The organism is Micromonospora craterilacus, from assembly GCF_003236315.1.
Taxonomy (GTDB): domain Bacteria; phylum Actinomycetota; class Actinomycetes; order Mycobacteriales; family Micromonosporaceae; genus Micromonospora; species Micromonospora craterilacus.
Genome location: NZ_POTY01000002.1, coordinates 1 through 104,951, shown reverse-complemented (window position 1 = coordinate 104,951; position 104,951 = coordinate 1). Strand labels below are relative to the sequence as shown.

Sequence of the window (104,951 nt, the reverse complement as noted above, 5' to 3'; positions counted from 1 at the left end):
GCCCACCACGCCGCCGCCGACCACCCCGCCGCCCGGCTCGACGTCCTGCCGGGTGCAGTACGCGGCCGACTCGTGGAACAACGGACTGGTCGCCACCATCACCGTCACCAACACCGGTGCGAGCCCGGTCAACGGCTGGACGGTGCAGTGGACCTGGCCCGGCAGCCAGCAGGTCACCAGCGCCTGGAACGCCACGGTGAGTCAGAGCGGTAACCAGGTGACCGCGCGCAACGTCGCCTGGAACGCCACGATCCCGGCCAACCAGAGCGTCAGCTTCGGCCTACAGGCCACCCACAACGGCACCAACACACCACCCAACCGGTTCACCCTCAACGGAGCAGCCTGCGGCTGACCCGGTCGTCCTCCGTGGTGCCCCGGTCGTGCCGGCCGGGGCACCACTCATGCCGCAGCCGCTCAGGGTTCCGGATCCGCGACCGGCGCCAGCGTGATCGGCACGCCGGTCAGCCGCTCGCTCTCCGCCCAGAGCCGCCGCGCCACGGCGGCGTCCTCGGCCCGCTTGGTCCTGGTGGCGGGGACCGGCGGGCCGGCGTACTCGAAGCGGTGTGCCGGCCCCCAGTAGCTGCCGCCCTCGGCGTCGGGGTCGGTGGCCGCGCGCAGGGTCGGCAACGCCCCGTCGTGCACCTTCATCGCGAAGAACCGGCCGACGGCGTTGACCAGGCCGTCGCTGTCGCGTCCCTGGCCGGTGTAGGTCCAGCCGGGGTGCGCGGCGGTGGCCCGGACCGGCGAACCGGCCCCGGTCAGGCGGCGATGCAGCTCCAGGGTGAACAGCAGGTTGGCGAGCTTGCTCTGCGAGTACGCGACGAATCGCTGGTAGCGACGCCGCTGCCAGTTCAGGTCGTCGAAGTCGATCCGCCCGGTGCGGTGGGCGTTGCTGGCGACGCTGACGATCCGCGCCGCCGGGGTGGCCAGCAGCACCGGCAGCAGGTGGCCGGTGAGGGCGAAGTGGCCGAGGTGGTTCGTACCGAACTGGAGCTCGAAGCCCTGCCAGGTGCGTCGCAGCGGGGGGTACAACACACCGGCGTTGTTGATCAGCAGGTCGAGCCGGTCGTGATCGGCCCGGTAAGCGGCGGCGAACGCGGCCACCGAGTCGAGATCGGCGAGGTCGAGCAGGGCGCAGGTCACCTCGCCCGCCGGGACCTCCGCGCGGAGCCGGCCGACCGCGGCCGCACCCTTGGCGCTGTCCCGGCAGGCGAGCACGACCCGCGCCCCCTTGCCCGCGAGCATCCGGGCGGTCTCGAAGCCGATCCCGGTGTTGGCCCCGGTGACGATCGCGGTACGCCCACGCTGATCGGGGATGTCGTCGTACGTCCAGCGCATGATGTCCGTTTCCCCCCACCCATCCGGCAAGCGTGACAAGGTTGACGTGGTTCGATCACCCCGTCAAGCACGGCTCGGGGAGGACGGTCACCGGGGTGGACCACTGTGGAGGCGGCTTACCGTCTCGGCGACGCAGACCGGCTTGCCGCCCGCGTCGCTGTCCACGGTCACCGTGGTGACCACCTGTGCTCCGCTCTCGATCCGGCTCACCTCGCCGATGGTGGCCACGGCCCGCACCGCGCTGCCGACGCGTACCGGTGCGGGGAAGCGGACCCGGTTGAGGCCGTAGTTGACGCCCATCCGCACTCCGTCGACCCGGTACAGCCGGCCGACCAACGCGGGCAGCAGCGACAGCGTCAGGTAGCCGTGGGCGATGGTGCCGCCGTACGGCCCGGCCGCCGCCCGCGCCGGGTCGACGTGTATCCACTGGTGGTCGTCGGTGGCGTCGGCGAACAGGTCGACCCGGCGCTGGTCGACCGGATACCACGGACCCGGGCCGACGGTCTCGCCGATCGCGGCGGCCAGGTCGTCGATGCCGGCGAAGATCCTCATGCCAGGTGCCCGCCGAGTTTCGTGTAGCCGCGCAGCAGGTCGCGGGCGATGATCAGCCGCTGCATCTCGTCGGTGCCCTCGAAGATCCGGTAGAGGCGCACCTGCCGGTACCAGCGTTCGATCGGCAGTTCGCGGGTGTAGCCCATGCCGCCGTGGATCTGGAGCACCCGGTCCACCACCCGGTTGACCATGCCGGCACCGTAGAGCTTGGCCATCGAGGAGGCGTGCCGCGGGTCGAGGCCCTGGTCGACCGTCCAGGCGGCGCGCAGGATGAGCCAGCGGGCGGCCTCCATCTCGGTCTCCGAGTCGGCGATCATCCACTGGATCGCCTGGTTGGTGCCGATCTTCGCGCCGAACGTCTCCCGGGTGTTGGCCTGCTCGATCGCCATCCGCAGGGCCCGCTCGGCGATGCCGACGGCGTGCGAGGGGATGGTGTAGCGCCCCTTGCCGATCCATTCCATGCCGAGGGTGAAGCCCTGACCGACCTCGCCGAGGATGTTGCGGTGCGGCACCCGTACGTCGTCGAAGATCAGCGACGCCGGGCCGCCCTCGCCCATCGTGGGGATGAACTCGGAGCGCCAGCCCATCGCCCGGTCCACCAGGAACGCGGTGGCTCCGCCCTGGCGGGCGCCCCGTTCGGGGTCGGTGACCGCGATGACGATGGCGAAGTCGGCGTCGTTGCCGCCGGTGATGAAGGTCTTCTCGCCGTTGAGGATCCAGTCGTCGCCGTCGCGGCGGGCGCTGAGCCTGATGTTGGCGGCGTCCGACCCGGCGCCCGGCTCGGTGATGGCGAAGCACGAGGACCTCTCGCCCTCGATGGTGGGCAGCAGGAACTCCCGCTTCTGCTCCTCGGTGGCGTGGAAGAGGATGTTGTCGGCCTCGCCGCCGAAGCGGAACGGCACGTACGACCGGCCGATCTCCGTCCAGATCAGCGACTGGACCACGGCGGGCAGGTCCATGCCGCCGTACTCCTGCGGGGTGGCCAGCCCCCAGAAGCCGAACTTGCGCGCCTTGAGCTGCAACTCCCGCAGCTCGGAGCGTTCCAGGCCGGGCTGGTGCGCCCGTTCCCGGCGCAGCAGCTCCTGCTCCAGCGGCATGACCTCCTTGGCGATGAAGTCGCGGGCCGTGTCGCGGATGGCGCGTTCCTCGTCGGACAGTCCGAAGTCCATGTGTTCACCGGCTCCTCTCCGCGGACGCGCCTGCTCAGCGCGCGCCGCCGTTGACGTACAGGGTCTGGCCGCTGACGTACGACGCGTCGTCGCTGGCCAGAAAGGCGATCACCGAGGCGATCTCGGCGGGCTGTGCGACCCGGCGCAGCGGGGTGTGCTCAGCGACCAGCCGCTGGTGTTCCTCGGCGGTGGAGCCGACCCGCTCGGCGGTGGCGGCGGTCATCGCGGTGGCCACGTAGCCGGGGGCGACGGCGTTGACGGTGACGCCGAACGGGCCCAGTTCGATCGCCAGGGTGGCGGTGAGGCCCTGTACGCCGGCCTTGGCCGCAGCGTAGTTGACCTGGCCCCGGTTGCCGAGCGCGGAACGGCTGCTGAGGTTGACGATCCGGCCGTAGCGGGCCGCGACCATGTGCTGCTGGGCCACCTGGCAGCAGAGGAACATGCTGGTCAGGTTGGTGGTCAGCACCGCCTCCCACGCCGGCAGCGGCATCTTGAACAGCAGGTCGTCGCGGGTGATGCCGGCGTTGTTGACCAGCACGTGCCACCCGCCGAGGGTCTGCGTGACCCGCTCCCCCATCGCCGTGACGGCCTCGGCGTCGGTGACGTCGCAGCCGATCCCGACGGCCCGGCCGCCGGCGGCCACGATCTCGTCGGCGACGGCCTGGCTGCGGCCGGCATCGAGGTCGACCACGGCGACGGCGGCGCCCTCGGCGGCGAGCCGGTGGGCGGTGGCGGCACCGATGCCCTGCGCCGCGCCGGTGACGACGGCGACCCGGTCGACGAATCTGGTCACGTTGTCTCCCTGGGAGTTCAGAAGGCGTTGACGCCGGTGAGCGCCCGCCCGATGAGTAGTTGCTGGATCTGGCTGGTGCCCTCGTAGAGGGTGGCGACGCGGGCGTCGCGCAGGTACTTGCCGACCGGGTACTCGTCGATGTACCCGTACCCGCCGAAGACCTGGATGGCGTCGTTGGCCGCGCGGACGGCGGCCTCGCTGGCGAACAGCTTGGCCATCGATGCCTCGGTGGCGAACGGCTGCCCCCGGTCGATCAGGTCGGCGACCCGCCACACCAGCAGCCGCGCGGCGGCGGTGTCGACCGCGATGCCGGCGAGCAGCTGTTGCACGAGCTGGTGCCCGGCGATGGGCTTGCCGAACTGGGTTCGCTGGCCGGCGTAGCCGACGGCGGCGTCCAGGCAGCCCTGGGCGATGCCGACGCAGCCGGCGGCGACCGACATCCGGCCCTTGGTCAGGGTGGCCAGCGCCAGCCGGAAGCCGCCGCCCTGGTCGCCGAGGCGGGCGGCGTCGGGCACCCGGACCGCGTCGAGGGTCAGCTCGGCGGTGGCCTGGCCGCGCAGGCCGAGCTTGCCGTGAATCTCGTTGCGGTGCAGGCCGGGGGTGTCGGTGGGGATCAGGAAGGCGGTGATGCCGCGGTGGCCCGGGCCGCCGGTACGGGCGAACAGCAGGGCGACGTCGGCGGTGGTGCCGTTGGTGATGAACGTCTTCCGGCCGGTGATCAGCCAGTCGTCGCCGTCGGGCACCGCCCGGGTGGTCAGGGCGGCGGCGTCCGAGCCACTGTCCGGTTCGGTCAGCGCGAAGCAGCCCAGCAGGTCACCGCGGCAGAGCCGGGGCAGCCAGCGCTCGCGCTGCTCGGGGGTGCCGTACCCGGCGATGCTCTTGGCGACCAGCCCGAGCGAGACCGAGACGATGCCGCGGACGGCCGAGTCGCCCCGGCCGAGTTCCTCCAGCACCAGGCAGTACGACAGGTGGTCGCCACCGGATCCGCCGTACTCCTCGGGGATGGTCAGGCCCAGGAAGCCCACCTCGCCGAGCCGGCCGACGATGCCGGGGTCGACCGCCTCGCGCCGGTCCCAGGCCGCCGCGTGCGGTGCCACCTCGCGGTCGACGAAGTCGGCGGCGAGCCGGCGGACCGCGGCCTGTTCGGCGGAGAGGTGGAGGTCCATGGGCGCTAAACTAGCGCTGGAAGTTTTACGCTGTCCAGACCCCGGTGTGGCAAAGTTCCGGGCGGAGTGTTCCGTGCGAAGCACCTGCCAGGAGGAGGAAACCCATGCCCCGGCCGCGACAGGCGCTGCTCAGCCGGCAGCGGATCGTCGAGGCCGCCGCCGCGCTGATCGACACCGAGGGGCTGGCCGGGTTCTCCACCCGCCGGCTCGCCGCCGAACTCGGCGTACGCGGGCCGTCGCTGTACAACCACTTCGCCACCAAGGACGAGATCCTCGACGCGGTGGCCGACAGCATCACCGGTCAGGTCGACGTGTCGTACTTCGGCAAGGTCGACTGGCGGGAGGCGCTGCGCCGGTGGGGGCACTCCTACCGGGCGGCCCTGGCCGCCCATCCGAACATCGTGCCGTACCTGGCGCAGGGGCCAGGGCGACGCCCGGCGGCACTGGCCATGGCCGACGCAGTCTACGGTGGACTCGTGCAGGCGGGCTGGCCGCCGGCCCGGGCGACGCACATCGGCGCGCTCATGCGGTACTTCGTGGCCGGCTCGGCGCTGGGTTCGTTCGCCCGCGGCTTCGTCGAGGACCCGGGGCTGTACGCCGACCAGTACCCGCACCTGAGCCAGGCCCACCGCCTCGCCGAGCACCAGCAACGCGTCGACGAGGGTGCGTTCACTCTGGGCCTGGACACGTTGATCGATGGGCTGGCGCGCACCTACGAGCGCACAGTCGGCCCGCTGCCGCCTCTCCCGCCGACGGGCGAGGCGTACTAGAGTCCAAACTTGCACCGCTAGTTTTAGGCGAGGTGAGAGGCGCATGGATCTCGTACGGACCGACTTCTACCTCGACGGACGCTGGGCCCCGGCCGATGGTGGGCAGCCGCTGGAGGTGCACAACCCGACGACCGAGGAGGTGGTCGGGGCGGTGCCGGCCGGCACCGCCGACGACGTCGACCGGGCGGTGGCCGCGGCCCGGGCCGCGTTCGACGGCTGGGCGGCGACCGACCCGGCCGACCGGGCCGCCCACCTCGACCGGCTGCACGCCGAACTGACCGCCCGCGCCTACGACATCGCCCGCACCGTCGTCCTGGAACTCGGCACCCCGCTCAAGGTGGCCACCCGGGTCCAGACCGGCCTGCCGCTGACCGTGCTGCGCGGCTACGTCGACCTGGCCGCGCGACCGCCGGCGCCGCAGGCCGTGGGCAACTCCCTGGTGGTACGCGAACCGGTCGGCGTGGTGGGCGCGATCACGCCGTGGAACTACCCGCTGCACCAGATCGTGGCCAAGCTCGCGCCCGCGCTCGCCGCCGGCTGCACCGTCGTGCTGAAACCGAGCGAGCTGACCCCGCTGACCGCGTACCTGCTCTTCGACGCCATCCACTCCGCCGGCCTGCCGCCGGGCGTGGTCAACCTGGTCACCGGCACCGGGCCGGTGGTCGGCGAGGCCATCGCCGGGCACCCCGACGTGGACCTGGTCTCCTTCACCGGGTCCACCGCCACCGGCCGGCGGATCGCGCACCTGGCCGCCGACCGGATCGCCCGGGTCGCGCTGGAGCTGGGTGGCAAGTCGGCCAACGTGATCCTCGACGACGCCGACCTGGCCACCGCGGTCAAGGTGGGCGTCGGCAACGCCTTCCTCAACTCGGGGCAGACCTGCACCGCGTGGACCCGGATGCTGGTGCAGCGCGCCCGTTACGACGAGGCCCTCGACCTGGCCGCCAAGGCCGCCGAGGGCTACCATCTCGGCGATCCGCTCGACCCGGGCACCCGCCTCGGCCCGCTGGTCTCCGCGCAGCAGCGGGAACGGGTCCGGAAGCACATCACCCGGGGCCTGGCCGACGGCGGCCGGCTGATCGCCGGCGGCCCCGACGCCCCGGTCCCCCAGCAGGGCTGGTTCGTCGCCCCGACGGTGATCGCCGACGTCGACCCGGACAGCGCGCTGGCTCAGGAGGAGGTCTTCGGGCCGGTCCTCGCGGTCATCCCGGTGGACGACGACGACCACGCCGTGGCGGTGGCCAACAACTCCCGGTACGGGCTGGCCGGCGCGGTCTGGTCCGGCGACGAGGAACGGGCGCTGCGGGTGGCCCGGCGGCTGCGTACCGGCGCCGTCGACATCAACGGCGCCCCGTTCAACCCGATGGCCCCGTTCGGCGGCTACAAGCAGTCCGGCCTCGGGCGGGAGCTGGGCCACCACGGGCTGGAGGAGTTCTGCGAAGTGAAGGCGATCCAGCGATGAGGGGCCTGGTCGCCCGGGCCGCCGGCACGCCGCCCCGGGTCGAGCGGGTCGACCTGCCGGGCACCGGCCCCGGCCAGGTACGGGTACGGATCCGGGCGGCGGGCGTCTGCCACTCCGACCTGTCCATGGTCGACGGCACGCTGACCGCGCCGTACCCGCTGCTGCTAGGGCACGAGGCGGCCGGCGTGGTGGCCGAGGTCGGCGACGGCGTCGACCGGGTCGCGGTCGGCGACCACGTGGTGCTGAACTGGGCACCGCCGTGCCGGGCCTGCTGGTACTGCGGGCACGGCGAGCCCTGGCTGTGCGAACGTTCCGGCGCGCCGGGCGCCACCCGGGGCCACACCATCGACGGCCAGCAACTGCACGTCACGCTCGGCCTCGGCGCCCTCGCCGAGCAGGTGCTGGTGCCGCAGGAGGCCGTGGTCGGCGTACCGGCCGAACTGCCGTTCACCGCCGCCGCGCTGCTCGGCTGCGCGGTGCTCACCGGCGTCGGCGCGATCCGCCGTACCGCCGCGGTCGCCCCCGGCGACTCGGTCGCCGTGATCGGTCTCGGCGGCGTCGGCCTGTCCGCGGTGGCCGCCGCCCGCGCGGCCGGCGCCGGCACGGTCATCGCCGTCGACGTCTCGCCCGCCAAGGCCGACCTGGCCGCCGCCGCGGGCGCCACCGACTTCCTGCTCGCCGACGACACGCTCAGCCGGTCGGTGCGGGCGCTGACCGGCAAGCGCGGCGTCGACCACGCGGTGGAGTGCGTCGGGCAGGCCAAGACGATTCGCACCGCCTGGCGGGCCACCCGCCGGGGCGGCCAGGTCATCGTGGTCGGCATGGGCGGCCGGGACGACATCCTCGGCCTGAGCGCCCTGGACATCTTCCACTCCGCCCGGACGCTGCGCTCCTCGGTCTACGGCTCCTCCGACCCGGACCGGGACGTGCCCGAACTGGCCCGGGCGGTGCTGGACGGCAGCCTCGACCTCGCCTTCCTGGTCACCGACCGGGCCACCCTGGACGAGGCGCCGGAGGCGCTCGCCCGGATGGCCCGGGGCGAGGGGGCCCGCACGGTCGTCCTGTTCGACTAGTCGATCAGGAGTAGACGCTCCGCACGGCGTCGACGAACGCCTGCCCACGGGCCGAGGGCGGACCATCCTTGGTCGGGAACAGCTCCATGCGCAGGTCCGTCGTCAGTTCGAGCTGGACGCCGGCACCGTCGGCGTCCCTGTTGACGAAGTTGTTGACCGACGTGCCGGCGATGTCGGCGGGTGCGGGCTGCACGACGGTGAAGCCGGCGGCGCGCAGGGCGGTCGCCAACTCGACACCGGTCGCGGTGTCCCGGCCACCCACGTAGACGATCTTGGACGCCTTGGACGTGCCGTGGATCGACAGCGCATGAGTCCGCTGGCCGATCAGGATCAGGCACTCCTCGACGTCCCAGCGCTCGCTCGTGACATGCAGTCGCGGGAAGTTCTGGCCGGCGGGCAGCTTGCCCTTGAACTGGCACTGGGTGTGCTCGGTGCCGGCGATCGCGCTGGTGATCTCGCTGGTCCGCAGCTCGATCGAGCCGCCGTGCGGGGCGACCACGATCAGCGGCGAGTTGGTGATCGTCCAGGTGAGGTCGAAGGCGACGCCTTCCTCCTCGACCTTGCGCAGCGCGGTCATCGACGGGTACTCCCCGACGGTGCCGCTCACCGCCTCGGCCGCCGGCCGCTGCGGCGCCTGCCCCACCCAGGACAGGCCGTACCCGGTCAACACCACGAGCGGGACGGCGAGAGCGCTGAGGACCCATTGCGTACGTCGGTTCACACGGTTCTCCTGTCGGTGCCCGGGCGATACCCACGCCCGCGATGGCAATCACGATCTTAGATGGCGCCTGCGTCGCGTTCGGCCGCGTGGATGGCGGCGTCGGTGACCCGGAGCATGCCGAGCAGCAGGGTGAGCGCCAGCACTCCCATGATCGCGAAGACCGCGCGGAGGCCGAACGCCTCCGCCAGCAGACCGCCGACGATCGCGCCGACCGGCATGCTGCCCCACGCGAGCAGCCGGTAGCTGCTGTTGACCCGGCCGAGCAGCCGGTCCGGGGTGATCCGCCGGCGTAGCGAGATCGTGATCACGTTCCAGGCGGCGAGCAGTATCCCGCCGCCGAAGAAGACCGCGCCGAGCACGAACGGGTTGGTGCTCAACGCCGGCACGCCGACCACCGCCGCCATGGCGACCACGGACACCCCGAGCGCGCGGGCCCGGCCGAGCCGACGCTCGATCCACCCGGCGAGCAGCGACCCGAGCACGATGCCGGCGGCGATGGTGGTCAGCAGGATCCCGTACCCGGGCTCGGTGAGCCGGATCGCCGAACCCGGGCCGACCGCGTAGAGCACCAGCACCGCGAAGACGGCGTTCGTGACGAAGTTGCTGACGCCCACCATCGTCGCCAGGGTGCGCAGCAGCCGGTGCCGCCAGAGGAAGCGCAGCCCCTCGGCGATGTCGGCACGCAGGCTGCCGCGGCCGTCCCGCTCGACCCGGAACCGGCCGCCGACCAGGAGCAGCACCGCGACCGCGACGGCCCACAGCCCGGCCGGCCCGGCCAGGGCGACGGCCGCGCCGGCGGCCACCAGGAAGCCGGCCAGCGGCGGGCCGACGAACTGGTTGGCGGCCAGTTCGACGGCGTGCAGCCGCCCGTTGGCCCGGGGCAGCACCTCGCGCGGGACGAGCTGCGGCAGGATCGACTGGGCCGAGGTGTCGTACAGGGTCTCGGCGACGCCGGCGCCGAACGCCACCAGGTAGAGCAGCCAGATCGAGCCGGCGTCGAGCGCCACCGCCAGCGCCATCACGCCGAACAGGCCCGCGCGTACGGTGTTGGCGGCTTGCATCACCCGACGCCGGTCGAGCCGGTCGACGAGCGCGCCGGCCGGCAGCGCGAACAGCAGCCACGGCAGGCTGAACGCCGCCGCCACCCCGGCGACCAGCACCGGCGAGCTGGTGTAGCCCACCGCGACCAGCGGCAGGGCGATCTTGACGATCCCGTCGGCGAGGTTCGACACCGCGGACGCCGACCAGAGCCGCCAGTACCTGCCACCCAACCGCTCCGGGTCGGAGCGGGACTCCGCCACCGGATCCGTACGCGCTGGTCCCTCGACCCCCGTCATGCGACCGATCATGGCAGAGACACGAGGATCGCTTGAACCCGCACGTCCTGGCCGCCACCGCACCGAAGGGTGCCACCGTGACGAGGTCAGGACAGCGCTCGCGCCTGCCGGACGATCATCCAGACCACCGCCACGATGGCCAGACCGTTTACCGCGTGCAGACCGAAGAGAAGCTCGCCGACGCCGACCCGGTCACCGGTGTCGCCGACCGCCCGGGCCAGCTTCGCGATCGCCACCTGGACACCGGTGAGCCCGGCGACCAACGCCGCCATCCCGATCAGCCGCCCCGGCAGCCGGGCCAGCGCGGCGACGATCGCCATCACCACCGGCAGAAGGAAGATCACGTACCCCAACGCGTGATGGGGCCGGTAGGCGTCGCGGTCGGGCCCGGTGCCGAAGGCCCCGCTCGCGGCAAAGAAGAACTCGGCGACGACGACCAACAGGAGCAGGATCGCCAGTCCGGCAAAGGCCCTACGCATGGAAGAACTCCTTCGGCGGCAGGAAGTAGCTTGTCGGTGCTGGATGTTGTCTCAGCAAGTCCGACGACGCGACCGCTCGGAATGTGAGGCGACCCGCCGGCCTCACAGTTCGGCGCGGTGTCTCGTCGAACTGGTGAGGCAGCTGCGACCGAGGGAGTCGGCAACACCATGAGCACCCGATCCGGGCCAGCAGACGGCCGGTTCGAGCCGAGCCTGAGTGCGGTCATGAGCGAGCGACGTCGGCTGATCAATCTCGCGTACCGGCTGCTCGGCTCGCTGGCCGATGCCGAGGATGTCGTCCAGGAGACCTACGCCCGCTGGTACGCCATGCCCCCAGACCGACAGGAAGCCATCGACTCCCCCGGCGCCTGGCTGACCACCGTCGCCAGCCGCATCTGCCTCGACCTGCTCGGCTCGGCCCGGGCCCGACGGGAACGGTACGTGGGCGAATGGATCCCCGAGCCCCTGCCCGACGGTACGGAGTGGGTCACCGGGCGGTCGGACGCCGCCACCGCCGACCCCGCCGACCGGGTCACCCTCGACGAGTCGATCAACATGGCCTTCCTCGTCGTACTCGAATCGATGACCCCGGCCGAACGCGTCGCGTTCATCCTGCATGACGTCTTCCGCTACTCCTTCACCGAAGTCGCCGAGATCGTCGGCCGCACCCCGGCGGCCTGTCGCCAACTCGCCTCCTCAGCCCGCCGCCGCATCCGCGCGTCGCAGGCCCCCACGACCACGACAGCCCAACAGGCGAACATCGTCCGGAACTTCAAGCAGGCCTGGGAAGCCAAGGACATCAACGCCCTCATCGCTCTCCTCGACCCGCACGCCACCGCGATCGCCGACGGCGGCGGCCGGGTCAACACCGCGCTCCGCCCGATCGAGGGCGCCGAGCAGATCGCCCGCTACGCCGTCAAGATCGCAGGCCGCGCACCCAACCTGACGATCCTGGAGCGTACGGTCAACGGCCGGCCCGGCCTGGTCGCCCAACTGGGCGGCATCACCGTGACGGTGGCGGCGTTCGACCTCGCAGCCGACCGGATCACGCGCATCTGGGTGGTACGCAACCCGGAGAAGCTCCGGCCGTGGACGGAGGGGACACGGTCCTAGCCTGTCTCCAGGGCGTCGAGATCCCGCTCGGCGAACCGCCGGTGGTGCCACTCCTCGTTCAGGACGACCAGCAGGCACTCGCGTACCGGGAAGCTTTCCGGCGGTGGCCAGCCGGCACCCTCGACCGGGTCGGTGCGGCTGGCCAGGGACTCGTCGGTCAGGCCGTCGAGCACCGTGCGCACGGTCGCCATCCGGTCGCGGCGCAAGACTAGAGCCTCGTCGAGGGAGGGACGGACCTGGCGGTCTCGCGGGATCCCCGGGGTGTCCGGCATCTCGTCCCACGGCAGGCCGAGCGGATCCCACGGCGCGGGGTCGCCGAGGATGGCCCGCCGCACCCACGCGTCGGTGGCGAACACCAGATGGCGCAGGGTCTCGATGAACGACCACTCGCCGTCCACCGAGTCGTGCAGCAGCCCGGGATCCAAGCCGCGAGCCCGCGCGACCGTGCCCTCCCAGAGCCCCTCGACGATGCCCCACGCTTCCCGGAACCCGTCCGGGTCGGTGGGGCGCATCCTGACCCGGAGGGGGTCACGCCGGTCGAGCTCCGCGTTGACCAGCGGCGCCACATCGACCCCGTTGACCACCAGGTTGTGGATCTCACCGTCGATGCGGACGTCGACCAGCTCGACGCCGCGCATCACCACCTCGCGCAGGTCGACGCCACGGAACCGAGCCTGGGACAGGTCGACAGCTCGGAACTCGGCACTGGTCAGGTCGACCCGCTCGAAGCGCGAGCCGCTCAGGTTGTCCCCCGTGAAGTCGGCCATGGTCGGACTCTAGCCCCGCCGGCCAGGACTCCGCCTAGCCGAGTACGCGGGCCAGTTCGGTGCGGGAGCGGATGCCGAGCCGGTGGAAGATGTTGCGCAGGTGATGGTCGACGGTCCGGGTGGACAGGAACATCTGGGTGGCGACCTCCCGGTTGGTGGCACCGGAGGCGACCAGGTGCGCGATCCGCAGTTGCTGACCGGTCAACAGTTGCTCGGCCGGCCGGTCCGGCGCGCCGACGGACTCTCCCGCCGCCCGTAGTTCGGTGGTGGCCTGCTCGGCCCACACCTGCGCCCCGAGCAGGGTGAACGTCTGGCGGGCGCGGTGCAGGTGGTCGCGGGCGTCGCGTGGTCGGCGGCTGCGGCGCAGGTCCCGGCCGAAGAGCAGTTCGGTGCGGGCCCGTTCGAAGGTGGCGGCGTCGGCCGGGTGCAGCCGCAACGCGGTCCGGAACTGTTCCTCCGCCTCGACACTGCCGCGCGGGGCCAGCAGCGCGTGGCATCGGGCGGAGAGTGCCCGGCGGGACGGGCTGGCCGTACTGCCGGCCCAGCGGTCGAAGACGGCGAGCGCGGCGCGGGCCTGCGCGTGCCGGCCGACGTGCACGGCGGCCTCCACCAGGTGGGGCGTGGCCATCACCTGGACGAGGACCTGGCCGCGGCCGGTGCCGGGGCGGGCCAGCGCGGTGAGGCGGTCGGCGGCGTCGGCGTACCGGCCGTCGACCAGGTCGAGCACCGCGAGGGCCCACTGGGCGAGGGCGTACGGCCGGCTGTCCGGCGCGGCGGTGTCGCCGATCTCGGCCACCTGCCGCAGGCAGGCGGCCCGGTCGGCGCGCACCGCGGCGAGCACGGCCAGCAGACCCAGGTGTACGCCGGCACAGGTGTGCTGGCCGGTGGCCCGCGCCACGCGCAGCCCATCCCGGCAGCTCTCCACCGCCGCGTCGTGCCGGCCGAGCCAGTACTCGGCCATGGCGCGCAGTTCGAAGGCCCTCGGCAGGACGGACAGTTCGCCCCGGCTGCGGGCCAGGTCGACGGCGCGGTCGGCGAGCCGGTGCGCGGCGGCGTCCACGGCGACCAGCAGCCCGGCCACGGCCGCCCCGGTCAGCGCGGTCGGGCTGACCACGGCATTGGTCAACCGTCCGCCGAGTACGACGGCCCGGCGTAGCAGCGGCCCGCCCTGCCCGTGCTCGCCGCGCAGGGTCGCGGCGACCCCGGCGACGAGCGCGGTCATCAGTTCCGCCGGCGGCGGATCCCCGTCGCGGCGCAGCGCCGCCACCCGGCGCGCCACCTCGGCGTAGCGGTACTGGTCGCCGGAGAAGCAGATGGCCTCCCCGGCCCGGACCAGGGCGACCAGTGCCGTGGTGCGGTCGGTGCCGGCCAGCGCGGTCGCGGCCGCCATCAGGGTCGGCAACGCCACGGCTGGTGGGCCGCAGCGCAGCTGCATCTCGCCGCGCAGCAGATCGGCGCCTCCGGTGACGGCCGCTGCTGCCGACGCAGCGGGAGGGGCGGCCAACAGGTCGGCAGGTGCGGCTGGTGCGGAGGGCAGCGCACTCAGCAGTGCCCGGGCCCGGTCGGGCTGCCCGGCGGACCAGGCGTAGCGGGCGGCGGTGACCCGCCGGGTGGCGGCGCGGACCGGGTCGTCGCTGAGGTCGGCGGCCCGGCTCAGCGCGGTCGCGGCGGTGTCCCAGCCGTCCTCACCGCTGGCTGCGGCCCGCTCCAGCTCGACGGCCAGCGCCGGGTCCGGGCCGTCGGCGGCGGCGGCCCGGTGCAGCGCCCGGCGCAGCCGGTGACCAGACGCGTCAAGCGCCCCGGCGAGCAGCAGATGGGCGGCGCGCCGCTCGGCGAGGGACGCCGTCGCCTGGACCATGCTGCGGGCGAGCGGCCGGGGGAAGATGACGTCGCCCTGCGGGTCGACCCGGACCAGGCCGGCGGCCTCGACCGGGGTGAGCGCGGCGACGGAGTTGCCCACGGCCCGGACGGCGCCGGCGAGCGTGGCGGCCTCGACCGGGACGGGCGTCCCGCCGGTACTGCCGGGGGCGCGGGCCAGGGTCCCGGGGGCGGCGTCGGCGGCGAGCGCGGCCAGCAGCAGCACGCACCGGGTGTCACCCGGCAGCCGGGCCAGCAGGGACCGGTACGCCCGCGCCAGGCCGCCGTCGGGTGGCGGTGCGCTGGGCAGCGGCTCCTGCCCGTGCCACTGCCCGGGGGTCAACGTGTCGGCGAGGTCGACCAGGGCCTGCGGGTTGCCATCGGCGATCGTGGCCAGCGCCGCGAGCACGGGTGCGGGTGGCCGCGGTCCGGGCCGTCGATCGGCGAGCAGGGCGTGGCTGTCGTGGTCGTCGAGCGGAAGCAGCCGGCGGTGGGGTATGCCGGCCGCGCCGATGTCGCTGCCGGCGGTGAGCAGGAGGGTGACCGGCAGATGGCGAAGTCGTCGGGCCACGAAGGCGACGGTCCGCGCGGTCGGTGTGTCGCCCAGGTCGACGTCGTCCATGGTGCAGAGCAGCGGGCGGTCCCGCGTGACGGCGGCGAGCAGTCCGAGCACGGCCATCGACAGGGCGAGCCGGTCGGCCTCGGGGCATCCCTCGCCGGCCAGGGCGCGGCGTAGCACCTGCCGTTGCCGCTCGGGCAGCGCTGCGGCCCGGTCGAGTACCGGATCGAGCAGTCGTTGCAGCCCGGCGTAGGGCAGCGGCGCCTCGTCGGGCACGCCGGTCCCGGCTAGGAGCGTCCGGCCGTCGGCGTGCCGGTGGGCGTACGCCAGCAGGGCGGTACGGCCGGCGCCGGGCTCGCCGTGCAGCAGCAGCGCTCCCCCGGCACGGGTGGCGAGCAGGTCACGGATCTCCCGCCGCTCGTGCTCCCGGCCCCGCAGCACGGTTATTTGCACTCTAGATGCATTAACCATGTATCGAGTCTCACCCATCGCACACCGGTTGAGAAGAGGTGAATCGGAACGAGGCGGCCCACCGACGCCACCCGCACGGGAGCGCAGTGGTCGTCCGGCGCGGGCGGTCAGCGGGCGACCGGCTCCGCGAGCAGGGCGGCGACGGTACGGGCCATCACCGCGCGGGCGGCGTCCACGCCCAGCCCGAGGCCGTCGCGCAGCATCGACCAGGCCGGCCACATGCTCGCCGCCACCACCGCGTTGAGCAGTTGCTCCCGGCCCGTCCCGGCCCGGTCCAGCTCGACGGCGAACAGCTGCTCGACCTCGTCGCGTACCCGGTCGATGTGCTTGAGCCGGTTGCGGCGCAGCTGTGCCGAGACCGGCTCGCGCATCTGGGCGGCCCGGGCCGACGGCGCGATGAGTTGCAGCAGCTTCGCCCGCTGCCGGCAGTACGCGTCGATCCGCTTGGCCAGCGGCAACGTGGGCGAGATCGGCCGCCAGGCGGCGTCCTGCTGCCGGAGCAGCTCCGCGCCGCTCGCCTCGAACAGGGTTTCCATGTCCTTGAAGTTGGTCCAGAGCGTACGCAGGGAGATGCCGGCCCGCTCGGCGATGCGTTCGCCGGTCGGTCGCAGGTCGCCCTCGGCGATGAGGTCGAGGTGCGCCTCGACGATCGCCGCCCGGGTGCGCTCGGCCCGGGCGGTCCGCCCGTCGACGCGGCCGGCAGCCTCGCGGCCCGCGGACTCGCCCCGGCCGGCGGACTCGCCCCGGCCGGCAGAGTCGGCCCGACCCGGCACTTCGGTCCGACCCGGCGCCTCGGCCCTGCCCATCCGCGTCCGCCCCCTCACCATTGGAGTTCCGTTCGTGCGAGCCGAGTCTAGACGCGCGCCGACACCGGGGTTTCCGCCCGATGCCGGCGCAGTTCCCGGCGGGCCAGCGACTGCCGGTGCACCTCGTCGGGCCCGTCGGCGATCCGCACCGCCCGGGCCCGGGTCCAGAGCCGGGCGAGTGGGGTGTCCTGGCTGACCCCGGCCGCGCCGTGCGCCTGGATGGCCCGGTCGATGATCCATTCGACCGTCTCCGGCACCGCGATCTTGATGGCCTGGATCTCGGTGTGGGCCTGCCGGTTGCCGACGGTGTCCATCAGCCAGGCCGTCTTGAGCACCAGCAGGCGGGCCTGCTCCAGCCGCACCCGGGCCTGCGCGATCCAGTCCCGCACCACGCCCTGCTCGGCCAGGGGACCGCCGAAGGCGTGCCGCTGGCTGACCCGGCGGCACATCAGCTCGACGGCCCGTTCGGCCATGCCGAGCAGCCGCATGCAGTGGTGCACCCGCCCGGGCCCGAGCCGGGCCTGGGAGATGGCGAAGCCGGAGCCCTCCGCCCCGATCAGGTTCGCCGCCGGCACCCGGACGTCGACGAAGTCGATCTCGGCGTGGCCGCCGTGGTCGTGGTCGTCGTACCCGAAGGCCAGCATGCCCCGCCGGACGGTCACCCCGGGGGTGTCGCGGGGCACGAGGATCTGGCTGTGCTGCTGGTGCCGGGGCGCCGACGGATCCGTCCGGCCCATCACGATGAAGATCGCGCAGCGCGGATCCATCGCGCCGGTGACGAACCACTTGCGACCGTTGACGACGTACTCGTCGCCGACCCGCTCGACGCGGGTGGCGATGTTGGTGGCGTCGGACGAGGCCACCGCCGGCTCGGTCATCGCGTACGCCGAGCGGATGCGGGCCTCGAGCAGCGGCGTCAGCCACCGTTCCCGCTGCCGCGCGGAGCCGAACTGGGCGAGCAGCTCCATGTTGCCGGTGTCCGGCGCGGCGCAGTTGAGCGCCACCGGGGCGAGCCACGGGCAGCGTCCGGTGATCTCGGCCAACGGCGCGTACTGGAGGTTGGTCAGGCCGGCACCGTGCTCGCCGGGCAGGAACAGGTTCCACAGCTCGCGCCGGCGGGCCTCGGCCTGGAGGTCGGCGACGACCGGTGGCACCGTCCACGGCTCCCCAGGCTCGCGGGACTGCTGCTCGAAGACCGGCTCGGCCGGGTACACGCACTCGGCCATGAAGCTGAGCAGGCGCTCCCGCAGCCGCTCGGTGGTCTCGTCGTGACGGAAGTCCATTCATCCCCTCCGGATCGTGGCCAGGCCCTCGGCGATCAGCGGTGGCACCCGGGCGCCGACGGTGTCGAACCCGTCGCCCACGGTCTGCCCGCACACGTAGCGGTAGTGCACGCCCTCGAGGATCACCGCGAGCTTGAAGGCGGCGAAGGCCAGATACCAGTCCAGGCCGTCGACCGGCCGGCCGGTGCGCTGCGCGTACCGGGCCGCGAGTTCGCCGGTGCCCGGTTGCCCCGGCGCGTCCACCCGGGTCGCGTAGCGCAGCGACAGGGCCAGGTCGGCCAGCGGGTCGCCGAGAGTGGACATCTCCCAGTCGAGCACCGCCCGCACGGTGCGGTCGTCGCCGAGCAGGACGTTGTCCAACCGGAAGTCGCCGTGCAGGACGGCACCGGCACCGACTGCGGGGACGGCGGCGGTGAGCCGGTCGTGCAGCTCGTCGATGCCGGGCAGGTCGCGGCTGCGGGACGCGTCGAGCTGGCGCTTCCAGCGCCGGACCTGCCGGGCGTTGAAGCCGTCGGGGCGGCCGAAGTCGGCCAGTCCGACCTCCGCCGGGTCGATCGTGTGCAGCTCGGCGAGCAGGTCGACCAGCGCCAACGCCAGGGCGCGGACCTGCGGCGGCGACCAGGCGGCCAGGTCGGCCGGCTCGCGGTGGACCCAGCCCGGCACGTACCCCATCAGGTAGAAGGGCGCACCGAGCACCACCGGGTCGGGGCAGTGGTGCACCATCGGCGGCACCGGAACGGTGGTCGGGGCGAGAGCCGCCATCACCCGGTACTCGCGGCCCATGTCGTGTGCGGTGGCCAGCACGTGGCCCAGCGGCGGCCGGCGCAGCACCCAGCGGGCGTGGCCGTCGGTCACCGCGTAGGTGAGGTTGGACCGCCCGCCGGCCAACAGTTTCCCCCGCAGCGCCCCGCCGACCAGCCCGGGCGCGGCCCGGTCCAGGTACGCCGCCAGCCGGTCCAGGTCCAGCCCGGGCAGCTCCGGCACCCGGACGCCGGGTGCCCGGTCCGTCGTCCTGTTGTGCGCCCGGTCCGGTGGCGCGCTGCCGTCCGGCGGGTCAGGCATCGCGGCGCTCCGTGTCCTGCTGAATCCGGTTCATCGCGCGCAGCCAGCGGTCCGGGTCCGCCGCGCGGTTGGCGTACCAGGTGGCGACCTCGGGGTGGGGCAGCACCAGGAAGCGGTCGTCGGCCAGTGCCTCGACCACGCAGTCGGCCACCTGCTCGGGGGTGAGGGCCGTGCCGTCGAGCAGGGCGCTGCTCAGCGCGTCGGCGCCCGCCAGCATCGGGGTACGCACCCCCTGCGGGCACAGTGCCTGGACGGTCACGCCACGGTGGGCGTACGTGGCGCGCAGCCATTCGGCGAAGCCGAGCGCGGCATGCTTGGTCACCGCGTACGGCGCCTTGCCGAGCAGGGTGAGCAGGCCGGCGGCGGAGGCGGTGACAAGCAGCCGGCCACGCCCGGTGGTGAGCCAGTGCGGCAGCAGTTCCCGGGCGGCGTACACGTGGGACATCACGTTGACCCGCCAGGCCGCCTGCCATGTCTGCTCGGGTGCGTCGGCGCCGCCGCCGGCCGCCACGCCGGCGTTGGCGCAGTAGAGGTCGATGGTGCCGAGCTGCCGGCGGGCGAAGTCGACCAGGGCCGCCACGCCGGCCGGATCGGCCGCGTCACCGGGGCAGGCGTGGCCACCGGTGCGCGCCGCGACGGCCCGCGCCGCGGTGGCGTCGAGGTCGTTGACCACCACCCGGGCGCCCGCGGTGGCGAACCGGGTGGCCAGCGCCGCCCCGATGCCGGAGCCCGCGCCGGTCACCACGACGGCGGCGCCGGGCAGCGCCAGCCCGGTCATCCGGCGCCCCGGCCGGCGCCGGTGACGAGCGCGACCCGGCCAGCACGCCGCCCCGAATTTGCACTCATAGTGCAGATATTATGAGTCGACATCGGTCTCCGTCAACGGCTGGGCGTGGCCCGCACCGCCACCGGATGCGGACCACGCGGACGGCAGGGTCAGGCGGTCGGTACGCCGTTGGCCGGGGGCGCCACCGGCGGTGCGGAGTACTCGTTGACCGGCCCGTCCTCCTCGTCGGTCTCGTACGTCGGGCCGAAGTAGCTCTGCACTCCCCCGCTGATCCGGCTCAACCGTCCCCCGCCGTACCCGGAGTGGTCGGTGGTGGAGAACCGCAGCGGAGCCACGCCGGGGCCCTGATAGCCGCCCTTGCGGACGGCCTCCACCAGCGACTCCCGGGTGAGGTCCGGCCCGGCGGCCAGCAGCACCTGCACGAAGAGGTAGCCGACCGCCATGCCGTAGACGGTGTTGCCGTCGAACGGCGCGTCGCCGTTGTGCTCGGAGTTCACCTTGGTGAACAGCTGGATCCACGGGTCGGTGGTGTCGTTCTGCATCGGCAGGTAGTTGACGCCGATCATCCCGTCCAGCAGGCCGGCGGCGTCACCGAGCTGCCGGGCCAGGGTCGGGTGGTCGGCACCCACGTTCGAGACCAGCCACTGCGGGCTGAAGCCCAGCCGGGCGGCGGTGCCGACGGACAGCGCGGTGAAGCCGGGCACGGTGGCCAGCATGACGATCTCGCAGCCGGCCGCCTTGAACGCGCCGATCTGGGGCGCCACGTTGGTGTTGCTGGTGACGTACGTCTGGCGGGCCACCACGGCGTCGGCGCCGAGCACCTTCTCCACCCCTGCCAGGCTGTCCCGGCCGAAGTCGTCGTCCTGGCCGAGGAAGCAGACCTTCTTCCCGGGCAGGGCGGTCTTCACGTGATTGGCCAGGATCTTGCCCTCGACCGTGTAGTCCGGGTTGAAGCCGAAGGTGGCCGGGTAGCGGTCGGGCTGGTCCCAGCTGCGGCTGCCGGAGGCGACGAAGAGGTCGGGCACCCGGTTGCTGTGCAGGAAGTCCAGCACGCCGGTGTGGGTGGGCGTACCGAGGCCGTTGAGGATGGCGAACACCTTGTCCTGCAACACCAGTTGGCGGACGACCTGCTGGGTGTTCGCCGGGTTGTAGCCGTCGTCCATGATCTTGTAACTGATCTTCCGGCCGTGCACGCCGCCGTTGGCGTTGACGTAGTCGAAGTACGCCTTCGTCGCCGGCGCGATCTTCGAGTAGCCGGCCGACGCCGGCCCGGTCAGCGGCATATGGGTGCCGACGACGATCTCCGTGTCGGTGACGCCGGGGACCGGCCCCCGACTGGAGCCTTCGTCGGCGCCGCAGGCGGCCGAGCCGGCCAGCAGGGCGAGGGTGGTGGCGATCGCGAGACCGCGTCGTGCCATGGATCGCATGGGGACACCGACCTTTCATCGGTCCGGTTGTGCGAGATGGTGGGTGGGTCTCCCGGCCGCGCGACGGCCGGGACGGTGGGTGGTGCGGCCGGACCGGCGACGGCCCGGAACGGTGGGTGGTGCGGCCGGGCTGGCGGCGGCCCGGGACGGTCTACGACCGGCGGCGGCGCCACCGGACGCGGAGCGACCCGGCGAGGCGGGACAGCAGGCCCTGCACGCCGCCGGGCGCGGCGATCATGACGACGATCAGCGTGCCGCCGAAGATCGCCAACGGCAGGTTGCCCTCCAGCCGCTGCGCCGCCGCCGGCGAGAGGGTGAACAGGTCGGTCAGGGTGTGCGTCAGGTCGGGCAGGGCGACCAGCAGGACGGCGCCCCACACCGCGCCGGCGAGCCGGCCGAGACCACCGATGACCACGGCCATCAGCAGGAACAGCGACAACGTCAGGCCGAACGCGCCCGGCGACACGCTCTGCGCGAGCATCGCGAGCAGGGCCCCGCCGAGCCCGGCACTGCCCGCGCTGACCACGAACGCGATCACCTGGGTACGGGCGACGTGGATCCCGGCCAGCCGGGCGGCGACCTCGTCGTCGCGTACCGCCCGGAAGGCACGGCCGTACCGGCTGCGGACCAGGTTGGCCAGCAGCACCAGGCAGAGCAGCGTCGCCGCGGTGACCACCCACAGCTGCCACCGCTCGTACGGGAAGTAGAAGCCCAGCGCCGCCGGTGCGGGGGCCACCGGCACCGCCAGGCCCTGCTCGCCGTTGAAGACACCGTCGAAGGTGACGGTCAGCGCCGGCACCACCACCGCCACCGCCAGGGTGAGCCCGGCCAGGTACGGCCCGCGTAGCCGGGCGGCGGCCACCCCGACGACCGCGCCGACCGCGACGGTGGCGAGCACCGCCGTGGCCAGCGACAGGACCAGCACCCCGCCGGCGGTGACGCCCCGGTCGGCGAAGGCGTTCTGGCAGAGCGCGACGGTATAGGCGCCGGTGGCCATCAGCGCGCCGTGCCCGAGCGAGAGTTGCCCGCACAGCCCGGTGAGCACGGTCAGCCCGGCGGTCGCGCAGAGGTAGGCGGCCACCGTGGCCAGCTGGAAGTTGCGGAACGAGTCGAGCTGATAGCTGATCGCCAGCACCACCACCCCGGCGACGGCCGCGACGGCGAGATGGCGCAGCAGGGTCGGCACCGTCCGGCCGGTGCGGGGCGACTCGGCGGCGGTGCGGCGGGCGGGCGCCGCCGCCCGGGTGGCGCTCACACCCGCCTCGCCGTGACCGGGGCGAACAGCCCGCCGGGGCGCAGCAGCAGCACCGCCAACAGCAGCGCCAGCACCGCGAGCGGGATGAGGTCGCCGCCGGCGTAGCCGCTGACGTAGGAGAGCAGCAGGCCGACGCCGAGGCCACCGACCACGGCGCCGGGCGGGCTGTCCAGCCCGCCGACCACCGCGGCGGTGAACGCGGAGACGAAGACCAGGTCCATCGCGTGCGGGTGCAGACCCAACTCGGTGGGGATGACCAGCATCCCGGCCAGCGCACCGACGCCGGAGGCCAGCGCCCAGCCGAGGGTGAGCATGCCGCTCACGTTCACCCCGAGCAGACGGGAGACCTCGGGAGCGAACGCCGCGGCGCGCATCCGCAACCCGATCGCGGTCCGGGTGAAGATCCAGACCAGCGCCGCACCGACCACGCCAACCGTGGCGAAGACGAACAGGTCGTACGGCGACAGCACGGCGAGCCCGCCAACCGTCAGCGCGGTACGGCTGAACGGGGTCTGCGCGGGCAGGTACTCGTTGCCGTACACCATGCCCAGGACGGCGTGGATCAGCAGGACCAGCCCGAGCGCGACGATCACCGGGTTGAGCGGGGACCGGTGGTCCACCAGCCGCATCACCGCGACGTCGACCACCGCGCCGAGCAGCAGCCCGGCGACCAGCGCGGCGACGAACCCCAGCCAGTACGAGCCGGTCGCGGCGGTGACGCTGTACGCCACGTACGCGGCGGCGACCGCCATCGCCCCCTGGGCGAAGTTGACGATCCGGCCGGCCCGCCAGATGAGCACAAGGGCCAGCGCGAACGCGGCGTAGACCGCGCCTCTCGACAGGCCGTCGAGGGTGAGGAAGAGGAAGCGGTCCAACGATCCTCCTTCCCGTCAGAATCCGAGGTAGGCGTGCCGCAGGTCGGCGTCGTCGCGCAGCCGGTCGGCCGGGGCGGCGAGGGCCACCCGGCCGAGGGACATCACGATGCCCTGGTCGGCGACGGCTAGTGCGCTGCGTACGTTCTGCTCGACCAGCAGCACGGTCAGCCCGGTGTCGTCGCGCAGCTGCCGCAGCAGGGCCATGGTCTGGGCCACCACGCGGGGTGCCAGGCCGAGCGACGGTTCGTCGAGCAGCAGCAGCCGGGGCCGGCTGACCAGGGCCCGGCCGAGGGCCAGCATCTGCCGTTCGCCTCCGGAAAGCTGGTGGCCGAGGTGGCGCCGGCGCCGGGCCAGCGGCTCGAAGAGCTGGTAGACCTCGTCGAGGGCGCGGACGCCGTCGGCCCGGTCCCGCCGCCACAGCGCGCCCAGCCGCAGGTTCTCCTCGACGGTGAGTTCGCCGATCACGCCGCGTCCCTCCGGGACGTGCGCCACGCCGCGGCGGACGAGCTGCTCCACCGGGGTGCCGCGCAGGTCACGCCCGTCGAGGAGGATCCGGCCGGCGGTGGGCCGCAGCATGCCGGACAGGGTGCGCAGCAGGGTGGTCTTGCCGGCCCCGTTGGCACCGATGACGGCGGCGATGGTGCCGGGGGCCACGGTCAGGTCGACCCCGTGCAGCACCGGCACCGGCCCGTAGCCGGCCGCCAGCGCCTCAGCGGTAAGCAGGTCACTCATGCCCGTGCCTCGCCGACGGTGGCGCCGAGGTAGGCGTCCACCACCGCCGGGTCCTCGCGGACCGCCTCGGGCGGCCCGGCGGCGACGACCCGCCCGAAGTCGAGCACCACGATCCGGTCGCAGACCGCCATGACCAGGTCCATGTGGTGTTCCACCAGCAGCACGGCGCACGGGTCGGCGGCCCGGCGCGGCAGCCCCCGGATCAGCTCCGCCAGCCCGGCCACGTCCTCGGCGCCCAGGCCGCCGGCCGGCTCGTCGAGCAGCAGCAGCCGGGGGCGGGCGGCCAACGCGCGGGCCAGGGCGACCCGCTGGCGTACGGCGAAGGGCAGCGTGCCGGGCGCGGCCTCGGCGTGCGCCGCGATGCCCAGCTCGTCGAGGACGTCGTGGGCGTGCCGGCGTAGCCGGCGTTCGTCGCGGTCGCTGCGGGGCAGGCCGAGCAGGGCCGGTAGCAGGCCGGTGCGGGCGGCGTGCGAGGCGCCGGCCATCACGTTCTCCAGCACGGTGAGCCCGGCGAACAGGCCGGTGCCCTGCAGCGTGCGGGCGATGCCCAGCCGGGTGAGCCGGTGTGGTCGTGGCCGCAGTGGCCGGCCGTCGAGGGTCAGCGAGCCGGTGTGCGGAGCGACGAAACCGCAGACGACGTTGAACAGGGTGGTCTTCCCGGCACCGTTGGGGCCGATCACGCCCACCACCTCACCCGGGGACACCCGCAGCGAGACGTCGTCGAGGGCGGTGAGGCCGCCGAAGCGGACGCCGATGTGGTGCAGCGCGAGACCGTCCTCCATCGCCCCTCCCCTCGGCCAAAGTTATTACACTGGGAGTGTACGTTTCTAATCAGCCCCGTCAAGACCTTCGATACCTGCTCGTTACCGACGCCCCGCCGGGGCGGGCAGGTCGACCAGCCGGGCCAGGGTGGCTCGGTGGCGGTCGGCGGTGCCGAAGGCGATGGCGCCGCTCTTGGCCCGCTTCAGGTACAGGTGCGCCGGGTGCTCCCAGGTGAAGCCGAGCCCGCCGTGCAACTGGACGCAGACCTCCGCGGCCCGCACCGCCACCGGGCCGCAGTACGCCTGCGCCAGCGCGGCCGCCAGCGGCGCCTCCGGATCCCCGGCGGCGAGGCGGTCGGCGGCGTGCCGGGCCACCGCCCGGGCCTGCGTGACCTCCACCCACAGGTCGGCCAGCCGGTGCTTGACCGCCTGGAACGAGCCCACCGGTCGGCCGAACTGGTGGCGGGCGCGCACGTGCGCGACAGTCGTGTCCAGACACCACTGGGCCAGGCCGACCTGTTCCGAGGCGAGCAGGGCCGCACCGGTGGTCAGCGCCGCCGACACCGCACGGCTCGCCGCCGCGCCGGCCGCGATCGGCCGGGCCGGAGCGCCGGTGAGCCCCACGTCCACCAGCGGACGGGTGGCGTCGAGCGACACCACGGGCGTCATCCGCACCCCGGGGCCGCCGGTATCGACGGCGTACAACCCGTCACCGGCGGGAACCAGCAGCACGTCGCAGCACAGCGCGTCGGCCACCCCGTCCACCACGCCATGCAGCACCGGAGCGGACCCGACCTCGGCCACCCGGGCCACCACACCGGGCAGCGCCGAGCCGGGCTCGGCGGTGACCGTCGGATCGGGATCTGGTGGCGGTGCGGTGGACAGGCCGACCGCCAGCGCCACGGTGCGCTCGCCGGTGGCCAGCTGGCCGAGCAGCTCGGTGTCGCCGCAGGCGAGCAGCGTCCGGGTGGCCACGGCGGCGCCCAGGAACGGCACCGGCGCGACCGCCCGGCCCAGTTCCTCCAGCACCACCGCGACCTCGCGGAAGCCGGCCCCGGCGCCGCCGTGCTCGGCGGGCACCGCTAGGCCGGTCACGCCGAGCTGGTCGACCAGCCGGGTCCACAGTGCCGCGTCGTACGGTTCGTCGCCGTCGAGCCGGGCGAGGGTCCGCTGCCACGGCGCGTGCGCCGCCAACAGCGCGCGAACGCTGTCCCGCAGCGCCTCCTCGTCTGCGCCGTAGAGCAGGTCGGTCATCGGTCCACCCGGGGTTCGGCGGGCAGGCCGAGCACCCGCTCGGCGATCACGGTGCGCAGGATCTCCGACGTCCCGCCCTCGATCGAGTTGCCCCGGGCCCGCAGGTAGCGGTAGGTGGCGGTACGGCCGAGCAGGTCCGGCTCCGTCGGGCGGCGCATCGCCCAGTCGTCGTGCCGCAGCCCCTGGGCACCGAGCAGTTCCACCTCCAGTCCGCTGATCCGCTGGTTCAGCTCGGCGAAGGAGAGCTTCACCGCCGAGCCCTCCGGGCCGGGCTGGCCGGCGGCGACGAGCTGGCGCAGCCGCAGCGCGGCCAACCGGGCGGCCTCGGCGCGTACCCAGGAGTGCAGGATCTCCTCGTGCAGCCCGGCGGTACGCAGCTCCGGCCGCTCCCGCCACAGGCGCGCCACCAGGCCGACCATCCCGCCCTCGCGGGGCAGCGGTCGCCCACCGATCGCGACGCGTTCGTTCATCAGCGTGGTGCGGGCCACCTGCCACCCCTGCCCCTCCGCGCCGACCCGCTGGGTGTCCGGCACCCGGACACCGGTCAGGAAGACCTCGTTGAACTCCGCCTCGCCGGTGAGCTGGCGCAGCGGCCGTACCTGCACGCCCGGCGTGGTCATGTCACAGACGAAGTAGGTGATGCCGTGGTGCTTGGGCACGGCCGGGTCGGTGCGGGCCAGCAGGATCGCCCAGCGCGCCTCGTGGGCCATCGACGTCCACACCTTCTGCCCGTCGACCACCCAGTCGTCGCCGTCGCGGGCCGCGCGGGTGCGCAGGCCGGCCAGGTCGGATCCGGCGTCCGGCTCGCTGAACAGCTGGCACCAGACCTCCTCGCCGGTCCACAGCGGGCGCAGCCAGCGCCGGCACTGCGCGTCGGTGCCGTGCCGCAGCAGGGTCGGCGCGGCCATGCCGAGCCCGATGCTGTTGCGCCGGGGGCGGTTGTCCGGCGCGCCGGCCTCGGCGAAGGCCGCGTCGACCACCGGTTGCAGGTGCGGTGGCGCGGCCAGCCCGCCGAGTCCGGCCGGATAGTGCACCCAGGCCAGCCCGGCGTCGAACCGGGCGCGCAGGAAGCCGACCCGGTCACCGCCCGGGTCGTGCGTACGCAGGAACGCGGCGACCAGCCCCCGCAGCCGGTCGGCGGTGTGGTCGGACACTCGCCACCTCCGAAATATTTGCACTGTAAATGCAATCTAGTGCCGACGGCCGGTGGGACGGAAGACCGGCGGCCGGACGGTCCGGGGCGGTCGCCGCGGCGACCGCCCCGGGGCACGTCAGTGCGGGCAGGTGTTGCGGTACTCCTCGATGGCCAGGCCGCTCGGGCCCGGGCAGAGGAACTGCTCGTAGCGGGTGTCGTCGTCGACGAACCGCTTCAACCAGGACACCATCTGCTTCGCGGTGGGCGTGTTGACCGACTGCGGGAAGAAGTGGCTCGCGTTGTTGAGCTCCAGGTACGCCTTCTCCGCGGAGGCCGGGATGCTGTTGTAGAACGGCTCGGAGTGCGAGGAGACCGGGGCGACGGTGTCGCTCTCGCCGCCGATGATCAGCGTCGGGACCCGCAGGTTCGACCAGTTCTTGGTCAGGTTCCACGGCGCGAGCGGCACGGCCGCCTGCAACGACGGCCGGCTGGCGGCGGCCTCCAGACTGCCCCCGCCGCCCATCGAGTGGCCCGCCACGGCGAGCCGACTGCCGTCGACCCGGCTGCGCACCGAACTACGCTCCACCAGGTAGTCCAGCGCGGCCAGCAACTGCCGGCCGCGGCTGGCCGGCTGGTCCAGTCGGCTGTTGGTCTCGATGCCGATGACCACGAAGCCGTGCGAGGCGATCCGCGGCCCCAGCCAGTCGATGCTCGACCAGGCGGCGGTGTAGCCGGGCGAGATGGCCACCGCGCCGAAGGTGCCCTGGCTGGTGCTGGTCGGGTAGTAGATGACGCCGCCACCGAAGCCGCTGACCAGAGAGGAGACGTTCAGCGAGGAGGTGGCGAACGGACCGCGGCTGGCCTCCAGGATCGCATGGGTCGGCGCGGGACCGCGCTCGTACGGGTTCGCCGCCTGAGCGGCGGACGAGGTGGCGACGACGCCGCCGGCGGCCAGGACGGCAGCCATCGCCAACCGGGCCACGAGGGATAGGGAACGGGGACGGGTGGTGGTGGATGATCGCACGTCGGATACTCCCTTGGGTCGGAGCTGTATCGACTGCGATCAGTGTTTGTGTTGCCTCGCCGGCACCGCATCGGCAAAATCACCAGTCACCCGGATCGAGGCGCGCGGGCAAGTGCCGTGAATGCCCGACGGACGGCCCCGACGGCTGCCAGGCTTGACACCGACGCGGGTGAGGTGGCGCTCGGCTGCCCGCCCGCCGGAGGAGGATCTCGTGGACGAAGGCCAGCGCAAGCAGCGCATCCGGGAGGCGTTCGACCGGTGGGCCGCCGGGACCGGAACCGTGTTCGACCTGCTGGCCACCGACGCGACCTGGACCGTGGTCGGCAACAGCGTGGTCGCCGGCACCTACCAGGGGCGGGACGACTTCTTCCGCCGGGCCCTCGAACCGTTCAACGCGCGGCTGTCCACTCCGGCCGCGCCCACCGTGCACGGCATCTACGCCGACGGCGATGTCGTCATCGCGTACTTCGACACCTCGTCCACGGCCCGCGACGGACAGCCGTACCACAACACGTACACCTGGTACCTGACCATGCCGGACCAGGAGATCGTCGATGTGGTCGCCTTCTTCGACAGCATTGCCTTCGACGACCTGTGGCAACGGGTCACGCCGGCCTGATCGAGGTCCGTCCGGGCGGACGCCGGCGGCGGACGAGCGGCGGTGGCACCGCCGTGACGGTCACCGCCGGCCCCGACAACTACGCCGCTGCCGCCGGCGGAGCCGAGAGACTCCGCCGGCGGCACCGGATGCCCACCGGTCGACCCGCCGCCGTCACGGCGGCCGGGCGACCTCAGCGGCTGGAGCAGAGGGTGCCGTTGAGCCGGAACGCGGTGGGCAGGACGTTCGGACCGCTGTACGCGCCGACGAAGCCCGCGCTCGTGCTGGCCCCGCCGTCGATCCGTCGGTTGTCGGCCGTGCTGGTGACCCTGACCGCGGTGCCGACCTGTTCCCAGTTCGCGCTCCAGCCGCTGCTCACCTGCTGCCAGGTCGTCGGCCAGGTCCAGGTCAGCGTCCAACCGTCGATCGGGCTCGCCGCGTTGTTGACGATGTCGACGGTGCCCACGTAGCCGTTGCCCCAGTCGGTGGTGTTGGTGAAACGGACGCTGCACGTGCTGCTGGCCGGGCTGCCGGTGGTGAAGGTGAGCGGCGGCGAAGCCCAGGAGACCCGACCCGCGGTGTCCCGGGTCAGCACGTTGACGGTGTACCTGCTGCCGGCGTTGAGGTTGCCGACCGTGAAGGTGGTGCCCGACGTCTCGCCGAGTTGCTCGCTGACCGCACCGTGCTGCCGATACACCTCGTACTTGGCGATCGGGCTGGCGCCCGGGGTGGCCGCCGGCCAGGAGATGGTCGCGGTCCGGTCGGTGACGCCGCCGGCGGTTGGCTGGCCGGGCGCACCGGGCTGGCCGGTCACCGCGGTGGCCGGGCGCACCACGAGCGTGGTCAGCGAATACGGCGGTAGCGTCCGGCTGGTCGCGCTGCCGCTCTGCCCGGTGGCGATGGAGGCGGCGCCGTTGGTGTGGGTGTAGACCCGCGGCGCGGCGGCGGACGGGGTGAAGCCGGCGTAGTCGATGGTGACCGGATGGGAGTTGTCCGGGTCCTTGTTCACCAGCAGCACCGCGACCTCCCCGTTGCTCCGTCGTACCGCGTGCGCGGTGACCAGCGGCTGATCCGATCCGGCGCGGATGAACTGGTCACCGGTCCGCGCGAAGACGCTCATCATGGACAGCCCGTGGTACGACGCGAACGGCGTGTTCAGTGGCGGCTCGCAGACCGATCCGTCGGAGGTGCAGGTGCCGCTGGAGAACATGCCGTAGTCGCCGTAGTCGGTCTGCCCAGCCACGGTGGAGACCGTGCCGATCCCGTTGCGTACGTTCCACCACTGCACGGTGAAGACGCCGTTGGCCAGCAGCCCGCTGTAGGCGTCGGCCAGGAACAGCGCGGCCGGCTGGCTGGTCATGCCACCGGAGGTGACGTTCAGCTCGGTGAGGCTGATCCCGATGCGCCCGGCGTTCGGTCCGGCGTACCGGGTGATCTGCTGCCGGAGCAGGTGGACCGCGTCGGTGATGTGGCTGGTCCGGGGCAGCGACTCGGCGGCGCTGCCGCCCGGGTACCAGTGCACGTCGACGAAGTCGATCTTCGGCCCGGCGATGGTGAGCACGGTCTGGTTCCAGGGGCCCGGATCGTTGCCGGCGGTCAGGCCGTCGGGCCAGTTCGCCGGCATGGTCAGCACCGCGCCGACCTTGATGGTGGGGTCGACGGCCTTCATCGCGTCGGCGTACTGGACCACCAGGTTCGCGTAGTAGGTCGCGCTCTTGTCCGGGTGGTGATCGGCCTCCCAGGCCGACCCGTAGTGGCCGTTGCCGTAGTTCTCGTTGCCGACCGTCCAGTACCGGGCGCCGTACTTCTTGGTCACGTTCGCGTACCGCACCCAGTCGGCGGCCTCGGCCGGCGTGCCGGTGCCGTAGTTCGCGATGATCATCGGCTGGGCGCCGGCCCGCCGGACGCCGGCCATGAAGGTGTCGAAGTCGGTGCCCGGGGCGACGTAGCCGCCGGGCGCGGTGTGGTCCCGCCAGTGGTAGATGTCGGCGTACGAGCCGCCCGGGTACCGCATCATCTGGACGCCGGCGGCGCGGAGCAGGTCCGACGTCTCGACGGTGCCCAGCTGTGAGTCCCAGATGGCGTGGTTGACGCCGAGCGCGGTGTCGGGCACGGTGGCCAGCCCGGCCCGGGTGTTCACGGTCACGGTCACCGGCGCGGTCGCCGCGCTGACGCTCGGCTGGTGGATCCCGACCAGCGCACCCGTGGCGAGCAGCAGGCTCGCCACGAGTGCCGCGCGGCCGGGTCGGGACAGCCGTGGCGCCGGGATCAGGCGTCGACGACCGGATGTGCTCGGATCTCTCATGGTTGTTCCTTCGTTGATCGCGGCGGAGTTTCGCCCGGCCCGGGTCCCGCGTGGCGGGACCTCGGCGGCGGAAGGAGGGGCACCCGGACGACTCAGGCCACCTGCCGTCGTCCTCCGGGGTCCGTGACGGCCCCGGCTGCCCATCGGGCGACGGTTACTCGCGCGCGCGACAACGCATCGAGGCACAAGAATCCCACAGTGCCCGGGATGACTCAACGGCGTGTTCCCTCGCCGACGACAAATAGTAAGGTTTGTGAACAGTCGATGATACGATGATGTCCGTCGATGCCCAGTCCGGCCGTCGACTCCCCGCTCCCCCTTCGGAAGGAGTGATCACATGTCGAGATTGCGCGCCCTGGCCGCGCTCACGGCGCTGACCCTCACCGGCGCACTGCTGGCGATCATCCCGTCGACCGCCGCGTCCGCCGCCGCCTGCGCGACCGCGTGGCAGTCCTCGGCCGTCTACACCGGAGGCATGCAGGTCTCCCACAACGGCCGCAACTACCAGGCGAAGTGGTGGACCCAGAACGAGGCCCCGCCGGGCAGCACCGGGGTCTGGCAGGATCTCGGCGCCTGCGGCGGCAGTAACCCGCCACCGTCGGGCGGCAGCTGCAACTATCCGAACTGGGTCGCCGGCACCTGGTACGTCGCCGGCAGCATCGTGCGTTACACCAACGGCCAGTACTACATCGCCGAGCACGACAATCCCGGCTACGACCCGATCATCAGCACCTGGTACTGGGACCCGTACACCTGCTCGGGCACGCCGCCCACCAGCAACCCGCCGAACCCCGGCGGCTTCGTGGTCAGCGAGGCCCAGTTCAACCAGATGTTCCCGGGCCGGAACTCCTTCTACACGTACTCCGGCCTGGTCGCCGCGCTCGGCGCCTACCCGGCGTTCGCCCGTACCGGTAGCGCCACCGTGCAGCGGCAGGAGGCCGCGGCGTTCCTGGCGAACGTGTACCACGAGACGGGCGGCCTGGTGCACATCGTGGAGCAGAACACGGCCAACTACCCGCACTACTGCGACTACGGCCAGCCGTACGGCTGCCCGGCCGGGCAGGCCGCCTACTACGGGCGCGGGCCGATCCAGCTGAGCTGGAACTTCAACTACAACGCGGCCGGCAACGCGCTCGGGCTGCCGCTGCTGACCAACCCGTGGCTGGTGCAGAACGACGCGGCCGTGGCCTGGAAGACCGCGATCTGGTACTGGATGACGCAGAACGGTCCCGGCACGATGACCGCGCACAGCGCGATGGTCAACGGCGCCGGCTTCGGCCAGACCATCCGCAGCATCAACGGCTCGATCGAGTGCAACGGCGGCAACCCCACCCAGGTGCAGAGCCGGGTCACCCGGTACCAGCAGTTCGTGGGCATCCTCGGGGTGCCCGCCGGAGCGAACCTCTACTGCTGAACCAGCGGTGCTGGCGCCGCCGCACGCCCCGGCGGCGCCAGACCGGTCAGCCCAGCTTCGGGGTGGCCCGGTCGATGATCGCCGCGAAGTCCACCCCGGCCGGCAGCGTGCCGTACGCGTGGCCCCGGTCGCCGCCGAGCCGGGAGGCGCAGAAGGCGTCGGCGACGGCCGGGTGCCCGTGACGCACCAGCAACGCCCCCTGCAACACCAGGGCCAACTGCTCGACCACCCGCCGGGCCCGCACCTCCAGGTCCGCGGGGTCGGACAGGGCGACCTGGAGCTGCCGTACCGCCGCGTCGAGTCGCGGGTCGGCGCCGGCCGCGGCGTCCACCTCGGCCCGGAACGCCGCCATCACCTCGGGCTGGCCGGCGAGCGAGCGCAGCACGTCCAGCGCGGCCACGTTGCCGGAACCCTCCCAGATGGAGTTCAGCGGCGACTCGCGGAACAGCCGCGGCATGCCGGACTCCTCGACGTAGCCGTTGCCGCCCAGGCACTCCAGGGCCTCGGCGGCGTGGCCGGGCCACCGCTTGCACACCCAGTACTTGCCGACGGCGAGGGCGATCCGTTTGAACCCGGTCTCGGCCGCGTCGCCCCGGGCGGACCGGTCGGTCGCCCCGGCCAGGCGCATCATGAGTACGGTCGCCGCCTCGGACTCCACGGCCAGGTCGGCCAGCACGTTGCGCATCAACGGCTGGTCGACGAGGTAGCGGCCGAAGGCGCGCCGGTGGGCGGCGTGATGCGCGGCGGTGGTCACGCCCTGGCGCATCCCGGCCGCCGCACCGATGACACAGTCGAGCCGGGTCAGGTTGACCATGTCGATGATGGTGCGTACGCCCCGGCCCTCGTCGCCGACCCGCCAGGCGACCGCGTCGTCGTACTCGACCTCGGCGGAGGCGTTGGAGCGGTTGCCGAGCTTGTTCTTCAGCCGCATCAACCGCATCGGGTTGCGGCTGCCGTCCGAGAGCACCCGCGGGACCAGGAAGCAGGTGAGCCCGCCCGGCGCCTGGGCGAGGGTGAGGAAGACGTCGCACATCGGCGCGGAGGTGAACCACTTGTGCCCGACGAGTCGGTAACTGCCGTCGGGCCGGGGGTGCGCGGCGGTGGTGTTGGCCCGTACGTCCGAGCCGCCCTGTTTCTCCGTCATCGACATGCCCGCCAGCAGCCCCTGCTTGGTCAGCGGCACCCGCAGCCCGAAGTCGTACGCCCGGGCGGTGAGCAGCGGCTCGTAACGCGCGGCGAGTTCCGGGGCGTGCCGCAGCGCCGGCACCGCCGCGTAGGTCATCGAGATCGGGCAGCCGTGGCCGGCGTCGGGACGCCAGGTGTAGAACTTGGCCGCCCGGGCCACGTGCGCACCGATCCGCTCGTCGGCCCACGGCGCCGCGTGCAGGCCGTGACCGACGGCGGTCCGCATCAGCTCGTGCCAGGCGGGGTGGAACTCCACCTCGTCGACGCGGTGACCGTAGCGGTCGTGGGTACGCAGCACCGGTGGGTGTTCGTTGGCCAGCCGGCCGTGCTCGGTGGCCTGCTCGCTGCCGGCCAGCCGGCCCAGTTCGTGCAGTTCGGGCGCGGCCCAGCCGGCACCCTCGCGGGCCAACCCGTCCAGCAGCGCCGGGTCGTCGGCGGTGTCGTGACCGACCAGCGGGGGGACCTGGTTGAACACCTCGTGTGTGGTCACGGCGACACTCCCAACGCGCGGTGGATGAAGGTGGTCAGGCCGCCGATGGTGTCCGGGCCGGCGACCCCGGCGGCCAGCGGGCCGACCATCGCCTCGGCCAGGGCGCCGACCACGGCGGTCGAGGTCAGCTCGGTATCCTGCGGCGGCAGCTCACCACTGGCCACGCCGGCCGCCACATAGCCGGCGATCAGCGTGGCGTGGGCGCGCCGGAAGATCAGCCGCTGCGCCTCGACCGCCGGGTCGACCGGCTCGGCGAGCAGTGCGTACGCCAGTCGTGGGGACTGCAGGGCCCGACCGGAGAAGGTCTCGACGACGGCCCGGAGCTTGGCGGCGGCGGTCGTCTCCCGGGCCGCGGCCCGGGAGACCGCGTCGACCTCACGCTGACTCGCGGTGCGGAAGACCTCGGCGAACAGGTCGGCCTTGGCGGGAAAGTGGCGGTAGACGCTGCCGGTGGCCACGCCGGCCCGCTCGGCAACGGCGGCGACCGAACAGCCGGCGTACCCGTGCTCGGCCAGGATCCCGACCGCGGCGGCCACGATCCGCTCCCGCGAGGCGGTCAACCTCGCCTTCACCCGCTCCGTGCTGCGGTAGGCCACAGAAGAATTGAACCATCATTCATTTCTTGCCGACAAGGCCGGCGCCAGGGTCACAACTCGTACGCCTCGGCGAGTTGCTTGCGCAGCGCCTCGACGTAGGGCTGCAACTCGGCGTCGACCGTCGCAGCCTCCCCGTCGGTCACCACGACCACGGCGTCCTGGTACGCCATGCCCGCGACCACCTGGTGCCGTCGTCCCGGTGCCGGGTGGCTGGCGAGCAACGATGCCTGTTGGCGGATGGTGAGCTGACGCAGCAGCGGGAGCTGCTGCGCGTGGTCCTCCCGGGTCGCGGCGACATCCCGTCGCCACATGTCCATGGCGGCGCCCGGCGTCCCGTTGGGCGCGATGAGGGGCGCCAGCACGGGCGACAGGGCCAGCAGGTCGATCATGCTCAGGGCGCCGGTGGTGCCGGCCGCCCGGGCCGCCATCGAGTCGGCCCGCACCTCCGCACGGCGCCCCTCCCACGCGTCGAGGGTGTTCATCGCGAGATGTACGACGGACAGCAGCCAGCTGAGCGCACCGGCGACCAGGCGCCAGATCGTGTACGACAGGGCGGCGAGCCCCTCCAGCCCCCGGTCGTGGGCGTCACCGCGTGCTGGCCTGATCACGGTGGACAACGCGCCGAAGAAGGTCCGAGCCGGCTGGGTCAGCAGGCGCCAACGGGAGTCCGCCCAGCGGAAGTGGCCGAGTTCATGGCCGATCAGCGCCACGAGTTCCTGCGGGCGAAGTGCCACGAGCAGCGGAATGCCCAGCACGAGAACCCGGGTCCGGCGGAGGCCGACGACTGCGGCGGCCGCGTTCCAGTCGCGGTCGAGCACGATGATGTCGGGCACGGGCGCGCCGACCGAGTCGGCGATCCGCGCGACCAGCCGGTGCAGCGCCGGCTGCCGCTGCCGGGTCAGCCGGTAGGCCCCCCGAGTGATCCGTCGGACGCTGCCCAGCCGGGGCCGCAACGCGTAGGCCACCCCGAGGAGCAGCAGGGGCAGGATGAGCGGCGTCCCGCCCCGGACCAGCAGCCACACCGCGGCGCCCAGGGCCCCGACGGGCAGGAGCACGAGTGCGACGGAAATCAGGCTGAGGACGAGGAACGCCGGGGTGGGCCGCGAACGGGTGGCGCTCTCCGTCACCGACGAACGGGCGAGCCGGCGGTCCGCCCGGAAGCCCGCGCGGCGGTCGAGACGCACGATGGACCGGACGAAGCGACCGTCACCGTGCGACGGGATGGTCGCGTCGAGGTTCCATTCGCACCGTCCGCACCACGGTGGCTGGCCGGCAACCTGCGCCAGGTCGGCGCTGGCGCATTCCGGGCACGAATCGGGCCGGGTTCCGGCCTGCGGCCGGTCATCGATGGCGGGCACAGGCGACAGTGTGATCATCATCGGTCGCCTGGTCAATGGAGATGCCGACGACCCCGCCGGCCGCCACCGCCGCCGCGCTGAGCCGCTCAGGTGAGCGGCTTGGCGAACCAGTGGTGGGCGTACGGGTTGGTGTTGTAGCGCGGGACCTCCTGGTAGCCCGCGCTGCGGTAGAGCCGCATCGCCTCGGTGAGGCTGCGGTTGGTGTCGAGCCGTACGCTGCCGGCGCCCGCGGCTGCGGCGTGCCGCTCCAATTCGTCCAGCAGCCGCCGGCCGACGCCGAGCCCGCGCACCGTCCCGGACACCCAGAGACGTTTGATCTCGGCCGGTTCGTCGGCCGGCAGCCGCACGGCGCCGCATCCCACCGCCTCGGTCGAGACGGTGGCGACCAGGAACAGCCCCGCCGGTGGGATCAGCTCGTTGTCCTCGACGCCGCTGCCGGCCGGATCGAAGCCGGCGTCGAAGCGCCCGGCGAGTTCCCGCGCGTACGCCCGCAGGCAGGCCCGGGCGCGCGGATCGCCCGGATGGCACGGGCCGATGGTGACCAGCGACGCCATGAGCAGCCGCTCCACCTCGGCCATGGCGCTGGTGAGCCGGGCACGCTGGCCGGCGGAGAGCGGCTCGAGCACCGACCAGGCCAGGTCGTCGGACCTGCCGTCGAGCAGGCCCCACTCGGCCCGGCCGGCGTCGGTGAGCCGGGCGGTCCGCACCCGTCCGTCGCCCTCGCCGGGGCCCACCGCGACGAGCCCCTCGCCCTCCAGCGTCCGCAACAGCCGGCTGAGGTAACCGGCGTCGAGGTCCAGCCGGGTCCGCAGGGCGGCGACCTCGGCGCCCGCCGGGCCGATCTCCCACAGCAGCCGGGACTGCGCCAGCGGCCGGTCCCGGGCGAGGTAGCTGTCGTCCAGTGCGCCGACGCGCTGGGTCACCGTGCGGTTGAAGCGTCGCACCACGTCGACCAGTCCACGATCCATGATGACTGACTATAGTCAGGTATTCCTGGCGGGCCGCTGACGGGGCCACCGAGTCACGCCGCTGGCGGGGCCACCGCGTCAGGTGGATCTCTGGCGGAGGGCGGGCGAGGTGAGCGCCGCCAGTGCGGCGACGGCGAGGACGACCGCGCAGCCGGACAGCACCGCCGGGGCGCGGACGACGTCGGCGAGCCAACCGAACGCGTTGGTGGTCAGCAGCAGCGGCAGGCTCTGGGTGAGCACCAGCACGGACTGCACCCGGGCCAGGTGGGTGGCCGGCGCGGCGGCCAGGATCAGCGGGCCGATGTGGGTGGCGAAGACGCCCGACCCGAGACCGATCGCCGCCCCGGCCGCGCCCGCCCAGAGCGGTGACCGCCCGACCGCCAGCGCGGCCACCCCGGCGGCGGCCATCAGCAGACCGGCGGCGGCCGCCAAGCCGGGGCGGGACAGCGCTCCGCGTACCAGCACCGTCACCGCGACGGATGCCGTACCCAGCGCCACCGCCGCGACGACCGCGCCGGTGGCCGGCGGCGACCACGCCCGTTCCCGGGCCAGCAGCGGTACCAGCAGCGAGGAGGCCGGCAGCAGGAACCCGGCGGCGACGCCGGTCAGCAGCAGCGCGGGCCGCAGCGCGGCATGCGACGCGGCGACCCGCAACCCGTCCAGCGCGGCCCGCCACACCGACGGCACCGGATCCGCCGTCCGCCCCTCGCCCGCATCCGACGCGCGCCCCGCACCCGGGTCCGACGAGCGGCCTTCGCCGGAGCCCGAGGACCCACCGGCACGCGGACGCAGGACCACCAGGATCGACAGCACCGCCAGGAAGCCAGCGGCGTTGGCCAGAGCCACCCCGGCCAGCCCGGCCGCGGCCAGGACCAGGCTGCCCAGCGGCGGCCCGGCGAACACGGCCAGTTGACCGGCCACCTGGCGGGCCGACATCGCCCGGGCCAGCGCGGCGGGCGGCACCAGGCGCCGGGGCATCGAGCCCGCGCTGGGCAGGTAGAAGGCGTCCACGATCCCGATGGCCAGGGCGGTGAGCAGCAACGGCAGCCGCGGGTCCGCGGCCGACCAGGCGGCGACGGCCAGCGACACGGTGACCACGACCATCGCCGCGTCCGAAAGGATCATTACCCGCCAGGCACCGAAGCGGTCCGCCACCGCCCCGCCCACCAGCAGCAGCAGGACGCGGGGCAGGTTGATCGCGGTGAGCACCAGGGCGGCGAAGCGGCCACCCTGCCCGGCCGCCACCCAGGCCATCGCGAAGGCCATCGCCTGCACACCGACCAGGGACAGCCCCGTGCCGCCCAGCCACGCCCAGTACCCGCCCGGCACGGCCGTCCGGCCGCCGGTCGACGTCGCCCGACCGGTTGAGGTCGCCACCACGGAATCTCCCGCCCACCGCCGACCGCGCCGGCCGGTGCCGGGTGGGGCGGCTCCGGTCGGTCTCTCGCGTCGGCACTGTCCGGCCTCGACCCGGTCGAGGGTCAAGCCGGACCGGCGTGGTCCGCGGCCGGTCCGACCGCCGCCCCGGTGAGCAGGCCCGGCCCTAGTCCGCCAGCTCGGTGCGCGGGAGCATGTCGGGCGCCCAGGTGAAGCGGTAGCGAGGAGCGGCCACCGCCCGGGCGAAGGCCGCTGCCACGGCCGGGGAGCTGACGATCCGCCAGTCCTGCTCCTTGGTCACCTCGAACCAGATGAGGCCGATGATGTCCTCGTGCCGTGGTAGCAACCGGAACGTCTCGGTGATCCATTCGGCCTTCCGGCCGCCGGTGTCGGAGGCACCGGTCTCGGTGATGACCAGCGGCTTGCCGCTGAACGTACGAATCTCCTTGATGGTCTGCTTGAAGATCGCGTCGAACGACCGGTACTTCGAGAAGGCGCCCATGCCGTAGTAGCCCGACAGGCCCACCCAGTCGACGTACTCGTCGCCCGGGTAGAGCGTGGCGAGCTTGGGAGTCGAGCCGTCCCATCTGGTGTTCGGGCTCCACACCCAGATGACGTTGGTGGCTCCGGCGGCCTCGAACAGATCGTGCACGTGGCGCCACGCCTTGACGTAGTCGCCCGGCCTGTTGCCGTTGGCCGTCTCGCACCACGGGTACCAGTTGCCGTTCATCTCGTGTGCGAACCGGATGGCCACCGGATGGTCGAGCGCCTTGATCCCTTCGGCCCAGGACAGCAGGTACTCGTCGAAGTCGCCGCGGGTGATGCGGGACAGCCGGTAGTCGGGCTGGTTGGAGCGGAGCCGGTCGATCGTACGGCGGGCAGCCCCCTGCTTGCGGGCCTTTTCGTCCAGCCGGTAGTCCCATGGTTCCCAGGCCAGCATCGGCAGCATGCCGCGACCGCTGATCCCGTCGAAGAGCGCACGGTCGAAGGTGTCGGTCGCCCATCCCGAGCTGAAGAGCATGACCTGCGGCTGGTGTCTGGCCGCCGCGGTGAAGTCGTCCACCGGCGTGAAGTCGTACGGACCCTCCTTGGTCGCGACACCGATGAACACCTTCTCGGCCGGCGGGAACACCTCCGGCGGTCGGGGCGACGCGCTCGGTGCGACTGCGACCGCAGCCGGATCGGGGCGGGGGTGTTCCCGTCCACCGGAGGTGGTCCCGGGCGCGATGGCGAAGGCATAGGTCAGCAGCAGCGCGCCGATCAGCGCCATCGTGACCCGCGGCAGGGTCAGCCTCGCCATGGCACACCCGGCTCGGCCGCTACCCGGGCCGTCGGCCGACCGCGCTGCTCGTCACCGGTACGGGCGACGAGCGGGACCGGTTCGCGGTGCCGCTCGGCACGCGCCAGGATGCTCGACCCGAGCGCGATCAGCGGTGGACCGAGACCGGTCAACAGGGTCAGCACCGGCCACACCCGGAGCAGGGCGAAGTCGTGGTCCAGCACGAAGCTCGCGGCGAGCAGGCCGGCGGCGAAGGCCGCCCAGCACAGGTGCAGCCGGAAGGTGCCGAGCGACTCGGTGGTGCGCAGCTTGCCCTTGGCCGTCACCACGAACCCGAGCCTTCGCCGCAGCAGCGCGCCGACGCCGGCGGCCACGTAGACCGGGCCGGCGAACAGGGCCAACGCCATGCCGACCAGGCCGATCTCCTCCCGCTCGTGCGGCGCGATGTTGAACCGGCGGAGCCAGAGCCACAGCGCGAACCAGGTGCCGATGGTCGAGCCCCACAGCACCGACCACACGGTGACGTCGAGTTGGGCCGCGCTCACGCCGGTGAGCAGGTACATGGCGGTGGCGAAGTTGCCCAGCAGCAGGCTGACCCCCACGCTCGGGTAGTAGAACTGGAGCAGGCGGTACTGCCAGCGTCGCCGGGACCGCAGCGCACGTGGCGCGCGCAGCTCGGGGCGGACGAGGATCTCGCAGATGCCGGCCGCCCACCGCCGCTGCTGGTTGAAGTAGTCGGCCCACGACGTCGGGCCTTCCCCGATGGCGACCACGTCCGGGGTGTAGACCCCCTTCCACTGGTTGCCCGTCTGCGGGTTCGCGGCGGCGTGGATCCGGATGCTGGTCAGGTGGTCCTCGATGATCGAGTCCTGGTAGCCGCCGACGCTGCGCCACGCCGACGGCCGGTAGAGATGCCCGGTGCCGGTGAGCAGTGGGGCGTCCAGGCCGTTCCCGCCGCGCGCGATGAGTCCGTTGTAGAGGTACTGCTGGACCGAGGCGCCGTGCGCGACCAGGTTCTGGTGCATGTTGCCGTAGACCTGCGGGGTGACCACGAAGGCGACGTCCGGGTCACGGAAGTAGCCGAGCGTACGTTCCAGGAAGTTCGGAAGCGGTACGTGGTCCGGGTCGACGTTGGCGACCACGTCGTACCGGTGCTCGTGTTCGGCCCGCCAGGCGTTGTGGTTTCCCGATTTCGTCCTGGCCCGGAACTCGCCGCTGGGCTGGTTGTACTCCGGTCGACCCTGACGGCTGAAGTGCCGTACCCCGAGTCGTGCGGCCATCTCCTGCACCGCCGGGTCGTCACCCTCGTCGAGGATCCAGACATCCACTTGGCCGCAGTACACGATCTGCCGCAGCCGCCGCAGCGTCCGCTCGACGACGTCGATCGGCTCCTTGCTCGGCACGATCGTGGTGAGCAGGGCCACCCGCAGGCCGACCGGAGGATCGACCGGCACCGGGTCCCGGGCGTGGTACGCGAACACCCAGACGACCGCGTTCTGCGCGAGGCGGATCAGCTCGACACCGACGACCACGCAGAAGCCGAGCCGAGCCGCCGTGGTCTGCCAGTTGCCGAGCCCGGTCACCCCGGATCCGGGTACGTGGTCGGGGAGCAGCAGCCAGCCGACGAGCAGCAGCCCGGCCGCGCTGTTCGCGAGCACGAGCAGCGCCAGGGTCAGCCGGGCGGCGGGCGAGAGGACGTGGCGAAACTCGACCGCCGCCTGCGGATGCCGCGGCGCGACCAGGGGACCGGCGGTCGCCCCGCACTTCGCGTACGCGAGGCGGGCCCGGATGTTCAGCTGACGACGGTCAGCGCGGGTATCGGCCGCGACGCCCACGTTGCCCCCCAAGGGTCTGGATCCTGCTCGCCACGAACACGGATACGGCTGATCCTAGGTCGCCGAACCAGTCAAACCGGCGGAATCTAGACCAAAGCACTCCCGACCCCGCACCCGCTCAGAGATCCGCCCGTTCGTCCACCAGCAGGGCCAGCGTGAGCCCGTTCGGTCGCCAGACCTGCGCCACCTGATACCGAGTGCGCAGCAGCCGCTCCTTCGCGCCACCGATGGCCTGCACCGGGTCCGCCTGCTCGCCGAGCCGCACGACCCACAGTCGCCGGGTGTCCCCCAGGCACCCGGCCACGTCGGCACATTCGGTGACCGGGAGCCGCCCGTCGACGGGTTGCGGCCCGGTGGCGAGCACGTCCCTGGGGCGACGGTCGGCCGGCAGGTAGTGGGCGACTACGCTCCGGCCGCCCCATCCGCCCGCCGGGTCGGCCGAGCCGTAGACGACGCCGTCGCCGGGTTGCAGCCGGCGTTCGATGATCTCCGCGAGCTGCCGGGTGGCCTGCTGATGCCCGCCCGGTTCCCGGACGGCGATATGCATCGGCGCACCGAGCACGGCGATCGCCGCCAGCACACCCACGGACCAGCGGGCGCGGACCCGGGTGAGGGCGGCCGCGCCGAGTGTCGCCCACGCCGGAAGCGTGAAGAGCATGAGCTGCGGCAGCCAGATCGGCGTCGCCTGCGCGACGAGCAGCAGCACGAGCGGCGGCACCACCGCCCAGGCGGTGTACAGGGCGGCGGGGTAGCGCAGCGGGAGGCTGAACAGCGCCAGCGCGAGCAGCGCCACCCCCAGCGCGGTGACGCCGAACAGCTCCCTCGGCGTCGCGGCCAGCGCGTTCAGGCTCAGATCGGACACCTGCGCGAGCCGCCCGCCCTGCTGCCCGGTGCGCCAGAGCAACCCGGCCGCCGGCAACGCGCCCAGGCCCCCGGCGACCAGCCACCGGCCGGCCACCGCGCGCCGGAATGCGAACACGGTCCAGCCGTGGCCGACGAGCAGCAGCAGCCCGACGACGCTGGACAGGCCCAGCACCAGCACCGAAGCGCCGTACACGGCGAAGCGCCAGGGCCTCGGCCGGTCGACGGCCGACCGGAGCAGCCACGTGGCGAGCACCGCGGCGAGCAGGGTCAGCGCGTGCGGTTGGGCCTCCTGCGCGTACCGTGCCGACGTCGGCAGCAGGGCGAAGAGCAGGCCGGCCAGGAGGCCGGTGCCCGGCGCGAACATCCGGGAGGCCAGCGCTCCGACGAGCGCCGCCGCAACGGTCATGGCCAGGATGGAAGGTCCGCGCAGCGCGAGGTCCGAGGTGCCGAAGACCTCCGCCCAGGCGCGCATCAGCAGGTGGTACGGCGTGACGGCGGCCTCGCCCCAGCCGAGCGTCGACCAGGTGCCCGGCCAGGATGAGGCGACCCTGCCCCAGGTCGCGAGTTCTTCCAGGCGCAGCCCGGGCGCGCCGGCCCCGGCGATGCCGAGCGCGCCCATCAGCAGCGCCGGCACCAGCCATGCGGCGGCCCGCCACCGGTGGGTGTCGGTCACCGGATGGCCGGGGGCCGGGGCGGTGCCGTGGCCTTCTCCCCAGGGGTCCTCGTCGCTGGCCTCCGGCGACCCGAGCCGGGGCAGCACCATGGTTACGGCGTCCTTCATCGTGTCTCACGCATCTCCGTGGGTTCCCGTCGCCCCTGGAGCATATTGAGCAAAGTTCACCACGACAGGCGATACGCCGCAAAAGCCACCAGACCGCTATTTGCCGTCGAGAACCGGCAACAATCCGGGGTGACCGCCCCCGGCCCCCGCTATGGTGTCGGCCCGCCCTCACCGACCTCCCGACGGGGCTTGCGCGCCCCTGATTGTTAACGATAACATCGACATGGGTGCATGTGACGATCAAGCCTCGGACCCAGGACGATCGCCCGCCGCGCGTACACCACCGACCCGGCGAGCACCCGTACGCCAACCACACCGCGGCGTTCCGGCAGGCCGTCCCGCCACCTGAAAGGTCAACCCCCATGGTCCTGGGCAAACCGTCCCTCAACCGCCGACACGTACTCCAGGCCGCCGGCGCGGCGGCCGTGGCCACCGCTGTCGGCCCCACCCTCGCCGCCGGCGCCGCCCGCGCGGCGCTTCCCCCGGCCCGGCCCGACATCGGCGTCGCCGCCTTCCCGTTCGACCTCGGACAGGTCCGGCTGACCGCCAGCCGCTGGCTGGACAACCAGAACCGCACCCTGAACTACCTGCGCTTCGTCGACGTCAACCGGCTGCTCTACAACTTCCGCGCCAACCACCGCCTCTCCACCGGCGGCGCCGCGGTGGCCGGCGGCTGGGACGCTCCGACGTTCCCCTTCCGTACCCACATGCAGGGGCACTTCCTGTCCGCCTGGGCCCACGGGTGGGCGGTGCTCGGCGACACCACCTGCCGGGACAAGGCCAACCAGATGGTGGCCGAGTTGGCCAGGTGCCAGGCCAACAACGGCACCGCCGGATTCAACACCGGATACCTCTCCGGGTTCCCCGAGGCCGACTTCACCGCCGTGGAGGCGCGCACGCTGAACAACGGCAACGTGCCGTACTACTGCATCCACAAAACGCTGGCCGGTCTGCTCGACGTCTGGCGGCACATCGGCAACACCCAGGCCCGCGACGTCCTGCTGGCGCTCGCCGGCTGGGTCGACTGGCGTACCGGCCGGCTCACCCCGACCCAGATGCAGGCCATGCTGGGCACCGAGTTCGGCGGCATGAACGCCGTCCTGGCCGACCTGTACCAGCAGACCGGTGACGCGCGCTGGCTGACCTCGGCCCAGCGGTTCGACCACGGCGCCGTGTTCAACCCCCTCGCCGCCAACCAGGACCAACTCAACGGACTGCACGCCAACACCCAGGTGCCCAAGTGGATCGGCGCGGCCCGGGAGTTCAAGGCCACCGGCACCACCCGCTACCGGGACATCGCCAGCAACGCGTGGAACATGACCGTCAACGCGCACAGCTACGTGATCGGCGGCAACAGCCAGGCCGAACACTTCCGCGCTCCCAACGCCATCGCCGGCTACCTGCGCAACGACACCTGCGAGGCGTGCAACACGTACAACATGCTCAAGCTGACCCGGGAGCTGTGGCTGCTCGACCCGAACCGGACCGCGTACTTCGACTTCTACGAGCGGGCGCTGCTCAACCACCTCGTCGGCGCGCAGAACCCGGCCGACAACCACGGGCACATCACCTACTTCACGCCGCTGAACCCGGGCGGCCGGCGCGGGGTCGGGCCGGCGTGGGGCGGCGGCACCTGGAGCACCGACTACAACTCCTTCTGGTGCTGCCAGGGCACCGGGCTGGAGAGCAACACCACGCTGATGGACTCGATCTACTTCCACAACGGCACCACCCTGACGGTGAACCTGTTCATGCCGTCGGTGCTGAACTGGTCGCAACGCGGGATCACGGTCACCCAGACCACCAGCTACCCGGCCGGCGACACCACGACCCTCACCGTCAGCGGCAGCGTCGGCGGGTCGTGGACGATGCGGATCCGCATCCCCGGCTGGACGGAGGGCGCCACCGTCAGCGTCAACGGCGCAGTGCAGAGCATCGCCACCACGCCCGGCAGCTACGCCACCCTCACCCGCTCCTGGGCCTCCGGCGACACCGTCTCCGTACGCCTGCCGATGCGGGTGCTGGTGCAGCCCGCGAACGACGACCCGAACGTCGTGGCGCTCACCTACGGCCCGGCGGTGCTCTCCGGCAACTACGGCAACACGGCGCTCTCGGCGCTGCCCGCGTTGGCCACCGCCTCGGTCACCCGGACCAGCAGCACGGCCCTCACCTTCACCGCCACCGCCAACGGCGCCACCGTCAACCTGATCCCGTTCTACGACGCGCACGGGCACAACTACACCGTCTACTGGAGCGCGAACGGCCAGAGCGGCCCCGGCGGTGCCACGTTCCGGCTGGTCAACGCCGCCAGCAACCTCGTGCTGGGGATCGAGAACATGTCCACCGCCGACGGCGCCCCGGCGTTGCAGTGGGCCGACAACGGCACCCCGGACCACGACTGGCAGCTCGTCGTCGACGGTACGGCGGTCAAGTTCCGCAACGCCAACAGCGGCAAGGTGCTCGGCGTACAGAACATGTCCACCGCCGACAACACCCCGATCCTGCAATGGTCGGACACCGGCACGGCCGACCACCGTTGGGCGATCGTCGATGTCGGCGACGGTTCCCACAAGATCCGCAACGGCCACACCGGCAAGCTGCTGGCCATCCTCAACGGCTCCACCGCCCAGGGCGCCCGGGCCGTGCAGGACCCGGACAACGGCACGCCGGACAACCAGTGGCGGTTCGTACCCAACGGCGCGCGGCGGATCCAGAACCGGGCCAGCGGGCTGGTGCTCGGCGTACAGAACATGTCCACGGCCGACGGCGGCCTGGTGATCCAGTGGGGGGATACCGGCACCGCCGACCACCTCTGGACCGCGATCGTGGACGCCAACGGCTACCTGCGGTTGCGCAACGCCAACAGCGGCAAGGTGCTGGGGGTGGAGGGCGGCGGTACCGCCAACGGCGCCCGCGTGCTGCAGTGGGCCGACACCGGCGCGGCCGACCAGCGCTGGCGGTTGCGCTACGGCACGGACGGCTACTTCCGCATCCAGTGCGGCAACGGCGGGCGGGTGCTCGGCGTCTCCGGCGCCTCCTCCGCCCAGGGCGCCCAGATCGTGATCTGGGACGACAACGGCACCGGTGACCACCTGTGGCGGTTCGTCTAGTCCGCTACTGATTCCATCGACACCCCTTGAGGATGTTATCGATAACAAGCTAGCCGCGCCGTGCCCGGATCAGCGCCCCGTGGTGCCGGTCACCTGCGACGAGCAACTCGTCGTGACGGACCACTCCCGTTGAGGCGACGCGCCCGCCGCCACCTCGCCTGCTGCCGGCATCACGCTCGGCGACGGGGCGGCGCGGCGACGCTCTGCCGCGGGACCAGCGCCGGCGCGATGGTCTCGCGCAACGCCCCACCGCTGACCGACTCGATCTGGGCCAGCAGCATCTCCAGGCTGGCCCGGGCCACCGCGTCGAAGTCCGGTCGCACGGTGGTCAGCGGCGGGATGAAGTACGCCGCCTCGGGCACGTCGTCGAAGCCGACCACGCTGATGTCGTCCGGCACCCGGCGGCCGTGCTCGTGCAGGGCGCGCAGCACACCGAGGGCGAGATGGTCGTTGGCGGTGAAGACCGCAGTGACGTCGGGCATCCGGGCCAGCATCTGCCCGCACCGGTACCCGGCCGCCGCGGACCAGTCCGCCGGCACCAGCGGCGGGATCTCGGCACCCGCCGAGAGCAGCGCCGACCGCCAGCCCTCGATGCGTCCCGCGCTGTCGAACCAGTCGGACGGCCCGGACACGTGCCAGACCGTACGGTGACCGGCGGCGAGCAGGTGCTCGGTGGCGGCCCGGGCACCGGCGGCCTGGTCGACCGTCACCAGCGGCATCGGCCGGCGGGGATCCCCGTCGACGGTGACCAGCGGCACGTCCTTCGGCAGGCGCTCCAGCGCCTCCCCGGCCGACTCCACCGGCGCGATCACCACGATGCCGGCGACCCGGTGGGCCAGATGCCGCTCGACCACCGCCGAGATCGACAGGTGATCGAGGTCGCGCACGCTGCCCACGCTGACCGCGAACCCCGCCTCGGCGGCCGTCTGCTCCAGGGCGGCGAGCAGCGACGCCGGGCCGTAGAGGGTGGTGTTCTGCGCGACCACGCCGATCACCTGCGAACGGCCGGTGACCAGCGCACGGGCCGCCCGGTTCGGGCGGTAGCCGAGTTCGGCGATCGCCGCCTGCACCCGCAGCCGGGTCTGTTCACGCACGTTCGGGTGGCCGTTGAGCACTCGCGAAACCGTCTGGTGGGAAACACCAGCGAGGCGAGCCACATCGGTCATCGCAGGATCGCGTACGGCCATCTCACACTCCCGCATGCCGTGGGTCGCCGCGACCCGTCGACGCTGACCGGAGCGGCTTGGAACACGATCCTCTCTCGCGGCGCCACGCCGGCCCGTGCCCGCCCGGGGTGGATAGCGCTAGATCAAGCACAGTCTACGCCAGCACCGACACCGATTGACGGAAGGTCAACGGGCGGATGCCGGATGTGCTCCGAGACCGGCGCCGAGCAGGTACGCGCCGGCCGGATCGAGGTGTTCGCCGCGGAGCGCGCCAATCGGCTCGACGCGAAAAGGCGTGCCGGGCCGCCCTCCAACAAGGGCAGACCCGGCACGCCGGCGCGGTGTCGCGGTGTCGCGGTGTCGCGGTGTCGCGGTCAGAATCCCCGGGCGAGCCGGTAGTACGCCTGATTCCACCGGATCTCGTCGGCGAATCGGCGAGGTTCGGTGTCGGCGTCGATGACCAGGAGTTCGGTGCGGCTCATCTCGGCCAGGTCGTGTAGCTCCTCCACGCCCACCGCCTGGGACAGCACGGTGTGGTGCGGCGCGCCCGCGGTGATCCACGCCTCGGCCGAACCGGGCAGGTGCGGGCGGGGCCGCCAGACGGCCCGAGCCACCGGCAGCCGCGGCAACGGCTGCGGTGGGGTCACCACGTCGACCTCGTTGGCCACCAGCCGGAAGCGCTCGCCCATGTCGGCCAGGCCGAGCACCACCGCGGGACCGGGTTCGGCGTCGAAGACGAGTCGGACCGGGTCCTCCCGACCGCCGATGCTCAACGGGTGGATCTCCACCTTCGGCACACCGGCGGCGATCGTCGGGCACACCTCGAGCATGTGCGCACCGAGGACCAGTTCCTCACCGGGGGTGAGGTCGTAGGTGTAGTCCTCCATGAACGAGGTGCCGCCCTCGGCCCCGGCCGACATCGCCTTCAGCGTGTGGACCAGCACGGAGGTCTTCCAGTCCCCCTCACCGCCGAAGCCGTACCCGTCGGCCATGAGCCGCTGCACGGCGATACCGGGCAGCTGCCGCAGTCCGCCGAGATCCTCGAAGTTCGTGGTGAACGCGCGGAACCCACCACTGTCCAGGAACGTACGCAGACCCAGCTCCAGCCGGGCGGCGTACCGCAGCGATTCGTGCCGCTCACCGCCGGGCCGCAGCGCGGCGACGACGCGGTACGTGTCGTCGTACTCCTTGACCAGATCGTCCACCTGCGCGTCGGCCACCTCGCCGACCACCCGCACCAGGTCGTTCACCCCGTAGGTGTTCACCGAGACGCCGAAGCGCAGCTCCGCCTCGACCTTGTCCCCCTCGGTCACCGCGACGTCGCGCATGTTGTCGCCGAAGCGTGCCAGGCGCAGCGACCGCATCGCCGACCAGCCGATCGCCGCCCGGGTCCAGGCGCCGACGCGGGTGGCGACCCGTGGGTCGGTGACGTGCCCGGCGACCGTCTTGCGGGCCACCCCGAGCCGGGTCTGGATGTACCCGAACTCCCGATCGCCGTGGGCGGCCTGGTTCAGGTTCATGAAGTCCATGTCGATCTCGGCCCACGGCAACTGCTGGTTCGCCTGGGTGTGCAGGTGCAGCAGCGGTGTCTGCAGCGCGTCCAGGCCGGAGATCCACATCTTCGCCGGCGAGAAGGTGTGCATCCAGGCGATGACCCCGACCGCCCCCTGTACGGCGGCATCCCGGCAGACCTCCAGGATGTCGGCGCTGGTGGTCAGGACCGGCTTCCAGACCACCCGGGCGGGAATGTGCGCCGAGTCGTCGAGCAGGGCGGCGATCTGACGGGACTGGTCGGCCACCTGCCGGAGTGTGTCCTCGCCGTACATCGCCTGGCTTCCGGTGAGAAACCAGACCTGGGGTTCAGAGTGTGTTGCCATGGACGTTGCCTTCCGCGAGAGGGAGGGTTACTTGTAGCGGATGCCGATGAGGCGCTGGAGCAGGATGAACGCGAAAAGCAGGCCGCCGATCACGATCTTGGTCCACCAGGAGTTGAGGCTTCCGTCGAAGGTGATCAGGGTCTGGATCACGCCGAGCACCAGCACGCCGAGCACGGTGCCGAAGACGTAGCCCGAGCCACCGGTGAGGACGGTGCCACCGATGACGACGGCCGCGATCACGTCGAGTTCCATCCCGACCGCGATCAGCGGCGCTCCGGAAAGCGTGTAGAACGACAGCAGGATTCCGCCGATCGCCGAGCACAGCCCGCTGATGGTGTAGACCGCGATCCGGGTACGCCCCACCGGCAGGCCCATCAGCAGCGCCGACTGCGGATTGCCACCGATCGCGTAGACGTTGCGGCCGAGCCGGGTGTACGCCAGCACGTAGGCGGCGACGGCGGCCACGGCGAACGCGACCAGCACGCTGACCGAGACGAAGTTGCCCCGGGGGTCCCCGATCCGGTACTGCGACATCGTGGTCCAGAAGCCGTCCGTGATCGGGATCGAGGCGCCGCTGATGAACGTGCACATGCCGCGGGCGAAGAACATCCCGGCGAGTGTGACGATGAACGGCTGAATCTCGAAGAAGTGGATCGCGCAGCCCATCAGGAAGCCTAGGGTCGGCCCGATGAGCAACGCGATGACCAGCACCAGCAACGCGGGCAGGCCTGACTGGAGCAACCATGCCGAGACCATCGCGGTCATCGCGACCACCGAGCCCACCGACAGGTCGATGCCACCGGTGAGGATCACGAAGGTCATCCCCACGGCGACCACGAGCAGGAACCCGTTGTCGATGAAGACGTTGAAGATGACCTGGATGTTGGAGAACGCCCGGTACTGGGAGACGCCGATGCCGTACATGACCAGCAGCAGGGCGAGGGTGGCCAGCACCGGCACGTGCCGCCGTGGCAGCCGGGCCCAGGTGGGAACGGTGGTCAGCGAGTTCATCGTCATGCCGCCCCTCCACTTCGCTGCGGGCCGGCATCTTTCCGGCGCTGGTGATTCGCTCGCTGTCGCTCGCTCATGCCGGCACCTGCTCCTTCTGCCGCTGCGGCGACGCCTCGGGGGGCGCGGCACCGGGTCGGCGGCGGCTGAACCTGGCCCGGAAGGCCGGCGCCTGGACGAGGCAGACGACGATGACGACGACCGCTTTGAACAGCAGTGCCGTCTGCGGTGAGATGTTCATGGCGTACACCGTCGTGGTCAGGGTCTGGATGATCAGCGCGCCGAGGATGGTGCCGCTGAGGAAGAACCGGCCGCCCGCCAGGGACGTACCACCGATGACGACCGCGAGGATCGCGTCGAGTTCCACCCAGAGGCCGGCCGAGTTGCCGTCGGCGCTGGAGACGTTGGCGGTCATCATGAACCCGGCGATCGCGGCGCACACGGCGCTGACGACGTACACCAGGAAGACCACCCGGCCCGACCGGATGCCGGCCAGGCGGCTGGCCTCCCGGTTGCCACCCACCGACTCGATGATCATGCCGAGGGCGGTGCGGCGGGTGAACGCCGCGACGAGCAGGGCCGCGGCCAACGCGATGAAGATCGCGAGCGGCAGGGTCAGGAAGTGGCCCAGACCGATCGCCCGGTACGGGCCGGAGTTGATGGTGATGATCTGGCCCTCGGTGATCAGCTGCGCGAGGCCCCGGCCGGCCACCATCAGGATGAGCGTGGCGATGATCGGTTGGATGCCGATCACGGAGACCAGGATGCCGTTCCACGCGCCGAGTACCAGCGCGGCCCCGATCGCCATCGCGAGCGCGGTCAGCACCATGCCGAGGGCGTTCTGGTCCGGCGCCTTGCTGATGTAGAGGCAGGCGATGGCGCCGCTGATGGCGCAGACCGAGCCGACCGAGAGGTCGATGCCGCCGGTGGAGATGACCAGGGTCATGCCCAACGCGACCAGGATCAGCGGCGCGCTCAGCCGGAGGATGTCGATCGGGGTGCCGTACAGGTGGCCGTCCTTGACCTCGATGGTCAGGAAGCCGGGGCGGTAGAGGGTGTTCGCCGCCAGCATGACCACGAGCACGGCGACCGGCCAGAACAGCCGGTGGCCGACCATGGCCTGGAAGCGGTTCTTGGCGTCACTCATGCCGGCGCTCCGCTTCGCTCCGCGCCGCCATGAGGCACCAACACACTGCGCCGATGAATCGCTCGCTGACGCTCGCTCATGCCAGCGCTCCGCTTCGCTCCGCGCCGCCATGAGGCACCAACACACTGCGCCGATGATTCGCTCGCTGACGCTCGCTCATTGGTTCGCCTCCTCCCGCTGTGATCCGCTGGCGATGGTCTGCATGACACGGTCGGCGTCGACGGCGTCGTCGTTGGTGAGTTGGGCGACCAGCTCCCGGTCGCGCATCACCGCGATCTTGTGGCTCAGCCGCAGCACCTCCTCGAGTTCGGCGGAGATGAACAGCACCGCCATGCCGCCGTCGGAGAGCTGCACCACGAGCTTCTGGATCTCGGCCTTGGCCCCGATGTCGATGCCACGGGTGGGTTCGTCGAGGATGAGCAGTCGGGGCTCGGTGATCAGCCACCGGGCCAGCAGGACCTTCTGCTGGTTGCCGCCGGACAGGTTGCGCACCGGCACGTCGGGGTTCGCGGGGCGGATGCTCAACGCCTTGATGTACTTGTCGACGAGTTCGTCCTGGCGGCGGCGCGGGATCGGGCGCAGCCAGCCGCGGGCGGCCTGCATCGCGAGGATCATGTTCTCGCGGACCGACAGGTCGGCGATGATCCCTTCCGCGCGGCGGTTCTCGGAGCAGAACCCGATGCCGCGGTCGATGGCCTGCACCGGGGTACGCAGACCGGTCGGCTTGCCGCCCACGGCGACCTGGCCACGGTCGGCGCGGTCGGCGCCGAACAGCAGCCGCGCCACCTCGGTGCGGCCGGAGCCGAGCAGCCCGGCCAGGCCGACCACCTCGCCGGCGTGGATGGTCAGGCTGAACGGTGCGACCGCGCCCTTACGGCTGAGGTCCGACACCTCCACGAACGGGGTCCCGCCCTCCAGGGCCGCCAGCTCCCGCCGGGGATGCTCCTCGATCCGTTCGAGAACGTCGAGTTCCTTGCCGATCATCTTCTCGACCAGGGCCAGCTGGGGCAGCTCGGCGGTCGGGTGCTCCCCCACCAGGGTGCCGTTGCGCAGCACGGTGATCCGGTCGGCGATCCCGTAGACCTGGTCGAGGAAGTGAGTCACGAAGAGGATGGCGATGCCCTCGTCGCGCAGCTGGCGCATGATCCGAAACAGCTGCTCGACCTCACCGGCGTCCAGGCTGGAGGTCGGCTCGTCCAGGATCAGCACCCGGGCCTGGACGTCGATCGCGCGGGCGATCGCGATCATCTGCTGGACGGCGAGCGAGTACGACGCCACGGGTGCGGTGACGTCGATGTCGAGGTCCAGCCGGGCCAACAGCTGCCGGGCCCGGCGCCGGACCTCGCCCCACCGGACGGCCCCGAAGCGGCGCGGCTCGCGGCCGATGAAGATGTTCTCCGCCACCGACAGGTTGGGGCAGAGGTTGACCTCCTGGTAGACGGTGCTGACCCCGGCGGCGGCGGCTTGCATCGGCCCGCTGAAGGCCACCTGCTCCCCGCCCAGGGTGATGATGCCGTCGTCGATGCCGTAGACGCCGGTCAACACCTTGATCAGGGTCGACTTGCCGGCACCGTTCTCGCCCATCAGGGCGTGCACCTCGCCGGGGAAGAGCCGGAAATCAACATTGTGGAGTGCGCGCACCCCCGGAAAGGACTTGCTGATCCCGGTCATCGTGAGGACCGGACGGCTATCCGTCATCCCATCGGACCTTCTTCTGGGTTCTCGCGGTACGGAAGGGCCACCGCGCCCCCGTGGCGTCCCGCCCGGCCGCCCCTGGAGGTCGGCCGGGCGGAGACGGCACGGGGGTTTCGGGTCAGCCGCCCAGTCCGTCGGGTAGGTGAGCGACGCGGCGGGGCCGCCACGTCAGCGGCGGCCCCGGGCGTCGATCAGTACTTGCGGTTGGGCAGGGCCTCCTTGGCCTGCTCCTGGGTGAAGGTGGTCTCCTCGGTCTCGATCCGCGCCGGCACCTCTTCACCGGCGTGCACCTTCTTGGCCAGGTCCATCAGCTGTGGCCCGAGCAGCGGGCTGCACTCGGCGATGAAGTTGAACTTACCGTCGGCCAGGGCCTGCATGCCGTCCTTGACCGCGTCGATGGTGATGATGGTGATGTCCTGGCCGGGCACCTTGCCCGCCGCGGTGATCGCCTCCAGGGCACCGAGACCCATGTCGTCGTTGTGCGCGAAGAGCACGTCGATCTTCGGGTGGGCCTTCAGGAACTGCTCCATGACCTGCTTGCCGCCGGCGCGGGTGAAGTCACCCGACTGGGAGGCGATGACCTTCAGCTTCGGGTCGGCCGCGATCGCCTCGGCGAAGCCCTTCTTGCGGTCGTTGGCCGGGGCCGAGCCGGTGGTGCCCTGCAGCTCGACGATGTTCACATCGCCGGTCGCGTCCTTCTTGTTCTCGATCAGCCACTCCCCCGACAGCCGGCCTTCCTTGACGAAGTCCGAGCCGAGGAAGGTCTTGTAGAGGGACTTGTCGGCCGAGTCCACCGCGCGGTCGGTCAGGATGACCGGGATGCCGGCGTCCTTGGCCTCCTTGAGCACGGTGTCCCAACCGGACTCCACCACCGGCGAGAAGGCGATCACGTCGACCTTCTGCTGGATGTAGTTGCGGATGGCCTTGATCTGGTTCTCCTGCTTCTGCTGGGCATCGTCGAACTTGAGCTCGATGCCCGCCTCCCCAGCGGCCTCCTTGATGGAGTTGGTGTTGGCCGTACGCCAGCCACTCTCGGCGCCGACCTGGGAGAAGCCGAGGACGATCTTGCCGTCGCCGCCTTCCCCTCCGGTGTCACTGTTACCGCAGGCGGCCACGCTGCCGGCCAGCAGGACGGCGGCGACGACCCCGATCGCGCGCCGGGGCATTCGCATGTTTCTCATCGGATCTCCTCAGGTGGGTGCGGGTGTCCACGCCGCCCGCCGACGTGCGCGGGCGGCCTGAGCTGGTGGTGTGGATCCAGTGGGTGGTGCGAATTCAGTGGGTGGTGCGAATTCAGTCGCGGGGCGCCGGGGCGACCCGCGACCGGCTGGAGTTCGCCGGAGGCGAGGGGCGTTGGCCGTAGACGTTCTGGTAGCGGTCGTAGAGGGCGTCGATGTCGGCCTGCGCCATCGGCACCGGTTGCCCGAGCGCCCGCGCCAGGTGCGCGGTGCGGGCGACGTCCTCGCACATCACCGCGGCCTTGACCGCAGCGCGGGCATTACGCCCGATGGTGAAGACGCCGTGGTTCTGCATCAGCACTGCGGGCGAGCGGTGCCCGGTCAGGGTGCTGACGATGCCCTTGCCGATGTCGTCGCCGCCGATCAGCGCGAACGGGCCGACCGGGATCTCCCCGCCGAACTCGTCGGCCTGTGCGGTCAGGTGGCAGGGAATCGACTCGCCACGCGCCGCCCACGCGGTGGCGTACGTGCTGTGGGTGTGCACGACGCCGCCGACCTCGGGCATGGCGCGGTAGACGTACGCGTGCGCGGCGGTGTCGCTCGACGGGGAGAGCTCACCCTCGACCGGCACGCCTTCGAGGTCGCAGAGCACCATGTTGTCGGCCGAGAGGTCGTCGTAGTCGACGCCGCTGGGCTTGATCACCATGAGGTCACGGCCGGGGACCCGCGCGGAGACGTTGCCGGCCGTCCAGGCCACCAGGCCGTAGCGGGTCAGCTCGCCGTGCAGGCGGGCGACGGTCTCGCGCAGCTCGGTCAGTTGAAGGGTTGATTCGACGCTCATGCCGTCCCCTCGCTCCGCTCGGCGCCGGCCTGGGCGTTCACCGCACTGCACTGCCGATTCGCTCGCTGACACTCGCTCATGCGACCACCTCCAGCGGGGCCTCGTTCTGCGTCGCGGCCGACTCGACGGCCGCGTTCCGGATCGCCCGCAGGCGCAGCATCACGTCGTTGGCGCCCCGACCGAAGTGGTCGTGCAGGGTCCGGTACTCGGCGTAGAGGGCGTCGTACGCGCGTACCCGATCCGGGTCCGGCCGGTAGACCGCCTCCTGCACCCGGCCCATCGCCTGCGACGCCTCCTGGATCGAGGGGTACGCCCCGGCGGCGACCGCGGCGTGGATCGCCGAACCGAGCGCCGGCCCCTGCGCCGAGCCGATGATGCCGAGCGGACGGTTGGTCACGTCGGCGTAGATCTGCATCAGCAGCTCGTTCGAGGTGAGGCCGCCCGCGATCACCAGGTCGTCGACCGGCACCCCCGCCTCGACGAACGCCTCGACGATCATCCTGGTGCCGTACGCCGTCGCCTCCAGCAGGGCCCGGTAGATGTCCTCCGGCCGGGTGGCCAGGGTCAGCCCGACGATCAGTCCACTGAGGTCGTGGTTGACCAGGAGTGAGCGGTTGCCGTTCCACCAGTCCAGCGCGACCAGGCCGTGGGCACCGACCGGCTGGGCCGCGGCCAGCTCGGTGAGCCGTTCGTGCGAGTCCGCCCCGGTCGGGGCGGCGTGCTTGACGAACCAGCCGAAGATGTCGCCGACGCCGCTCTGCCCGGCCTCGTAGCCCCACGCGCCGGCGCTGATGCCGCCGTCGACGACGCCGCACATCCCGGCCACCTCGGCGGGCCGGGTGCCGTTGACCACGTGGCAGGTGGAGGTACCCATGATCGCCACCAGCCGGCCCGGCGCGATCGCCTGGGCGGAGGCCGCGGTGACGTGGGCGTCGACGTTGCCGACGGCCACCGCGATCCCTTCTGGCAGGCCGGTCCACGCGGCGGCGCGGGCGGTCAGCTCGCCGGCCCGGCCGCCCAGCGGCATCAGCGGACCGTCCAGTTTGGCCACGAAGTCGCCGAAGCCGGGGTTGAGTGCGGTCAGGTAGTCCGTCGACGGGTACCGGCCGTCCTGCAGGATGCCCTTGTAGCCGGCCGTGCAGACGTTGCGGGTCTCGACACCGCACAGCTGCCACACGATCCAGTCCGCGGCCTCGATAAAGCGCTCGGCCCGCTGGTAGACCTCCGGGTCCTCCTCCAGCAGCTGCAAGCCCTTGGCGAACTGCCACTCGGCGGAGATCTTGCCGCCGTAGCGGCCGATCCACGGCTCGCCGCGCTCGTGGGCCAGCGCGTTGATCCGGTCGGCGTGCGGCTGGGCGGCGTGGTGCTTCCAGAGCTTCACCCAGGAGTGCGGGCGCTGGCGCAGCTCCGGCACCTCGCACAGCGGGGTGCCGTCGGCGAGCGTCGGCAGGACGGTGCAGGCGGTGAAGTCGATGCCGATGCCGACGACGTCGCCCGGGTCCACCCCGGCGGCGGCCACGGCGGCGGGTACGGCGTAGCGCAGCACGTCGCGGTAGTCCTCAGGATCCTGCAACGCCCAGTCGGGTGGCAGGGGCGTTCCGCCGTCCGGCAGAGCGGAGTCGATGACCGCGTTGCGGTACTCGTGCACCGCCGTCCCCAACTCGGCACCATCGCGAACCCGGACCACCAGGGCCCGCCCCGACAGGGTGCCGTAGTCGACCCCGACGACGTACCGATCGCCCGCTGCGTCCACACCGCTCATGTTCAACCTCCGCCGATGACGAACCTCAGTGTTAACGCTCACATCCCATGCCGTCAAGACACCTGCCGGCAACAGCTCCGTAACGGAGCGCACCGCCGGGTCTGTCACCCCTCGGCGGAACCGGTGGCAGGCCCAGATCCACGCCCCCTGCGGCCCAGTTCAGCGCGGACGGCATCGTAGCCGCCGCCCACCGTCCAGGCACACCGTCACGTTGCCGTGCGGTGCCGCCGAAACGCTTGCCGGACAACGAAACAGGGGCTCCGGCCAGCGATCGGGACTCTGGCCCGGCCGGCCGGGGCCACCGCCGACCGGGCGACGCTCCGGCCGGTCGGCTCGCGCATGCCTCGACCGGGCGGCTGCGCGCAGCACCCCACGAAGGAGCGAAACACCGCCACCGCCGTTGCCGGCAGGGCCGGATCGCCGCTCCGGCAGCCCGCTCGATACCGGCGCGACGGCCGGCGCCCGGCAACCCACCGCGAGCGCAGGCACCGACCTCGGCACCGGAAAATTGGCTGAATGAGCGTTAACACCATCGATCGGCAATCGAGATCAGCGACAGCCGAAGGCAGACCCGGACGCACCAGCGCCGGGGGCGCGATCGCGGTCCTCCCTCGCCGTTGACATGCATGTTCAGGGACCGGCGCCGGCCCACCACAACAACCCGGGCACCTCGATTTCATTCGATGGAATCCGCCTCGATCGCCTGGCTGCTTATGTCAGCGATAACATGCCATATATCGATGCAGTTTGGCAGCCGGATGGCCGACACCGTCGGCACCGACGACCGTCAACGGCAGCTGCCGGCGGCGCGACGCCCCGTGTCGGCGGGCCGGCCCAGCGGGTCGGCGAGCAACGGGGCGAAGCCGAGTTCGGCGGCGCCCACCAGGGTGGCGTCGTCACCGAGCGCCGCGGTGCGCAGCCGTACGTTTTCCCGGGCGACCGGCAGCACGTTGCGGGCGATCCGGCTGCGCACCTGAGCCGCCGCACCCGGGTACAGGTCGCACAGCATCCCGCCGAAGACCACCATGCCCGGGTTGAACAGGTTGATCAGGTTCGCCACTCCGATGCCGAGCCAGTCGCCGATCTGGCGCAGCGCCTCCCGGGCCGCGGGGTCGCCGCGGTCGGCGTCGTCCGTCACCGACCGGATGGCCTCCCGGCCGAACAGTTCGGCGGGTCGGCCGGCGACGTCGAGCAGGGCCCGCTCGCCGACCTCCGCCTCCAGGCAGCCGTACGAGCCGCAGCCGCAGGGGCGCCCGTCGTGCGGGTTCACCACCATGTGCCCCAGCTCGCAGCCGTAGCCGCCGTCACCGCCCAGCAACCGGCCCCCGACGATGATCCCACCGCCGACACCCACGTCACCATGCAGGTAGATGAGGTTCTGGAAGCCGACGCCCGCACCGCGCTGCTGCTCGGCCTGCGCGCCGAGATGCGCCTCGTTGCCCACCGTCACCGGCAGGCCGAGGCCGAGGCGGCGGCCGAGTTCGGCCCCGAACGCCTGGTCCACCCAGCCCAGGTCGGGCCCGAAGCGCACCATCCCGTCCCCGGGCCGGATCATGCCGCAGTACGAGGCGCCCACGCCCACGCAGATCGCGTCCGGCGGTGCCGCGCGGTGCAGTTGGCGGCCGAAGCGGGCGAGGACCTCGACCACCTCGTGCAGATCGGGCCCGGCGCGCGGGCGCACCGCCGTCCGACGCTCCAGGATGGAGCCGCCGAGCCCCACCCGAGCGGCGACCAGCCGGTCCACGGCGACGTCGAAGGCCAGCACGTAGAACCGGTCGGCCGCGGGCCGGACCAGCAGCGAGGGCCGCCCGGCCCGCCCGGTGTCGGTGGGCAGCTCCTCGTGGACCAGACCCACCCGGGTCAACTCGGTGGTCAGCGCCATGATGGTGCTGCGGTTCAGTCCCATCCGCTCGGCCAGCTCGGCGCGGGACACCGCGCCGAGCAGGTGTACGTACCGCAGCAGAGCACCGGCGTTGCGCCGGCGGATCTCCTCCTGGACCACTCCGACCTCCGGCACCGCACCGTCAACGGTTCGCGCCGGCGCGCCGCTTGTTGTAGACGTCGAAGGCCACGGCGACGAGCAGCACCAGGCCCTTCACCACCGACTGCATCGACTGGTCCACGCCCATCAGCTGCATGCCGTTGCTCATCACCGCCATGATGAGACCGCCGACCATGGCGCCTACGACGGTGCCGACACCACCGGTGACGGCCGCCCCGCCGATGAACGCCGCGGCGATCGCGTCCAGCTCGAACATGTTACCGGCCGCCGGCTGGGCCCCGTTGGACCGCGAGGAGAAGATGATCCCCGCCACGGCGGACAGGAAACCCATGTTGACGAAGATCCAGAAGTTGACGGTGCGGACCTTCACGCCGGACAGCATCGCCGCGGAGAGGTTGCCGCCGATGGCGTACACCTGCCGGCCGAAGACGGTACGCCGGGTGAGCAGGCCGTAGACCAGCACCAGGACGGCGAGGATGATCAGCACGATCGGCAAGCCCCGGGCGTTGGCCAACTGCCAGGCGAAGTACATGACCACGGCGCCGACCAGCGCCATCCGCGCGACGAACAGCGCGAACGACTCGACGGGCTGCTGGTAGCGGATGCGCGCCACCCGGGTGCGGAAGCAGCTCACCACGTAGCCGGCCACCGCGATGCCGCCAATGAGCAGGGTGAAGGCGTCGTAGCCGTCGCCGCCGATCAGTCCGTTGAGGAATCCGGCCGCGATCCGGTTGTACTCGGCCGGGAACGGCGACAGCGAGATGTTGTCCAGCACCCGGAGGGTGAGGCCGCGGAACAGCAGCATGCCCGCGAGGGTCACGATGAAGGCGGGGATGCCGACGTACGCCACCCAGAAGCCGTGCCAGGCGCCGACCGCGAGCCCGACGGCGATGGCGGCCAGCACGCCGAGCCACCACGGATGGCCCTGCCGGATGACGACCACGGCGGAGACCGCGCCGGTCAACGCGACCACCGAGCCGACGGACAGGTCGATGTGCCCGCCGATGATCACGATGACCATGCCGATCGCGAGCACGAGGATGTAGGAGTACTGCAGGACGATGTTGGTGATGTTGCCCGGGCTGAGCGAGAGCCCGTCGGTCAGGAACGCGAAGAGCGCGACGATGACGACGAGGGCGACGAAGATGCCGCTCTGCCGCAGGTTGTTCATGATCAGCGTACGGGGGTCGCTGGTGCCGACGTGCAGTGCGGCAGCCGGAGCGCTCTCGGTCGGCTTCGGTGCCGTCGAGGAGGGCTTGGTGCTGGTCATCGGGCGGGTTCCTTGTCCTTCGCCATGAGTTCCATGAGCTTCTCCTGGGTCGCCTCGGCGACCGGCACCACGCCGGTGATCCGGCCCGTCGACAACGTGTAGATGCGGTCGCACATACCGAGCAGCTCGGGCAGTTCGGAGGAGATGATGATGACCGCCTTACCCTCGGCGACCAGCCGATTGACGATCGTGTAGATCTCGAACTTCGCCCCGACGTCGATGCCGCGGGTCGGCTCGTCCAGGATCAGCACGTCCGGATCGGTGAACAGCCACTTGGACAGGACGACCTTCTGCTGGTTGCCGCCGGAGAGCTTGCCGACCACGGACATCACGCTCGGCGCCTTGATGTTCATGTCGCGCCGGCTCGTCTCGGCGACCTTGATCTCCTCGTTGTCGTGCACCCACCCCAGTCGGGCGAGCTTGCGCAGCCCGGCGGACGAGATGTTACGCCGGATGTCCTCGATGAGGTTGAGCCCGAAGCGCTTGCGGTCCTCCGTCGCGTACGCGATGCCGTTGCCGATCGCCTCCGCGACGGAGCGTGCCTTGATCTCCCTACCGTGCATGAACAGGCGGCCGGTGATGTCCCGGCCGTACGACCGACCGAAGACGCTCATGGCCAGCTCGGTACGCCCGGCTCCCATCAGCCCGGCGATGCCGACCACCTCACCGGCGCGTACGTCGAGGCTGGCGCCGTCGACCACCAGCCGGTCCTGGGTCGGGTGCCGCACCGACCAGTCCTCGATCCGCAGCACCTCCTCGCCGGGCGAGGAGACCCGGTCGGGGTAGAAGCTGTCCAGGTCGCGCCCGACCATGCCGCGGATGATCCGCTCCTGGGTCACCTCGCCCGAGCCCATGTCGAGCCGCTCCACCGTCCGCCCGTCCCGCAAGACGGTGGTCGAGTCAGCGATGGCGGTGATCTCGTTGAGCTTGTGCGAGATCATGATGCAGGTGATGCCCTGCTCGCGGAGTCGACGCATCAGGTCGAGCAGGTGCGCCGAGTCGAGGTCGTTGAGCGCGGCGGTCGGCTCGTCGAGGATGAGCAGCCGGACCTTCTTGGACAGCGCCTTGGCGATCTCCACGAGTTGCTGTTTGCCGACGCCGAGCTGGACGACGGGTGTGACCGCGTTCTCGTGCAGCCCGACCGACGACAGCAGCGCCGCCGCTTCGGCGTTGGTGCGGTTCCAGTCGATCAGCCCGCTGCGGCCCCGGCGTTCGTTGCCGAGGAAGATGTTCTCGGCGATCGACAGGTACGGCACCAGGGCGAGTTCCTGGTGGATGATGACGATGCCGTGGTCCTCGCTGTCCCGGATGCCACGGAAGTGCACCGGCTCGCCGTCGAAGAGGATCTCACCGTCGAAGCTGCCGGACGGGTAGACGCCCGACAGCACCTTCATCAGAGTGGACTTGCCGGCACCGTTCTCGCCGCAGATCGCGTGGATCTCCCCGCGGCGGACGGCGAGCGAGACGTCCTGGAGCGCCGCCACCCCAGGGAAAGTCTTGGTGATGTGACGCATCTCGAGGATGTTGTCGTCCATGCTCACCGTCCTGAGCGTCTAGGTCGTCGTGTCTGGAGGGTAGTCAGTCCGGGACGGATACCGGGCTCGGCGACGGACAGCGCAGCCGAGCCCGGTACCGCACCGTCAGCCCTTGGCCTGGCCGGCGGCGACTTCCTCAGCGGTGTAGTACCCGGAGTCGATCAGGATCGGCTTGATCTCGTCCTTGTAGACGGTCTGCACCGGCAGCAGGAACGACGGGACGACCTTGACCCCGTTGTTGTAGGTGTCGGTGTCGTTGGCCTCCGGCGTCTTGTCCTGGAGGAACGCCTCGGCGGCGACCACGGCCTGGTCGGCGAGCAGACGGGTGTCCTTGAAGATGGTAGAGCTCTGCACCCCGTCGTTGATCAGCTTGACCGAGGCGATCTCGGCGTCCTGCCCGGTCACCACCGGCATCTTGTTGGCCCCGCCGTAGCCGGCGTTCTGCAGCGCGGTGATGATGCCGCGCGACAGGCCGTCGTACGGCGACAGCACCCCGTCGACCTTGCTGCGGTCGTTGTAGCTGGACGTCAGCAGGTCCTCCATCCGCTTCTGCGCGCCCTCTTGCTGCCAGCGCAGGATCGCCACCTGGTCGATCTTGGTCTGCCCGGACTTCACCTTCAGCGTGCCGTCGTCGATGAACGGCTTGAGCGTGTCCATCGCGCCGTTGAAGAAGAAGTGCGCGTTGTTGTCGTCGAGCGATCCGGCGAACAGCTCAATGTTGAACGGTCCGGACGCGCTGCCCTTCGAGCCGTCCTTGTTCTGCACTCCGAGGCCGACCAGCAGCGCGCTGGCCTGCGCGACGCCGACCTTGTAGTTGTCGAAGCTGACGTAGAAGTCGACGTTCGGGCTTTCCCGGATGAGCCGGTCGTAGGCGATGACCGGGATCTTGGCCTCGGCCGCCGCCTGCAGCTGTCCACTCAGTGCGGTGCCGTCGATGGCCGCGATGATCAGCACGTTGGCACCGCGCGTGATCATCTGGTCGACCTGCTGCGACTGGGTGGGAATGTCGTCGCCGGCGTACTGGAGGTCCACCTTGTAGCCCTTGGCCTCTAGCTTCTCCTTGACCGATTTGCCGTCGGCGATCCACCGCTCGGAGGTCTGGGTCGGCATCGAGACGCCGATGGTCAGGTCGGCGGGCTTCTTATCGCCGCTGCCGCCGCTGCCGGCACCCTCACCACTGCAAGCCGCCATGCTGAGCGCCAGTACGGCGCTACCGAGAGCGGCCAGGATCTTTCTGTTCACTGGCTTCCCCAATCTGGAACTCGCGCCGTCAGACGGCTGCGCGGGTCGCACTTGGACGCCAAGTGTTAGCGCTCACATAGCCCGGGTCAACACCTCGCCCGAAATCCGGCGGTCACGGTCTCGTAACGAACGAGCCGCTCCTCCGATCGGTCAGGTTGCCGCAGGTCAGGGCGGGTGTCCACGCGGCGGCGCCAGCGGGCGACGCGGACCGAATCGGGGACACTCATCGACGGTGAGGGATGCGTCACGTCGAGTGTCGGCGGCGGAACGCAGCCGAGCCGCCACGCCCCGCAACATCCACTCTGGACCACCTTCGGCCGGCGAATCCGGCCGCCCAGGTGAACCAGACGTTTCCGGCCTGTTGCCGCGGCCCCTTGACATCCGAACCCGGCACGGCAGATGCTCTGCTAAATCAGTTTAGCGGCCGTCTTCTTACAGCACCCCAGCCGGCACCGGGCGCGCTCCCGGCGTTGACCGGCCAGCCGGCCGCGTCCGACAAGGAGGACCAATGAGACTGCGAAGGATGCTGATCGCCTTCGCCGCGGTGCTGGCGCTGGCCTCGACGGGCACGGCCTACGCCGCGACGAAGGACCAGGGTGGCGCCACCGGCGGCATCCGAGGCGTCACCCCGATCACCACCGTCCAGACCTACGGCCAGAAGGTCACCGCGGTGGCCGTGGAGTACGCGGCCACGGTGAACCCCCGCACCCTCGACAACTCGACCTTCGCGGTGTCCGACACCACGTACAACTTCCGCTTCAACCCCATCGAAGACCTGCCCAAGCTGGCCGACCGCACGGTCACCCACACCTACACCAACAGCGAGCCGACGACCCGCGCCGACCGCCGATCGGTGCCGGGCCGGTACGTCATCGTCGAGCTGGACCCCGACGAGAATCTCGGTTGGACGGTCATCCTCTCGAAGTGCCCGACCTTCCTGTGCCACGTCAAGGTGAACACCGACCTGCCGACCCAGGTGGTCCAGCGCAAGGACGTGCACGCCCAGCCGGGCAACGGCCAGGGCAAGGGCCCGGTGCTGGCCAAGGCGGCGCCGAAGACCTCACACGGGGTCACCGAGGAGCCGGTCAACCTGCTCGTCGACGAGTTCCGCTACGGCTCGTACCTCAGCGGCGGCATGGTGCTGCCCTACCACTACCACCTGCCGGAGAACTACCAGCCCGGCAAGAAGTACCCGCTGATGGTCGTCCTCCCCGGGCACGGCATGGGCTGGGACGGCGACAACCTCGGCGTCCAGATCGCCGCCGACATCCCGGCGACCGCCTGGTTGCAGTCCAGCTGGACCGGCAGCAACGAGGACGTCATCGTGCTGGCGCCGCAGAACCAGCGGGTCGGCCTGCCCGCCGAGGGTGACCTCCTGATCAGGCTGGTCGAGCAGTTCAGCAAGGACTTCGCGGTGGACACCAAGCGGGTGTACGCCACCACCGTCTCGTACGGCTCCCGACTGCTGTGGGAGGCGTTCGCCAAGCGCCCCGACCTGTTCACCGCCGGTCTGGTCACCGGTGGCTTCCAGATCAGCGCGGGCCAGGCCACGGCCATCGCGGCCGGCGAGGTGCCGCTCTGGATCACCCACGGGCTCAACGACCACCTGCTCAACATCTCGCTCGCCCGTGGCTCGCAGGCCGCGCTGCGATCGGCCTACGAGGCCCGGGGCAAGACGCCCGAGCAGATCGCCGACCTGCTGCACTACACCGAGTACGGCAACGAGGCGTTCTCGCTGCCCGACTACCACGCGGCCTACGGCCCGACGTACGAGGACAGCAGCATCCTGCAGTGGTTGCTGGCCCAGCGGAAGGGCTGACGACTCCGGCGATTCGAGCACGAGGTCCGTCACCCCACCCATGATCACGCTCGATCCTGGATCGAGTGGCCTGGCAAACCGAATGAGGCCACTCGATCCAGGATCGGGCACGACCCTGCTGGTCACCGGACACCACTCAGGAAGCGATCGGTGATCGTCCGAGCCTGCCGGCTGGTCGCCCACTCCACCTGCCAGCACGGGTACGGCGTCAGCCGCGACCACCACGCCCGGCAGCCGACACACATGCGGCGTCCCGGTGCACCTGGCACAGGAACCACCCCGCGCAGGCCGCCGTCTCCGGATCTCCGGACTCCTGCGCCGCCACCATCGCCCCGGTCGGCGACCCGCCACAGCAGCCCGGCAGCGGGTTGGTAGGCAAGGAACATCTGCGCCAGCCCGAGTGTCTCGGCCAACAGGGCCTGCGCCTGGCGACGCTCGTCACCGTCGTACGTCAACGCGGCGCGCTGCACGTCGCGCAGCAGCCCCGGCAGCAGCCCGCCCAGCACCGTACGGTGATCCGACGCCTGATGGCGCGCCCGCCACGCCGCCGCAAGACGCCCCCTAAGGCTGGGCAACGACTCGGTGGGCACGTCGCCGGAGAGCGTGAGGCGGCACGAGTCTTCCCGGACCGCTCCCGGTAGGCCTTCAACCGCTGCCCGAACGTCAACCGGCACCCAGCATCGCCTACTCCGTCAGGCACGCCCGAACCGCGACGGCGAGCCGGTTGGCGCGCTCGTCGTCGACGCCGCCCATCTGGTTGACCACGTAGCCGAAGCCGACCTGGTGGGCGTCGTCGCCGAAGGCCAGGTGGCCGCCGGCGCCGTCGTGACCGAAGCTGCGCGCGCCGAGCATCGGCCGCGCGGTGGCGGAGTCCAGGAGGAAGCCGGTGCCCCACCGGTGGCCGGCGTCGGGCGCCCCGTAGACCTGCTGGCCGGCCACGCGCTCCGTGGTCGCGTCCGTCACCGAGGCGGAGCTGAGCAGGCGCGGGCCGTCCACCTCGGACACGCAGGCGGCGTAGAGGCGGGCCAGCCCGTCGGCCGTACTCACCGCACCCGCGCCCGGAATCCCGCCGGCCTGGATCGCCGGGTCGTTGAAGCTGACCAGGCCGTCGGCGTCGGCCGGGAAGGCGAAGGCACCGCCCATGGTGAGCCCGCGTTCCGCGACCGGGTCGATGGCCGGACCGGGTTCGCCGATCGGGGCCAGGGTCCAGGCGACCGCGTCGCGCTCGGCCGCCGGCAGACCGATCCAGGTACGCAGGCCGAGCGGGTCGGCGAGGGAGCGGGCGAAGAAGGCACCGGGCAGCTCGCCGGTGATCCGGCGCATCACCTCGCCGATCAGCCAGCCGTAGGTCATCGGGTGGTAGCTGTGTGCGGTGCCCGGTCGCCACAGCGGTGCCTGCGCCTCGATCGCCTCGATCACCGGTCGCCAGGCGAGCACCTCCTCGCGGCTGAACGGCTTGTCCAACGCCGACAGGCCGGACTGGTGGGTGAGCAGCCAGCGCACCGGGATCTCCGCCTTGCCGTGCTGGCCGAACTCGGGCCAGTAGCGGGTCACCGGCGCGTCCAGGTCGAGCCGGCCCTGCTGCACCAGCAGGTACGCGCAGATCGCCATGATCCCCTTGGTGCAGGAGAAGACGACCGCGGGTGTGCCGGCGGTCCAGGTGCGGCCCGACCGGGGGTCGGCCAGCCCGCCGTACAGGTCGACGACCTTGCGGCCCCGCACGTACACGGCGACTGCGGCGCCGACCTCGCTGCGGGTGGCGAAGTTGTCCCGGAACACGTCGGCGACCCGGCCGAAGCCGTCGTCGGTGTCACCGTGGATCTGCGTCTCGGTCAACTCGCTATCCCTTCACGGAGCCCTGGAGCAGGGCCTTGATGAACTGTCGCTGGAAGATCACGAACACGATCAGGGTCGGGGTGAGGATGAGCAGCGAGCCGGCGCACAGCAGCACCAGGTCGGTCCCCCACTGGCCCTGGAACGCGCCGAGCGCACCGGCCATGGTTCGCTTCGTGGCGTCGTCGACCATGACGATGGCCAGCAGGAACTGGTTCCAGGTCCAGAGGAACAGCAGGATGGTCAGCGAGGCGATGGCCGGTCGGGCCAGCGGCACGTGCACCCGCCAGAACAGCTGCCAGGTGTTGCTCCCGTCGACCCGCGCCGCCTCGGACAACTCCCGTGGCACGTTGGTGAAGTGCGCCCGCATCCAGAACACCGCGAACGGCATGTACAGGCCGATCAGCGGCAGGATGATCGCCCATCGGGTGTTGAGCAGACCCAGGTCCCGCATCTGGTAGTACAGCGGGGTGACCACCGCCTCGAAGGGCAGGGTCAGGCCGAGCAGCAGCAGCCCGAAGGCGAGGTGGCCGCCGGCCACCCGCAGGTGGCCGAGCCCGAAGCCGGCCATGGTCGCGATGAGCACGGCGATCGGCACCACCCCGGCCACGATCAGCATGCTCGACTTCAGCAGGGCGCCCATGTTCGCGGCGGTGAACGCGTCGACGAAGTTGCCCCACTGCGGATCCGACGGCCAGGCCAGGCCGGTGGGTACGGTGCCGCGGGGTTGCAGGGCCGCCGACAGCATGCTCAGGAACGGCAGCAGGGTGACCACGACCAGCGCGATCAGGAAGATCCGTCCGCTGACGCGTTCGCTGCGACTGGTCAGGTTCACGCCTTCTCTCCTCGGGTCAGCCGCTGGATCGGCAGCACGCACACCAGGACCAGCAGCATCAGCACCACGCCGAGGGCGGAGGCGAGCCCGACCTGCCGCTGGGAGAAGGCCAGTCGGTAGATCTCCAGGCCCGGCACGGTGGTCTGGATGCCCGGGCCGCCGCTGGTGGAGGTGTAGACGATGTCGAAGCTGGCCAGGGCCGCGATGACGGTCACGGTGAGGCAGACACCGATCTCCTGGCGGAGGCTGGGCAGGGTGACCGCGAAGAACTCCCGGATCGGGCCGGCGCCGTCCATCCGGGCCGCCTCGTAGAGCGACGGGTCGATCTTGCTCATGCCGGTGACCAGGAGGATGGTGCAGAGGCCGAGCATGATCCAGGTACCGATCACGCCGACCGACGGCAGCGCCGTGCTGAACTCGCCGAGCCAGGGTCGGGTGACCCGTTCCAGGCCGACGGTCCGGAGCAGTTGGTTGACCAGGCCGTTGCTGGACAGCACCCAGCTCCAGGCGATGCCGGCGGCCACCAGTGGGATCACCTGGGGCAGGAACAGCACGGTACGGACCAGGGTGCCGCCGGGGCCGGTGGTGATCCGCCGGACCAGGCTGGCCACCAGCAGGCCGAGGGCGACCGGGATGAAGCTGAAGAAGATGATCAGTACGAACGCGTTGGTGATGATCTTCAGCAGGTCACGGTCGGTGAACACGGTCAGGTAGTTGTCGAACCCGACCCACTGGGCCGTCCCGATGCCGTTCCAGCGGTACAGGGAGTACTGCACCGTCAGCACGAGCGGGCGCAGCACGAAGACGCCGTACATGATCAGTGCGGGCAGGACCCACAGCCACCCGACCCACCGGGCCGTGCGGCCCCACCGCTTCCGGTGGGGCCGCACGGGGAGTTGTGGGTCCGCCCCGCCGGGCCGGGGCGCGGTGCCCGACCCGGCGGGGACGCTGCCGAGGGCAGACGTCATCGGGACAGTTCCTTCTCGTACTCGGCCTGGACCGCCTTCACGTACCCCTCGGGGGTCTGCTGACCGGCGATCAACTTCTGCATCTCGGGGGTGATGGCGGAGGCGAAGATGCCGCCGGTCGCGTTCGCGGTGAAGTCGACCGCGCCGTTGTCGGCACCGAGCTGCTGGGAGGCCTTGAGGGTCTCGGCCAGCACGGTGCCGTCGGACACCGCCGGCAGCGGCAGGTCGGCCGGGCCGCCCGGGTGCGAACCGCCGACGTTCACCGAGATCTCCCGGGCCTTGTCGTTGGTGTGCACCCAGTTCAGGAAGTAGGCCGCAGCGTCGGCGTTCTTGGCCCGCGCGCCGACACCGAAGGTGTTCGGGGCCGACATCGCCACGTTCTTGGCGTCCGCGGTCTCGCCCGGGAAGAGGAAGAACCCGGCCTTGCCGGCCATGTTCTTGTCCAGGTTCGCCGACTCCCAGTCGCCGTTGAACATGAACGTGCCGTTGCCCTTCATGAACTCGCCCATCATCGCGGTGTAGTCGATGGCGTTCGCGTCCTTCGGGAAGTAGCCGGCCTGGGCCCACTTCTGGATGGTCTGGGTGGCCTTGAGCGCGGCGGGGGTGTCGAAGGTGGCACCCGGCTTCTGGAAGATCCAGTCCGCGATCTGGGTCGGGTCGCCGTACTGGTTCTGCAGCGCCTGGTGCGGGAAGTTGATGCCCGCGGTGTTCTTGTTGAACTGCATGATCGGCTGCAGGTTGGCGGTCTTGGCCTTGGCCAGCAGGTCCTCGAACTCGGCGATGGTGGCCGGCGGCTGGGTCATGCCGATCTTCTCGGCCTGCTCCTTGTTGTAGAACACGCCGGTCACGCTGTAGCCCAGCCCCATGCCGTACAGGGAGCCGCTGCCGCGGACCGCGCCGCCGTCGGCGAGCCGCAGCTGGACCAGCTGCGAGGCGGGGAACTTGTCCCAGCCGTACGCGTCGAAGTACGGGTCCATGTTCTTCAGCAGCCCGTCCTTGACCAGGTCGACCATGGTGGGCAGCCGGATGATGTCGGGCGCGTTGTCCGAGGCGAGCACCCGGGGCGCGTTCTCCACGATGACGGTGAACTGGTCCTCGCGGATGTTGAACTTGACGTTCGGGTGCTGGTTGGTGAACTCGTCCGCGAGCGCCTTCGCCAGTGGGAAGCCGGTCTCGGCGTACATCTCCAGGGTGATCGGGTCCGTCCCGAGCTCGGTGCTGACCGCGGCGTCGGAGTCCCCCGACGGGGTCTGCTCCGCACCGGGCGGACTACAGGCGGTGATTGTCAGGCCGGCGGTCAGTAGCGGCACCAGCAGTGCCAGCCGGCGTCGGGTGAACCTCGTCGAGTACTCCGGCACCTCAATAGCTCCTTGACTCATCCGCGCGCCTCGCCGGTCGGCGGCGGGCGTGGCGACTGCCACGGACCCAGCCGCCGGCCGCCACGTGTCGCCCGTCGCATGCCGATTCTCCGGCTCGCGGCCCGCGGTACCAACATGACTTTTTCCAAGGGGAAGAAGTCCTCCCCCAAGCAGCGGAACTACGTCGCTAAACTGATTTAGCAGAGCATGCGCGCGATGCCTGAGGCTGTCAAGAACGGTTTGGCAACGGCCTCGAAACAGGTTGTTCACGCCGCTGGCCGCCGAGGTACGGACCGCGCCGGTTACCGACGGCCCGACTCGACGCATCATGATGGTCAACAGCGGCGTCGGACGGACCGCCGCGATCGGAGGACTCATGGGCCGCAACAGAGCCACCCTGGCCGATGTCGCCCGCCTGGCCGGGCTGTCCAAGACCGCCGCGTCGATGGTGCTCAACGGGCGGGAGGGCACCCGGCTGTCCGCAGAGGCGCACCAGCGGGTCTTCGCGGCCGCGGAGGAACTCGGCTACCGGCCCAACGTCGCCGCACGCAGCCTGCGGACCCGCAAGACGGCCACCATCGCGTTCGTCTCCGACATCGTCGCCACCACCCGTTTCGCCGGCGGTCTCATCCGTGGCGCGCTGGACGCGGCCCGCGAGCGCGACCACGTACTGCTCATCACCGAGACCCAGGGCGACGCGGCGTTCGAGCAGTACGCCATCGAGGCGATGCTGGACCGCCAGGTCGACGGGGTGATCTACGCGGCCATGGCGACCCGCCGGCTGGCGGTGCCGCCGGCGATCCTCGGCGGCCCGGTGGTGCTGCTCAACGCCACCAGCCCGGTGCAGTTGCAGTTGCCCTGCGTGCTGCCCGACGACGAGCGGGCCGGCGCGATGGTCGCCGAGACGCTGCTGGCGCAGGGTCACCGGGACCGGATCGCCCTAATCGGGCGCAACCGGCAGAAGGAAAGCGACCCGGAGATCTCCCTCGCCGCCGAGGCGCGACTGCGCGGCATCCGGAGCACCCTCGCCGCCACCGGCGTCACGCTGCTGGTCGAGGGCTTCTGCCCCGAGTGGCTGCCGGAGCACGGCTATGCCGCGACGCGTCGGCTGCTGGACCGACCGACGCGTCCCAGCGCCATCATCTGCATGAACGACCGGCTCGCCTTCGGCGCCTACCAGGCGCTCGGCGAGGCCGGGCTGACCATCCCGGGCGACCTCTCGGTGATCTCCTTCGACGACGACCCGATCGCCTCCTGGCTTCGGCCGGGGCTGTCCACCGCCGCGCTGCCGCACGAGCAGATGGGCCGCCGGGCGGTGGAACTCCTGCTCGACGGCGACGCCGTCGGGCCGTCGTTCGTGCCCATGCCGCTGCGCCGACGCCGGTCCGTCGCCGCGCCGGCCGGCTGAACAGCGCCCGGGCGCGGGGTGCGGGGCGCGGCACCCGCCGTCGCCGCTAAACCGATTTAGTGGTACGTTGCCCGCCATGCTTCGTCTGCCCGACCACTGGGTGTGGGACAGCTGGTACGCCCAGGACGACGACGGTCTGCGGCACGCCTTCTTCCTGCGCGCCTCCCGAGCCCTGCTCGACCCGGACCGCCGCCACCGACGCGCCTCGATCGGCCACGCCGTCTCCACCGACCTACGCTCCTGGCGCCTGCTCGCCGACGCGCTCGTGCCGGCCGACTCGCCGAGCTGGGACGACCTGGCCACCTGGACCGGCTGCACCGTCCGCGGCCCGGACCAGCGGTGGTACCTGTTCTACACCGGCGTCGGGCGGGCGGAGGACGGGCTGGTGCAGCGCATCGGCCTGGCCGTCTCCGACGACCTGGTCACCTGGCACCGACACGGCGACGGCCCGATCGTGGTCGCCGACCCCACCTGGTACGAGTTGCTCGACCGCGAGATGTGGTACGAGCATGCCTGGCGCGATCCCTGGGTCTTTCCCGACCCGGACGGCAACGGCTGGCACATGCTCATCACCGCCCGGGCCAACCACGGGCCGGCCGACGATCGCGGCGTCGTCGGCCACGCGACCTCCCCGGACCTGCTGAACTGGACCGTCCAGCCCCCGCTGTCCACGCCGGCCGGCTTCGGTCACCTCGAGGTGCCACAGGTCGCTGTCGTGGACGGCCAGCCCCTGCTGCTGTTCTGCACCAACGCCTTCGCCGCCGGCCGGGAATCCGAGCACCGGCTCTGGGTGGCGACCGCACCGACGGTCCGGGGCCCCTGGGACGTGGCGTCCGCCCAGCCGATCGCGCAGCCGCACCTGTACGCGCCGCGGCTGGTCCCCGACGCCGACGGCTGGGCGCTCATCGGCTTCGTCGACCACGCCGACGGCGAGTTCGTCGGCGAGCTCAGCGACCCGGTCCCGGTCCGCTACCAGCGCACCACCGGCCTGGTCGCGGGCACCCCGACGACGGCCCTCACCGGCAGCGGTGGGTGACCAGCCGGTACGGGTTGGTCAGGAACCGGCCGGGACGCGGGCGGCGAGCGGCCGGCCGACGAGCCGACGCAGCGCCAGGTAGCCCACGCAGCCGAGGCACAGGTCGAACGCGGCGTTGAGGAACGCCGCGGCCAGGGCCGCACTGGTCGCGACCAGGGCGAGCACCGGCAACCCGGCGAGCTGGCCGACCAGCGCCGCCCCGACGAAGATCAGGCCGACCAGTTGGGCGAACCGGACCGGCGCGGCCGGTTCCAGCTCGGTCGGGGCGGCGAGGCGCGGGGCGACGAGGGTGCGGTAGAGCAGCCCGTACGGGCCGAGCCGCGGGTTCGCCGCGGTGATCGCGAAGACGACGGCCTGGACGAGCAGCAGCGGGGTTCCGCCGCCGAGCAGTGCGGCGGCGAGCACGACGGTGGTGACGGCCGCGGCGAACCGGGGCGCGCGAGGATCGAGAAGCATGGCGGTTCCTGGGGGCTTGGGCCGGGCGGATCGGTTGCCGGGCACCGGCACGGAGGGATTGGCGCGGAAGGACGGGTCAGCGGCGGCGGTCGGGACGACAGAGGCTGGCCGCCAGCCGGCCATGGTCCACCGTCCGGCGACGGGTCAGCGCCAGGGCCTTCACCGCGTCACTCCCGCGCACAGCTCCCGTACGGCCTCGGTCAGCTGCCCGGCGTCCGGCACCCCGGACGCGCGCCGGGCGACCCGGCCGTCACCGTCGACCAGCAGCACCGTCGGCGTACGCCAGACGCCCAGCTCGCGGGCGGCGTCCAGGTGCTGCTCGGCGTCCACCTCCACCAGGCGCACCCCGTCGACGGTGGCGCGGACCCGCTCCAGGACCCGACGGGTGGCCCGGCAGGGCGCGCAGACCGCCGAGGAGAACTGCACCAGCGTCGGCGCGCCGGCGGTGACGCCGAGACCGGCGAGCGCGGCGGACGGACCCGGGGTCGGCGACACGGACCGGATCCGCCCACTACGGCGCCGGTGCCACAGGCCGACGACGGTGGCCGCAAGCAGTACGCCGGCAAGCACCGCCACCCTGGTCAGCTCGGCATCTCGCACCGCTCCAGCCTGCCACAGCGGGCCCGTCGGGCGGCATCGGCCGGGTGGGCGTGCTGTGCGCGGTGGCCGCCGACCGTCACCGGTCGAGCAGGCGGCACCGGGTGGGCTATGGGCGTACCACCACGTTGCCGACCTTGTGGCCGGTGTCGACCCGACGATGGGCGTTGGCGATGTCGTGGAGGTCGTGGATCTGGTCGAGCACGACGGTGATCTCGCCTCGGGCGGCGAGATCGAGCAGGACATCGAAGTCGGCGACGCGTTCGGGCGCGGCTCCGGCCACGACGTTGCCGCGTGCCTGGATGGTCTCGCCCAGGCTCGCGACGACGAGCAGCAGTACCCCTCGGGTGCTGAGCAGCCGCCGACCGGAGGCGATCGACAGGTTGCCGACGGCGTCCAGCACCACGTCGAATCGTTCGGTGGTGGCGCCCAGGCCGCCGTCGGTGTAGTCGATGACCCGGTCGGCACCCAGTTTGGTGACCAGTTCGGCGTTCGCCGAGCTGGTCACGGCAGTGACGGTCGCGCCGAGGTGCCGGGCGAGCTGGACGGCGTTCGTGCCGATCGCACCGGACGCGCCGTTGACCAGCACCGAGGTGCCGGGCCCGACGCCCGCCTTGTCGCGCAGGAAGAACAATGCCGTCGTGCCACCGAACAGCAGCCCGGCGGCCGCCTCGTGGGTGACCTCGGCGGGCTTGCGGGCGAGCCGGTCCGCCGGCACCGCGACGTACTCGGCGTGCGCGCCGAGTCTGATGCCGGTCATGCCGCACACCTCGTCGCCGGCGGCGAAGTCACCGACCCGCGCGCCGACGCTCGCCACGACCCCGGAGAAGGAGCTGCCCAGGGTTGGCCGGCGGGGCCGGACGATGCCGAACATCAGCCGCGCGGGGACGCCGAACCCGGCCGGGAACCGAGCGCCCCGGATACGCGAGTCGGCCGAGGTCACCGCGGCGGCCCGGACCCGCACCAGCACCTCGCCGGCGCGCGGTCGCGGCCGGGCGACCTCGGCGACGCGCACCACGTCGGGTGCCCCGTACCGATCCATCACTGCTGCCAGCACGACACTCTCCTTACACCCGTAAGTTTCGTTGGATGATAGCCTTACGACCGTAAGTCAGCAATCGGTTCGGAGAGTGCCTTGTGATGGCCCGTCGTCCTGCCCTCACCCACGACCGCATCATCGACGCGGCGGTACGGGTCGCCGACCGGGGCGGGGTCGCCCAGGTGAGCATGCGCAACGTCGGCAAGGAGCTCGGTGTCGAGGCGATGTCGCTCTACCACCACCTCGCCGGCAAGGACGCGTTGCTCGACGGTCTGGCTAACTGGATCTTCGCGCAGATCGAGCTGCCCGAACCGCAGCGGCTCTGGCGGCCGGCGATGGTCGACCGCGCCGAATCAAGCCGGCGCGTCCTGTCGCAGCATCCCTGGGCACTGGGCCTGATCGAGTCGCGCCGCTCCCCCGGGCCGGCACTCCTGCGGCACCACGACACGGTGCTCGGCTGCCTGCGCCGCAACGGCTTCTCGATCACCCTGGCGGCACACGCGTTCTCGGCGATCGACGCCTACGTGTACGGCTTCGTGCTGACCGAGCTGAACCTCCCGTTCGACGCCGACGAGGGTGCCGAAACGTTCGTCGACGAGATCCAGCACGCGCTCCCGGCCGACGAGTACCCACACCTGGTAGAGATGATCACCAACCAGGTCGTCGGCCGTGACTACAACTACGCCCACGAGTTCGGGTTCGGCCTCGACCTCATTCTCGACAGCCTCGAACGCCACCACGCCGGCAGCACGTCCTGAACCTCGCCGCCCCGGCGTCGACCCGGACCCGGGTACGGCGGCACGTCCGGCGGCGCGGAAGACGCCGCGCCGCCGGACATGGCCGACACTGGGAGCCCGACCGGCGGCAGGCGGCCCGCCGTCCGGCTCCCGGCGTTCACCGGGTGGCGGCCTCCACCGAGGCGGTGCGCTGGGCGGGGATCGCGGTCGTGGTCACCGTCAGCCCGGCCGGCAGGCCCGAGACCGTGGCGTGGCCGGCGGCGTCGACGGTGACGCCGAGTTCACCGTCGCCGACCCGCAGGCCGGTCACCGACAGGCCACCGAGGCGCGGGCCGGCCAGCGGCGCCACGCGTACCGTGCCGGCCGGTACGTCGGGGTAGACGCCGGCGGCGACGTGCAGCAGCGACACCGCGGCGGCGGCCGACCAGGCCTGGGGACGGCACGCCGCCGGGTACGGCACGGGCCGGCCGAGCGCGTCCCGGTCGTCACCGGCATGCAGCTCCGGCAGCCGGTAGTCGAACGCCTCGGCGGCGGCGAGCAGCCCGTCGGCCAGGCGCAGGGCGGGCTCGTGGAACCCGGCGCGGGCCAGGCCGGCGAGCACGATGGCGGTGTCGTGGGTCCAGACCGAGCCGCAGTGGTACGACAGCGGACTGAAGCCGGCGTCCTGGGTCGACATCGTCCGCAGCCCGAACGCGCCGGCCAGCGCGTCGGTGCCGAGCAGCCGGGCGACCTGGGCCTGCTCCTCGCCGTCCAGCAGGCCGGTGCCGAGCAGGTGGCCGATGTTGCTGGTCAGCGAGTTGACCGGGCGCTTGTCACGGTCCAGGGCGAGGGCCGGCTGCGGGCCGTGCGGGCCGTCGACCCAGTAGGCGGCGCGGAACCGGGCGGCGAGTTGGGCGGCCCACTCCCGCCACCGGTCGGCGCCCGGCCGGTCGAACGCGTCGAGCAGGGCGGCCCCGTTGATCGCGGCCTCGTGGGCGTAGCCCTGCACCTCGGCGAGGGCGATCGGCGCGTTGGCCAGGCTCCCGTCGCGGAACCGGATGGCGTCGCCGGAGTCCTTCCAACCCTGGTTGGACAGCCCGTGCCCGGTGGTGTCGATGTACTCGAGCAGGCCGTCGCCGTCGGCGTCGGCGTGGTCGCGGAGCCAGCCGAGCGCGGCGTCGAGGTGCGGGAGCAGGGGTTCGATCCGCTCGGCGGGCAGTCCCCAGCGCCAGGCGTCGTGCAGCAGGTTGACCCAGAGCAGGGTCGCGTCGACCGTGCCGTAGTAGGCGGGCGGCAGCCGCAGCCCCACGTCGGGCAGGCTGACCTCGCCCCGGCGCAGCTCGTGCAGGATCTTGCCGGGCTGCTCGCCGGTCGCCGGGTCGGTGCGCCGGCCCTGCCGCCGGGCCAGCACCCGCAGCGTGCCGGCGGCCAACTCGGTGCCGAGCGGCAGCATCATCCGGGCGGCCCAGAGGCTGTCGCGGCCGAAGAGGGTGAGGAACCAGGGCACGCCGGCGGCGAGGAAGACGTCGCCGGGTGCCTCGGGGTCGGCCAGGCGCAGCGCGTGCAGGTCGTCGAGGGAGCGGTGCAGGAGTCGACCGAGCCGCCGGTCGTCGGCCTGCACCTGCGGCTGGGCCCAGGTCGGCTCGGTCGGCGGGTACGCGACGACGGCGCGCGGGTCGGTGACGGTGAGCCGCCAGCGCAGGGTCCGGCTGGCCCGCGGAGCGAGGGTCACCGGCCAGCTCAGGCGGGGGGCGGTGGCGCGGTCGCCGGCGAGGTCGACCTCCGCGTCTTCGGCGGTGACGGTGACGGTGGTGCCGTCGGCGGCCCAGCCGAGCTGGCCCGGCGCCGACGCCTGCGCCGCCAGGGGCTCGATGGCGAAGCCGGTCTTCACCCGCTCGATCGGGGCGAGGTCGCAGCCGAGGTCGACGGTGACGGTGGCCTGCACCGGCACCGCGGCGGTGGAGACCAGGCGGATCTCCTCGGTGAGGCCGTGCTGGTCGAGGCGACGGGTCCGCTCGACCCGGATGGTCGGGTCGGCCCCGGGATCGCCGAGCCAGCGGGCCAGCCCGACGAAGCGGGTGGCATGGGCGGTGACCGGCGCGTGGCCGATCGCCTCGGCTTCGCGGTCGTCGATGCGCAGTTCGGCGCGGGACAGGACACGACTGTCGGCGTGGAAGACGCCCTGGACTCCGAGCGGCCGAATCTGCCCGGCGGGGTCCCCGAGTGCACTGGTGGGAGCGAGGACGACCCCCACCAGATCGTGCAGCAAGGGTTGCAGGTGGCGTGCGGTCACGTACGGCTCCAGGTTCGTTATGGAACGGCGTCTTGACAGGCGGTTCCGAGAGGGTGCAGAGTCCGAAACACTCCAGCAACTTGAACGATCCAATCCTGCCCCATCCAAATTGGATCGTTCAAGCCCCTCGAAAGGCGTGATGTGGCGGAAAAGGTGACCATTGCCACGGTGGCCCGGCACGCCCGGGTCAGCCGGCAGACCGTGTCCAACGTCATCAACGCACCGCACATCGTGCGGCCGGAGACCCGGCAACGGGTGCAAGAGGCGATCGTCACCCTCGGCTACCGAGCCAACCAGGCCGCGCGACAGATGCGCACCGGCCGTTCTCGGTTGATCGCGGTGCGTATCGAACCCACCCGGGACGGGATCAACGGCTCGGTGCTCGACCGCTTCCTGCACGGGCTCACCGAGACCGCCGAGTCGGCCGGCTACCGGGTCATGCTCTACACCGCCACCGACGACGACCGCGAGATCTCCGCGTACGGGGACCTGCTCAGCGCGTACGACCTGGACGGATTCGTGATCACCGGCACCGACCACGGCGACCCGCGTACCGCCTGGCTGGCCGAGCGGGAGATCCCGTTCGTCACCTTCGGTCGGCCGTGGGACCACCCGCAGGCCCACAGCTGGGTCGACGTCGACGGGGCCGCCGGCACCCGGGAGGCGACCGCCCACCTGCTCGCGGCCGGCCATCTCCGGATCGGCTTCATCGGCTGGCCGGCCGGCTCGGGCGTCGGCGACGACCGGCGGGCGGGCTGGCATCGCGCCCTGCTCGGCGCGGGCGTCGACCCCGACGGGCTCGACGCGGAGACCGAGGACGGCATCGCCGAGGGCGCCCGTACGGCGCGGGAGATGCTCGGCCGGCCGGCCCCACCCACCGCCCTCGTCTGCGCCAGCGACTCCCTAGCCCTCGGCGCACTCCAGGCCCTGCGCGCGGCCGGCACCACCATGCCGGTGATCGGCTTCGACGACACCCCGGTCGCCGCCGCGGTCGGCCTGAGCAGCATCAGTCAACCCCTCGGCGACGCCGCCGCCCGCTGCGTCGACCTCCTCACCGACCTTCTCGACGGGCCGCACCGCGACCCGAGGCAGGTGCTGCTGCGACCCGCGTTGGTCCTGCGGCACCTCGCCTGACACCCCGTCCCTCACCTCAGGAGAAAGAACGATGACACCCCGCGTCCTCACCCGCGCCGCCGTGGCCGGCCTGACCGCCGCCGCGCTCTTCGGCTCGACCGCCTGCGGCAGCGGCTTCGACGACCCCGCCGCGGAGACCACCCAGTCCACCGGGCCGGCCAGCCTGCAGATCATGATCGGCTCCTCCGGCGACGCCGAGACCAAGGCCGTGCAGGACGCCGCGGCGGCCTGGGCCACCTCCTCCGGCAACCAGGCCACCGTGGTTCCCGCGCAGGACCTGACGCAGCAGCTGGGCCAGGGCCTGGCCGGCGGCAACCCGCCGGACGTGTTCTACGTCGACGCCAGCCGCTTCGCCGACTACGCCAGCGTCGGCGCCCTGGAGCCGTACGGCGACAAGATCAGCAACGTCGGCGACTTCTACGAGAGCCTGCGCAACACCTTCACCTACGACGGCAAGCTGTACTGCGCGCCCAAGGACTTCTCCACCCTCGCCCTCCAGATCAACACCGAGCTGTGGTCGAAGGCCGGTCTGACCGACGCCGACGTGCCGACCACCTGGGAGCAGCTCACCGCCACCGCGAAGAAGATCAAGGCCAAGGGCATGGTGCCGCTGGTGCTCGGTGACACCCGGGACCGGATCGGCGCGTTCTTCGTGCAGAACGGCGGCTGGCTGCTCAGCGCGGACGGCAAGTCCGCCACCGGCGACACCCCGGCGAACGTCGCCGCGCTGACCCACGTCAAGCAGATGGTCACCGACGGGCTCGTCCGCTTCCCGAAGCAGCTCGACGCGGGCTGGTCCGGTGAGGCATTCGGCAAGGGCGCCGCGGTGATGACCATCGAGGGCAACTGGATCAAGGGCGCCCTGCAGAACGACTTCCCGAAGGTGAAGTACCAGGTCGTCGAGCTGCCGGCGGGACCTGCGGGCAAGGGTACGCTCTCCTTCACCCAGTGCTGGGGCATCGCGGCCAAGAGCAAGTACAAGGAGCAGGCGATCAAGTTCGTGGAGGCGATGACCAGCGGCGAGCAGCAGATCGCCTTCGCCAAGGCGTTCGGGGTCATGCCGTCCCGCGAGTCGGTGCGCGACCAGTACACCGCGGAGTTCCCCGCCGACAAGCCGTTCATCGACGGTGCCGCGTACGCCCAGGGCCCGGTGAACGCCCCGAAGATGGACAGCGTCCTGCAGGACCTCGAGGCCGGTCTGCAGGGTCTGGCCAACGGCGACCCGAAGAGCATCCTGGCCAACTTCGACAAGAACGCGAAGGCAGCGCTCGGCGGTAGCTGATCGCAGGGGTCCCTTCCTGACCGCCGCAGGCGCGTCAGGAAGGGACCCTCCTTCCCATCTCGACCTAAGAGGGGAGTGACGATGGCGACGAACATGCTGAGGGCAGCGGCGACTGCGACCGGCGGGCCGGACGACCGCCGCCGGCGCGGCAGGCGCGGCGTACGCGCCAACGAGAACATCGCCGGCTGGCTGTTCGTCGCGCCGGTGATCGTCATCCTCGGGCTGTTCCTGCTGCTGCCGATCCTGATGGCGCTGTGGGTGAGCCTGACCGACTGGAACGGGCAGGGCAGCCCGTTCACCAGTCAGGTGCCGTTCGTCGGCACCGACAACTACACCCGGCTGTTCACCGAAGACGGCCTGGACCGCCGGGACTTCATGACCGCCATCCGCAACAACATCTACTACGTGGCGCTGGTCGTACCGACGCAGACGGTGCTCGCCCTCGGGCTGGCGCTGGTGGTCAACAACCGGCTGCTCAAGGGCAAGAGCTTCTTCCGTACCGCGTTCTACTTCCCGTCGGTCACCAGCTCGGTGGCGATCAGCGTGGTCTTCCTGTTCCTGTTCGCCAACTCCGGCGCGGTCAACAGCCTGCTGCGGATGTTCGGCATCAGCGGGCCGCAGTGGTTCGCCGACTCCCGGGGCGTGCTGCACCTGCTGCTCGGCGTGGTCGGCGTGGACAGCCCGCCCACCGCGTTGACCCAGGGCGGACCGCTCGGGCTGACCTGGTGGGAGTGGTTGTCCGGTCCCAGCGTCGCGATGATGTCCATCATCACGCTGGTGATCTGGACCACCTCCGGCACGTTCATGCTGATGTTCCTCGCCGCCCTGCAGAACGTGCCGGTCGCGCTGGAGGAGGCGAGCACCCTCGACGGCGCGAGCCGCTGGCAGCGGTTCCGCAACGTCACCCTGCCGATGATCAAGCCGACCATGTTCCTGGTGGTCACCCTTGGTCTGATCGGCTCCTGGCAGGTCTTCGACCAGGTGTACGTGATGAGCCAGGGCGACCCGGCCAAGACCACCCTCACCCCGGCCTACCTTTCGTACCGCACCGCGTTCCGGGACTTCGACTACGGCTCCGGCGCGGCGATCTCGTTCGTCCTGTTCCTGATCATCATCGTGCTCACCCTCGTGCAGCGCTGGGTGATGGCCGACCGGGACCCTGACCGACCCCGCTGGGGCCGGCGGCGCCGGCGTACACCGGAAGGATCCGCGAAGTGACCGCACTGGCCGAGCGTCCGGCGACGCCCACCCGGCGACGCGGCAACCGGGGCGCCCGCACCCTGGCCAGCCGGTTTCTCGGGTACGCCGTCCTGGTCTTCTTCTCGCTGGTCTTCCTGTACCCGTTCGTGATCCAGATCGGGAACTCGCTCAAGACCGAGCCCGACGCCGCCGCCAACCCGCTCTCGCCGATCCCCGACCAGCTGGTGTTCGACGGATTCATCCGGATCTTCACCGGCACCAACTTCCCGCTCTGGCTCGGCAACTCGCTGCTGGTGACGTTGGTGGCCACCACCGGCCGGGTCTTCTTCTGCTCACTCGCCGGGTACGCGCTGGCCCGGCTGCGCTTCCGCGGCCGGTCGGGACTCTTCGCGGCGGTCATCGCCGTGATGGCGGTACCGGGTGTGGTGCTGCTGATCCCCAAGTTCCTGGTGCTCAACCAGCTCGGCATCTACAACAGCTACTCCGCGCTGATCGTGCCCCTGCTCGCCGACGCCGCCGGCGTGTTCATCATGAAGCAGTTCTTCGAGTCCATCCCGGTCAGCGTGGAGGAGGCGGCCCGCATCGACGGCGCGAGCATCTTCCGCACCTTCTGGTCGGTGGTGCTGCCGATGGCGAAGCCGGCGCTGATCACCCTCACCATCCTCTCCTTCCAGGGCACCTGGAACGAGTTCCCGCACAGCCTGGTCTCGGTGCAGGACCCCAGCCTGTTCACCCTGCCCCGTGGCCTCGCCGACCTGGTCAGCGGGTCACTCGGCAAGGGCACCCAGTACCCGCTGAAGCTCGGCGCGGCGCTGCTCGCCACCATCCCGGTGGCGATCATCTTCGTCGTCTTCCAGCGCTACTTCGTCCGAGACGCCAACGACGGCTCCGACAAGGGCTGATTTCGGACCAGCATCCAGGTGTCAATGGAGGGCGTGCAGCAGCTGTCACGCTCGATCCCGGATCGAGTGGCATCCCAGCGACCGTGAGGCCACTCGATCCGGGATCGAGCACGATCTTGCGCCGTCGGCGCGCGAGTTCGACTAATGGGTTGCGGCGAGGCTGGGCGCCGCCGCCCGTTGTGCGGGGGACGTCGCAGTGGTGGTGGGGCTGTTCGGGGCTAGCCGGATCCGGACTGCGGAGTCGGCCTGGATGCCCAGGGCGAGGAACTCGTTGCGGGTGAGGGTCACCGTCACGGTCTGACCGTCGTCGGCGGTGACCTCGACCCGGATCTCGAAGCCGATCCGGGTGACCCGGGTGACCCGGCCGGGCAGACCGGCCTGGTCCCCGCCCTCGGTGGAAAGCTGCAGGTCGTGCGGGCGCACCAGTTGGTCGCCGAGCTGGGTGACCGGGCCGAGGAAGCGCATGACGAACTCGTTGGCCGGGCGGTCGTACAGCTCGTCGGGTGACCCGATCTGTTCCACCCGGCCGTCGTTGATCACCACGATCTCGTCGGCGACCTCGAGCGCCTCCTCCTGGTCGTGGGTGACGAAGACGGTGGTGACGTGCACCTCGTCGTGCAGCCGGCGCAGCCAGTCCCGCAGTTCCTTGCGGACCTTGGCGTCGAGGGCGCCGAACGGCTCGTCGAGCAGCAGCACGGTCGGCTCCACGGCCAGCGCCCGGGCCAGGGCCATCCGCTGGCGCTGCCCGCCGGAGAGCTGCGCGGGCAGCCGGTCGGCGAACTGTTCCAGGTGGACCAGGGCGAGCAGCTCGTCGACCCGACGCCGGATCTCGTCCTTGGGCCGCTTCCGGATCTCCAGGCCGAAGGCCACGTTGCGCCGCACCGACAGGTGCTTGAACGCCGCGTACTGCTGGAACACGAAACCGACGTTGCGCTTCTGCGGCGGCAGTCCGGTCGCGTCCACGCCCTCGATCTCGACCTTTCCGGTGTCGGCGCGTTCCAAGCCCGCGACGATCCGCAACAGCGTGGACTTGCCGCCGCCGGAGGGGCCGAGCAGGGCGGTGAGCCGGCCGGACGGGATGCTCACCGACACCTCGTCCAGCGCGACGAAATCTCCGAAACGCTTGCCGACGTTGACAATCTCGATGCTCAACGGTCTTCCTTCGGCCTGAGGACGGATACGACGATGATGCAGGCGACGGCGACGAGGGCGAGGAGGAAGGCGGTGGCGTACGCGCCGCCCTTGTCGAAGTTCAGGTACTTCTCCTCGACCACCAGGGTGGCCGTACGGGTCTCACCGAGCACGTTGCCGGAGACGACCTTGACCGCGCCGAACTCGCCGAGCGAACGGGCGAGGCTGAGCACGACTCCGTAGATCACGCCCCACTTGATCGACGGCAGGGTGATCCGGCGGAACGTCTGCAACGCGTTGGCACCGAGGCTGCGGGCGGCCTGCTCCTGCTCGTCGCCCACCTCCTGGAGAATCGGTACGACCTCCCGGATGACCAGCGGCAGCGCCACGAACACGGTGGCCAGCACCATGCCCGGCACGGCGAAGATGATCTGCAGACCGGCCGCTTCCAGCGTCGGACCGAACCAGCCGTCCCGGCCGCCGTAGACCAGGATCAGGGCCAGGCCGACGACGATCGGCGATACCGACAGCGGCATGTCGAGCAGGGCGTTGAGCGCCCGCTTGCCGGGGAAGTCGTAGCGGACCAGCAGGATCGAGATGCCGACGCCGAACACCGTGTTGATGACGACGGCGGTCACCGCGATGACCACGGTGAGCCGCAGCGCGTGGGTCACGTCGGGATCGCCGAGGATGTCGTTGAGGTTGGTGAACCCGTCGGCGAAGGCGTTCCGCCCGACGAGGTACAGCGGCCAGGCCACCAGGAAGAACAGGTACGCCGTGACCACGGCCCGCAGGACGTACCGGCCGGGGCGGCGGCCGACCTGGGTACGGGCGGCGATCGAACGGTCAGCCACGGCGCATCACCCTCCGCTGGATGGCGTCGAGTACGACGATGACGGCCAACGAGATGGCCAGCAGCACCACCGCGACCGCTGCCGCGCTGTCGGGGTTGTCGTTCTCGATGCTGCTGAGGATGCGGACCGAGGCCACCTCGGTACGCATCGGCAGGTTGCCGGAGAGCAGGACCAGTGAGCCGTACTCGCCGACGGCACGGGCGAACGACAGCGCGGCGCCGGCCGCGATGGCCGGGGTGAGGCTCGGCAGGACGATCCGCCGGAAGGTGGTGTACCGGCTGGATCCTAACGACGCCGCGGCCTCTTCGACCTCCGGGTCGAGTTCGGCCAGCACCGGCTGCACGGTCCGCACGATGAACGGCAGGGTGACGAACAGGAAGGCGAGGAACACCGCGATCCGGGTGTTGGCGATGTTGACCCCGAGCGGGCTGCCCGGCCCGTACAGCGACAGCAGCACCAGACCGGCGACGATGGTCGGCAGCGCGAACGGGACGTCGATGAGGATCTCCAGCGCGCGCTTGCCGAAGAACCGGTCCCGCACCAGCACCCAGGCGATCAGGGTGCCCATGACGATGTTGACCAGCGTGACGAGCAGCGCGGTGCCCACGGTCAGGCGGATCGTGGCGGCGGTCTGTTCGTTGGTCACCGTCCGCCAGAACCCGCTCCATCCGCCCTGCGACGCGGTCACCGCCACGGCCGCCAACGGGATGAGGACGAGCAGGCTGAACCACACCATCGCCACGCCGAGGCCCAGCCCGGAGACCCGGGTGAGCGGCAGGCCGCCCGGGGCCGACCGGCGGTTGCCCGCCGGCCGGTCCGGGACGAGGGTGGTCGAGGTCACTTCGCCTTCCCGGACGCCGCGATGACCTTGGTGACGATGCCGTCCTTCTCGTCGAAGAACTTCTTGGACAGCGCGGACCAGCTCTCGAAGTCGTTCTCCACGGTCAGCAGCTTCTGCGGGGCGGGGAACGGGTTGTTCGGGTCGAGCGCGCCCTCGATGCCGCTGGTGTCGACCCCGTCGATGATCGGCCGGAAGCCGGTGCGCGCCAACTGCCGCTGGCCCTGCGGGCCGAGCACGAAGTCGAGCCAGTCCTTCGCCTTCGGGTCGGCGGCCTTGAGGATCGCGCCCGGGTTCTCGATCAGGAGCGTGGTCGCCGGCAGGACCCAGTCGAGTTCCTCACCGTTCTGCCGGGCCAGGATCGTCTCGTTCTCGTACGCGAGCAGGACGTCACCGGTGCCGCCGAGGAAGGTGGTGGTGGCGTCGCGGCCGCTGTTGGGCAGCGACACCACGTTGGCGAAGAGCTTGGTGAGGTAGTCCTGCGCTTGGGCGTCGGTTCCGCCGTTGGCGGCGATGTGCCCCCAGGCGGCGAGGGCGTTCCACCGGGCGGCGCCGGAGGACGCGGGGTTGGGCGTGACGATGCCGATGCCGGGCTTGGTCAGGTCGTCCCACCCCTGGATGTTCTTGGGGTTGCCCTTGCGTACCGCCAGCACCACCACCGAGGACGACACGATGCCCTTGTTCGGGCCGTCGTCCCAGCTCTCGTCGACCAGCCCGGCGTCGACCAGGCGGGTCACGTCGCTGGTCACGGAGAAGTGGACGTAGTCGGCCTTCAGGCCGGACACGACGGCGCGGCTCTGGTCGCCGGAGGCGCCGTAGGAGGTCTTGAACCTGACTCCCTTGCCCGCGTCGGTCTTGGTCCACTCCGCGGCGATGGCCTTGTTCGCCGCCTCGGGCACCGCGAAACCGACGATGTTCAGCGTGGCGGAGCCGCCCGCCGCCGCGTCGCCGCCACCGCAGCCCGACAGCGCCAAGCCGGTCACCATGGCGAGGGCGATGGCCGCTCTGATCCGGTGCCTCATCGGAATGCCGTCCTCCATCCAGTGCGCGCCCGCACTATATAAATCCGACCAATTAGATAGGGAATATGCCCGTTTTGAGTTGGGGTGGCATGAAGACAGTGGTGGGTGCGGTCGCGGATCGGGCCTCGATGCCCGACTGGCTACCCCTCGACGGCGGCGATCAGGCGTCGCGCTCGGCTCCACACCGGCGCGGCGACTCTGATCGTCCGTGCCGACCGCGCACCGAATATCCCACTAACTCGACAGGTTTTCAAGCCTTAATGAGGCGGGGTCACGGTGCCCGCATCGCCCGCACGGCCTCCCCGGCGAACAGACAGGCCGCACGGTGTTCGCCGTCGACCTCGACCAGCACCGGGTCGGTGCCGGCGCACTCCGGCCGGGCCTGGGGACACCTGGTCCGGAACCGACAGCCGTCGGGCGGGTCCACCGGGCTGGGGATGTCGCCGGTGAGGATGATCCGCCGACGCTGCCGCTCGACTCGCGGATCGGCCACCGGCACCGCCGACAACAGGGCGGCAGTGTACGGATGAGCGGGCTCCCGCCAGATCTGCGCCGGGGTGCCGCTCTCCACGATCCGGCCGAGGTACATCACGGCCAGCCGGTCGCTCATGTGCTCCACGGCGGCGAGGTCATGGGCGATGAACAGGTAGGTCAGTCCCAACTCCCGTTGCAGACCGCGGAGCAGGTTCATGATCTGCGCCTGCACGCTCAGGTCGAGTGACGCGATCGGCTCGTCCAGGACGATCAGGTCCGGCTCGCCGGCCAGCGCACGGGCGATGCCCACCCGCTGCCGTTGGCCGCCGGAGAGTTCGTGCGGATGCCGGTCGGCGAGGTCGCGGCGCAGGCCGACCAGGTCGAGCAGTTCCTCGACCCGGCGGCGACGGGCAGCACCGCCGTCGGTGAGCCGGTGCACGATCAATGGCTCGGCGATGCTCGCCCCGATGGTGCATCGCGGGTCGAGAGATGCCTGCGGATCCTGGAACACCATGGCGACCCGGCGGCGTAGCGCGCGCAGCCGCCGCCGGGACCAACGGGTCACCTCCTGCCCAGCCACCCACACGCTGCCGGAGGTGGGGTCGACCAGTCGCAGCAACGCAAGGCCGGTGGTGGACTTGCCGCTGCCGGACTCGCCGACCAGGCCCAGCGTCTCGCCTCGGCGCACCTGCAACGACACCCCGTCGACGGCGCGAACCACGCCGGCCGGCGTCGGGAACCACACGGTGAGGTCGTCGAGCGCGGCCACCACCTCGGCCGGTTCCGGCTGGGGGCTCATGCCGGCACTCCCCCGCTGCGCCCCGGGCCGAGATGACGCACCGTAGCTCCGAGTTCGCTGATTCGCGTTGCGCTCGCTCATCGGCTCCCCCCGTCGGGTTGGTGCGGGTAGAACGTACGCACGTGGTGGTCCGCGGACACCGGGGCCAACGGCGGCAGTTCATGCTCGCAGCGGGCGTCGCCGCGTACCGGGCAGCGGGGCCAGAAGGCACAGCCGGCGGGCAGGTCCAGCGGACTCGGCGGTGCACCCTGGATGGTGACCAGATCACCGCCGCCGGCGGCCGGGTCAGGTCGGGCCGCCAGCAGCGCCGCGGTGTACGGATGCGACGGGTCGGCGAAAACAGCGTCGACCGGGCCCTGTTCGAGAATGCGGCCGGCGTACATGACGGCCACCGTGTCCGCGATGCCGGCGACGACGCCGAGATCGTGGGTGATCCAGACGACCGCGGTGCCCAGCCGCCGCTGCAGGTCGGCGACCAGCTCGACGATCTGGGCCTGGGTGGTGACGTCGAGGGCGGTCGTCGGCTCGTCGGCGATGAGCAGATCCGGCTCGCAGGCCAGCGCCATGGCGATCACCACCCGCTGGCGCATGCCGCCGGAGAACTGATGCGGGTACGCGTCCACCCGCTCGGCGGCGGACGGGATGCCGACCAGGTCGAGCAGTTCGACGGCGCGGGCCCGGGCGGCCCGCCGGGTCAGCCCGAGGTGTTCCTCGGCGGCCTCGATCACCTGCCGGCCCACGGTCAGCACCGGGTTGAGCGAGGTCATCGGATCCTGGAAGACGAAACCCACGTGCCGCCCGCGCATCCGTCGGCGGCGTTCCGCCGGCAGCCCGGTGAGTTCCGTACCGAGCAGGTGGACGCGCCCGGTCACCCGGGCGGACCGGGGCGCGAGGCCGGTCGCGGCGAGCACGCTCATGCTCTTGCCGCTGCCCGACTCGCCCACCAGCGCGAGGGTCTCCCCCGCCCGGACCGACCAGTCCACGCCGGCGACCGCCCGGGCCGGACCCCGGCGGGTGCCGATGGTGACGGTGAGGTCCTCGACAGCCAGGACCGGCCGATCGCCTCGCTGACGCTCGCTCATGCGGTGCTTCTCCTCGCTTCGCTGACGGTGAGCTGGCGGGGATCGAGCACGTCGCGCAGCGCGTCGCCGACCAGGTTGAACGCGAGGACGGTGAGGAAGATCGCGGCGCCGGGGAACACGCCCAGCCACCACGCATCGGTGACGAAGCCGCGCCCGTCGTACAGCATCCGGCCCCAGGCGGGCGCCGGTGGTTGGACGCCGAGACCGAGGAAGGACAACGCCGCCTCGGACAGGATGGCGAAGGCCAGCGACAGTGAGGTCTGCACGATCAGCGGCGCCGCGATGTTGGGCAGCACGTGCCGGCGCATGATGCGCAGGTCGGACGCGCCGATCGAGACGGCCGCCCGGACGAAGACCTGCTCCCGGACGGAGAGCACCCCGGCCCGGGTCACCCGGGCGAAGATCGGGGTGTAGACCACCCCGATCGCGATCATCGCGGTGAGCAGCCCCGGCCCGAGCACCGCCACGATGGCCACCGCGAGCAGCAGGACCGGGAACGCGAACAACACGTCCATGCAGCGCATGAGCACGTTGTCGAGCCAGCCCCGGTAGTAGCCGGCGAACAGTCCGAGGGTCACGCCCACGACCAGGGCGATCCCGACGCTGACCAGGCCGACCTGGAGCGACACCCGGGCCGCGACCATGACCCGGCTGAGCACGTCGCGGCCGAGTTCGTCGGTGCCGAAGGGATGCGACCAGCTGGGCGACTCCAGCATCCGGTCGACGTCCACGTCGTTGACGCCCGACGGCGCCAACCAGGACCCGGCCACGCCCACCACGACCAGCAGCGCGAGGACCGCACTGCCGGTCAGGGCCAGCGGGTCGTGGCGCAACGCCGACAGGGCCCGGCGCAGCTGACCGTCCCCACCGCCTTCTCCACCCGCGCTCATCGGACCGTGATGCGCGGGTCGAGGCGGGCGTAGAGGATGTCCACCAGGAGGTTGACCAGGAGGAACAACGCGGCGACCAGGAGGACGGCCCCCTGCAGCACCGGATAGTCCCGGGCCTGCACCGCGTCGTAGGTGAGCCGGCCGATGCCGGGCCAGGCGAACAGCACCTCGATCACGATCACGCCGCCGAGCAGGCTCGCCAGCTGCACCGCCACGACGGTGACCACCGGGATGAGCGCGTTACGCAGCACGTGCCGCAGCACCACCACCCGGGTCCGCAGCCCCTTCGCCTCGGCGGTGCGGACGTAGTCCTCCGACAGCACCTCCAGCATTGAGGATCGGATGAACCGGGTGAGGATCGAGGCGGTCACCAGGCCGACCGTCGCCGCCGGCAGGGCGACGTGCGAGGCCCACCTGGCCGGATCCTCGGTGAGGGCCACATAGCCCGACGGTGGCAGCCAGCCGAGCACCCCGGCGAAGAGCAGGATGCCCATGATGCCCATCCAGAAGTCGGGCACCGAGACGCCGAACTGGCTGAACACCCGCGCCGCATGGTCGATGAACGAGCCGCTGCGGATGGCCGACAGCACGCCCAACGGGAACGCGATCAGCATCGCGAACACGACGGCGGTGACCGCCAGGGACAGCGTCGCGGGCAGCCGCTCCAGCACGATCGAGGTGACCGGCCGTCCACTGCGGAAGCTGACGCCGAGGTCGCCGGTCAGCGCCCGACCGAGATAGTTGAAGTACTGCGCGACGAGGGGCTGGTCCAGCCCGGCCCGGGCCCGCAGCGCCTCGTACGTCTGCGGGTCGAAGCGGGTGCCGAGGGCCACCCGGACGGGGTCACCCGGCACCAACTGGAGCAGCAGGAACACGACGAGGGTCACGCCGAGTAGTACGACGCCGGACTGCAACAGCCGGCGGATGACGAAGCGGGCCACCTGAGGTCCCCTGCCGGCTCACCGGGCGAGGGCCACGTCGCGGAACCGGATCGCCCGGTCGGTGCGTACCTCGTAACCGGAGACCTGCTTGGACCAGCCCTGCGCCACGTCCGGGTTGTACAGGTAGATGTAGCTGGCGTCGTCCACGATCTGCTTGGCCACCTGCTCGTACTGCTGCTTGCGGGCGGCCTGGTCGGTCTCCGTCCGGGCCCGGTCGAGCAGCTGGTCCACGGCGGGGTTGCGGTACTTGTGGAAGTTGAACGTGCCGCCGCTGTGGTGCTGGGCGTAGTAGAACTCGTCGGGGTCGACGTTGCCCAGCCAGCCGAGCATGAACGAGTCGAAGTTGCCCTTGCCCTGCTCGTCGAGCCACTGCGCGAAGTCCAGCGTACGGATCTTGATGTTGACGCCGATGGCCTCCAGCTGCGACGCGATGACCTGGGCGGCGGTGACGGTCTCCGGGTACTCGCTGGTGACCATCAGATCCATGGTCAGATCGCTGACGCCGGCCTGGTCGAGCAGCTGCCGCGCCTGGTTCGGGTCGTGCCGGTAGGGCGCGTACTCGTAGTAGAAGGCGCTGTTCTCCGGGATGGCCGCCTGGTTGACGGTGGCCAGCCCGAACTTGGCGGCCTTGGTGATCGCCTCCCGGTCGAGTGCGAAGGCGACGGCCCGGCGCACGTTGACGTCGTCGTACGGCTTGCGGGCCTGGTTGAGGGCGAGGTACCAGTAGTCGCTGGACGGCACCGTTCGCACGTTGACGTCGTCGCCGTCGAGCAGGGCCGGGACCTGCTGGGGTGGCAGGTTGTCGGTCCACTGCACCTCGCCGCCGCGCAGGTTCTGCAGGGCCACCGTGGGATCCTTGACGAAGGTGAAGGTCACCCCGTCGAGCTTGGGCTTGTCGCCCCAGTAATTGTCGTTACGGACCAGCCGGATGTTGTCGCCGGAGCTGTAGCTGCCGATGGCGAACGGGCCGCTGCCGACCGGCTTGGTGGTCACCTCGCCGGATTCCACGTTGGACTTCTGGACGATCGCCACGCCCTTGAAGCCGCCGAGGTTGGCCAGCAGGTTCGGGGTGGGCGCGGTGAGGGCGACGACCACGGTGGTCGGATCGGGCGCGGTCACCGACTTGACGGTGGCGAACTTGTACGCGGTGTTCAGTTTCCCGTCGATGATCCGGGTGTAGGAGTAGACCACGTCCGCCGAGGTCAGCGGCGACCCGTCGGAAAACTTGACCCCCTCGCGGAGGGTGAAAGTCCAGGTCAGCTGGTCGTCGCTGGTGGTCCACTCGGTGGCCAGGGAGGGCTTCATCTCCAGGTTCGCGTCCGGCTCGACGAGGGTGTCGTAGACGTTCTCCAGCACCTGGAAGCTGTAGTAGGCGGAAGTCTTGTGCGGGTCGAGCTGGTCGGGCTCGCCGCCGATGGCGGCATTGAGGACGCCGCCCGCGCCTGCCCCGTCAGCCCCGTCGACGTCGACGCCCTCACCGGTGGTGCATCCGGCGACGGCGACGAGCATCAGGGCGAATGTGGCGCCGGCCAACCGGAATCTGGTGCTGGACATGGTCCTCCCCCTGGATTCTTCCCCGGCAGATGAAAGATTTTGGCGAGTCTGGCCCCCTGGCCGACGAATGTCAACACAAACTGTGGCAAATTGCCCGCTCCGCGGGGCCGCCGCCTCCCCTCCTCGCCCCACGCTAGCCGCAAACCGCCCTGCCGGCAGGACACGGAGGCTCGGCCGCTGGCCCCGCCGGAGCTACAGGCAGCACCAGCAGTAGAGGTGTTCACCGGCGTCGCGGGCCCGCCGGGCGAGGGCGGCGACCGCCTCGATCACCGGCAGCATCTGGTCGGCGGGGAGCGGGCCGTCCCAGGCGAGTTCCTCGGTCTGCCCCCAGCGGGCCGACAGCTCGGGCAGTTGGGCGGCGGTGATCGAGGCCAGGGTGTCCCTTGTGGCGTCGTCGAGGGAGGTCAGCCAGGGCCCGTCCGGGTCACCGCTGCACAGCAACTGCTCTCCGACCAGACCGGCCTGCCAGGCCACCCCACGCGCGAGAGACACCAGTTGACCCAGCGTCACCCCGGGGTCGATGCCCTTGAGGTCGATCGCGTCGACCCCGGGTCGCCCGTCTGCCGTGACGACCGGGCCGCCGTCGAGATCCGCCATCAGTTTCACCGCCGCGGCGTCGTCCGCCGCCCGGAAGTAGTCATACAACACACCCACGCCCGGCATTCCAGCAGAGGGGTACGACATCCCCGCGCTCCGCACCGCCGGGCGGCCGGCGTCAGGCGCGGGCTGGGGCCGCGGCGGCGCGGCGGAGCAGGTCCAGCACCTCGGCATCCAGTTCGCGGGCCACCGCCAACGCACGCGGATCGCCGTACGGGGTGATCAGGCTCGCCACCGTGTCGTAAGCGATCCGCACGGTGTCGCCGTCCTGCCAGAGCAGGATGGTGACGGGGGCGTACGCGCCCGCGTCGGGCACGTGGCGCGTCATCCGACTCATCGTGACCGGGTTGCCGGCGATGATTCGGACCAGCCGGTACGGCGTGATGTCGGGGTCCTCGCGCAGGGCGGTGTCCAGGTCGAGGTGCAGGAAGCGCATCAGGCCGGCCGGGCCACTGGCCTCGCGTACCTTTCTCGTGTAGTCGGCGTACGACGGCGCCGACGCCCACTCGTGCATCTCGGCCGCCAGGTCGGGCCGCGAGATGCCGGTGTAGACGTCGGCCAGCACGTCGTCGAACGCCCGCGCGGAGGTCAGCGTGATCCGGTCGACGATCACCCGGGTGTGTGTCTCCGCGCCGTCGGGCACCGTCGCCGGTATCGGGTCGCCGTGCCGACCCGACACGTCCCCCTCGTCGGGTTGGGCCATGTGCCGATCCTAGGAGCCACCGGCGCAGCCCGGAGGCGGTTCCCGCGATGCCGGCTACGACTGTGCGGGAGCGCAGTTGTTGCTGGTCAGCCGCAGGGTGTACTCGGCGTCGTCGTGGGTGATGCCCGACGGCGACCCGTCGAACCAGGTCTCCACCTTCTGCCAGCCCCGGCGCTGCTCGTAGTGCAGGTGCGGCGCGCCGGAGTTGCCGGTGCTGCCGATCCGCCCGATCTGTTCGCCCTGGGCGACCCGCTGCCCGACCTCCACCAGTGGCGGTTCGAGCAGGTGCAGGTACTGCGTCTCCCACCGGCCGCCATGATCGATCTTCACCCAGTAACCGCCGCCGCGGCCCCGTGGGCCGTCCGGGTTTTCCGGGGTACGACCACCCAGCGAGCCGTTGATCCCGGCCACCGTGACGGTGCCTTCGGAGGAGGCGAGCACCGGCCTGCCCCACACCTCGCCCTCGGTCGGGTAGAGGTCCACGTCGTAGTCGTCATGGCCGGGGTAGGTGCTCAGTTGCCACGTCTCGCCGCAGCCGACCGGAAGCTGGAACAACGGGCGCGGGCCCGGCGGCCGCAGCAGCGGCACCGCGACCACGGCGACCACGGCCAGGACGGCCACGGCACCGAGCGTGAGCAGGATCCGGAACCTGCGGCTACGGGTACGGCGGTGGGAACGGGGGTGGCCGGTCGTCACCAGCCAGAGCATGGCAGACCCCGGCAACACCCGGTCCCGCGGAGGCCGGTGCGGTGGCCGTACCGGTGGCCGACGGTCCGGCCCGGCGGGACGGCGGGTCCCACCGGGCCGGACCGTGACCGGCCGGGCGCTCAGCCGGCGGCGACCGGCGGGCCAGGGTCAGCCGAAGGCGCGCGCCTGCCAGGTGCGGACCTGGCTGGCCGGGAGCGCCTCGGGCAGGATGGCGATCCGGTCCACCTCACCGGTGAACCGCTGGCCGCCGTTCTGGTCGGCTCCGAATCGCAGCTCGCGGGTGGCACAGCCGATGATGCCGCCGTCCGGCACCTTGGCCGTGCCGGCCTGCTGGCCGTCGAGATAGACCACGATGTTGCCGCCGTCGTCCATCGTGACGACCAGGTCGACGTACCGGCCGACGGGCACGGTGGCGTTGCTGGTGACGCCGGCGCCCGAACCGATGAACCGCACCTGGTTGGTGGGGGTGAGGTCGATCAGCACCCCGTCGGTGCCCGGATCACCGCTGGGCTGGAAGTCGAACAGCCGTCGGTAGCTGCCGGTGGTGGTCACCTTGACCTCGGCGGCGAAGGTGGCGGCCTCCAGGAATCCCAGCGTGGTGGGGGCGGTCCGCAGGTACCGCGTGCCGTTGAGCGCCAGCGCACTGCCGGTGGGCCCGTCCGTGACGTACCCGGCACCGGTGTGCACCGTGCCGGTGCGACCGTGCGGCGATCGGTCGGCGACCGTGTCCCCGCTGGTGGGGTCCCAGGCGACCAGCGGGTGGGCCGGGTCCGGCCGGCCGCAGGGCGGCGGTACGGGCAACGCGACGGCCGTCCACCCGGACGCCCGCCACCCGTTGTTGGTGACCAGCCGCGCCTCGATCCGGTTCTTGCCGGGTGCGGCCTGCCGGGTCGCGGTGACGGTGAACCGGTACACCCGGGAGCTGCCCGGCCCCATCCGGGGCACCTCGAACCGGGCGGGTTGCGCGTTCCAGCCCGCCGGCAGGGCCAGCGTCAACGTCGACGGCGGGAGGTTGACCCCGGCGTTGACGGTCACCGCGACCGTCCCGGATTCGTCCGCCTCCAGGGTCTGCGGCGCGGCGACGGCGAAGGCGACCTGTGCGGTGGCGACGTAGCGGTGCCCCTGCTGCGCGGTGAAGGTGAGCCGTTCGCCCTGCGGCCGGGCCGTGACCCGTTTGCCGGTGGTGGTGTCGACCAGTTGGTACGGCCCGGCGAACAGCGGACTGCGCAGCGTCACCGCACCGGTCCGGCCGGCGGTGACGGCGATCTCGGTCGCGGCGCCGGCCGACCACGCCGTGTCGACGGTGAGGTCACCGCGGGCGCGCAACCCGCTGATCGAGCCGTCGGCCCAGGCGCTGGGCAGTGCCGGCAGGATGTGCACCTCGCCGCTCTGGCTCTGCAGCAGCATCTCCGCCACCCCGGAGGTGGCCCCGAAGTTCCCGTCGATCTGGAACGGCGGGTGGGTGTCCCACAGGTTGGTGAGGGTGCTCTGCCGCAGTTGCTCGGTGAGCATCTTGTGGGCGTGGTCGCCGTCGAGCAGCCGGGCCCAGAAGTTGATCTTCCAGGCCTTGCTCCAGCCGGTGCCACCGTCGCCCCGGGCGGTCAGCGAGACCTTGGCCGCGGCGGCCAGCTCGGGGTCACGCAGTGCGGAGACCTGCGCGCCCGGGTGCAGGGCGAACAGGTGCGAGACGTGCCGGTGCTCGTTCCTCGGGTCGTCCAGGTCCGCCTTCCACTCCTGCAACTGGCCCCAGGACCCGACCCGGATGCCCGGGTCGAGCCGGCCGAGCGCGGCCCGCAGTTCCTGCCGGAACGCGTCGTCGCCCCCGATGATCCCGGCGGCCTCGACGGTGTTGGTGAACAACTCCCAGACGATCTGCTGCGACATCGACGCGCCGGCGGTGAAGTCGCCCTGCTCGGGCGAGTAGCTCGGCGACACCACCAGCTTGCCGTCGCGCGGGTCGACGACCAGTTCGTCCAGCCAGAACTGGGCGAGCTCCTTCATCACCGGGTACGCGCGGTCGCGCAGGAACGCGCCGTCGCGGGTGAACTGGTAGTGCTGGTAGTAGTGCTGGGCCAGCCAGGCGCCGGCCTCCGGGAACCAGAACGAACTGGCCCAGTTGTGCAGGCCGGTGAAGCCGTAGATGTTGGTCTCGTTGTTCACCACCCAGCCCCGGCTGCCGTAGATCTCCCGCGCGCTGACCCGGCCCGGCGGCACCATCGCGTCGACGTAGTCGAACAGCGGCGCGGTGGTCTCGGAGAGGTTGGTGACCTCGGCCGGCCAGTAGTTCATCTGGAGGTTGATGTTGACGTGGTAGTCGGCGTCCCAGGGCGGGTTGGTCACGTTGTTCCAGACGCCCTGCAGGTTCGCCGGCAGCGACCCGGCCCGGGACGACGCGATCAGCAGGTAGCGGCCGTACTGGAAGAACAGCGCCTCCAGGGCGCGGTCCGCCGGGGAGCCGCCGCCGGTGTAGCCGCGGAGCAGGTCGTCGGTCGGAATGTCGGGCATCTGCTGGCCGATGTCCAGCCGGACCCGGTCGAACAGCGCGCGGTGGTCGGCGGTGTGCGCGGCGAGCAGTTGGGCGTACGTCTTGCCCGCCGCGGCGTTCACGGTGGCCGTCACGGCCGGGTGCGGGTCGGCGCCCCGATAGGTGGGGTAGCTGGGCGCGTAGTCGGTGCCGGCGGCCAGGATCACCGTGGCGGCGTCGGCGTCCCGTACGGTGACCGTGCCGTCGGCACCGTCGGTGACCGCGCCACCCTCCGCCTTCACCTGGATCTGCGACTCGTACCTGAGCCGGTTGTCGTTGAGCGCGCCGGCCAAGGTGATGCGGCCGCCGCTGGCGGTGACCGTCCTGGACCGGTTGCTCGGCGCCGTGACGCCGGCGGTGAAGCCGATCCGGCCGGGCTGGTCGGCGCTGATCCGGACCACCAGGACGTGGTCGGGGTAGCTGGCGAAGTACTCGCGGGTGTAGCGGACCCCGCCGTCGAGGTAGGAAACCTTGGCCACCGCGGTGCCGATGTTCAGCTCCCGCCGGTACTCCTGGACCGTTCCGGGGTCCCGGGTGAGTCGCAGCGACAGGTCACCGAAGGTGTTGTACGAGCCGAATCCGCTCTTGGGCTGGCCGAGCCGGTTCGCCACCTCCGAGGGTGACAGTCGGCCGCGCTCGTTGATCAGCCGCTGCACCTCCTCGATGGCGCCCGGCCGTGGCGAGGTCCAGTTTCCGAAGTTGTAGCCGTTGGCCGAGCCGGGGCCGCCGGTCCACAGGGTCTTCTCGTTGAACTGCACGGTCTCCGCCGCCACCCGGCCGAAGACCATGCCGCCGAGCGCGCCGTTGCCGATCGGCAGCGCCTGGGTTTCCCAGTCGGCGGCCGGTTCGTCGTACCAGAGGGTGAGGGGATCCTGAGCGGCGGCCGCGGTGGCCTCCGCCGGGGTGGTGGCGGACCAGGCGGGCAGCACAGCCACCAGGCTGGCCGCGAGGGCTGCGGTCGTCAAGCGACGAAGAGATCGCCGCCGGCGTGGCTCATCCATCGATGTCTCCGGGTCGTCCGAGGGCAGGGGTGGGGAACGGACCGGCCGGGTCACCGGCGGAAGCCGGCTCACCTCCGATGTTTGAGCACGAGGCTACAAAGGACATCAGCGAGAAACAAGGAGTCAACATCGTCGATTCCGCCCGGTGAGCGCTCCCACCTCGACAAAGCCTTCCGCTCGGTCGTCGGCATCGGTCGGACAAAACCAGCGCATCGATGTCGCGACCTTGTGGACGTCGCCACGGACTGATAGACATCGGACGTATCAGCGAGCTCGTTGCGACACGGTGACTGGGCGACGGGCGAGGCGATGCTGGGCGGGATCGGTTCGCGGCAGGGCGCGACGCCGCCGCGCCGTGGACCCGCACGGCGCGCCCACGCCGGGAGGCGATCGGTCAGCGGTCGGTGTCCCGGCCGGCGCCGCGAGCGCGCCCGACCGCCGGCCCCGCCTTACGCACCGATCGGCGTACCACCGCGCCGCCCGGGTCACCCGGCCGGCCGGGGCCGACCAGTTCCCCGCGTACGTCGGCGACGATGGTGGCGAGCAGGTCCCGACTGTGTTGCAGTGCCGCGATCTTCTCGGTCAACGTGTCCAGCTCACCCTGCAAGGTCTCGGCCAACCGGGCACGGTCGGCGGGCTCGTCGGGGATCACCGCCCGCCCGTCCAGCAGGAACCTCAGTGCCTGCCCGACCACCCCGGAGGGCAGCGCGGCCGACAGCATGCAGCGGATGCGGGCCACCCGGTCGACGTCGGCGTCCTGGTAGACCCGGTATCCCGAGTCGGTCCGCGTGGGCACCAGCAGCCCCTGCTCCTCGTAGTAGCGCAGCATCCGCACCGAGGCCCCGGTCCGCTTGCTCAACTCCCCGATCTGCATTCCTTGACTCTAACGTCAGTGTCAGGCTTTAGCGTCGGCCTCGTGATCATCTACGTCCTTCTCGTCTGCTCGTTCGCCGTGGCCACCGCCGAGTTCGTGCTGGTCGGCCTGCTCCCCCAGGTCGCCGCCGACCTGGGTGTGTCGGTACCCGCCGCCGGGCAACTGGTCACCGCGTACATGGTGGTGGTCGCCGTGGGTGGGCCGGTCGCCACCGTGCTGACCCGTCGGCTGCCCCGCCGTGAGCTGCTGGCCGGCACCATGGCGCTGGCCACGGTGTCGGCGGTGGCCAGCGCCATGGCCACCTCGTACCCGATGCTGCTCTCCGCCCGGCTCGGCTCGGCGCTGGCCCAGGCCCTGTTCATGGCGGTGGCGTCCCAGGTGGCCATGGCCTCGGTGCCAGCCGAGCGGCAGACCACCGCGGTGGCCCGGCTGTTCGGCGGGTTCGCGCTGGCCACCGTCCTCGGCCTGCCGTTGGGCAGCCTGGTCGGCGAGGCGTTCGGCTGGCCGGTGACCTTCGTGGCGGTGGCCGTCCTGGCCGCCGCCGGGCTGCTCGGCGTGCTCGTGTTCTGCCCCCGGGTTGCCACGCCGCCGCCGACCGGGGTACGCGAGAGCGTCGGCGGGCTGTTCCGCCCCGCCCTCCTCGCCGGGTTCGGGGTGACCCTGCTGGCGCTGACCGGCTTCGTGGCGGCGTTCACCTACGTCGCGCCGATGCTGCGTGAGGTCACCGGGTTGAGCCCGGGCTGGGTCAGCGTCGGGCTGGTCGGCTACGGCCTGGGCACCATCGCCGGCAACCTGCTCGCCGGCCGGGTACGCCCGGACGCGATCAGCCGCCGACTGCCGGCGGCGGTCGGCGCCCTGGCCGTGATCCTGCTGGCGCAGCCGGTCCTGCTGCCCGTCCCGCCGATAGCGCTGGCCGGGCTCGCCCTGCTGGGAGCGGCGGCCTTCCTGGTCGTACCGCTGGTCCAGACCTGGCTGATGGGCCAGGTCGACGCGGGCAGCACCGGGCTGGTCGCGGCCGTCAACATCTCGGTCGCCGGCGCCGCCGGAGCACTCGGGGCCGCGCTCGGCGGCGCGGTGCTCACGGTCGGGCTCGGTCCGGCCTGGATCGGCCCGGTCGCCGCCGTCTCCGTGCTGGCCGCGACCGTCGTCGCGGCCGGCATCGCCCGGCAACGGGCACCGCTGCCCGACGTGACCGCTACGCCGACCCGAGCCGAGGCCGGCTGACAGCAGCCCGGCCGGCATGCCGGGGCCACTCCCGGCATGCCGGGGCCACTCCCGGCGGGTCAGCCGGCCACCGTGAGCGTGTTAAGAAGGGGCCCTTTCTCTACCTCAGGCGTTAAGAAGGGGCCCCTCCTTACACCTCAGCCAGCGATCTGGATCTTGCGGCCGACGCCGGCGCGGAACTGGGCCATGGCCTCGGCGTACTTGTCGAGCGGGAAGCGGTGGCTGATGAAGACGGCCGGGTCCAGCACACCGGCGGCGAACAGCTCGCCGGCCCGCTCGAAGCTGTGCAGCACCGCCATCGAGCCGGTGATGCTGATCTCCTGGTTGTAGATCCGGTACGGCTCGACGGGCACCCGGGTGGCGTACTCGGAGACGCCGAACTGGAGGAATGTGCCGGCCGGGGCGACCCGGCGCAGGCCGTCCTCGATGGCCGCCTGCACCCCGGTGCAGTCGATCACCACGTCCCAGCCGCGCGGTCGGTCGAACTCGTCGGCGCTGGCCGCGTGCGCCGAGCAGCCGAGCTGGACCGCGGTGGCCAGCCGGTCCGGGTTCAGGTCGACCACGCTGACGGTGGCCGCGCCGCAGCGCTTGGCCAGCTCCAGCATCATCAGGCCCATGGTGCCGGCACCGTAGATCAGGTAGTGGTCGGCCAGCCGCCGGGGCAGCACGTCGAAGCCGCGCACCGCGCAGGAGAGCGGCTCGATCAGGGCGGCGTCGGCCGGCGTGACCCCCTCGGGCAGGGTGATGCAGTTGCGGACCGGGGCGAGGGCGTACTCGGCCGCGCCGCCGGAGACGGTGACCCCGATGGCGTTCCAGCGTTCGCAGAGGTTGCCCCGGGCGCGCCGGCACTGGTAGCACTCACCGCAGTGCAGCGACGGGTCGACGGCGACCGGGTCGCCGACCCGCACCTCGGTGACGTCCCGCCCGACCGTGACCACCGTGCCGGCGAACTCGTGGCCCGGCACGATCGGGTACGCGGGCGCGAACTCGCCGTCCATGATGTGCAGGTCGGTGCCGCAGATCCCGCACCCGGCCACCTCGACGACCACGTCGCGCGGGCCGGGCGTGGGGTCCGGCACGGACTCCACGCTGATCTGACCCGGCGTGACGATGACTGCTGCCTTCACTTGACCGCCCCCATGGAGAGTCCTCGGACGAGTTGTTTCTGGGCGATCCAGCCGGCCAGTACGACCGGCAGCGACACGATCGTCGCGGCCGCGCAGAGCCGGGCCAGGAACAGCCCTTCGGAGGTGATGAAACCGACCAGGAAGATCGGCGAGGTGCCGGCCCGGGTGGCGGTCAGGTTGACCGCGAAGAAGAACTCGTTCCAGCTGAAGATGAAGCAGATCAGCGCGGTGGCGGCCAAGCCGGGCGCGACGATCGGCAACAGGATGCGCCGGATGGTGACGATCAGGTTGGCGCCGTCCATGGCTGCCGCCTCGATCAGTGCCGCCGGCACCTCGAGCAGGAAGGAACGCATCATCCACACCGCGAGCGGCAGGTTCATGGCCGTGTAGAGCACGACCATGGTCCAGATGTTGTCCAGCATGCCGAGTTCCTTGACCAGCAGGTAGATCGGCAGCAGGGCGGCGACCACCGGCAGCATCTTCGTGCTGATGAAGAAGAACAGCACGTCGCGCCACTTGGCGACCGGCCGGATCGACAACGCGTACGCCGCCGGGGTGGCCAGCAGCAGCACCAGCAGGGTGGACAGCAGGCTGGCCATCATCGAGTTGAGCAGGTACGGGGTGATGTCCCGGTCGAAGACCTGCCGGTAGCCGTCGAGGACCGGGGTGGAGAACCAGGACGGCGGGTTGCTGGCGGCGTCGACCTCGCGCTTGAAGCCGGTGAGCACCATCCACAGCACCGGCAGGAAGAACAGCAGCCCGGCGAGCCAGGCCAGCACGGTCCAGGCCGCCCCGGTCACGCCGGTGCTGCGGCGGGCCGGACTGGCGGTGCTGCGGCGGGTCGCGCCGGCGGCGCGTTGACGTAGGGCGGTCATCGCGTGTCCTCCATCCGGAACAGGCTGGAGATCACCCGCAGCGCGAAGGTGGCGACGATGATGGTGCCGATCACCACCACGACGCCGGCCGCGGCGGCCTCGCCGTACTCGAACTTGCGGAAGGTGGTCAGGTAGATCTCGTACGGCAGGTTGGTGGTGGCCCGGCCGGGACCGCCCTGGGTGATGGTGAATACCGCGTCGAAGGTCTGCACCAGGTAGATGGAGCCGAGCAACGCGCCCAGTTCCAGGTAGGGCCGCAGGTAGGGCAGGGTCACCCGGGTGAAGGTCTGCCAGGGCCCGGCGCCGTCCACCCGGGCGGCTTCGAGGGTCTCCAGCGACTGGCCCTGCAACCCGGCCAGGATGATCAGCATCATGAACGGGGTCCACTGCCAGACCAGCGCGGCGACCACGGAGACCATCGGGTACTGCGACACCCAGTCGGTGCTGCCGCCGAGGATGCCGTTGATCAGGCCGTACGACGGGTTGTAGATGGCGTGTTTCCAGAGCAGCGCCGCCGCCATCGGCATCACCAGGAACGGCGTGATGAGCAGGGTACGGACGATGCCGCGGCCGGGGAACTTGCGGTCCAGCAGGATGGCCAGGCCGAGGCCGAGCAGCACGGACAGGATCACCGACGAGGCGGTGAGCACCACCGTGTTCACCAGCGCGGCGCGCAGCCGGTCGTCGGTGAGCACCCGCCCGTAGTTGGCCAGCCCGATGAACTCACGGCTGCCGGGCCGCAGCACGTTCCAGCTCTGGGTGGACAGGTAGAGGGTGAACAGGAACGGCAGCTGGGTCACCACGATGGCGAAGATGAGGGCCGGCAGCAGCGGGGCCCGGCGGGCCCAGCGTTGCCCCCGGCCGGGACGGGAGGGTCGTGCGGTGGGGCGCGGTGTCGCGCCCGCACCGGTGGTGATGGTCGTGGTCATCGATCCGCCTTGGGCAGGGCCGGGGCCGGCCGATGGCCGGCCCCGGCGCGCGACTACCGGTGTTTGTTCGCGACGTCCTCGGCCAGCCGCTGGCCGTCGGCGAGCGCCTTGTCGACGGTGGTCTGGCCGGCGATCGCGGCCGACACCTCCTGGGACACCTTCGTGCCGAGGTCGGCGAACTCCGGGATGCCGACGAACTGCACGCCGAGCGCGGGACGCGGCTGCACCCCGGGGTTGACCGGGTCGGCCTCCTGGATCGACTTGAGCGTGATGTCGGCGAAGGCGGTGGCGGAGTCGCGGTACTCGGCGATCTGGTAGGTGGACTGGCGCTTGCCGGCCGGCACCCGGGACCAGCCGAGCGAGGAGCCGATCAGCTGCTCGTACTCCTTGCCGGTGGCCCAGGAGATGAACTTCCAGGCGGCGTCGGCGTTCTTGGTGGTCTTCGGCATGGCGAGGGCCCAGGCCCACAGCCAGCCCGAGGATTCGGTCTTGTTGACCGGCGCGTACGCGTAGCCGACCTTGCCGGCGACGGTGCTGGAGTTGGTGTCCTCCAGCGTGCCGGCGGCGGAGGTGGCGTCGTACCACATGGCCGCCTTGCCCTGGCCGAACGTGTTCAGGCACTCGGTGAACCCGGCCTGCGGCGCGCCCGGTTGGCCGTGCGCCCGGAGCAGGTCGACGTAGAACTTCGTCGCCTCGGTGAACTCGGGCGCGTTCACCTTGGGCGTCCAGTCCTTCTCGAACCAGGTGCCGCCGAAGGTGTTGACCACGGTGGTCAGCGGCGCGAACAGTTCTCCCCAGCCGGGCAGGCCGCGCAGGCAGATGCCGGCGACGCCGGCGCTCTTGTCGTCGAGCTGGGCGGCGAACTGGGCGACCTGCTGCCAGGTGGGCCGCTCGGGCATGGTGATGCCCTTGGCCGCGAAGAGTTCCTTGTTGTACATCAGGAAGGACGACTCGCCGTAGAACGGCGCGGCGTAGAGCTTGCCGTCGGCGCCGGAGAGCGAGGCGACCATCGGCTGGAGCAGGTCACCCTTGTCGTATCCGGTGTCGGCGTCGGCGTACGAGCTGAGTTCGTGCAGCCAGTCGTTCTGCGCCCAGATGGGCGCCTCGTACGCGCCGATGGTCGCCACGTCGTACTGTCCGCCCTGGGTGGCGACGTCCTGGGTCACCTTGTCGCGCAGTTCGTTCTCCGGCAGGATCGTGAACCGCACCGTGATCCCGGTCTGCTTGGTGAAGTTGTCGGCGGTGACCTTGGCCAGGTCTTCCATCTGCGGGTTGCCGACCATCAACACGGTGATGGCCGTACCGTCGCCGTCGCCGGACGAGCCGCCGCCGGCTCCGGAGCAGGCGGTCGAGGCCAGACCGACCGCGAGGGCGACGGCGAGCGTGCCGCGCCATCGGCGAGGAGATCGTGTTCTGGGCACAGCAAACCTCCATGGTGGTGGTGTGGTGGGTGAAAGGAGGGATCAGCCGGGGCGCTCAGACGCGCAGCACCACCGGGCCGAGCAGTGAGTAACGGTGTGCCTCGGACGCCGGCAGCGCGGTGTCCGTGACGATGGTGTCGACGTCGGCGACGTCGGCGAAGCGGCAGAAGCTGTGGCCACCGAACTTGGTGTGCACCCCGGCGAACACCACCCGCCGGGACACCGCCATCACCTGGGCCTTGACGGCCGCCACCGCCGGGTCCGGCGTGGTCAGCCCGTGCTTGCGGGAGATGCCGTTCGCCCCGACGTAGGCCAGGTCGATGACGAAGCTGGCGAGCATGCGGGTGGCCCAGTGGTCGACGGTGGCCAGGGTGCGTCCGCGGACCCGGCCGCCGAGCAGCAGCACGGTGATGGTCGGGTACGCGGCCAGCGCCGCCGCGGTGTGCAGCGAGGCGGTCACCACGGTCAGCGGCCGGTGGGTGGGCAACGCCTCGGCGATCAGTTGCGGGGTGTAGCCCTCGTCGATGAAGACCGACTCCGCGTCGCCGAGGTGCTCCACCGCCGCGGTGGCGATCCGCCGCTTCTCCACGACCATCCTGGTGGCCCGGGTTTCCAGGGTGGTCTCGAAGCGGGCGGTCTCCATCGGGTACGCGCCGCCGTGCGTCCGCCGTACCAGGCCCTGCTGGGCCAGCAGGCTCAGGTCGCGTCGGATCGTCTCCGGCGCGACGGCCAGGTCGGCGGCGAGCTTCCGCACGTCAACGTCGCCCTGACGGCGCGCCAGGGTGAGGATGTGGTGTCTGCGCTCCGTCGCGTCCACTTTGCACCTCCTGCTGGCCCGTGGGTCTTTTTGTAACACCGTTAACGGCGCGTGACCCCGGTCACATGCAGGTCAATCTGGTGGTTTTGCTGCCCGAGCGCCAGCCCCGAACGGGCAGTTGGGAACGGGTGATCCGCTGCATATCCCGCATACCGGCCGCCCGTTTGGCCGTTCCGTCTGCCCGATCTCCACCCGAGACGCCCGCTCGGGCACGCGATCCGTCACCCCGGTGCGGCACCGTTGTCGACGAACCGGAACCGGGTCGTCAGCGGTGCGTCGCCGAGTTCTTCGAGGATCAGGCCACGGGTCGCGGAGTTCTGCAGATAGGCGGAGTGGTTGCTGATCGCGTACGTCGGCGCGCCGTTCCGTTGCCCGTCGCGGACGATCGAGAACTGCTGCCTCGGCTCCTCCGGGGCACAGGGGGCCGCGACGACCCGCAGCGGCTGACTGCCCGAGGACCGGACCTCCCAGCAGGTGTCGGTCAGGTCGTCGGTGCCCGGCTCCGCGGTGCGGATCAGATAGGTGTCAGGCCCCTGCGGCGCGAACACGAACAACTGGCGGCCTTCGTCGCCGTCGACCTCGGCGAGCCGACCGTCGTCGAGCAGCGCCAGCCCGGCCGCCTGGTCCGACACCCGCACGATGGTGACCTGGCGCTTCCCGGACAGCACCGCGTCGGCGCTCGGCGGACCGGACGGCGGACTGGACGTTCCGGAGGTCGGGCTGGAAGCGCCGGAGGTCGGGCCGGCGGACGGGCTGGACGGGCCGGCGCCGGGTGGGGT

Annotated in this window: 88 protein-coding genes and 1 pseudogene; 17 read left to right on the top strand and 72 right to left on the bottom strand. The window is 71.6% G+C overall.

Annotation, left to right across the window (positions count from 1 at the left end; translation table 11 throughout):
- Positions 1–352 (top strand): cellulose binding domain-containing protein (locus C1I95_RS00930; RefSeq protein ID WP_199523535.1); only part of this gene is annotated, 352 nt, incomplete at its 5' end.
- 62 nt (positions 353–414) lie between these two features.
- Here the strand turns inward: C1I95_RS00930 and C1I95_RS00925 are convergent.
- The 5 genes from C1I95_RS00925 to C1I95_RS00905 all read right to left on the bottom strand — a co-directional run bounded on the left by C1I95_RS00925 (position 415) and on the right by C1I95_RS00905 (position 5,018).
- Positions 415–1,338: an oxidoreductase gene (locus tag C1I95_RS00925; RefSeq protein ID WP_111211802.1), complete on the bottom strand. Its 924-nt coding sequence runs from the start codon at positions 1,336–1,338 to the stop codon at positions 415–417.
- An 87-nt stretch (positions 1,339–1,425) separates the two neighbouring features.
- Positions 1,426–1,890: a MaoC family dehydratase gene (locus C1I95_RS00920; protein WP_111211801.1), complete on the bottom strand. Its 465-nt coding sequence runs from the start codon at positions 1,888–1,890 to the stop codon at positions 1,426–1,428.
- Positions 1,887–3,059 (bottom strand): acyl-CoA dehydrogenase family protein, encoded by a 1,173-nt coding sequence (locus tag C1I95_RS00915; protein ID WP_111211800.1) that lies wholly within the window; start codon positions 3,057–3,059, stop codon positions 1,887–1,889. Before C1I95_RS00915 ends, C1I95_RS00920 begins: the two co-directional genes overlap by 4 nt.
- A 34-nt stretch (positions 3,060–3,093) precedes the next feature.
- The gene (fabG, locus tag C1I95_RS00910; protein ID WP_111211799.1) at positions 3,094–3,852 is read right to left on the bottom strand and encodes a 3-oxoacyl-ACP reductase FabG; all 759 of its coding nucleotides are present in this window, start codon (positions 3,850–3,852) and stop codon (positions 3,094–3,096) included.
- Between the two features lie 17 nt (positions 3,853–3,869).
- Entirely contained in the window at positions 3,870–5,018 is a 1,149-nt protein-coding gene (locus tag C1I95_RS00905; protein WP_111211798.1) for an acyl-CoA dehydrogenase family protein, read from the bottom strand.
- Positions 5,019–5,122: 104 nt separating this feature from the next.
- Here C1I95_RS00905 and C1I95_RS00900 point away from each other — a divergent pair, with 104 nt between their 5' ends.
- The 3 genes from C1I95_RS00900 to C1I95_RS00890 are packed head-to-tail and all read left to right on the top strand — an operon-like array spanning position 5,123 to position 8,323.
- Positions 5,123–5,788 carry a TetR/AcrR family transcriptional regulator gene (locus C1I95_RS00900; protein WP_111211797.1) on the top strand — a complete coding sequence of 222 codons (666 nt, stop codon included), beginning with the start codon at positions 5,123–5,125 and terminating at the stop codon, positions 5,786–5,788.
- Between the two features lie 43 nt (positions 5,789–5,831).
- The gene (locus C1I95_RS00895; protein WP_111211796.1) at positions 5,832–7,250 is read left to right on the top strand and encodes an aldehyde dehydrogenase family protein; all 1,419 of its coding nucleotides are present in this window, start codon (positions 5,832–5,834) and stop codon (positions 7,248–7,250) included.
- Positions 7,247–8,323: an alcohol dehydrogenase catalytic domain-containing protein gene (locus C1I95_RS00890; protein WP_111211795.1), complete on the top strand. Its 1,077-nt coding sequence runs from the start codon at positions 7,247–7,249 to the stop codon at positions 8,321–8,323. Before C1I95_RS00895 ends, C1I95_RS00890 begins: the two co-directional genes overlap by 4 nt.
- Before the next feature lie 4 nt (positions 8,324–8,327).
- On the opposite strand, the gene C1I95_RS00885 is transcribed toward C1I95_RS00890, so the two are convergent.
- From C1I95_RS00885 to C1I95_RS00875, 3 genes are all read right to left on the bottom strand, one after another.
- A complete protein-coding gene (locus tag C1I95_RS00885) occupies positions 8,328–9,044 on the bottom strand; it encodes a poly-gamma-glutamate hydrolase family protein (RefSeq protein WP_111211794.1) in 717 nt (238 codons plus the stop codon).
- Positions 9,045–9,100: 56 nt separating this feature from the next.
- Positions 9,101–10,381 carry an MFS transporter gene (locus C1I95_RS00880; RefSeq protein WP_111211815.1) on the bottom strand — a complete coding sequence of 427 codons (1,281 nt, stop codon included), beginning with the start codon at positions 10,379–10,381 and terminating at the stop codon, positions 9,101–9,103.
- A gap of 86 nt (positions 10,382–10,467) precedes the next feature.
- Complete coding sequence (locus tag C1I95_RS00875; protein WP_111211793.1) at positions 10,468–10,860, bottom strand: DUF6220 domain-containing protein; 393 nt, start codon at positions 10,858–10,860, stop codon at positions 10,468–10,470.
- 225 nt (positions 10,861–11,085) lie between these two features.
- Here C1I95_RS00875 and sigJ point away from each other — a divergent pair, with 225 nt between their 5' ends.
- Entirely contained in the window at positions 11,086–11,973 is an 888-nt protein-coding gene (gene sigJ / locus C1I95_RS00870) for an RNA polymerase sigma factor SigJ (protein WP_199523534.1), read from the top strand.
- On the opposite strand, the gene C1I95_RS00865 is transcribed toward sigJ, so the two are convergent.
- The 14 genes from C1I95_RS00865 to C1I95_RS00800 all read right to left on the bottom strand — a co-directional run bounded on the left by C1I95_RS00865 (position 11,970) and on the right by C1I95_RS00800 (position 27,971).
- Entirely contained in the window at positions 11,970–12,740 is a 771-nt protein-coding gene (locus C1I95_RS00865; protein WP_111211791.1) for a DinB family protein, read from the bottom strand. The genes sigJ and C1I95_RS00865 overlap by 4 nt on opposite strands.
- Positions 12,741–12,774: 34 nt before the next feature.
- Positions 12,775–15,597: a helix-turn-helix transcriptional regulator gene (locus C1I95_RS00860; RefSeq protein ID WP_233513175.1), complete on the bottom strand. Its 2,823-nt coding sequence runs from the start codon at positions 15,595–15,597 to the stop codon at positions 12,775–12,777.
- Between the two features lie 137 nt (positions 15,598–15,734).
- Positions 15,735–16,433: a TetR/AcrR family transcriptional regulator gene (locus tag C1I95_RS00855; RefSeq protein ID WP_233513174.1), complete on the bottom strand. Its 699-nt coding sequence runs from the start codon at positions 16,431–16,433 to the stop codon at positions 15,735–15,737.
- 47 nt (positions 16,434–16,480) lie between these two features.
- Entirely contained in the window at positions 16,481–17,716 is a 1,236-nt protein-coding gene (locus C1I95_RS00850; RefSeq protein WP_111211789.1) for an acyl-CoA dehydrogenase family protein, read from the bottom strand.
- Positions 17,717–18,778, bottom strand: a complete 1,062-nt coding sequence (locus C1I95_RS00845) for a phosphotransferase family protein (RefSeq protein WP_111211788.1) — start codon at positions 18,776–18,778, stop codon at positions 17,717–17,719.
- Positions 18,771–19,547, bottom strand: coding sequence for an SDR family NAD(P)-dependent oxidoreductase (locus tag C1I95_RS00840; RefSeq protein ID WP_438941265.1), 777 nt, complete (start codon positions 19,545–19,547; stop codon positions 18,771–18,773). The genes C1I95_RS00845 and C1I95_RS00840 overlap by 8 nt, the downstream gene beginning before the upstream one ends.
- A gap of 167 nt (positions 19,548–19,714) precedes the next feature.
- Positions 19,715–20,992, bottom strand: coding sequence for an ABC transporter substrate-binding protein (locus tag C1I95_RS00835; protein ID WP_111211786.1), 1,278 nt, complete (start codon positions 20,990–20,992; stop codon positions 19,715–19,717).
- Positions 20,993–21,143: 151 nt separating this feature from the next.
- The gene (locus C1I95_RS00830; protein WP_111211785.1) at positions 21,144–22,247 is read right to left on the bottom strand and encodes a branched-chain amino acid ABC transporter permease; all 1,104 of its coding nucleotides are present in this window, start codon (positions 22,245–22,247) and stop codon (positions 21,144–21,146) included.
- On the bottom strand, positions 22,244–23,122 hold the full coding sequence (locus C1I95_RS00825) for a branched-chain amino acid ABC transporter permease (protein ID WP_111211784.1): 879 nt from the start codon (positions 23,120–23,122) through the stop codon (positions 22,244–22,246). Before C1I95_RS00825 ends, C1I95_RS00830 begins: the two co-directional genes overlap by 4 nt.
- A gap of 15 nt (positions 23,123–23,137) precedes the next feature.
- Complete coding sequence (locus C1I95_RS00820) at positions 23,138–23,854, bottom strand: ABC transporter ATP-binding protein (protein ID WP_111211783.1); 717 nt, start codon at positions 23,852–23,854, stop codon at positions 23,138–23,140.
- Positions 23,851–24,636 (bottom strand): ABC transporter ATP-binding protein, encoded by a 786-nt coding sequence (locus tag C1I95_RS00815; RefSeq protein WP_111211782.1) that lies wholly within the window; start codon positions 24,634–24,636, stop codon positions 23,851–23,853. Before C1I95_RS00815 ends, C1I95_RS00820 begins: the two co-directional genes overlap by 4 nt.
- Before the next feature lie 81 nt (positions 24,637–24,717).
- Entirely contained in the window at positions 24,718–25,869 is a 1,152-nt protein-coding gene (locus C1I95_RS00810; protein WP_111211781.1) for an acyl-CoA dehydrogenase family protein, read from the bottom strand.
- The gene (locus C1I95_RS00805) at positions 25,866–27,023 is read right to left on the bottom strand and encodes an acyl-CoA dehydrogenase family protein (protein WP_111211780.1); all 1,158 of its coding nucleotides are present in this window, start codon (positions 27,021–27,023) and stop codon (positions 25,866–25,868) included. The genes C1I95_RS00810 and C1I95_RS00805 overlap by 4 nt, the downstream gene beginning before the upstream one ends.
- 117 nt (positions 27,024–27,140) lie before the next feature.
- Complete coding sequence (locus C1I95_RS00800; protein WP_111211813.1) at positions 27,141–27,971, bottom strand: alpha/beta hydrolase family protein; 831 nt, start codon at positions 27,969–27,971, stop codon at positions 27,141–27,143.
- Positions 27,972–28,239: 268 nt separating this feature from the next.
- Here C1I95_RS00800 and C1I95_RS00795 point away from each other — a divergent pair, with 268 nt between their 5' ends.
- Entirely contained in the window at positions 28,240–28,647 is a 408-nt protein-coding gene (locus tag C1I95_RS00795; protein ID WP_199523533.1) for a nuclear transport factor 2 family protein, read from the top strand.
- Between the two features lie 172 nt (positions 28,648–28,819).
- On the opposite strand, the gene C1I95_RS00790 is transcribed toward C1I95_RS00795, so the two are convergent.
- Positions 28,820–30,931 (bottom strand): cellulose binding domain-containing protein, encoded by a 2,112-nt coding sequence (locus C1I95_RS00790; protein WP_111211778.1) that lies wholly within the window; start codon positions 30,929–30,931, stop codon positions 28,820–28,822.
- A 337-nt stretch (positions 30,932–31,268) separates the two neighbouring features.
- On the opposite strand from C1I95_RS00790, the gene C1I95_RS00785 reads away from it, so the two are divergent.
- Positions 31,269–32,345, top strand: coding sequence for a glycoside hydrolase family 19 protein (locus C1I95_RS00785; RefSeq protein ID WP_111211777.1), 1,077 nt, complete (start codon positions 31,269–31,271; stop codon positions 32,343–32,345).
- Positions 32,346–32,391: 46 nt separating this feature from the next.
- On the opposite strand, the gene C1I95_RS00780 is transcribed toward C1I95_RS00785, so the two are convergent.
- From C1I95_RS00780 to C1I95_RS00745, 8 genes are all read right to left on the bottom strand, one after another.
- On the bottom strand, positions 32,392–34,020 hold the full coding sequence (locus C1I95_RS00780; protein WP_111211776.1) for an isovaleryl-CoA dehydrogenase: 1,629 nt from the start codon (positions 34,018–34,020) through the stop codon (positions 32,392–32,394).
- A complete protein-coding gene (locus C1I95_RS00775; RefSeq protein ID WP_111211775.1) occupies positions 34,017–34,616 on the bottom strand; it encodes a TetR/AcrR family transcriptional regulator in 600 nt (199 codons plus the stop codon). The genes C1I95_RS00780 and C1I95_RS00775 overlap by 4 nt, the downstream gene beginning before the upstream one ends.
- Positions 34,617–34,666: 50 nt before the next feature.
- Positions 34,667–35,974 carry a M48 family metallopeptidase gene (locus C1I95_RS00770; protein ID WP_158566230.1) on the bottom strand — a complete coding sequence of 436 codons (1,308 nt, stop codon included), beginning with the start codon at positions 35,972–35,974 and terminating at the stop codon, positions 34,667–34,669.
- 86 nt (positions 35,975–36,060) lie between these two features.
- Positions 36,061–36,942, bottom strand: coding sequence for a bifunctional helix-turn-helix transcriptional regulator/GNAT family N-acetyltransferase (locus C1I95_RS00765; RefSeq protein ID WP_111211773.1), 882 nt, complete (start codon positions 36,940–36,942; stop codon positions 36,061–36,063).
- A 78-nt stretch (positions 36,943–37,020) separates the two neighbouring features.
- Positions 37,021–38,322 (bottom strand): MFS transporter, encoded by a 1,302-nt coding sequence (locus tag C1I95_RS00760; protein ID WP_233513173.1) that lies wholly within the window; start codon positions 38,320–38,322, stop codon positions 37,021–37,023.
- 163 nt (positions 38,323–38,485) lie between these two features.
- Positions 38,486–39,619: a glycoside hydrolase family 26 protein gene (locus C1I95_RS00755; RefSeq protein ID WP_111211772.1), complete on the bottom strand. Its 1,134-nt coding sequence runs from the start codon at positions 39,617–39,619 to the stop codon at positions 38,486–38,488.
- Positions 39,607–41,445: a glycosyltransferase family 2 protein gene (locus C1I95_RS00750; RefSeq protein ID WP_111211771.1), complete on the bottom strand. Its 1,839-nt coding sequence runs from the start codon at positions 41,443–41,445 to the stop codon at positions 39,607–39,609. The genes C1I95_RS00755 and C1I95_RS00750 overlap by 13 nt, the downstream gene beginning before the upstream one ends.
- A gap of 106 nt (positions 41,446–41,551) precedes the next feature.
- Entirely contained in the window at positions 41,552–43,078 is a 1,527-nt protein-coding gene (locus tag C1I95_RS00745; protein WP_111211770.1) for a glycosyltransferase family 39 protein, read from the bottom strand.
- Between the two features lie 362 nt (positions 43,079–43,440).
- On the opposite strand from C1I95_RS00745, the gene C1I95_RS00740 reads away from it, so the two are divergent.
- Positions 43,441–46,188 carry a beta-L-arabinofuranosidase domain-containing protein gene (locus C1I95_RS00740; protein ID WP_199523532.1) on the top strand — a complete coding sequence of 916 codons (2,748 nt, stop codon included), beginning with the start codon at positions 43,441–43,443 and terminating at the stop codon, positions 46,186–46,188.
- Between the two features lie 170 nt (positions 46,189–46,358).
- Here the strand turns inward: C1I95_RS00740 and C1I95_RS00735 are convergent, their stop codons facing one another.
- The 12 genes from C1I95_RS00735 to chvE form a co-directional block, all read right to left on the bottom strand.
- Positions 46,359–47,354 carry a LacI family DNA-binding transcriptional regulator gene (locus C1I95_RS00735; RefSeq protein WP_199523531.1) on the bottom strand — a complete coding sequence of 332 codons (996 nt, stop codon included), beginning with the start codon at positions 47,352–47,354 and terminating at the stop codon, positions 46,359–46,361.
- 374 nt (positions 47,355–47,728) lie between these two features.
- Positions 47,729–49,231, bottom strand: coding sequence for an L-arabinose isomerase (gene araA / locus C1I95_RS00730; protein ID WP_111211769.1), 1,503 nt, complete (start codon positions 49,229–49,231; stop codon positions 47,729–47,731).
- Positions 49,232–49,258: 27 nt separating this feature from the next.
- Positions 49,259–50,248 carry a galactofuranose ABC transporter, permease protein YjfF gene (gene yjfF / locus C1I95_RS00725; protein ID WP_111211768.1) on the bottom strand — a complete coding sequence of 330 codons (990 nt, stop codon included), beginning with the start codon at positions 50,246–50,248 and terminating at the stop codon, positions 49,259–49,261.
- 67 nt (positions 50,249–50,315) lie between these two features.
- A complete protein-coding gene (locus tag C1I95_RS00720) occupies positions 50,316–51,386 on the bottom strand; it encodes an ABC transporter permease (RefSeq protein WP_111211767.1) in 1,071 nt (356 codons plus the stop codon).
- Between the two features lie 156 nt (positions 51,387–51,542).
- Positions 51,543–53,084: a sugar ABC transporter ATP-binding protein gene (locus tag C1I95_RS00715; RefSeq protein WP_111211766.1), complete on the bottom strand. Its 1,542-nt coding sequence runs from the start codon at positions 53,082–53,084 to the stop codon at positions 51,543–51,545.
- Positions 53,085–53,272: 188 nt separating this feature from the next.
- The gene (locus tag C1I95_RS00710) at positions 53,273–54,262 is read right to left on the bottom strand and encodes an ABC transporter substrate-binding protein (protein ID WP_111211765.1); all 990 of its coding nucleotides are present in this window, start codon (positions 54,260–54,262) and stop codon (positions 53,273–53,275) included.
- Positions 54,263–54,374: 112 nt separating this feature from the next.
- The gene (locus C1I95_RS00705) at positions 54,375–55,100 is read right to left on the bottom strand and encodes an L-ribulose-5-phosphate 4-epimerase (RefSeq protein ID WP_111211764.1); all 726 of its coding nucleotides are present in this window, start codon (positions 55,098–55,100) and stop codon (positions 54,375–54,377) included.
- Between the two features lie 76 nt (positions 55,101–55,176).
- Positions 55,177–56,862, bottom strand: a complete 1,686-nt coding sequence (gene araB / locus C1I95_RS00700) for a ribulokinase (protein ID WP_111211763.1) — start codon at positions 56,860–56,862, stop codon at positions 55,177–55,179.
- Between the two features lie 787 nt (positions 56,863–57,649).
- Positions 57,650–58,879 (bottom strand): ROK family transcriptional regulator, encoded by a 1,230-nt coding sequence (locus C1I95_RS00695; RefSeq protein WP_233513172.1) that lies wholly within the window; start codon positions 58,877–58,879, stop codon positions 57,650–57,652.
- 7 nt (positions 58,880–58,886) lie between these two features.
- Positions 58,887–60,134: a multiple monosaccharide ABC transporter permease gene (mmsB, locus tag C1I95_RS00690; protein ID WP_111211762.1), complete on the bottom strand. Its 1,248-nt coding sequence runs from the start codon at positions 60,132–60,134 to the stop codon at positions 58,887–58,889.
- Positions 60,131–61,669: a multiple monosaccharide ABC transporter ATP-binding protein gene (gene mmsA, locus C1I95_RS00685; protein ID WP_111211761.1), complete on the bottom strand. Its 1,539-nt coding sequence runs from the start codon at positions 61,667–61,669 to the stop codon at positions 60,131–60,133. Before mmsA ends, mmsB begins: the two co-directional genes overlap by 4 nt.
- A 105-nt stretch (positions 61,670–61,774) precedes the next feature.
- Positions 61,775–62,911 carry a multiple monosaccharide ABC transporter substrate-binding protein gene (gene chvE, locus C1I95_RS00680; protein ID WP_111211760.1) on the bottom strand — a complete coding sequence of 379 codons (1,137 nt, stop codon included), beginning with the start codon at positions 62,909–62,911 and terminating at the stop codon, positions 61,775–61,777.
- 508 nt (positions 62,912–63,419) lie between these two features.
- On the opposite strand from chvE, the gene C1I95_RS00675 reads away from it, so the two are divergent.
- On the top strand, positions 63,420–64,730 hold the full coding sequence (locus tag C1I95_RS00675; protein ID WP_146605602.1) for a hypothetical protein: 1,311 nt from the start codon (positions 63,420–63,422) through the stop codon (positions 64,728–64,730).
- Positions 64,731–64,977: 247 nt separating this feature from the next.
- Here C1I95_RS00675 and C1I95_RS36080 read toward each other — a convergent pair.
- From C1I95_RS36080 to C1I95_RS00650, 5 genes and pseudogenes are all read right to left on the bottom strand, one after another.
- Positions 64,978–65,332, bottom strand: a pseudogene (locus C1I95_RS36080) (XRE family transcriptional regulator); the annotation flags it as partial.
- 82 nt (positions 65,333–65,414) lie between these two features.
- Positions 65,415–66,566 (bottom strand): serine hydrolase domain-containing protein, encoded by a 1,152-nt coding sequence (locus C1I95_RS00665; protein ID WP_111211758.1) that lies wholly within the window; start codon positions 66,564–66,566, stop codon positions 65,415–65,417.
- A 4-nt stretch (positions 66,567–66,570) separates the two neighbouring features.
- Entirely contained in the window at positions 66,571–67,398 is an 828-nt protein-coding gene (locus C1I95_RS00660; RefSeq protein ID WP_111211757.1) for a carbohydrate ABC transporter permease, read from the bottom strand.
- Positions 67,395–68,366: a carbohydrate ABC transporter permease gene (locus tag C1I95_RS00655; RefSeq protein ID WP_199523530.1), complete on the bottom strand. Its 972-nt coding sequence runs from the start codon at positions 68,364–68,366 to the stop codon at positions 67,395–67,397. Before C1I95_RS00655 ends, C1I95_RS00660 begins: the two co-directional genes overlap by 4 nt.
- The gene (locus C1I95_RS00650) at positions 68,363–69,724 is read right to left on the bottom strand and encodes an ABC transporter substrate-binding protein (protein ID WP_199523529.1); all 1,362 of its coding nucleotides are present in this window, start codon (positions 69,722–69,724) and stop codon (positions 68,363–68,365) included. The genes C1I95_RS00655 and C1I95_RS00650 overlap by 4 nt, the downstream gene beginning before the upstream one ends.
- 376 nt (positions 69,725–70,100) lie before the next feature.
- Here C1I95_RS00650 and C1I95_RS00645 point away from each other — a divergent pair, with 376 nt between their 5' ends.
- Both C1I95_RS00645 and C1I95_RS00640 read left to right on the top strand, forming a co-directional pair.
- Positions 70,101–71,132, top strand: coding sequence for a LacI family DNA-binding transcriptional regulator (locus C1I95_RS00645; RefSeq protein ID WP_111211807.1), 1,032 nt, complete (start codon positions 70,101–70,103; stop codon positions 71,130–71,132).
- Between the two features lie 76 nt (positions 71,133–71,208).
- Complete coding sequence (locus tag C1I95_RS00640) at positions 71,209–72,168, top strand: family 43 glycosylhydrolase (protein ID WP_111211755.1); 960 nt, start codon at positions 71,209–71,211, stop codon at positions 72,166–72,168.
- An 18-nt stretch (positions 72,169–72,186) separates the two neighbouring features.
- Here C1I95_RS00640 and C1I95_RS00635 read toward each other — a convergent pair whose 3' ends face one another.
- The 3 genes from C1I95_RS00635 to C1I95_RS00625 all read right to left on the bottom strand — a co-directional run bounded on the left by C1I95_RS00635 (position 72,187) and on the right by C1I95_RS00625 (position 74,278).
- Positions 72,187–72,624, bottom strand: coding sequence for a DUF4395 domain-containing protein (locus C1I95_RS00635; RefSeq protein WP_111211754.1), 438 nt, complete (start codon positions 72,622–72,624; stop codon positions 72,187–72,189).
- A 159-nt stretch (positions 72,625–72,783) separates the two neighbouring features.
- Positions 72,784–73,224, bottom strand: a complete 441-nt coding sequence (locus C1I95_RS00630; RefSeq protein WP_233513171.1) for a thioredoxin family protein — start codon at positions 73,222–73,224, stop codon at positions 72,784–72,786.
- A 106-nt stretch (positions 73,225–73,330) separates the two neighbouring features.
- Positions 73,331–74,278: an NAD(P)-dependent alcohol dehydrogenase gene (locus C1I95_RS00625; protein ID WP_111211753.1), complete on the bottom strand. Its 948-nt coding sequence runs from the start codon at positions 74,276–74,278 to the stop codon at positions 73,331–73,333.
- Positions 74,279–74,361: 83 nt separating this feature from the next.
- On the opposite strand from C1I95_RS00625, the gene C1I95_RS00620 reads away from it, so the two are divergent.
- Positions 74,362–75,018 carry a TetR/AcrR family transcriptional regulator gene (locus C1I95_RS00620; RefSeq protein ID WP_111211752.1) on the top strand — a complete coding sequence of 219 codons (657 nt, stop codon included), beginning with the start codon at positions 74,362–74,364 and terminating at the stop codon, positions 75,016–75,018.
- A gap of 136 nt (positions 75,019–75,154) precedes the next feature.
- Here C1I95_RS00620 and C1I95_RS00615 read toward each other — a convergent pair whose 3' ends face one another.
- Positions 75,155–77,269, bottom strand: a complete 2,115-nt coding sequence (locus tag C1I95_RS00615; protein ID WP_111211751.1) for an amylo-alpha-1,6-glucosidase — start codon at positions 77,267–77,269, stop codon at positions 75,155–75,157.
- A 153-nt stretch (positions 77,270–77,422) separates the two neighbouring features.
- Here C1I95_RS00615 and C1I95_RS00610 point away from each other — a divergent pair, with 153 nt between their 5' ends.
- The 4 genes from C1I95_RS00610 to C1I95_RS00595 all read left to right on the top strand — a co-directional run bounded on the left by C1I95_RS00610 (position 77,423) and on the right by C1I95_RS00595 (position 81,787).
- Positions 77,423–78,403, top strand: coding sequence for a LacI family DNA-binding transcriptional regulator (locus C1I95_RS00610; RefSeq protein WP_233513170.1), 981 nt, complete (start codon positions 77,423–77,425; stop codon positions 78,401–78,403).
- Positions 78,404–78,434: 31 nt separating this feature from the next.
- Positions 78,435–79,685: a sugar ABC transporter substrate-binding protein gene (locus C1I95_RS00605; protein WP_111211749.1), complete on the top strand. Its 1,251-nt coding sequence runs from the start codon at positions 78,435–78,437 to the stop codon at positions 79,683–79,685.
- 81 nt (positions 79,686–79,766) lie between these two features.
- Complete coding sequence (locus C1I95_RS00600; RefSeq protein WP_111211748.1) at positions 79,767–80,903, top strand: carbohydrate ABC transporter permease; 1,137 nt, start codon at positions 79,767–79,769, stop codon at positions 80,901–80,903.
- Positions 80,900–81,787, top strand: a complete 888-nt coding sequence (locus C1I95_RS00595) for a carbohydrate ABC transporter permease (RefSeq protein WP_199523528.1) — start codon at positions 80,900–80,902, stop codon at positions 81,785–81,787. Before C1I95_RS00600 ends, C1I95_RS00595 begins: the two co-directional genes overlap by 4 nt.
- 141 nt (positions 81,788–81,928) lie before the next feature.
- Here C1I95_RS00595 and C1I95_RS00590 read toward each other — a convergent pair whose 3' ends face one another.
- The 14 genes from C1I95_RS00590 to C1I95_RS00525 all read right to left on the bottom strand — a co-directional run bounded on the left by C1I95_RS00590 (position 81,929) and on the right by C1I95_RS00525 (position 97,779).
- Entirely contained in the window at positions 81,929–82,939 is a 1,011-nt protein-coding gene (locus C1I95_RS00590) for a sulfate/molybdate ABC transporter ATP-binding protein (protein WP_111211747.1), read from the bottom strand.
- Positions 82,936–83,772, bottom strand: coding sequence for a sulfate ABC transporter permease (locus tag C1I95_RS00585; RefSeq protein ID WP_111211746.1), 837 nt, complete (start codon positions 83,770–83,772; stop codon positions 82,936–82,938). The genes C1I95_RS00590 and C1I95_RS00585 overlap by 4 nt, the downstream gene beginning before the upstream one ends.
- Positions 83,765–84,613, bottom strand: coding sequence for a sulfate ABC transporter permease subunit CysT (gene cysT, locus C1I95_RS00580; RefSeq protein ID WP_111211745.1), 849 nt, complete (start codon positions 84,611–84,613; stop codon positions 83,765–83,767). Before cysT ends, C1I95_RS00585 begins: the two co-directional genes overlap by 8 nt.
- Positions 84,610–85,632, bottom strand: a complete 1,023-nt coding sequence (locus C1I95_RS00575; protein ID WP_233513169.1) for a sulfate ABC transporter substrate-binding protein — start codon at positions 85,630–85,632, stop codon at positions 84,610–84,612. Before C1I95_RS00575 ends, cysT begins: the two co-directional genes overlap by 4 nt.
- 271 nt (positions 85,633–85,903) lie before the next feature.
- Positions 85,904–86,905 (bottom strand): ABC transporter ATP-binding protein, encoded by a 1,002-nt coding sequence (locus C1I95_RS00570; protein ID WP_111211744.1) that lies wholly within the window; start codon positions 86,903–86,905, stop codon positions 85,904–85,906.
- A 77-nt stretch (positions 86,906–86,982) separates the two neighbouring features.
- Positions 86,983–87,987, bottom strand: a complete 1,005-nt coding sequence (locus C1I95_RS00565) for an ABC transporter ATP-binding protein (protein WP_111211743.1) — start codon at positions 87,985–87,987, stop codon at positions 86,983–86,985.
- Complete coding sequence (locus tag C1I95_RS00560) at positions 87,984–88,877, bottom strand: ABC transporter permease (protein WP_111211742.1); 894 nt, start codon at positions 88,875–88,877, stop codon at positions 87,984–87,986. The genes C1I95_RS00565 and C1I95_RS00560 overlap by 4 nt, the downstream gene beginning before the upstream one ends.
- Positions 88,874–89,818 (bottom strand): ABC transporter permease, encoded by a 945-nt coding sequence (locus C1I95_RS00555; RefSeq protein WP_111211741.1) that lies wholly within the window; start codon positions 89,816–89,818, stop codon positions 88,874–88,876. The genes C1I95_RS00560 and C1I95_RS00555 overlap by 4 nt, the downstream gene beginning before the upstream one ends.
- 18 nt (positions 89,819–89,836) lie before the next feature.
- A complete protein-coding gene (locus C1I95_RS00550; protein ID WP_111211740.1) occupies positions 89,837–91,372 on the bottom strand; it encodes an ABC transporter substrate-binding protein in 1,536 nt (511 codons plus the stop codon).
- Between the two features lie 192 nt (positions 91,373–91,564).
- A complete protein-coding gene (locus tag C1I95_RS00545) occupies positions 91,565–92,026 on the bottom strand; it encodes a hypothetical protein (RefSeq protein ID WP_146605601.1) in 462 nt (153 codons plus the stop codon).
- A 61-nt stretch (positions 92,027–92,087) separates the two neighbouring features.
- Entirely contained in the window at positions 92,088–92,672 is a 585-nt protein-coding gene (locus C1I95_RS00540) for a DUF302 domain-containing protein (protein WP_111211738.1), read from the bottom strand.
- Between the two features lie 54 nt (positions 92,673–92,726).
- Entirely contained in the window at positions 92,727–93,380 is a 654-nt protein-coding gene (locus C1I95_RS00535; RefSeq protein WP_111211737.1) for a M23 family metallopeptidase, read from the bottom strand.
- Positions 93,381–93,527: 147 nt separating this feature from the next.
- Entirely contained in the window at positions 93,528–96,869 is a 3,342-nt protein-coding gene (locus tag C1I95_RS00530) for a glycosyl hydrolase family 95 catalytic domain-containing protein (protein WP_233513168.1), read from the bottom strand.
- Between the two features lie 430 nt (positions 96,870–97,299).
- Entirely contained in the window at positions 97,300–97,779 is a 480-nt protein-coding gene (locus C1I95_RS00525) for a MerR family transcriptional regulator (protein ID WP_111211736.1), read from the bottom strand.
- Positions 97,780–97,821: 42 nt separating this feature from the next.
- On the opposite strand from C1I95_RS00525, the gene C1I95_RS00520 reads away from it, so the two are divergent.
- Positions 97,822–99,003 carry an MFS transporter gene (locus C1I95_RS00520; RefSeq protein ID WP_111211735.1) on the top strand — a complete coding sequence of 394 codons (1,182 nt, stop codon included), beginning with the start codon at positions 97,822–97,824 and terminating at the stop codon, positions 99,001–99,003.
- A gap of 137 nt (positions 99,004–99,140) precedes the next feature.
- On the opposite strand, the gene C1I95_RS00515 is transcribed toward C1I95_RS00520, so the two are convergent.
- From C1I95_RS00515 to C1I95_RS35065, 6 genes are all read right to left on the bottom strand, one after another.
- Positions 99,141–100,130, bottom strand: a complete 990-nt coding sequence (locus C1I95_RS00515; RefSeq protein WP_111211734.1) for a zinc-dependent alcohol dehydrogenase family protein — start codon at positions 100,128–100,130, stop codon at positions 99,141–99,143.
- Positions 100,127–101,005, bottom strand: a complete 879-nt coding sequence (locus tag C1I95_RS00510) for a carbohydrate ABC transporter permease (protein ID WP_111211733.1) — start codon at positions 101,003–101,005, stop codon at positions 100,127–100,129. The genes C1I95_RS00515 and C1I95_RS00510 overlap by 4 nt, the downstream gene beginning before the upstream one ends.
- Positions 101,002–101,934 (bottom strand): carbohydrate ABC transporter permease, encoded by a 933-nt coding sequence (locus C1I95_RS00505; RefSeq protein ID WP_111211732.1) that lies wholly within the window; start codon positions 101,932–101,934, stop codon positions 101,002–101,004. The genes C1I95_RS00510 and C1I95_RS00505 overlap by 4 nt, the downstream gene beginning before the upstream one ends.
- Positions 101,935–101,987: 53 nt before the next feature.
- Positions 101,988–103,355 (bottom strand): ABC transporter substrate-binding protein, encoded by a 1,368-nt coding sequence (locus C1I95_RS00500; RefSeq protein ID WP_111211731.1) that lies wholly within the window; start codon positions 103,353–103,355, stop codon positions 101,988–101,990.
- Positions 103,356–103,410: 55 nt separating this feature from the next.
- Positions 103,411–104,172, bottom strand: coding sequence for a DeoR/GlpR family DNA-binding transcription regulator (locus tag C1I95_RS00495; RefSeq protein ID WP_111211730.1), 762 nt, complete (start codon positions 104,170–104,172; stop codon positions 103,411–103,413).
- Positions 104,173–104,393: 221 nt separating this feature from the next.
- Positions 104,394–104,804, bottom strand: coding sequence for a hypothetical protein (locus tag C1I95_RS35065; protein ID WP_158566227.1), 411 nt, complete (start codon positions 104,802–104,804; stop codon positions 104,394–104,396).
- Positions 104,805–104,951: the final 147 nt, after the last annotated feature.

Bases quoted from the DNA above. Each gene is read 5' to 3' on its own strand.
- C1I95_RS00745 (WP_111211770.1), bottom strand. From the start codon at position 43,078: ATGAAGGACGCCGTAACCATGGTGCTGCCCCGGCTCGGGTCGCCGGAG.
- C1I95_RS00855 (WP_233513174.1), bottom strand. From the start codon at position 16,433: ATGGGCAGGGCCGAGGCGCCGGGTCGGACCGAAGTGCCGGGTCGGGCC.
- C1I95_RS00525 (WP_111211736.1), bottom strand. From the start codon at position 97,779: ATGCAGATCGGGGAGTTGAGCAAGCGGACCGGGGCCTCGGTGCGGATG.
- C1I95_RS00740 (WP_199523532.1), top strand. From the start codon at position 43,441: ATGGTCCTGGGCAAACCGTCCCTCAACCGCCGACACGTACTCCAGGCC.
- C1I95_RS00835 (WP_111211786.1), bottom strand. From the start codon at position 20,992: ATGCGATCCATGGCACGACGCGGTCTCGCGATCGCCACCACCCTCGCC.
- C1I95_RS00550 (WP_111211740.1), bottom strand. From the start codon at position 91,372: ATGTCCAGCACCAGATTCCGGTTGGCCGGCGCCACATTCGCCCTGATG.
- C1I95_RS00920 (WP_111211801.1), bottom strand. From the start codon at position 1,890: ATGAGGATCTTCGCCGGCATCGACGACCTGGCCGCCGCGATCGGCGAG.
- C1I95_RS00540 (WP_111211738.1), bottom strand. From the start codon at position 92,672: ATGGCCCAACCCGACGAGGGGGACGTGTCGGGTCGGCACGGCGACCCG.
- C1I95_RS00720 (WP_111211767.1), bottom strand. From the start codon at position 51,386: ATGAGTGACGCCAAGAACCGCTTCCAGGCCATGGTCGGCCACCGGCTG.
- C1I95_RS00735 (WP_199523531.1), bottom strand. From the start codon at position 47,354: ATGACCGATGTGGCTCGCCTCGCTGGTGTTTCCCACCAGACGGTTTCG.
- C1I95_RS00865 (WP_111211791.1), bottom strand. From the start codon at position 12,740: ATGGCCGACTTCACGGGGGACAACCTGAGCGGCTCGCGCTTCGAGCGG.
- C1I95_RS00880 (WP_111211815.1), bottom strand. From the start codon at position 10,381: ATGACGGGGGTCGAGGGACCAGCGCGTACGGATCCGGTGGCGGAGTCC.
- C1I95_RS00560 (WP_111211742.1), bottom strand. From the start codon at position 88,877: ATGAGCGCGGGTGGAGAAGGCGGTGGGGACGGTCAGCTGCGCCGGGCC.
- C1I95_RS00705 (WP_111211764.1), bottom strand. From the start codon at position 55,100: ATGAGCGTCGAATCAACCCTTCAACTGACCGAGCTGCGCGAGACCGTC.
- C1I95_RS00810 (WP_111211781.1), bottom strand. From the start codon at position 25,869: ATGACCGACCTGCTCTACGGCGCAGACGAGGAGGCGCTGCGGGACAGC.
- C1I95_RS00790 (WP_111211778.1), bottom strand. From the start codon at position 30,931: ATGAGAGATCCGAGCACATCCGGTCGTCGACGCCTGATCCCGGCGCCA.
- C1I95_RS00765 (WP_111211773.1), bottom strand. From the start codon at position 36,942: ATGGATCGTGGACTGGTCGACGTGGTGCGACGCTTCAACCGCACGGTG.
- araB (WP_111211763.1), bottom strand. From the start codon at position 56,862: ATGAGCGGTGTGGACGCAGCGGGCGATCGGTACGTCGTCGGGGTCGAC.
- C1I95_RS00600 (WP_111211748.1), top strand. From the start codon at position 79,767: ATGGCGACGAACATGCTGAGGGCAGCGGCGACTGCGACCGGCGGGCCG.
- C1I95_RS00800 (WP_111211813.1), bottom strand. From the start codon at position 27,971: ATGGCTGCCGTCCTGGCCGCCGGCGGCGTCGTCGCCACCTCGTCCGCC.
- C1I95_RS00675 (WP_146605602.1), top strand. From the start codon at position 63,420: ATGAGACTGCGAAGGATGCTGATCGCCTTCGCCGCGGTGCTGGCGCTG.
- C1I95_RS00715 (WP_111211766.1), bottom strand. From the start codon at position 53,084: ATGACGGATAGCCGTCCGGTCCTCACGATGACCGGGATCAGCAAGTCC.
- C1I95_RS00570 (WP_111211744.1), bottom strand. From the start codon at position 86,905: ATGAGCCCCCAGCCGGAACCGGCCGAGGTGGTGGCCGCGCTCGACGAC.
- C1I95_RS00890 (WP_111211795.1), top strand. From the start codon at position 7,247: ATGAGGGGCCTGGTCGCCCGGGCCGCCGGCACGCCGCCCCGGGTCGAG.
- yjfF (WP_111211768.1), bottom strand. From the start codon at position 50,248: ATGACGATGAACTCGCTGACCACCGTTCCCACCTGGGCCCGGCTGCCA.
- C1I95_RS00845 (WP_111211788.1), bottom strand. From the start codon at position 18,778: ATGCCTGACCCGCCGGACGGCAGCGCGCCACCGGACCGGGCGCACAAC.
- C1I95_RS00505 (WP_111211732.1), bottom strand. From the start codon at position 101,934: ATGACCACGACCATCACCACCGGTGCGGGCGCGACACCGCGCCCCACC.
- C1I95_RS00710 (WP_111211765.1), bottom strand. From the start codon at position 54,262: ATGAGAAACATGCGAATGCCCCGGCGCGCGATCGGGGTCGTCGCCGCC.
- C1I95_RS00605 (WP_111211749.1), top strand. From the start codon at position 78,435: ATGACACCCCGCGTCCTCACCCGCGCCGCCGTGGCCGGCCTGACCGCC.
- C1I95_RS00785 (WP_111211777.1), top strand. From the start codon at position 31,269: ATGTCGAGATTGCGCGCCCTGGCCGCGCTCACGGCGCTGACCCTCACC.
- C1I95_RS00565 (WP_111211743.1), bottom strand. From the start codon at position 87,987: ATGAGCGAGCGTCAGCGAGGCGATCGGCCGGTCCTGGCTGTCGAGGAC.
- C1I95_RS00645 (WP_111211807.1), top strand. From the start codon at position 70,101: ATGGGCCGCAACAGAGCCACCCTGGCCGATGTCGCCCGCCTGGCCGGG.
- C1I95_RS00850 (WP_111211789.1), bottom strand. From the start codon at position 17,716: ATGGACTTCCGTCACGACGAGACCACCGAGCGGCTGCGGGAGCGCCTG.
- C1I95_RS00755 (WP_111211772.1), bottom strand. From the start codon at position 39,619: ATGGCGAGGCTGACCCTGCCGCGGGTCACGATGGCGCTGATCGGCGCG.
- C1I95_RS00620 (WP_111211752.1), top strand. From the start codon at position 74,362: ATGGCCCGTCGTCCTGCCCTCACCCACGACCGCATCATCGACGCGGCG.
- C1I95_RS00875 (WP_111211793.1), bottom strand. From the start codon at position 10,860: ATGCGTAGGGCCTTTGCCGGACTGGCGATCCTGCTCCTGTTGGTCGTC.
- mmsA (WP_111211761.1), bottom strand. From the start codon at position 61,669: ATGGACGACAACATCCTCGAGATGCGTCACATCACCAAGACTTTCCCT.
- C1I95_RS00820 (WP_111211783.1), bottom strand. From the start codon at position 23,854: ATGAGTGACCTGCTTACCGCTGAGGCGCTGGCGGCCGGCTACGGGCCG.
- C1I95_RS00655 (WP_199523530.1), bottom strand. From the start codon at position 68,366: ATGACGTCTGCCCTCGGCAGCGTCCCCGCCGGGTCGGGCACCGCGCCC.
- C1I95_RS00905 (WP_111211798.1), bottom strand. From the start codon at position 5,018: ATGGACCTCCACCTCTCCGCCGAACAGGCCGCGGTCCGCCGGCTCGCC.
- C1I95_RS00925 (WP_111211802.1), bottom strand. From the start codon at position 1,338: ATGCGCTGGACGTACGACGACATCCCCGATCAGCGTGGGCGTACCGCG.
- araA (WP_111211769.1), bottom strand. From the start codon at position 49,231: ATGGCAACACACTCTGAACCCCAGGTCTGGTTTCTCACCGGAAGCCAG.
- C1I95_RS00635 (WP_111211754.1), bottom strand. From the start codon at position 72,624: ATGCTTCTCGATCCTCGCGCGCCCCGGTTCGCCGCGGCCGTCACCACC.
- C1I95_RS00915 (WP_111211800.1), bottom strand. From the start codon at position 3,059: ATGGACTTCGGACTGTCCGACGAGGAACGCGCCATCCGCGACACGGCC.
- C1I95_RS00815 (WP_111211782.1), bottom strand. From the start codon at position 24,636: ATGGAGGACGGTCTCGCGCTGCACCACATCGGCGTCCGCTTCGGCGGC.
- C1I95_RS00575 (WP_233513169.1), bottom strand. From the start codon at position 85,632: ATGAGGCACCGGATCAGAGCGGCCATCGCCCTCGCCATGGTGACCGGC.
- C1I95_RS00535 (WP_111211737.1), bottom strand. From the start codon at position 93,380: ATGCTCTGGCTGGTGACGACCGGCCACCCCCGTTCCCACCGCCGTACC.
- C1I95_RS00895 (WP_111211796.1), top strand. From the start codon at position 5,832: ATGGATCTCGTACGGACCGACTTCTACCTCGACGGACGCTGGGCCCCG.
- C1I95_RS00900 (WP_111211797.1), top strand. From the start codon at position 5,123: ATGCCCCGGCCGCGACAGGCGCTGCTCAGCCGGCAGCGGATCGTCGAG.
- mmsB (WP_111211762.1), bottom strand. From the start codon at position 60,134: ATGACCAGCACCAAGCCCTCCTCGACGGCACCGAAGCCGACCGAGAGC.
- C1I95_RS00640 (WP_111211755.1), top strand. From the start codon at position 71,209: ATGCTTCGTCTGCCCGACCACTGGGTGTGGGACAGCTGGTACGCCCAG.
- sigJ (WP_199523534.1), top strand. From the start codon at position 11,086: ATGAGCGAGCGACGTCGGCTGATCAATCTCGCGTACCGGCTGCTCGGC.
- C1I95_RS00510 (WP_111211733.1), bottom strand. From the start codon at position 101,005: ATGACCGCCCTACGTCAACGCGCCGCCGGCGCGACCCGCCGCAGCACC.